Annotated in this window: 98 protein-coding genes and 3 pseudogenes (1 of these 101 running past the window's edge); 21 read left to right on the plus strand and 80 right to left on the minus strand. The window is 49.1% G+C overall.

From position 1 onward, the window contains the following. Positions 1–421 (minus strand): hypothetical protein (locus tag ACFQ0N_RS26630; RefSeq protein WP_379332090.1); only part of this gene is annotated, 421 nt, incomplete at its 3' end. A 364-nt stretch (positions 422–785) separates the two neighbouring features. Here ACFQ0N_RS26630 and ACFQ0N_RS26635 point away from each other — a divergent pair. Beyond that, positions 786–1,208 carry an HD domain-containing protein gene (locus ACFQ0N_RS26635; protein WP_379332092.1) on the plus strand — a complete coding sequence of 141 codons (423 nt, stop codon included), beginning with the start codon at positions 786–788 and terminating at the stop codon, positions 1,206–1,208. Positions 1,209–1,251: 43 nt separating this feature from the next. On the opposite strand, the gene ACFQ0N_RS26640 is transcribed toward ACFQ0N_RS26635, so the two are convergent. Both ACFQ0N_RS26640 and ACFQ0N_RS26645 read right to left on the minus strand, forming a co-directional pair. Continuing rightward, entirely contained in the window at positions 1,252–2,154 is a 903-nt protein-coding gene (locus ACFQ0N_RS26640) for an ATP-grasp domain-containing protein (RefSeq protein WP_379332094.1), read from the minus strand. Between the two features lie 4 nt (positions 2,155–2,158). After that, on the minus strand, positions 2,159–3,034 hold the full coding sequence (locus tag ACFQ0N_RS26645) for a radical SAM/SPASM domain-containing protein (protein ID WP_379332387.1): 876 nt from the start codon (positions 3,032–3,034) through the stop codon (positions 2,159–2,161). A 196-nt stretch (positions 3,035–3,230) separates the two neighbouring features. Here ACFQ0N_RS26645 and ACFQ0N_RS26650 point away from each other — a divergent pair, with 196 nt between their 5' ends. Then, entirely contained in the window at positions 3,231–4,415 is a 1,185-nt protein-coding gene (locus ACFQ0N_RS26650) for a benzoate/H(+) symporter BenE family transporter (RefSeq protein WP_379332096.1), read from the plus strand. A gap of 429 nt (positions 4,416–4,844) precedes the next feature. Here the strand turns inward: ACFQ0N_RS26650 and ACFQ0N_RS26655 are convergent, their stop codons facing one another. Continuing rightward, on the minus strand, positions 4,845–5,255 hold the full coding sequence (locus ACFQ0N_RS26655) for a hypothetical protein (protein WP_379332098.1): 411 nt from the start codon (positions 5,253–5,255) through the stop codon (positions 4,845–4,847). A gap of 162 nt (positions 5,256–5,417) precedes the next feature. Between ACFQ0N_RS26655 and ACFQ0N_RS26660 the strand changes: the two genes are divergently transcribed. Further along, entirely contained in the window at positions 5,418–6,026 is a 609-nt protein-coding gene (locus ACFQ0N_RS26660) for a transglutaminase-like domain-containing protein (protein WP_379332099.1), read from the plus strand. A gap of 132 nt (positions 6,027–6,158) precedes the next feature. Here the strand turns inward: ACFQ0N_RS26660 and ACFQ0N_RS26665 are convergent, their stop codons facing one another. From ACFQ0N_RS26665 to ACFQ0N_RS26695, 7 genes are all read right to left on the minus strand, one after another. Further along, on the minus strand, positions 6,159–6,758 hold the full coding sequence (locus tag ACFQ0N_RS26665) for a response regulator (protein WP_379332101.1): 600 nt from the start codon (positions 6,756–6,758) through the stop codon (positions 6,159–6,161). Further along, on the minus strand, positions 6,755–7,891 hold the full coding sequence (locus tag ACFQ0N_RS26670) for a sensor histidine kinase (RefSeq protein WP_379332103.1): 1,137 nt from the start codon (positions 7,889–7,891) through the stop codon (positions 6,755–6,757). The genes ACFQ0N_RS26665 and ACFQ0N_RS26670 overlap by 4 nt, the downstream gene beginning before the upstream one ends. Before the next feature lie 54 nt (positions 7,892–7,945). Further along, positions 7,946–8,989 carry a Delta(5) desaturase DesA gene (gene desA / locus ACFQ0N_RS26675; protein WP_379332105.1) on the minus strand — a complete coding sequence of 348 codons (1,044 nt, stop codon included), beginning with the start codon at positions 8,987–8,989 and terminating at the stop codon, positions 7,946–7,948. A gap of 162 nt (positions 8,990–9,151) precedes the next feature. Next, complete coding sequence (locus ACFQ0N_RS26680; RefSeq protein ID WP_379332108.1) at positions 9,152–9,877, minus strand: Fic family protein; 726 nt, start codon at positions 9,875–9,877, stop codon at positions 9,152–9,154. A gap of 42 nt (positions 9,878–9,919) precedes the next feature. After that, a complete protein-coding gene (locus ACFQ0N_RS26685; RefSeq protein ID WP_379332110.1) occupies positions 9,920–10,063 on the minus strand; it encodes a hypothetical protein in 144 nt (47 codons plus the stop codon). 566 nt (positions 10,064–10,629) lie between these two features. Then, positions 10,630–11,367: a stalk domain-containing protein gene (locus ACFQ0N_RS26690; RefSeq protein WP_379332112.1), complete on the minus strand. Its 738-nt coding sequence runs from the start codon at positions 11,365–11,367 to the stop codon at positions 10,630–10,632. Positions 11,368–11,502: 135 nt separating this feature from the next. After that, on the minus strand, positions 11,503–14,847 hold the full coding sequence (locus ACFQ0N_RS26695; RefSeq protein ID WP_379332114.1) for an ATP-binding protein: 3,345 nt from the start codon (positions 14,845–14,847) through the stop codon (positions 11,503–11,505). A 255-nt stretch (positions 14,848–15,102) separates the two neighbouring features. On the opposite strand from ACFQ0N_RS26695, the gene ACFQ0N_RS26700 reads away from it, so the two are divergent. The 3 genes from ACFQ0N_RS26700 (at position 15,103) to yidD (ending at position 16,685) form a co-directional block, all read left to right on the plus strand. Next, the gene (locus ACFQ0N_RS26700; RefSeq protein ID WP_379332389.1) at positions 15,103–15,534 is read left to right on the plus strand and encodes an MFS transporter; all 432 of its coding nucleotides are present in this window, start codon (positions 15,103–15,105) and stop codon (positions 15,532–15,534) included. A gap of 352 nt (positions 15,535–15,886) precedes the next feature. Further along, positions 15,887–16,105: a DUF4177 domain-containing protein gene (locus ACFQ0N_RS26705; protein ID WP_379332116.1), complete on the plus strand. Its 219-nt coding sequence runs from the start codon at positions 15,887–15,889 to the stop codon at positions 16,103–16,105. Between the two features lie 55 nt (positions 16,106–16,160). Next, a complete protein-coding gene (yidD, locus tag ACFQ0N_RS26710) occupies positions 16,161–16,685 on the plus strand; it encodes a membrane protein insertion efficiency factor YidD (RefSeq protein WP_379332118.1) in 525 nt (174 codons plus the stop codon). A gap of 58 nt (positions 16,686–16,743) precedes the next feature. On the opposite strand, the gene ACFQ0N_RS26715 is transcribed toward yidD, so the two are convergent. From ACFQ0N_RS26715 to ACFQ0N_RS26730, 4 genes are all read right to left on the minus strand, one after another. After that, on the minus strand, positions 16,744–17,628 hold the full coding sequence (locus tag ACFQ0N_RS26715) for an aminoglycoside phosphotransferase family protein (RefSeq protein ID WP_379332120.1): 885 nt from the start codon (positions 17,626–17,628) through the stop codon (positions 16,744–16,746). Between the two features lie 200 nt (positions 17,629–17,828). Then, positions 17,829–18,725 (minus strand): RCC1 domain-containing protein, encoded by an 897-nt coding sequence (locus ACFQ0N_RS26720; protein ID WP_379332122.1) that lies wholly within the window; start codon positions 18,723–18,725, stop codon positions 17,829–17,831. A 71-nt stretch (positions 18,726–18,796) separates the two neighbouring features. Next, positions 18,797–19,027, minus strand: a complete 231-nt coding sequence (locus ACFQ0N_RS26725; RefSeq protein WP_379332124.1) for a DUF6273 domain-containing protein — start codon at positions 19,025–19,027, stop codon at positions 18,797–18,799. A gap of 29 nt (positions 19,028–19,056) precedes the next feature. Beyond that, positions 19,057–19,479, minus strand: a complete 423-nt coding sequence (locus ACFQ0N_RS26730; protein WP_379332126.1) for a DUF6273 domain-containing protein — start codon at positions 19,477–19,479, stop codon at positions 19,057–19,059. A 155-nt stretch (positions 19,480–19,634) separates the two neighbouring features. Between ACFQ0N_RS26730 and ACFQ0N_RS26735 the strand changes: the two genes are divergently transcribed. Next, complete coding sequence (locus ACFQ0N_RS26735; protein WP_379332128.1) at positions 19,635–20,084, plus strand: MerR family DNA-binding transcriptional regulator; 450 nt, start codon at positions 19,635–19,637, stop codon at positions 20,082–20,084. Positions 20,085–20,390: 306 nt separating this feature from the next. On the opposite strand, the gene ligD is transcribed toward ACFQ0N_RS26735, so the two are convergent. From ligD to ACFQ0N_RS26750, 3 genes are all read right to left on the minus strand, one after another. Then, complete coding sequence (gene ligD, locus ACFQ0N_RS26740) at positions 20,391–22,571, minus strand: non-homologous end-joining DNA ligase (protein WP_379332130.1); 2,181 nt, start codon at positions 22,569–22,571, stop codon at positions 20,391–20,393. An 817-nt stretch (positions 22,572–23,388) separates the two neighbouring features. Next, on the minus strand, positions 23,389–24,243 hold the full coding sequence (locus ACFQ0N_RS26745; RefSeq protein ID WP_379332391.1) for a class A sortase: 855 nt from the start codon (positions 24,241–24,243) through the stop codon (positions 23,389–23,391). Between the two features lie 83 nt (positions 24,244–24,326). Next, on the minus strand, positions 24,327–24,725 hold the full coding sequence (locus tag ACFQ0N_RS26750) for a ribbon-helix-helix protein, CopG family (RefSeq protein WP_379332132.1): 399 nt from the start codon (positions 24,723–24,725) through the stop codon (positions 24,327–24,329). 209 nt (positions 24,726–24,934) lie between these two features. Here ACFQ0N_RS26750 and ACFQ0N_RS26755 point away from each other — a divergent pair, with 209 nt between their 5' ends. Then, positions 24,935–26,683, plus strand: a complete 1,749-nt coding sequence (locus ACFQ0N_RS26755) for an ABC transporter ATP-binding protein (RefSeq protein ID WP_379332134.1) — start codon at positions 24,935–24,937, stop codon at positions 26,681–26,683. A 187-nt stretch (positions 26,684–26,870) separates the two neighbouring features. Here the strand turns inward: ACFQ0N_RS26755 and ACFQ0N_RS26760 are convergent, their stop codons facing one another. The 6 genes from ACFQ0N_RS26760 to ACFQ0N_RS26785 form a co-directional block, all read right to left on the minus strand. Further along, positions 26,871–27,278 (minus strand): glycoside hydrolase family 66 protein, encoded by a 408-nt coding sequence (locus ACFQ0N_RS26760; RefSeq protein ID WP_379332136.1) that lies wholly within the window; start codon positions 27,276–27,278, stop codon positions 26,871–26,873. A 152-nt stretch (positions 27,279–27,430) separates the two neighbouring features. Then, a complete protein-coding gene (locus tag ACFQ0N_RS26765; protein ID WP_379332138.1) occupies positions 27,431–31,225 on the minus strand; it encodes an Ig-like domain-containing protein in 3,795 nt (1,264 codons plus the stop codon). Beyond that, entirely contained in the window at positions 31,210–31,512 is a 303-nt protein-coding gene (locus ACFQ0N_RS26770) for a hypothetical protein (protein WP_379332140.1), read from the minus strand. The genes ACFQ0N_RS26765 and ACFQ0N_RS26770 overlap by 16 nt, the downstream gene beginning before the upstream one ends. A gap of 449 nt (positions 31,513–31,961) precedes the next feature. Further along, the gene (locus ACFQ0N_RS26775) at positions 31,962–32,636 is read right to left on the minus strand and encodes an ABC transporter ATP-binding protein (RefSeq protein WP_379332142.1); all 675 of its coding nucleotides are present in this window, start codon (positions 32,634–32,636) and stop codon (positions 31,962–31,964) included. A 1-nt stretch (position 32,637) separates the two neighbouring features. Next, positions 32,638–33,669, minus strand: coding sequence for an ABC transporter permease (locus ACFQ0N_RS26780; RefSeq protein WP_379332144.1), 1,032 nt, complete (start codon positions 33,667–33,669; stop codon positions 32,638–32,640). Positions 33,670–34,135: 466 nt separating this feature from the next. After that, complete coding sequence (locus tag ACFQ0N_RS26785; protein ID WP_379332146.1) at positions 34,136–34,537, minus strand: winged helix-turn-helix transcriptional regulator; 402 nt, start codon at positions 34,535–34,537, stop codon at positions 34,136–34,138. A gap of 218 nt (positions 34,538–34,755) precedes the next feature. On the opposite strand from ACFQ0N_RS26785, the gene ahlS reads away from it, so the two are divergent. Beyond that, the gene (ahlS, locus tag ACFQ0N_RS26790) at positions 34,756–35,604 is read left to right on the plus strand and encodes an AhlS family quorum-quenching N-acyl homoserine lactonase (RefSeq protein ID WP_379332148.1); all 849 of its coding nucleotides are present in this window, start codon (positions 34,756–34,758) and stop codon (positions 35,602–35,604) included. Positions 35,605–35,890: 286 nt separating this feature from the next. Here ahlS and ACFQ0N_RS26795 read toward each other — a convergent pair whose 3' ends face one another. The 10 genes from ACFQ0N_RS26795 to ACFQ0N_RS26840 all read right to left on the minus strand — a co-directional run bounded on the left by ACFQ0N_RS26795 (position 35,891) and on the right by ACFQ0N_RS26840 (position 50,111). Continuing rightward, positions 35,891–36,487, minus strand: coding sequence for a hypothetical protein (locus tag ACFQ0N_RS26795; protein WP_379332150.1), 597 nt, complete (start codon positions 36,485–36,487; stop codon positions 35,891–35,893). A gap of 498 nt (positions 36,488–36,985) precedes the next feature. Further along, entirely contained in the window at positions 36,986–38,005 is a 1,020-nt protein-coding gene (locus ACFQ0N_RS26800) for a zinc-binding alcohol dehydrogenase family protein (RefSeq protein ID WP_379332152.1), read from the minus strand. 79 nt (positions 38,006–38,084) lie between these two features. Beyond that, positions 38,085–39,653, minus strand: a complete 1,569-nt coding sequence (locus ACFQ0N_RS26805; protein WP_379332154.1) for an extracellular solute-binding protein — start codon at positions 39,651–39,653, stop codon at positions 38,085–38,087. 34 nt (positions 39,654–39,687) lie between these two features. Further along, entirely contained in the window at positions 39,688–40,539 is an 852-nt protein-coding gene (locus tag ACFQ0N_RS26810) for a carbohydrate ABC transporter permease (protein ID WP_379332156.1), read from the minus strand. A gap of 13 nt (positions 40,540–40,552) precedes the next feature. Beyond that, on the minus strand, positions 40,553–41,506 hold the full coding sequence (locus tag ACFQ0N_RS26815; RefSeq protein WP_379332158.1) for an ABC transporter permease: 954 nt from the start codon (positions 41,504–41,506) through the stop codon (positions 40,553–40,555). A 217-nt stretch (positions 41,507–41,723) separates the two neighbouring features. Then, complete coding sequence (locus ACFQ0N_RS26820) at positions 41,724–42,788, minus strand: response regulator transcription factor (RefSeq protein WP_379332160.1); 1,065 nt, start codon at positions 42,786–42,788, stop codon at positions 41,724–41,726. Positions 42,789–42,790: 2 nt separating this feature from the next. After that, positions 42,791–44,584, minus strand: a complete 1,794-nt coding sequence (locus tag ACFQ0N_RS26825; protein WP_379332162.1) for a sensor histidine kinase — start codon at positions 44,582–44,584, stop codon at positions 42,791–42,793. An 823-nt stretch (positions 44,585–45,407) separates the two neighbouring features. After that, on the minus strand, positions 45,408–47,648 hold the full coding sequence (locus ACFQ0N_RS26830) for an MMPL family transporter (RefSeq protein WP_379332164.1): 2,241 nt from the start codon (positions 47,646–47,648) through the stop codon (positions 45,408–45,410). Between the two features lie 17 nt (positions 47,649–47,665). Further along, positions 47,666–49,213: a serine hydrolase domain-containing protein gene (locus tag ACFQ0N_RS26835; RefSeq protein ID WP_379332166.1), complete on the minus strand. Its 1,548-nt coding sequence runs from the start codon at positions 49,211–49,213 to the stop codon at positions 47,666–47,668. Between the two features lie 445 nt (positions 49,214–49,658). After that, a complete protein-coding gene (locus tag ACFQ0N_RS26840; protein WP_379332168.1) occupies positions 49,659–50,111 on the minus strand; it encodes a DUF6220 domain-containing protein in 453 nt (150 codons plus the stop codon). A 194-nt stretch (positions 50,112–50,305) separates the two neighbouring features. Here ACFQ0N_RS26840 and ACFQ0N_RS26845 point away from each other — a divergent pair, with 194 nt between their 5' ends. Continuing rightward, on the plus strand, positions 50,306–50,992 hold the full coding sequence (locus ACFQ0N_RS26845; protein WP_379332170.1) for a response regulator transcription factor: 687 nt from the start codon (positions 50,306–50,308) through the stop codon (positions 50,990–50,992). Further along, on the plus strand, positions 50,989–52,107 hold the full coding sequence (locus ACFQ0N_RS26850) for a sensor histidine kinase (protein ID WP_379332172.1): 1,119 nt from the start codon (positions 50,989–50,991) through the stop codon (positions 52,105–52,107). Before ACFQ0N_RS26845 ends, ACFQ0N_RS26850 begins: the two co-directional genes overlap by 4 nt. Before the next feature lie 300 nt (positions 52,108–52,407). Here ACFQ0N_RS26850 and ACFQ0N_RS26855 read toward each other — a convergent pair whose 3' ends face one another. The 24 genes from ACFQ0N_RS26855 to ACFQ0N_RS26970 all read right to left on the minus strand — a co-directional run bounded on the left by ACFQ0N_RS26855 (position 52,408) and on the right by ACFQ0N_RS26970 (position 81,877). Then, positions 52,408–56,277, minus strand: a complete 3,870-nt coding sequence (locus ACFQ0N_RS26855; RefSeq protein WP_379332174.1) for a hypothetical protein — start codon at positions 56,275–56,277, stop codon at positions 52,408–52,410. A 159-nt stretch (positions 56,278–56,436) separates the two neighbouring features. Further along, a complete protein-coding gene (locus tag ACFQ0N_RS26860) occupies positions 56,437–57,645 on the minus strand; it encodes a Gfo/Idh/MocA family protein (protein WP_379332176.1) in 1,209 nt (402 codons plus the stop codon). Between the two features lie 33 nt (positions 57,646–57,678). Continuing rightward, complete coding sequence (locus tag ACFQ0N_RS26865; RefSeq protein ID WP_379332178.1) at positions 57,679–58,722, minus strand: DUF4432 family protein; 1,044 nt, start codon at positions 58,720–58,722, stop codon at positions 57,679–57,681. Between the two features lie 65 nt (positions 58,723–58,787). Next, complete coding sequence (locus ACFQ0N_RS26870) at positions 58,788–59,663, minus strand: carbohydrate ABC transporter permease (RefSeq protein WP_379332180.1); 876 nt, start codon at positions 59,661–59,663, stop codon at positions 58,788–58,790. A 16-nt stretch (positions 59,664–59,679) separates the two neighbouring features. Continuing rightward, complete coding sequence (locus ACFQ0N_RS26875; RefSeq protein ID WP_379332182.1) at positions 59,680–60,573, minus strand: ABC transporter permease subunit; 894 nt, start codon at positions 60,571–60,573, stop codon at positions 59,680–59,682. A 99-nt stretch (positions 60,574–60,672) separates the two neighbouring features. Then, positions 60,673–62,412 carry an extracellular solute-binding protein gene (locus tag ACFQ0N_RS26880; protein ID WP_379332184.1) on the minus strand — a complete coding sequence of 580 codons (1,740 nt, stop codon included), beginning with the start codon at positions 62,410–62,412 and terminating at the stop codon, positions 60,673–60,675. Between the two features lie 103 nt (positions 62,413–62,515). Beyond that, on the minus strand, positions 62,516–63,265 hold the full coding sequence (locus tag ACFQ0N_RS26885; RefSeq protein ID WP_379332186.1) for an SDR family NAD(P)-dependent oxidoreductase: 750 nt from the start codon (positions 63,263–63,265) through the stop codon (positions 62,516–62,518). 14 nt (positions 63,266–63,279) lie between these two features. Next, positions 63,280–64,260 carry a C-terminal binding protein gene (locus tag ACFQ0N_RS26890; RefSeq protein ID WP_379332189.1) on the minus strand — a complete coding sequence of 327 codons (981 nt, stop codon included), beginning with the start codon at positions 64,258–64,260 and terminating at the stop codon, positions 63,280–63,282. Next, complete coding sequence (locus ACFQ0N_RS26895) at positions 64,250–64,654, minus strand: RidA family protein (protein ID WP_379332192.1); 405 nt, start codon at positions 64,652–64,654, stop codon at positions 64,250–64,252. The genes ACFQ0N_RS26890 and ACFQ0N_RS26895 overlap by 11 nt, the downstream gene beginning before the upstream one ends. After that, a complete protein-coding gene (locus ACFQ0N_RS26900) occupies positions 64,654–66,054 on the minus strand; it encodes a hypothetical protein (RefSeq protein WP_379332194.1) in 1,401 nt (466 codons plus the stop codon). The genes ACFQ0N_RS26895 and ACFQ0N_RS26900 overlap by 1 nt, the downstream gene beginning before the upstream one ends. A gap of 31 nt (positions 66,055–66,085) precedes the next feature. Beyond that, complete coding sequence (locus ACFQ0N_RS26905; protein WP_379332196.1) at positions 66,086–66,859, minus strand: SDR family NAD(P)-dependent oxidoreductase; 774 nt, start codon at positions 66,857–66,859, stop codon at positions 66,086–66,088. 13 nt (positions 66,860–66,872) lie between these two features. Beyond that, a complete protein-coding gene (locus ACFQ0N_RS26910; RefSeq protein ID WP_379332198.1) occupies positions 66,873–67,970 on the minus strand; it encodes a mandelate racemase/muconate lactonizing enzyme family protein in 1,098 nt (365 codons plus the stop codon). Beyond that, the gene (locus tag ACFQ0N_RS26915) at positions 67,967–68,722 is read right to left on the minus strand and encodes an acetoacetate decarboxylase family protein (protein ID WP_379332200.1); all 756 of its coding nucleotides are present in this window, start codon (positions 68,720–68,722) and stop codon (positions 67,967–67,969) included. Before ACFQ0N_RS26915 ends, ACFQ0N_RS26910 begins: the two co-directional genes overlap by 4 nt. After that, a complete protein-coding gene (locus ACFQ0N_RS26920) occupies positions 68,719–69,492 on the minus strand; it encodes an SDR family oxidoreductase (protein WP_379332202.1) in 774 nt (257 codons plus the stop codon). Before ACFQ0N_RS26920 ends, ACFQ0N_RS26915 begins: the two co-directional genes overlap by 4 nt. Positions 69,493–69,739: 247 nt before the next feature. Further along, the gene (locus ACFQ0N_RS26925; RefSeq protein WP_379332204.1) at positions 69,740–70,612 is read right to left on the minus strand and encodes a carbohydrate ABC transporter permease; all 873 of its coding nucleotides are present in this window, start codon (positions 70,610–70,612) and stop codon (positions 69,740–69,742) included. A 16-nt stretch (positions 70,613–70,628) separates the two neighbouring features. Beyond that, entirely contained in the window at positions 70,629–71,570 is a 942-nt protein-coding gene (locus tag ACFQ0N_RS26930; protein WP_379332206.1) for an ABC transporter permease subunit, read from the minus strand. 83 nt (positions 71,571–71,653) lie between these two features. Then, on the minus strand, positions 71,654–73,411 hold the full coding sequence (locus ACFQ0N_RS26935) for an extracellular solute-binding protein (protein WP_379332208.1): 1,758 nt from the start codon (positions 73,409–73,411) through the stop codon (positions 71,654–71,656). Positions 73,412–73,507: 96 nt separating this feature from the next. Continuing rightward, positions 73,508–74,278: a response regulator transcription factor gene (locus ACFQ0N_RS26940; protein ID WP_379332210.1), complete on the minus strand. Its 771-nt coding sequence runs from the start codon at positions 74,276–74,278 to the stop codon at positions 73,508–73,510. Next, on the minus strand, positions 74,271–76,043 hold the full coding sequence (locus ACFQ0N_RS26945; RefSeq protein ID WP_379332212.1) for a sensor histidine kinase: 1,773 nt from the start codon (positions 76,041–76,043) through the stop codon (positions 74,271–74,273). The genes ACFQ0N_RS26940 and ACFQ0N_RS26945 overlap by 8 nt, the downstream gene beginning before the upstream one ends. A 198-nt stretch (positions 76,044–76,241) precedes the next feature. After that, positions 76,242–77,480 (minus strand): Gfo/Idh/MocA family protein, encoded by a 1,239-nt coding sequence (locus ACFQ0N_RS26950; protein ID WP_379332214.1) that lies wholly within the window; start codon positions 77,478–77,480, stop codon positions 76,242–76,244. A 25-nt stretch (positions 77,481–77,505) separates the two neighbouring features. Beyond that, a complete protein-coding gene (gene hisD, locus ACFQ0N_RS26955) occupies positions 77,506–78,783 on the minus strand; it encodes a histidinol dehydrogenase (protein WP_379332216.1) in 1,278 nt (425 codons plus the stop codon). An 86-nt stretch (positions 78,784–78,869) separates the two neighbouring features. Further along, positions 78,870–79,883 (minus strand): LacI family DNA-binding transcriptional regulator, encoded by a 1,014-nt coding sequence (locus tag ACFQ0N_RS26960; RefSeq protein WP_379332218.1) that lies wholly within the window; start codon positions 79,881–79,883, stop codon positions 78,870–78,872. 255 nt (positions 79,884–80,138) lie between these two features. Next, the gene (locus ACFQ0N_RS26965; protein WP_379332220.1) at positions 80,139–80,837 is read right to left on the minus strand and encodes a hypothetical protein; all 699 of its coding nucleotides are present in this window, start codon (positions 80,835–80,837) and stop codon (positions 80,139–80,141) included. A gap of 104 nt (positions 80,838–80,941) precedes the next feature. Then, positions 80,942–81,877, minus strand: coding sequence for a hypothetical protein (locus tag ACFQ0N_RS26970; protein WP_379332222.1), 936 nt, complete (start codon positions 81,875–81,877; stop codon positions 80,942–80,944). A gap of 194 nt (positions 81,878–82,071) precedes the next feature. Here ACFQ0N_RS26970 and ACFQ0N_RS26975 point away from each other — a divergent pair, with 194 nt between their 5' ends. The 5 genes and pseudogenes from ACFQ0N_RS26975 to ACFQ0N_RS26995 form a co-directional block, all read left to right on the plus strand. Continuing rightward, positions 82,072–83,220, plus strand: coding sequence for a hypothetical protein (locus tag ACFQ0N_RS26975; protein ID WP_379332224.1), 1,149 nt, complete (start codon positions 82,072–82,074; stop codon positions 83,218–83,220). Positions 83,221–83,489: 269 nt separating this feature from the next. After that, positions 83,490–83,675, plus strand: a complete 186-nt coding sequence (locus tag ACFQ0N_RS26980) for a hypothetical protein (protein WP_379332226.1) — start codon at positions 83,490–83,492, stop codon at positions 83,673–83,675. 277 nt (positions 83,676–83,952) lie between these two features. Continuing rightward, positions 83,953–86,121 carry a sensor histidine kinase gene (locus tag ACFQ0N_RS26985; protein ID WP_379332228.1) on the plus strand — a complete coding sequence of 723 codons (2,169 nt, stop codon included), beginning with the start codon at positions 83,953–83,955 and terminating at the stop codon, positions 86,119–86,121. Then, positions 86,121–86,786, plus strand: coding sequence for a response regulator (locus ACFQ0N_RS26990; protein ID WP_379332230.1), 666 nt, complete (start codon positions 86,121–86,123; stop codon positions 86,784–86,786). The genes ACFQ0N_RS26985 and ACFQ0N_RS26990 overlap by 1 nt, the downstream gene beginning before the upstream one ends. Before the next feature lie 549 nt (positions 86,787–87,335). Beyond that, a pseudogene (locus ACFQ0N_RS26995) lies at positions 87,336–87,737 on the plus strand (aldo/keto reductase); the annotation flags it as partial. Between the two features lie 286 nt (positions 87,738–88,023). On the opposite strand, the gene ACFQ0N_RS27000 reads toward ACFQ0N_RS26995, so the two are convergent. Further along, on the minus strand, positions 88,024–89,184 hold the full coding sequence (locus tag ACFQ0N_RS27000) for an RNA-guided endonuclease InsQ/TnpB family protein (protein WP_379332232.1): 1,161 nt from the start codon (positions 89,182–89,184) through the stop codon (positions 88,024–88,026). 174 nt (positions 89,185–89,358) lie between these two features. Between ACFQ0N_RS27000 and ACFQ0N_RS27005 the strand changes: the two are divergent. Both ACFQ0N_RS27005 and ACFQ0N_RS27010 read left to right on the plus strand, forming a co-directional pair. Then, a pseudogene (locus ACFQ0N_RS27005) lies at positions 89,359–89,499 on the plus strand (aldo/keto reductase); the annotation flags it as partial. 5 nt (positions 89,500–89,504) lie between these two features. Continuing rightward, positions 89,505–89,966 (plus strand): annotated as a pseudogene (locus ACFQ0N_RS27010) (SDR family NAD(P)-dependent oxidoreductase); the annotation flags it as partial. A 141-nt stretch (positions 89,967–90,107) separates the two neighbouring features. Here the strand turns inward: ACFQ0N_RS27010 and ACFQ0N_RS27015 are convergent. Beyond that, positions 90,108–90,884 carry a hypothetical protein gene (locus ACFQ0N_RS27015; RefSeq protein ID WP_379332234.1) on the minus strand — a complete coding sequence of 259 codons (777 nt, stop codon included), beginning with the start codon at positions 90,882–90,884 and terminating at the stop codon, positions 90,108–90,110. A 788-nt stretch (positions 90,885–91,672) separates the two neighbouring features. Between ACFQ0N_RS27015 and ACFQ0N_RS27020 the strand changes: the two genes are divergently transcribed. Then, entirely contained in the window at positions 91,673–92,380 is a 708-nt protein-coding gene (locus tag ACFQ0N_RS27020; RefSeq protein ID WP_379332236.1) for a gamma-glutamyl-gamma-aminobutyrate hydrolase family protein, read from the plus strand. Between the two features lie 56 nt (positions 92,381–92,436). On the opposite strand, the gene ACFQ0N_RS27025 is transcribed toward ACFQ0N_RS27020, so the two are convergent. The 14 genes from ACFQ0N_RS27025 to ACFQ0N_RS27090 form a co-directional block, all read right to left on the minus strand. Then, a complete protein-coding gene (locus tag ACFQ0N_RS27025) occupies positions 92,437–93,621 on the minus strand; it encodes a M24 family metallopeptidase (protein WP_379332238.1) in 1,185 nt (394 codons plus the stop codon). Positions 93,622–93,645: 24 nt separating this feature from the next. Further along, positions 93,646–94,410 carry an SDR family NAD(P)-dependent oxidoreductase gene (locus tag ACFQ0N_RS27030; RefSeq protein WP_379332240.1) on the minus strand — a complete coding sequence of 255 codons (765 nt, stop codon included), beginning with the start codon at positions 94,408–94,410 and terminating at the stop codon, positions 93,646–93,648. A gap of 3 nt (positions 94,411–94,413) precedes the next feature. Next, the gene (locus ACFQ0N_RS27035) at positions 94,414–95,913 is read right to left on the minus strand and encodes a M81 family metallopeptidase (RefSeq protein WP_379332242.1); all 1,500 of its coding nucleotides are present in this window, start codon (positions 95,911–95,913) and stop codon (positions 94,414–94,416) included. Between the two features lie 5 nt (positions 95,914–95,918). Next, complete coding sequence (locus tag ACFQ0N_RS27040) at positions 95,919–96,884, minus strand: aldose 1-epimerase (RefSeq protein WP_379332244.1); 966 nt, start codon at positions 96,882–96,884, stop codon at positions 95,919–95,921. 68 nt (positions 96,885–96,952) lie between these two features. Then, positions 96,953–97,756 carry an SDR family NAD(P)-dependent oxidoreductase gene (locus ACFQ0N_RS27045; RefSeq protein WP_379332246.1) on the minus strand — a complete coding sequence of 268 codons (804 nt, stop codon included), beginning with the start codon at positions 97,754–97,756 and terminating at the stop codon, positions 96,953–96,955. After that, complete coding sequence (locus ACFQ0N_RS27050; RefSeq protein WP_379332248.1) at positions 97,753–98,856, minus strand: mandelate racemase/muconate lactonizing enzyme family protein; 1,104 nt, start codon at positions 98,854–98,856, stop codon at positions 97,753–97,755. The genes ACFQ0N_RS27045 and ACFQ0N_RS27050 overlap by 4 nt, the downstream gene beginning before the upstream one ends. After that, entirely contained in the window at positions 98,850–100,763 is a 1,914-nt protein-coding gene (locus tag ACFQ0N_RS27055) for a hypothetical protein (protein ID WP_379332250.1), read from the minus strand. Before ACFQ0N_RS27055 ends, ACFQ0N_RS27050 begins: the two co-directional genes overlap by 7 nt. A gap of 2 nt (positions 100,764–100,765) precedes the next feature. Beyond that, positions 100,766–101,740: a C-terminal binding protein gene (locus tag ACFQ0N_RS27060; protein ID WP_379332252.1), complete on the minus strand. Its 975-nt coding sequence runs from the start codon at positions 101,738–101,740 to the stop codon at positions 100,766–100,768. Continuing rightward, the gene (locus tag ACFQ0N_RS27065; RefSeq protein WP_379332254.1) at positions 101,728–102,132 is read right to left on the minus strand and encodes a Rid family detoxifying hydrolase; all 405 of its coding nucleotides are present in this window, start codon (positions 102,130–102,132) and stop codon (positions 101,728–101,730) included. The genes ACFQ0N_RS27060 and ACFQ0N_RS27065 overlap by 13 nt, the downstream gene beginning before the upstream one ends. A gap of 3 nt (positions 102,133–102,135) precedes the next feature. Next, positions 102,136–102,873 carry an acetoacetate decarboxylase family protein gene (locus ACFQ0N_RS27070; RefSeq protein WP_379332256.1) on the minus strand — a complete coding sequence of 246 codons (738 nt, stop codon included), beginning with the start codon at positions 102,871–102,873 and terminating at the stop codon, positions 102,136–102,138. Continuing rightward, positions 102,870–103,643 (minus strand): SDR family oxidoreductase, encoded by a 774-nt coding sequence (locus tag ACFQ0N_RS27075; RefSeq protein WP_379332258.1) that lies wholly within the window; start codon positions 103,641–103,643, stop codon positions 102,870–102,872. The genes ACFQ0N_RS27070 and ACFQ0N_RS27075 overlap by 4 nt, the downstream gene beginning before the upstream one ends. Before the next feature lie 11 nt (positions 103,644–103,654). Beyond that, the gene (locus ACFQ0N_RS27080) at positions 103,655–104,488 is read right to left on the minus strand and encodes a carbohydrate ABC transporter permease (protein WP_379332260.1); all 834 of its coding nucleotides are present in this window, start codon (positions 104,486–104,488) and stop codon (positions 103,655–103,657) included. A gap of 3 nt (positions 104,489–104,491) precedes the next feature. Continuing rightward, positions 104,492–105,370, minus strand: a complete 879-nt coding sequence (locus ACFQ0N_RS27085) for a carbohydrate ABC transporter permease (RefSeq protein ID WP_379332262.1) — start codon at positions 105,368–105,370, stop codon at positions 104,492–104,494. 75 nt (positions 105,371–105,445) lie between these two features. After that, positions 105,446–106,756, minus strand: a complete 1,311-nt coding sequence (locus ACFQ0N_RS27090; protein ID WP_379332264.1) for an ABC transporter substrate-binding protein — start codon at positions 106,754–106,756, stop codon at positions 105,446–105,448. 162 nt (positions 106,757–106,918) lie between these two features. On the opposite strand from ACFQ0N_RS27090, the gene ACFQ0N_RS27095 reads away from it, so the two are divergent. Together ACFQ0N_RS27095 and ACFQ0N_RS27100 are read left to right on the plus strand one after the other, a co-directional pair. Beyond that, positions 106,919–108,727, plus strand: coding sequence for a sensor histidine kinase (locus tag ACFQ0N_RS27095; RefSeq protein WP_379332266.1), 1,809 nt, complete (start codon positions 106,919–106,921; stop codon positions 108,725–108,727). 15 nt (positions 108,728–108,742) lie between these two features. Continuing rightward, on the plus strand, positions 108,743–110,323 hold the full coding sequence (locus ACFQ0N_RS27100) for a response regulator transcription factor (RefSeq protein WP_379332268.1): 1,581 nt from the start codon (positions 108,743–108,745) through the stop codon (positions 110,321–110,323). A gap of 413 nt (positions 110,324–110,736) precedes the next feature. On the opposite strand, the gene ACFQ0N_RS27105 is transcribed toward ACFQ0N_RS27100, so the two are convergent. The 6 genes from ACFQ0N_RS27105 to ACFQ0N_RS27130 all read right to left on the minus strand — a co-directional run. After that, a complete protein-coding gene (locus tag ACFQ0N_RS27105) occupies positions 110,737–111,477 on the minus strand; it encodes an ABC transporter permease (RefSeq protein ID WP_379332270.1) in 741 nt (246 codons plus the stop codon). Next, positions 111,477–112,205, minus strand: coding sequence for an ABC transporter ATP-binding protein (locus ACFQ0N_RS27110; RefSeq protein WP_379332392.1), 729 nt, complete (start codon positions 112,203–112,205; stop codon positions 111,477–111,479). Before ACFQ0N_RS27110 ends, ACFQ0N_RS27105 begins: the two co-directional genes overlap by 1 nt. Beyond that, positions 112,205–112,642, minus strand: a complete 438-nt coding sequence (locus ACFQ0N_RS27115; protein ID WP_379332272.1) for a helix-turn-helix domain-containing protein — start codon at positions 112,640–112,642, stop codon at positions 112,205–112,207. Before ACFQ0N_RS27115 ends, ACFQ0N_RS27110 begins: the two co-directional genes overlap by 1 nt. Before the next feature lie 379 nt (positions 112,643–113,021). Beyond that, complete coding sequence (locus ACFQ0N_RS27120; protein ID WP_379332274.1) at positions 113,022–113,285, minus strand: hypothetical protein; 264 nt, start codon at positions 113,283–113,285, stop codon at positions 113,022–113,024. A 347-nt stretch (positions 113,286–113,632) separates the two neighbouring features. After that, positions 113,633–114,607, minus strand: coding sequence for a carbohydrate ABC transporter permease (locus ACFQ0N_RS27125; RefSeq protein WP_379332276.1), 975 nt, complete (start codon positions 114,605–114,607; stop codon positions 113,633–113,635). 5 nt (positions 114,608–114,612) lie between these two features. Continuing rightward, positions 114,613–115,343 carry the 3' portion of a carbohydrate ABC transporter permease gene (locus ACFQ0N_RS27130; RefSeq protein ID WP_379332278.1) on the minus strand. It continues 118 nt past the right edge of the window, so 731 of the gene's 849 nt are visible here — the last part of the coding sequence; its start codon lies off the right edge, out of view; it ends in the stop codon at positions 114,613–114,615.

The raw sequence follows: 115,343 nt of genomic DNA on the forward strand, positions 1-115,343 counted from the left end.
ACAAAGCATAATCGTTGACGCTGGCAGGCACATATTTATCGATGGTTAAATGCCCTTCGATGGTGGGGATGCCAATTTTCAGGTGTCCTTGATCGAAACGGAGCCGCCAGTTCTGATTGTCAAACAGGATCGAGATGTTTGTTCCAAAGGAAGGAAAACCCTTGGTGTTGGCATGCTTCCTCCAATCCTGATACCGGCTTACAGCAAGTTTTCTTGCTTCTTGAAGTAGTGTTGATGGTAAAGGTATGGAACGAAGCAGGCGATCCAACTCTGTTGCGTTGCGTAGTGGGGACTCCTGTAGGTATAGAAGGGCTTGATTGCTAGCTTGTGAGAAGTGGGAACGCATCGTTTTATACATGTCTTGTTTCACCAATGTTGGCCGATACAAAGGAAGTTTGATTGTGATCGTATTCATACTCATCTCCAATCCCCCATATCTACCATCATATCAGAACACCAGTTCGATTTCAAATAGGAAAGAAACTGCTTTACAATCATGTCGGACAATTGAGATGGCAAAATTGCCACCCTTGTCCGAAGACGATTCATCTCCTACCTAAGCTTCCGCTTTGAGGAAGGAGTCTTCTCGTCTGTATTTGATAAAAAGTTAAGTCGTGTAAAATAGAGTTTGAAACGCGGCTTCGACGTCTGCTCCGGTTCCTTTGGCAAGGTAAGCGTACTACCGTGAATCTTTCAAGGTTACTGCGCAATGAACTGGACTCAACTGGCTCCATCGTTCCGCATGCCTCTTGGCGTCAAGCACTGATTTATTGGAGGGATTCACAATGTCCACACTGACCAAAGCGCTGATCCTGGCAGCCCAATACCACGACGGCCAGACCGACAAGGGCGGCAACCCATATATCCTGCATCCCGTTCGGCTCATGCTGCAAGCTTCCACCGATGAGGAGCGGATGGTCGCCCTCCTGCACGATATTGTCGAAGATACGCCCGTAACGCTCGAAGAGCTTCGCAGCGCCGGCTTCAGCGAAAATATTGTGACAGCCGTAGACTGTCTGTCAAGACAGCCGGATGAATCCTATGAGCAATTCATCGAACGGATTCGCGGGAATGACTTGGCAAGACGTGTGAAGATACTGGATCTTCAGGACAACTCCGACCTCTCCCGCATTGCCGATCCTGAGGAAAAAGACAGAGCGCGGATAGAAAAGTACAGAAGATCGCTAGAAATATTGGAACAAAATTAAACAGCCGGCCAAAGTCGCCGCCGCGGCCTCCGCAGTACAGCTTTCAGACCAATAGAGCCTGTAACGACCGGTAAAACGCTTCGATATTCGTATGACCCGGAAGCCCCGACACCTGGCCGTCGCCAACCTCGATCACGACCCAGTCTCCCTTTCTTGTCTTCGCGATATCGACTGTAAAGAACCTGCTGTCTATTCCTTGGGCCACTTCCACAAACGGTTCCAGGCGCGGCATTTCCTGAGCATATGATACTTCATCCCAATATTCGGTACTAAGCAGCAGATTGTGATTCAAAAAAAACAATCTAAACTCATTCGATAGTGGCATCCCGCTCTTTGGATGATTCAACAACTGCTCAAGCTCGACAAATTCGCGGAAGACGACACCGCCACTAAGCTCCGCTCCCTGCCGTTCAAGCAAATTTCCGACTACATGCTGCACATGTCTTCTATCCGATGCATCCGGAATGTAGCAAGCTTCTTCCCACTCATGCTTGCGCGACTTGACATAATCTTTTATGATAATCGGCTTATTGCCGAAAATTAGCAGCAGCTCCTGAACTTTTCCCCAGGACTCCTCAATAGACTGCTTATCCAGCCAAATACTCAATGGCGTTACAGACCGGATCGCTTCGTAGGAATTAGGAAAATAATGCCCGTTCATATATTGCTCAGGCGTATTGATCAGAAACAGATTTCTAAGCTTCAATGTATCATAGAGCCGCTTGTACTGCTCCGGCTTCATCATCCATCCCCGGTAGACGATCGTTTCCATCGCTTCCGCGGGCGGGATCAGCTTGACTGCTTTTGTACAATTCCCCTCAAAAAGATGCTCTAGCGATACAAGCTCTGCAGTGACGCCCAATTCCTTCGCCTTGATATATTCAAGCTCATAATCCGGATCAACCCGTTTTTCATTTAATGGATCGGCACAAAATAATACTCTCATCCGCTCACGCTCCAAACCGCTGGCGATACCCGCATCTGCGGCACAGCTCCTCGACCGCTTCCCTGCGCGAAAAGCCATCGACGAGATTGTTCGCCCGCTCGCCATCGACAATATCGGTGAAAGAGGTCTGGTTAACATTGCCCAGATTGATTACACCTTCCCCATCCAGGCAGCACGGCACCACTGTTCCGTTTGTGAGGATGGCCGCCTGGCTGCGCAGCGCATAGCAGAACCCTTTGCCATCATCAGCAGGCGCCGTCAAGCTCGGCCACTGAAATTCATAATCCTGATTCAAATAGACGCAGTCGGCAATCTTCACACCGCTGCCCGGCATGACCTTTTCCTCAATCTTGTAATCCAGGCCAAACTCCTTCTCGATAATTTCCAGCGTCTGGCGGTTGCGGCTCCTTTGCAAATTCGTGATGTTGTCCTGCGTCAAATTCCACAGCCGGAACGAAAAAATAACTTTATATTGCTCCGCCTCGCGAACAAAGGAAAGAATTTCTCGCAAGTAGCCTTCGCGATCCGTCGAGCCTTCATGGCCGTCAAAGCTGTGCAGCGAGAAATTCATCTGCCGCAAGGCAGGCTTGCCCAGCAGTTTGTGCCGGTTTTTCGCAATCAATGTGCCGTTGGTCGTAATATTGACCTTAAAGCCCTTCTCATGGCTAATGTCCAGCAACTGGTCAATTTTCGGATGCATAAGCGGCTCGCCTTTCACATGCAAATAAATAAAGCTGGTATGCGGCTTGATCTCATCGAGCCGCTTGGCAAAATCCTCGACTTTAATGAAATTAGCCTTGCGTTCCGTTGGCGGGCAAAAGCTGCAAGCCAAATTGCAGATGCTCGTAATTTCGATATAAACTTTTTTGAATGTTTTCAAGGCCTTGTCTCCATTCGGTGCTCGCGTAATGTTACCTTGATCATACCGCAAATCATACCGGACTTGAAGCAGCAGGCGGAAATTGGCTGAGCCCTTCTCCCAATAAGCGGCTCTATTCATTGGCCGTTATCTTCGATATACTATATGGATGGCTCCGGTTGAGCCAATAGAAACAGGCGATAGAAGGTATAAGCAGATGAACGCACAACAGATATCAACAGGTATATTATCGGCTTTGATGGCTTGCACGGGCGGAGCCATTATGATCATTACCGCTTCAGAAAGATTCGGTTTTTCGTCCGCAGCATTAATCTCATGGCTGTTTATTGTGTATGTGGTTGGCGGGGCGATGAATTTATGGCTTGCTCTTAAATATAAAATACCGTTTGCGGGTGCGCATTCGATTACGGCTGCGGCTTTTTTGAGCACAAGCGCCGCGCAAGCCTCATTGCCGCAGCTGGCGGGAAGCTACATCATGGCTGGCGCTCTTGTTGCTCTGCTTGGCTTCACTGGCGTGTTCCATAAGCTGTTGGAGCTCATTCCAAGACCGCTTATTGATGCGATGCTGGCAGGCTTGATCCTGCACTATGTAGCTGATATTGTTCCAGTGTTTCAAGAGGCTCCATTAGTCGCCGCGCTGTCCATACTGGGCTTTTTTATCGCTCCTAAGCTGTCCAAGGCGCTGCCGCCGTTACTTGGCGTGCTCCTGTTTGGCCTGGCAGGGCTGTTAATCGTTCACAAGTTTCCGGCGATTGCGCCGACCGCCTTCAGCCTCCCGCAGCTCGTCATGCCATCGTTCTCTGTAACAGGCTTTTTCTCCCTGGCTCTGCCTCTGGCCGTACTTGTCCTCAGCAATGATCTGGCCGTAGCGCTGGCAGCGCTTAAGAAAAACGGCTTTGAGCCGCCAGCTAACAAGGCTGTTGCCGCATCGGGACTTGGTACAGCGTTCGCAGGTTTGTTCGGTGGACAAGCCATTAATATTGGCGGGATGATGACTGCTTTATGCAGCAGCGAGGAAGCAGGAGACAAGCCGGGACGCTATAAAGCTGCCGTCGTTTCCAGCGTGCTGGTGATGGCCTTTGGCTTTTTCGCCTGGAAGTTTATCGCAATTATTCAGTTGCTGCCGGATTATTTCATTGCGATGCTGACAGGATTTTCCCTCGTAGGCGTCTTGCTCGGCAGCTTGCAAGCTGCGTTCAAGGAGACGAGCTATAAATACTCGATCCTGTTCGCCTTTGTCATTTCGATTTCGAATGTATCCTTTTTCGGCATATCATCGGCGGTATGGTCTTTGCTGATTGGGACAATTGCCGCCAAGCTGCTAAAGGAAGGAAACAGCGTACAGCAGGCGCCGCAAAACACCTTGAACAGTGCAGGATGAGCAGAAACGGTTGACGACGCTTTCCAGGTTTCCTCCAGGACAAGGATTCAAGGTCAAAAAACGCCTGGACGACCCCTTGCTGACGAACCACCCTGAAAATTGCCCGATGCTGGTGCTATCTTCAATCCTCTGATGATGCTTAACTGTATTTCATACAGGTAGATTCAAGTGAATTGCCCGAATGGACGAGACTAACTGCAAAAACTGCATTTAAAATGGATGATTTCTAGCCATATCGTCCTTTTTGGCATAAACTAGCTGTAGTTTTTGCCTTTAGGTTTCATTTTTTCGCCCCTGCAGAAGAATTAACTGCATGAAATGCATCTAGTCATCATCTTTATTCCTAAGAATCAGGGCACCGCTCAAGAAAATGCAATAACCCCTTCTCAACTCACGTCCGTATTAGACAATTTGAGAAGGGATTTTTAGTCACGCCATTTCACTTCCATCCGGCAAAAAGATGTCGCCATCTCCGCTTGCATCAAAGAAACCTACTCGATGCTTTTTAGCCAGCTGTTTTACCATCTCATAGGCTTCCTCGGCACATGACCAGGCAAAAGCCGCATAAATGGCATCCCGGCCGATCGAGTAATCCGTCACCTTAACTTCATCATCGCCCAGCTCGTCGAACTCATCGTCAGACAGCGCGAACGGCCCATTCATCGGCGGGAACGCTGCTTTGATGTCCATAAACCAATTTCTTAAGGCCGCTGACGATACCGCCGGATCATCATAGCTATGCTCCTCCGTCCATTCTGTCTGGTGCTTATACCAATCCATAAAACTGTTCTTGTCCTTGGGTGCTGCCTTCTCTTCAAAAACCATTAAATCATAGCTCATTATTCTCTCCTCAATTCTCTGAAGATGATAGATTTATAGAATCATTGTATCTTTCCTCAAGGAAATGCCATAATTAGTCTGTAAGAGAACTATATCACAAATCAAAACAAAAACACAAACAAATGTTCCTGTTCAACAAAAAAATAACTAGAGGGTGATCCTTTGAATTTCACATGCGAATCAAGCTCTTTGCAAGATTATTTGGCAGTGTCGGACATTGTCGACTATGACCATTGGTCGATCAAGGATCTGGCCGAGCAATTATATAACCAGTCAACCGATGAAATTGAATTTGTGCGGTCCGCTTTCGAATTTGTACGTGACAGCATCGCACACTCCTGGGATATCCAAAGCCCGCGCATTACATGCAAAGCATCTGACGTCCTGCAATTCAAAGAAGGCATCTGCTATGCCAAATCGAATCTATTATGTGCGATCGTAAGAGGAAAAGGAATCCCGGCGGGCTTTTGCTACCAGCGCCTTACATTAGGAGATACACCCGACACCGGCTATGTGGTCCATGCGTTAAATGCCGTCTATTTACGGGCTATCGGCAGATGGATCCGGGTCGATGCGCGCGGCAATAAGCCTGGAGTGGATGCGCAATTTTCGCTCGCTGAAGAAAAGCTTGCCTTTCCAGTACGCGAAATGTATGAGGAGATAGACTATCCGGTCATTTATGCCGCGCCGCACCCGAAAACAATCTCTGCCCTGCTGCAAAATTCAGACTGTCTGACGATGTATCTGCACAAGCTTCCTGCAGAGCTGTAGCAGTTCCTGCACCGCGGCTGGGACAAGGGCGGCACGCCGCCCCTGCTTCTGCTGGACGAGCCCGGAGACTTTAGTGAACAAAGGGACCGCCCCAGGCAAGCAATACTCACCTAAAAGCAGTCCCTATCTTACTTACTTGAACCAGCCCTTCTCCTTAAACCGGGTAATCGCCTCAACCCGATTGCTGACACCGAGCTTATCGAGAATGATCGAGACATAATTGCGCACCGTTCCATTCGTCAGATGCAGCTTGCTCGCAATATCCTTCGTATTTTTCCCGTCGGCAATCAGCAGCAGCACTTCCTTCTCCCGCTCCGTCAGCGGATTGTCGTGCCCGTATGCTTCATCGACAAGCTCCGCTGCATAGATGCGGCGGCCGGCCATAATGCTGCGAATCGAGTCGGCCAGTTCCTCACTGGGGCTGTCCTTCAGCAAATAGCCGCTAGCGCCCGACTTGATCGCCCGCTCAAAATAACCCGTTCTGGCAAACGTGGTCAAAATCATCACCTTGCAGCCTGTCCCCTTCAGCATCTCAGCCGCCTCCAGCCCGTTCATACCCGGCATCTCAATATCCATGATGCATATATCCGGCTTGTGAAGCTGAACCAGCTTGACCGCATCCTCGCCGTTGGTTGCTTTGCCGACAACCTGCATATCATCCTCCAAATCAAGCACAGAGGCCAGTGCGCCAAGCAGCATCCGCTGATCCTCCGCAATTACGATGCGAATCATATCTCCACCTCCTTCTCCGGTTGCCTTACGACGATGGGCACGCGAAACACGACCCTCGTCCCGGCATTTCCTGTAATTTCGATTGTCCCGTTTACGAACTCCAGCCGTTCTCTGATGCCGCTAAGCCCATTGCCTTTGAAACATCCTGCCTTTTCAGCAATGCCTACGCCGTTGTCCTCTACGCTGACTGCAAGCTCTGTAGCCGATGGCTCGATGCGAATCCGGCAGACCGTCGCGCCGCTATGCTTGACCACATTCGTTACCGCTTCCTTCAGGCACATACTAAGCACATTTTCCGCCATTAGAGAAGTGCCGGCCAGGCCCGTTTCGCCCTCCAAAATAAGCTCAATTTCCGCCGCCTGTAAAATTTGCGTAATCCGAAACATTTCATCCTCTAAGCGCGTGCCCCGCATCTTCTTGACGAGATCGCGCACCTCCTTCAAGGCGATTCTGGCCGTTTGCCGCACATCATTGATTTCCTCCTGTGCCTGGGCCGGATTTTTACTCATTAATTTGCCTGCCAAATCGCTTTTCAGACCGATCAAGGTCAGCTTCTGGCCTAGCGTATCGTGCAGGTCGCGGGCGATTCGCTGCCGCTCCTCCAGCTTCACCAATTCGGATATTTTTTTATTCGCATCCTCCAATTGATCCTGAAGCTTCTCCCGCTTATTGCGGTTATAGGTCGTAACAGGCAGCAGAATAACGCCAATCAGACTGACCAGCACAAAAGGAAGCTGCGTAATCACCATCGGGTCCCGGGTGACCAGCCCAAAATTGATCGCCACAATCGTCGTGCACAAATGAACCGTATACAGCGTAAAAAAGCCAATCCGGTTCTGAATACTGCCAATAAAGAAGGCCAGGAACAAGGCAAAATAAACATAGCTGAACAGCAAAGTCATCGCAATTGAAATGACAATCTGCACGCCCGTCCAAAAATAAACGAGCCATCCTTTCGAAACAAAGGACAGCACATAACAAACAAAAAACATCAGAATCATAAAGATGCCGATGACGACCGCATACGGTGAGGACGAGCGAAATATAAAATAAAAAGGGAGGATAAGAAACACGACCCATACATACGGGCTAAGTCCCGTGCTTTTGTGAAAAATATGGTGCCATTTCTTCATCTTCCCTCATCCTATTCCTCGTATATATACTCAACTATTATAACAGATTGTACGTCAGCTCGCTCTTCTGGCAGCTTTTAGAACACCAGCCGCAGACGTCTGCCGCTTCATCAGCTTCATCTCCTTGAAGCTAATGAACCTTTTGCCCTCCTCATCCCACAGCCGAAAACGAAGCGACTTCAAGCTTTCCCCAATCGTAATCGTCGTCGCCTTCTGCAGCGGAGCCGAGGAATCATGCGCCTTTTCCAAATTGTAATTCGGTACCTTCGGGCTAAGATGATGCACATGGTGAAAGCCGATATTGCCTGTTATCCATTGAAAAAGCCTCGGCAGCTTATAATAGGAGCTTCCTTCAACCGCCGCTTTCACATAGCTCCACTCATCCTGATGCTCAAAATAAGAATCCTCAAATTGATGCTGTACATAAAACAGCCAAATGCCAAGACTGCCAGACATGAAGAAAATCGGCCCTTGAATCATCAGAAACGCCTGCCAGCCGATCGCCCAAATCAGCAATGCATAAATGCCGGCAATGAGCGCATTCGTTAAATACGTATTCAATCGTTCCTTCCGCCGCGCGCCCCTTCTATTGAAACGGTAAGCAATCAAAAACACGCCGAATGGCCCCAGCCCAAACATGACCAACGGATTCCGGTAAAATCGGTAGCCTAGACGTTGCCAAAAAGAAGCCGCCGCATACTCATCGACCGTCATAATCCGTAAATCGCCGATTCCGCGTTTATCAAGGTTCCCGCTTGTGGAGTGATGGATCGAATGCGAATTTTTCCATTGCTGATACGGAACTAGCGTCACAGCCCCCAGTATCGTGCCGAGTACATCATTCGCTTTACGGCTCTTGAAAAACGATTGGTGACAGCAATCATGAAACAAAATAAAGGCCCTCACCATAAACCCGGCAGCAATGACCAGAATCGGGAGCGTTAACCAATACGATACAGATAGACTCAAATAGGCGCCATACCAAAACGCTGCTAATGGCAGCAATGTATTGATTAACTGGCGAATGCTTGATTTTTCGTCGATATTTTCGAAAGGGGCCATACTTTTCTTTAACTGCGTGATGTTTTGCTGATCCATTTGCGGTGCTTCCTCCTCAATTGACGCGCGGCTAGTTGAACTGTCGAAATTTGCGATTTTTATCCTAATTCTAAGTATAGATGCCCGGATAACTTTGTCATAGTTACAAACGTCAATAGCCCATATGACATTTGTCATATGGGTGGAGGGTTTCCATCCGAATTATTCATTCGAAAAGAAATATGCCACAAGCTTTTCATAGTTGTCTTGCGCAGAGAGACACCTATCGATTAAATATCCTTTTTCCGATTTATATTCCTTTAACCCACGGTAATAATAAAACTTATGCTCATGGCCAATAATAAAGGGAAGAATATTGTTTTTCAGACATTCCTTAAACATGATGACTCTTCCGACACGGCCATTTCCATCTTGAAAAGGATGAATGCTTTCAAATATGTAATGAAAACCGATAAGATCCTCGAATTTAATTTCTCTTTTTTGATTGTAGGAAGCGAGCAGACTTGCCATTTCACTGCTGACCTTGGATGGAGCTGTCGTGGTCATTTCTCCGACTACATTCGGTCTTGTCTTATAATCACCAACGCGGAACCATTCTTTCCTTTCATCCGAGGTATTTCTTTTTAGTAGCCGATGAAATTCCTTGATCATCTCCTCGGTCAGCTCTTCGTCAGCATACGTAAGCATATAATCGAAACAAGAGAAGTGATTGATAGTTTCAATAATATCGTCTACATTGGCTGCCTCATCCGGTTCCATGTTGATCGTATTGGTTTCATAAATATATCGCGTCTGCTCCTCAGACAAACGGCTGCCTTCAATGCGGTTGGAATTAAAAGCAAGCTTAATTTGCGTCTGGTGATACAGACCGCCCTTAAGTTTCATTTCTTTTTCTTCCTGCAACAGCTTTAATAATCTCTCGGCCATAGGTTCGCACTCCTTTTGAAGTGTCCGCGCTACATAACCATATTATAGCATAAAGGTATCCGCTTCACTCACTCGCGAAGAGTGCGCAAACACTAAGCTGATCGCTTCTCCCAGTTCAGATGGATAATGCTCAATCGGCTTCCCTTTCGCTTCTTCCTGAAAAACAGGATACCAGACATTGATCATAAGCTCCCGCTTATCATGCGGATCGGCACTGATCGACTCATCACGCGATTCGTCGACAAGATGCCTGACAACGGTGCCAATCGCATAATCGATTTTGAGAAAAAACGGCTGGTGCCGTCCTTCGTACTATCGCCAAGTTTTTTCTTCTAATAGGCATTTCCATGCTCGCTGGAGGTTGGGGGCTAAAGCTCTGAAGGAGGGTAACCTGCAAAGCGATTTCATCTAACGGAAGCTACAGACTCTATTTCGCCAATTCCCTTCCTTTTTGAAATCTAACGGATATGAGCGATCTTAATGGGACGCTTTTGGGCGAAATCGTGCTCCTAATCATCAAATAGCGGCGCACAGTTCCGTTACAATTTCAAATCGATCGAATTTTCGAAAATAGCGGCCGTGGCATCCGTTAGCGTTCGTTCATCCGCCAATCCTCTCGATGGCCTCCAAGAAAGCCAGACCGCCTTTAAGCGGAAATTTTTCTTGTATATTGCTTTCGCGAACCTAAACTTTCTGGCGTCAAAAAAAGAAGCATAGCGCTCTCGCGCTCATGCTTCCTTCTTCCTTTTATTTTATTTCAAACCATCATTAGCGGCATAATCGCCGTTATCAAAATAGGAAGTATCTAAAATCCGCGCATAAATATAAGGATTCAAATTATGGCTTTGTACATGGATTTTGATTTTTTCCAGACCCTCTACATTAAAGATCAGCTGCTTCACATCGTCTTCCGGACTAACCGTTTGCATTTCCAATACGGTATTGGCGGTATTTCCCGCAGTATCTGCCGCGTTATAAAGCGAAAATTCCACTTCATGCTCGCCGGGGCTGATGACAGCGGCATCCAAAACCAGCCGCTTGAATTTGCGGTCAAGGGTAAAGATCACATCGCCATATTGGTCGATCTTTAACACTTGTTTGACTTGTTTCCCGTTCACCAGAGTTTCCTTAGGATCTTTTGACAGAATGGCGTAAATGTTGTCAATCTCCATCGGCATGGCGAAAATCGGCGTTTTTTCTCCAGGTTTTCCTCCGATGTAAATTTTTTGACTGGCTGCATCATAATTGACCGGTACTTTTAGCGCCTCTGCCAAAGCGCGGGCCGGCAAATAGGTGTTATTTTTATAAAAAATAGCTGCCAGCGGTTTTCCGGCTTGGTCCTTGGGCTGCCAAAGCTCGCCGTTTAACACAAACGATACGCCACGATTAAAAAAAGCATTGACCGGCTCTAAATTGACCGCCGCATAAGCGGATCCAAACGAGCTGGCAATGATAGCGCCGACAATTAAAAGAATCTTCACTGTTTTCATCTTCAAAAAGCTCTTCACTGAAAGTCACCCTTCCGTAATGTAATGAACAACTGCTGGTAGCTGTATTTGTTTGATAAAAAAATCCCTCCTTTAGATATAGATTCATCCTAAAGAAGGGAGCGCTTCAAAAGCGTTTCAATCTGAGCGGTTCAGAGAAAGATCGATTTCCGCCAAAATATTTGCGGGTATCTTTTTGTTTTGTACGACTTGGGCTGCAAGCGGCGGCATCTGACGAGCCGCGGCGGCATCTATTGCAGCGTTCATTTCACGGCAGCGAATGAGATATTGTTCTTTGCCCGACCTGCAGTAGAGCTCTTCGTTCAACAGAAGCGCCGCGGCCCGATGTTCGGGAGATTGGGGGTTCAGCTTCCACATCGTGAAGCGAATGGCAGCCCGTTCTTGTTGACCGGGATATTGTTCCAGCATCTGTTCCAACTGGTCCGCAGCTTCGACAGGAGTTATCCACCTTAAATCTGTCTTCAACTGCAACAGCAGCACCAGAAGGCCCGCCTGCATGTCTCTTCGTTTGAGCCGCTCGGCAATCTGCAGCGCTTCTTCAGCGGCCTCCACAGCATTTTCGTATTGATTCTGCCGCTGCCTCAGCAAGCTCATGAAATAAAGCCCGTCGCATTCGAAGAAAGAAATATGATGCTGCTTTGCCAGCCCGATCGAGCGTCCGATCATCTGGCCAGCCTCCTCATACCGCTGCTGCTCCATAAGATTACATCCTTCTATACCGAGTACGACGGCGGCAATATGCCAATCCTTAATCAAGACCGCTTCTTCAAGACAAAAGGCAATGCATTGTTCAGCTTGCATACGGGATCCGTGCAAATGATAGTACTTGCCCAGCATGCCAACGGCCGTCGCGAAGCCCATCCGGGCCCCGATCGATTTGCTGATCTCTATCTTTTCGCTAATATGATCGAAAGCCAGGTTCATATCATCCAATTCGAAATAAACCAGGGCCAGTCCGCCCATTGCTTCTTCGACAAAATACTCATCCCGGATCTCTGCGGCGAGCTTGATTTGTCTTTTAAACCAATGAACCGCTTGGCCGTATTCGCCTTGGTCATAATACAAAAATCCTATGAAACCGAAAAACCGGCAGTCGTCCCTGGTTCGATTACCGACATCGGGCAATTCTATTCTTTCCAACAAATAATACAGTGCTTGGTCATAATCTGCTCTGAAATAATACATACTACCGAGCGTGCCATAAACAAGACTTAGTCCAGCATTGTCCTCCATCAGCTTAAAATGATAGAGCGCCCGTTCCAAATGGAACTTCGCTTCCTCATATTTACCTTGAAGACGCAAGCAATTCCCTAGCGCAACGTCGCAGAAGGACCGTTCTTTGATCGTAACCGAGTACCCGAAACGCTCAAACCACTGTTTATACGTTCTTTCCGCCTCGCTCCAATTTCCCGCGATAATCAAGGCATCGCCGAGTTTCATCAGAAAGGGCAAGATTTGCTCAGGAGGCAGCAGGCTGCATAGTTTCCTGTAACATTTGATCCGCGTTTCAATGGCATATATTTTCTCCGCGGCGGATGCCGCCATTTCGTAATAAACAACGGCCTCCTTGTCTAGGCCTGCAAGCTCGTAATGAAAAGCGATTTCCGCGGCAAAGGCTTCAGGCTGCAAGTGATGACAAGCAGCCAGACTGCGCGCAATTTTCCCGTGACATTGGCGGCGTCTGCTCTCATTATTCAGCTTGTACGCGTTTTCCCTAATGATGTCATGGGTAAAATCGTAATTCCCGTCTCCTGCCTCCTGCAAAATTTTCACTCGCACCAGCCACTCTATTCGTTCCAGAACCGCTTCCTCTTCCATATTCATCACCATGGCAATCAGCGCTTCCGATACAGGCCTGCCGACGGCGGCAATGGCGGAAACAAGCCGGCGATGATCCGGGGAAAGCTTGCTCAACTTATTTTCTATGACGCCGCTCACTAATGGAGAAAGACGAAAACCGCTATCGTTGCCGCCGCCCATTTGCCACTCTCGCAATGTTTCCACAATGAACAGCGGATTGCCGCCGGTTTCTGTATGTATACCGGGAGCATGACGGTTCGCCAGAGCGTCGCCGACGGCTGCAGCCATCAGCCATCTCGTTTCTTCCTCGCTTAGCGGAGCAAGATCGATTTCGATCAGTTTCCGTTCCAACATAAGGTCGGAAATAAGCTGTTCGACGGCATCGCCTGGATATCCCTCCGTTCTCATCGTCGCGATCACAAGCAGTCTGGCTTTGGAATCGCTGCGAAGAATATAGGAAAGGAGCTGCAGCGTCTCAGTGTCGCTCCACTGAATATCGTCAAGGATCAGCAAGACCGGTTGCTTGTCCAGCAACATCCGCTCGATCGCTTCGTACCATTGGTTGAGCTGCCAATTTTCCTGAATGGGGCCCGGTTTTGGCAAGTCGGGGTATCGTTCCAGCAGCTCTGGAAGCAATCGGGTTAATTCCGACAGCCAGACCGGACTGAGCTGCGGCAAAGGGAGGCTTCTGAGCCATACGGTAACCGGCGTGTAGGACAAGGATCTCACTGACGGATAACAGCCGGCCCATGCTGTTTGCTCCCCTTGACTCTCCACCCATGTTTGAAATTCCTGAGCCAATCTGGTTTTGCCGATTCCTGCCTCACCCTTCAAGATCAGCAAGGTATTGGTGCCGCGCGCTGCCTGCTTCCAGGCACTCAGCATGATTCTCCACTCGGAGATTCGGCCGATCAGCTGCGTATGGCTGCGGTCAGTTGCCCGGTGTTCGCCATCGTTCTGTGAGAGCCTTTCCAATAGCTGCAACGTTTGATCCGCAGGATCAATCCCCAACTCATCTTGCAGCGTGCTTTTTAACTGACGAAAAATTCGGACTACAGCTGACATATCTTTTGTTAAGGCATACAGCCGCATCAGCGTGCGGTAGGTTTCCTCGCGTAATTTATCATGGACCAGAAGTTTACTCGCATAAAATATGGCAGACGAGTACTCCCGCTGATTTTCCAAAATCGAAATGAGCTTGTCAAGTACATTCGAATAGGTTTGCGCCAGCAGCTCCCGCTTCGCGCCAAGCCAATCCTCGTAATATCCCGGCAGAAGCTCCCCCCTGTACAGTTCTTCCGCTTTTCGCAGTTCATAGAGGTTTTTTCCTTTCGCAGCCTGTTCAAATTCGCGAACATCAGAATAGAAGGGCAGATCGCCATTCAACTGGATGGATATTGGCGTGATTGTAAGATAGCGGTCGATTTGCGGAAGCGATTGTCTCAGATCGTGGAGGAGTTTTCGCAAATTGGAAAGAGCTTGTTTCTCGGTGGAATCGGGCCAGAAATCAAAGGCAATTTGCTTCCTGCTTTGCGGCATATCGAAAGCTAGAACGAAGTACACTAACAGTTTGGCCTTTCCACCGGAAATGGCTGCAGTGAACTCTTCGTCGTCAAAGGTGATTTTCAAACTGCCTAACAGTTGAAAACTGCATCCTGCCAAGCGCTCTCCCCCCATTACAACTGAATCATAATCCATTTTATTCTCTTTCTGCAGCTATATCCCCTTTTTTAAACCGATTCTTTTGCCGTATTAAAGGTTTTTCGCGGGTAATCTGTTTTTGGAATTTATCATCATGATTACACCCAGAAAGACGGCTAGAATCGCCACAATTGCCATAGGGATTTGTTTATCGACTTGGTAAAGAGTCGTGCTTACAATAGGCGCGATGATTGCCGAAATTCCCTGCATCGCATCGTGCTGTTTCCAGGAGCCGTGTTTTCAGTGATCATTGGCGTTATCGCCGGTCAAATGACCGCAAGGAACGGCCACCGTTTCGTCTTTTACATTGGCTATCTGCTGATAGGTGCGGCGTTGCTGCTGTTTGCCGGTATGACGGATAAATCGATCTGGTATATCAGCGGTTCGTTGGCTATTATCTATACCGGGATGTCGTTTGTGCAAACCTCGCTTACCGAAACAGTCACCCGAACGCTGCCCGCTTCGCAAATAGGAGCCGGAATGGGGTTTTACGGGTTAGCCGTCGGTGTTTCAGGCGCTGTTGGAACGGCTACCGTATCCTCCCTGTTAAACGTCAAAGCGCTCGCGGCACCATCCTCCCTTTTATTGAACAAGCAAACGCTCATCTTTACAGCAACATGTTTCTCCTCCTTTTTGTTTTATCACTAGTTGCCGGAATCATGTATTTGAGCATATTCGGAATACGTCCAATCATTCGAAACGATTGATCCGCCATAAAAACGCATCCTTGCTGAATCGGATTCGAATCGGGTCTCCTCCTCGGGGCTGAACATGCTGCGTTATCCTACCCAATTTTCATGTTCTTTCTTGGGTAATCGACATGAATTTTATAATTTACTTGAAATAACAATGGTTCTATGTAAAATAATGTATAGGCAGGTAGAACAATTTACCTCCAACCACCGGCCTATATTGAATATATATAGTCGCTTTATATTTATACAGCAACAAAACACTCTTATACATTGATAAATAGATTAAAATAATGGGAGGTATTTTTATGAAAAGGTATAAAGCAGTAGCAGGCCCCAAAAATATAGAGGTTGGAAAAGGTGATTCACAAGCGGCGTTCAATCTTTTTGCTGACATCATTAATAGAGAAGCCCAGCAAGGTTGGGACTACCACTCCATGGAAGCGATTACAGTTACAGAGAAGCCGGGCTGTTTTCAGCAACCAGTCTCTACGAACTACTACATGCTCATTTTTGTCCAAGAGTAGTTTTTTAGACAAACAGATAAGATTAATAGAGGAAAACTATGGTGTGAAATTATTTATGGAGAAAAAACAGATACATAGCGACCAGATGCAGCATTCGGAACTCAAAGAAACGAAGGTTCTCTGTGGAGACGTCCCTGATAGGGAAATGCTTATTCAAGCTCTCTTTCCTGAGGCGGATGCGAGCGATCCCCGGAGCGTCAATTATCAAAGAACGCTCGTTCGACCTGTCATCCAGTGGGGATCGCTGTTCCTCAACATCATAGTGATGTTTATATTATCGGCAGGCATATTTTACATGCTGACATATTGGGGGACTGCCCGTTGGGTTGCTGTACTTAGTACAGCGATATTTGCATTCGGTTATTTTATTGCACGTCTAAGACGAATTACCCTTTGTACTGTCCGCCTATACCAGTATTTTGCACCTGTCCGCATACGTAATAAGTGCAGGTTCGAGCCTTCCTGCTCCGAGTATATGATTTTGGCGGTATCTAAATATGGCGCATTTAAAGGAATACGCAAGGGAGTGCAGCGGCTCAAACGCTGTAATCCTCATGGAGGCGGTTATGATTGGCCGTAATGAAATGTCATAAATTACAGAAGATGAAAGTTCAGATTTATAGTTGTTGCCTTTCCTCTCAAGCCTGTGATCCTACGATGGCAATAAAATCGGCGGCCCGATTCAACTGCTCCATGGCAAAGGGCAAATCTCCGCGGCCCTGCAGCGCGTAATCCAGATTGCCAAGCGTCGACAGTAGCGCCCGGGCTGTTACGGCAAAGCTGAACGCTTCGTCGTCTCCTTTGCTGGCAGCGCAATGACGCATATAGGAAAAATAAGGTTCTTCCAAGCCCAGAAACATAGCCAGATTCGTCACATAGGAAGCAATATCCCAATAAGGCGGCATCAGCGAGGCGTCCTCGAAATCGATCCACAGCCATCCTTCAGGGCTTGCAAGTAAATTGCGCGTATGGGCATCGCCATGGCAGGGCTGCAGTTGTCTGTCCTCTGCCCGCATCTCCTCATCGATCGCCCGGAACTGCTTCAGCAGCGCTTGAATGCGGGGATCGGATTGCTTCGCAAGAGAAGCGGCCGATTGGGCGGCGCGTTCCCAGACGCCTAGCGCAGGCAGGCTTGCCGGGCAGCGGCGCAGCGCCTCCGCCAAATCGAGCAGGCGTGCATATGCTTCCTGAGGAGACGGCCGTTCCAGCTTTGTCTCCGGTACATACCGCCATAAGGTGATCACATTCCCGTCCAGCTCATAAGGCCCTGCCTCTATCCCTTCGGCAAGGCCAAGCGCCTGAACGCCGCTGGCTTGCAAATGCGCTGCCACTGCAAGCTCCAGCCTGGCCCTGCAGCGCGCAGCCTCAAGCTCGGAAGCGCTGCTGGCCGGGGTCAGCCTCGCCACCCATGGATGAGGCGCAAGATGAACCACCAGATTGCCCCCCTTGTTTAAAAGGACGGGCGTCATCTCCCCAGCCCCCGCAATGTCCAGCCTTTTCAATATAGTACTTACATCGTTCATACCCATACCACGGCTCCTTCCTTCATACGATTCCTTAATCTTAATCCACTTCCCCTGCCTAGAACAAAGGAATAATTGTTTATATTTATTTTGAACGTTTATCATTGTGTGAACGCGGGCTACAGCTGGTTGTCGTTGGGCAGCTGTGCCGAACCAATATGCGACGTGTGCTTGGAAAGTTGAGTTATTCATATTGAAAACTAATTGCTGGGAAGTTGGATGCCGCTCCAGCCGCTTACGTCGCATTGGCCATATTCATTATTACCCGCAGCAACCACCGTGCCGTCCGATTTAAGGCCGATCGTATGAGTGCAACCCGCCGCTACCGCCACAATATCACGCCAGCCGCTTACGTCACATTGGCCATATTTATTATCACCCGCTGCCGCCACCGTGCCGTCCGATTTAAGGCCGATCGTATGATAACTCCCCGCCGCTATCGCCACAATACCATTCCAGCCGCTTACATCGCATTGGTCATGCTTATTCAAACCCACAGCCGCCACCGTACCGTCCCTTTTAAGACCAATGGTATAAAGGTAACCCGCGGCTACTGCCACTATGTCACGCCAGCCGCTTACATTGCATTGGCCATACCGATTATTACCCACAGCCGTCACCGTGCCGTCCAAATTAAGACCAATGGTATGCCAGTCACCCGCCGTGACCGCCACAATATCATGCCAGCCGCTTACATTGCATTCACCTTCATTATTTCGGCCCGCAGCTACCACCGTGCCATCCGATTTAAGCCCAATGGTACGACGCCAGCCTGCCGCCACCGCTACAATATCGCACCAGCCGCTTACATTGCATTGGTCATGCTTATTCCAACCCGCAGCCGCCACAGTACCGTCAGATTTAAGACCGATTGTATGAGCATTACCCGTGTTTGTCGCCATATGAACATTACCGGCCGCAACCGCCACCATATCGCGCCAGCCGCTTACGTCACATTGGCCATATTTATTATCACCCGCAGCCGTCACCGTGCCGTCAGATTTAACACCAACGGTATGACGATGCCCCGCCGCTATGGTATTTCCAGGCCACCGTTTCACCTTTAACGCCGCTTCTTTCGGAAAAATGCAATCCATATCCTGCCTCCTTAAAACATGACCTATTTTCATTCATAGCTGGCCGGGTATTTTCGCGCTTTCCATCTTTGTCATGAAAGATATATATTTAGAGCAGGACGCACACCATAGCCGTCTATACTGTTATTCCCATAGCTGCGAATACTGCAACTCGGGCCGACAAAAAACGCACGTGAAGGCTTGTTTCCTTGTGTTCGCAACCACCACCAGGAACAGCCAGTCTCTTCGCCGTCTCTGATGATATAGTTATCTTTGTTCGTTTTATCATATACATACAGGCTGCATCCATCAGGCTTTTTCATCTTGGCAAAATCGGTTCCAACAGCACGCCTCAAATCCTTGCCGTGGATCTCGGATAATCTTTTATCTCGGCAACGCTTAGCAGAAAGACCTTATCCTCCGTATCTGGGCAGCCCTCTCCGTTGTCCGTGCAATGAGTCGTCTTTATGAACTGCTTTTCGGCGGCATTGAATGCGGCGTTATAAAATCCATCATTCAGCCACTCGCGCAAATCGCAGTCATGCCACGTAATTTCCATGCAGTCACGCCACTTCAGATCCGCGCTCTTGCCATGATACCTCTTGCAGTCCAAAATATACTCACTCAAAACAAATAGCTCGATTCCTGAATTTTGAAGAACACGCCATTTAATCGCCAGTTCTTTACCGTTGACAGACTGCGGATACGTGCCGAACGTAATGAATTCGCCGGGCTTTAGGTTCCGGTACGTTAAAGCAAAATGACCCTTTTCCATTAAGTTTTCCTCCTCGCTTTTTCATTCCAACTTCGATCATATAACATTCATGCAAGATTTTTTTTGATATACCGGGAATCCTTGTGTGGACGGCCATTGTCTCTTATAATATTGTTGCTGTACTTTAGAGTTTGACTTTAAGGAAGGTGTCGCAGGTGGACAAAACCTTTACGCCGAAACAGATGGCCAAGACACTTCATGTCAGCACCACAACCTTGCGAAGATATGAAAGTCTTGATTTGGTGCCTGACGTGCCTCGGACAGCCAGTAATAGAAGATATTATACTACGCTCCATGTTCAAGCTTTCCTTGCTTTACGGTCCTTGATCAAAGGATTCGATTTGCCTATCGCATATGATGTCATGAACTTATTAAGAAAAGGTCACGTTGAACAAGCACTTTGGATGATCAATCTACAACAATACAACATTCAGGTAGAGAAGCAACGAGTCGAGGAGGTCATGAGCCTCATTCATCAAACTGATTTCTCTGTGTACAGGAATATTCAAGTCACGGATGAAATGAAAATCGGGGAAGTCGCCGTTATCGCTGGTGTAAACCCATCCGCTATTCGGCATTGGGTCCTTTCTCTTTCATTTTCCTAATTTACATCTGAGATATTTCAACCACAAAGTCGATATATCAATCTTTTTTAGTTGCGACGGTTCGCCTTCAATCCCCAGATCGGGTGCGCGGCCCATGTCAGCAAAGCCTCGGCGTTCACCGCCTGTTTTTTCCAGTAGCCCCCCCCCTATCTACCTTCCTCAGGAATAGCTATCCCCTGTGCGAAGACATATAAGGGAAATAAGTACCGCTCGTTAAGAAGCCCCCTCTATTCAATATATGAACATTACAAGGGGGCGCCGATCAGAATATTAGATTTTTCGACACTCTCCGGTATTTCTAAGGGATTAATTATTTTGAAAAAAATCTTTCCATGGATCATGGCCGCCGCTCCTTAAAAGCGCATCTGCCATATTAATACCATCGGGAGCAACTATGTCAAGTTCATCCCATGCGATAGGCATGGACACCTTGGCTCCTTTTCTCGCTCTTATGGAATAGGGAGCGATACTTGTTGCACCTCTGCCGTTTCGAATCCAGTCGATAAATATTTTGCCGGCACGATTGGCCTTTCTGGCATTGCTTGTGTAGCGGTCAGGCCATTTCTGCTCCATCACCTCAGCGACACGCCTGGCAAAACCGTGCAACGTATCCCAGCTCATAACCGGTTTTAAAGGGACAACCACATGGTATCCTTTGCCGCCGCTAGTCTTGAGATATGAATTCAGGGAAAGTTCGGCAAGAATACTTTTCATATCCCTTGCACCCTGCCGCACCCTGCCTAGCTCCATTCCTTCATCCGGGTCCAGATCAAAGACCATCATATCGGGCTTTTCAAGCTCGTTGATGCAGCTTCCCCAAATATGAAATTCCAATGAGCCCATTTGCGCTTCGGAGATAAGCCCGGATAAGTTCTCGATATAAAAGTAATCTTCTGTTTTTCCGCTGCTTGTAGTGATAGGAATCGGGACAACTCCCTTACTTTCCGGACCGGGATGCTTCTTATAGAAGCAGGTCTGCGATATTCCCCTGGGACAGCGTACAATGGTAAGGATTCTGCGGCTCACATATGGCAGCATCTGTTCCGAAACCTTTGCATAGTACAGAATAACGTCTTCTTTTGTAATTACAGGGTCGTCGAACAACACCTTGTCCGGGTTGGTAATTTTTATTCCTTCGATCATAATGCTGTTTGAAGTTGCTATTATTGATCTCTCCACTTCTACGGCGGGGAATCGAGGATCTATTTCATCCTCTGTCGTTTTTTTGTCGGAAAGGGGATATTCCCCGCTAACGAATTCCTGCCTTTTATCGCATTTCAGTTTGATCCAGTCACCGTTCCTTGTTCCGTTGTAGCAGGAATCGGCTTTCTTGCCTATTATCCCTTCCATGCCTGCCTCGCAGGCCGCAGCAAAACTTTCTTTTCCGTTTCCTCTAATATGGCGGCTGTAGTAGAGGTTTTTTGGGGCATTCTTCATCAAAGTCTCAAGCATTTCTTTTCTGTTACTTAGACGCTGCCCCCGAAGATCCGCACCATCCAGCGCAAGGAGATCAAAGACGATATAGGTTAGATTCCGGACTTTAGGATTTTTCATATAGTTCTGCAGAGCCTGAAAATCCGTCTTTCCCGATTCATCCGTGATTGCTATTTCGCCGTCCAGAACCATCGCCCTTCCGGCAGCAAGGTCAATGAGGGATGAGGTTATGTGATGGAACTGCTTCGCATAGTCATTGCCGTTTCTGGTTATGAGCCGAACATTGTTGCCCTCTACAAACGCAACGATTCTATATCCGTCGTATTTCAACTCGTAAAGCCAATCCCCATCCTTGGGAATCGTATTAACTAATTTAACAAGCTGCACTTCGACCCTGTTGAAGGGGTTCCTTATGATTTTTTCCTCTTCTCCCGCTTCAATCTCCGCCATGGTGCGCCCGGTCCTGATACTGGTGCTAAATTCGGATATCCTGTCATCAGTTTTGACATGCTCATCTTTTTCCTTCAGTAATAGCCAGTGATCCTTCTTCTCGCCGGCTTTCGCATTCCACCGGATCAAAACCCACTTTCCTTTAAGCCGTTTTCCTCTCAGAACAAACTTCAGCTCGCCTTTAAGAAGTCCTTCCTCCACATTTCCTTGCGGTTCCCAGAAGCCTTCATCCCAAAGCATGACTACTCCGCCGCCGTACTCCCCCTTAGGAATTGTCCCCTCAAAGTTCCTATATTCCAGCGGGTGGTCCTCCACCATTACGGCGAGTCTTTTGTCACGAGTATCATAGGAAGGCCCCTTGGGCACCGCCCAGCTCAAAAGAACCCCCGCCCATTCCAAACGTAAATCGTAGTGCTCTCTTCTAGCCATATGGTGCTGGACGACAAATCTCAGACCTTCTTCCGAAGCTTCTGTTTTTCCTTCCGGCTCCAACGTTCTTTCAAAATTCCTTTTTTGGTTGTACTCACTTAGTTTCGCAGTCATAAAATCACGCCGTTTCCTTGTCTTTTTCGCTAACTCGACGCTGGCTTTCAAAGCCTTCATGAGTTGAAACCTATAAAGGATATTGTTTCCAACTAAATGATTCGTATTCGGTACTCCATTTTGCAGCGCTCGGAAGGAGTTTATTCCCGCCGCTTCTCCAGTACTGCACTTGACCGTTAAATGCAAATAACGACTGCAGATGACATTGCGGTCAATCTACAGTCGTTATTCTAAAGCCACTAACGAACCTGACAAACCTTATTCGGCTCAAAATGGGGCCTTGTGGGCTGTAACGAATCTACCGATCGTTATTCGCCGAAAATCGGCCGGTTCCCGACCTTTTTTTCAGTAATAGCGTGCCTCAGGTTCGTTACACGCATAGTAAGCCGATTTTTCGGCCATTAGCGTGTCTCAGGTTCGTTAGCCCTAATCGTCAACATAGGGAGGATGAAACGGAGGGCATCCAGATCGCTATCCCCCCTGATGATGCCGCATAGCAGCATGGAGTAGCTAACTGCGTTTTATGTAGTTAGTTGCTGAGGATTAGCAGACGATTCGTGATCTAAATGCAAAACCTGTATTTAGTTTAGCCGATTTGAGCGGGGTTCGTGATTTTGCAGCAAACTAAAGGGAGAAAATGCATGTAGTTCCTTGTGATTCCTGAAAGACAGGGAAACTAAATGCAAAAAATCCCTTTAGTCGTCCTATAAGAGGCTGTGGATTGGCCGTGTGTGCTTTTAACCAACTGAGAAAAACCCATATAAATCAAGGAACATAAGACTTCGATATGCACAGTATGCGGAAACATAGACTTTTTGGCTCTCAGCCGCCGCGGCGCTCTAAGCCTTGATTATACGTGTATGGTTGCCGCGGCCACTTATCGATTATTCAAATCCAGTTGGAAAGCCTCCAGTATTTCACTTGCAGCCTGGTCCACCGGCGTCCTTTTGACAAAATGTCCTCTAGTTAATAACCTGGCCGACCCTTTATCTGTACAAGTGATGAGGGTTAACAGTTTTTCCCCCGCCACATCGTCAATAACCTCAACCTCTGTCGCTTCGATCCTTCTTTGTTCGTCAATCTGATATTCATATATATAATTTAAATCGGTCAAATATACAGGGGCTCCAATCTTCACCTGAAATAACGGACTAAAAAGCAAATCCTGCCGGTTCATATGATGACCCGCTAACGCATAGTTGCCTTCCCCCATGACTTGATCCTCTTTCATCGTTCCTGCCGTTAAAGCCAATGTATATTTGGAAGTGCCTTTACCGATTGGCAAATTTAAATGCACGCTGGGAATGCTGATACCTCCGGCAACAACAATGTCGTCCTTATTTAATTTTGCCATTAAAACGGTCTTTAAATCCAGCTCTTCAACCTCATTAAAATCATAGGAGACTTCCTTCTGCTCTTCTTTCTGCGCTTCGATTGATTCTGGTTTACGGAAATCTGAAACATTCAGGTTCACCGCTTCTGTCCCGGAAGAAACGACCCAATTTATAATAGGCTCATAAGCCAAAAAGAAAATTCCGGTTAAGAGTAAAACAATGCTTAAAATGTTGTACATCCAATTCTTAACCCTGCGCTTTTTCTTACTCACCCAATCTCCCCCCTGCAGCACCTTTAGTTTATTATAGTGCTTCTGGCTACCAAGAGGCAATCGGGTTAAGCCAACACGCTCTCGTCTTTCTTCAGAAACGTAAGGCAACCATTCTTCCCATTCCATAGGTGCCAATTCTCGATCCATCCTAAGATAATAAAGACGAAGCATGTCACACTTCCTTAACTTGGTCTAGCCTGATTAATCGATTATTTTTTATCATTCATAAGAATTAGCCATTTTTTCACTGATTCGGGAGCTCGGATTATTCCAAAAACCCGGATTTTACCGAAAGTTTCTTCTGCTAATTCCCTTGTAACGTCTTTTGCTATTATGAGAGCGCCAACGATTTTAATATCGATTTTCACACCCTCTTCTTTTGCTTGCAATAATCGGTTGCGATCAAATTCTAATACTCCAAAAGCAAAGTACTTCGTATGTTTGAACTCCTTTAACTCAGCCGAATGACTGTCTAATTGTCTTCTAATGGCGATGCGAATAAAATCACTGCGGTTTGTATAATATCCTTGGTCTACTAAAAGATCAATTTGTCCAAGATCCATCGGCCCGAGATTTATCGTTATTTTTTCTAATTCAGGAATATTCACCACACCCCTTCTTGGTACCCTATAACTTCAACTATGCCTAACTAATTTTACCCTGTCAAGCAAAATAAATGGAAATTTGTATTGCATAAAATGGATGATTAAGGTAATATACCATCCGAAGGGATGTTGTACAGATGTTAAATGGATGTTTTATTTGAGAATCTTTTGTTTAACGAATAATAATCTCTTATGTAAAGGAAGGCGATTAAATGAAACAGAGGAAAACATTATGGCGTCTTACAGATTACTGTTTTAAGTACAAGATCACTTACACTTTTTTATTTATAACAATGTTTGTCGGTATAGGATTGGATCTTGGTACCGCTTGGTATCTAAACAAAATTACAGATGCAGCAGTCGCACAAACTGAAGCACAATGGCCATCCCTTATTACCATAGGTCTCATAATCCTTTTTCTTACTGTTGCAAACATTTATTTGGATACCTATTTAAAATCAAAGGTCTCATCACAAATCAGGAAAAATATTCGTATCGATACACTTAAGAAAGTACTTTGTCTTCCAATGAGTCATTTTAATGAGAATCATTCCGGAGAGCTTTTAACACGGATGACAAATGATAATCAGGCGATCGGGAAAGCGTGCAGTGATACAATACTTTCTTTAATTCGCAATCCGATCCTGGCATTATCCTCATTTATTTATTTAATTACAATCAATTGGAAACTGGCTTTTATTTGTGCTCTTGTTGGTCCAATGACACTTCTTGTCGGAGGATTATTCGGGAAAGTTCTTCGACACAATTCACAACAATTACAAATCCGATTTGGAAAATTAACCTCCGTACTGCAAGAGATCTTGGGATCAAGCATTATTTTTAAAACTTTTGGTCTTGAGAAGAAATTGCTTAATAAATTTATCTTGAATAGTGAAGATATCAGTAAGTTTGAAATTCGCGGAGGGAAAATCCAGGCTTCACTATCTGCTACGGCAAATGCAGTTGGTCTTTTATCCTTTATCATAACTTTCATTGTGGGTGCTTATTTTGCAGCGTCAGGATCTATGACCGTAGGTGGCTTAATCGTTTTTATACAGCTTATGAATCATTTAACTTGGCCATTTACCGGTCTAGCATCTTCATGGGGAGAGCTTCAACAAGCACTTGGCGCCGCGGATCGGATTTTTAAGACGATGGACGAAAGAACTGAGTTCCCAGAAATTCCTGCACAGAAAGTTAATCATGAATTTAAAAAAATAGAAGTTGCCGGGTTGACATTTGGATACGATTCAGAACGCTTAATACTGAATGATGTTTCTTTAAATGTAGAGGCCGGACAGAAAATTGCGTTAGTCGGTCCAAGTGGTGGTGGGAAAACGACTATCTTTAAAATGCTATTAGGTTTATTTGAACCTGACAAGGGTCATATACAGATAGATGAAAAAAATGTGAGGGAGATGGAATTGCAAGACTTAAGAAGCTACTTCTCACTCGTACCACAAGAAAACTTTATGTATTCTGGGACCATTCGAGAGAATATTGCCTGTGGAAAGCTAGATGCTTCAGAGGAGGAAATCATAGCAGCCGCGAGAGATGCCAATGCTTTAGGATTCATTTCAGAACTCCCCGATGGTTTGGATACTCACATTGGTGAGGGAGGGGTCCGTTTATCAGGAGGTCAGAAACAAAGAATATCAATTGCTCGAGCTCTACTTAGAAATGCACCAGTTTTGTTGCTAGATGAAGCAACTGCAGCGCTAGATAACGAATCCGAGCGGCTAGTTCAAGAGGCCTTGGATCGTTTAATGGTCGGAAAAACAACGTTCATCATTGCTCACAGGCTTTCGACAGTTCAACACGCGGACCAGATAATTGTAATAGAGAATGGAATGATCGTAGATAAAGGAAAGCATGAAGAGTTATTACAATCTAAGGGTCTTTATCATAAACTTTATAATAGCCATCTATCAGCTACTTCAAAAATTGAAGCAAGTGCATAATTGAAATTTAATCAGAGCATTTTCCGGCTTCGACAGTTGATGGATAAAAATGCTTTAGGGTTTGCAGGCTACTTCTGCGCCTAAACAAGCTGGGCGCTCGCGTCCATATCGTTTGCAGCTCCGTTCGTATTATTGTGTCGAATGGAGTGTGAAAGTCTGAAATCAAAGTCTGAAGGTCAAAATTCATTCAGACAAACCGAACGATTGAAACTATTGGATTCATGATCACATACCAGTCACAATCGAGCTCCAGTGTGCACGACTTCTTACTCCTTGAAGGCGCGCAAATAAGCTGCCAAAATAACCGGCTTGCCGCCGGACAACTCCCGGCCCGATCGATTAGCGCCTTCAAATCGCCATACCGGTCATACGGCGCCCATACCTCCATATAGATAGCCTCCTGGTCAGCAGAAGCAGTTGTATGCACCGGATAGTTGCTTACATTATTGAAAATCAGACCTACATCCGGATTGATCTGCTGCAATTCTCGCTTTACGCGGTCGATCAGCGCCGGATAACAGGCTGCCAGATCAACCGTCGTCTGCGAGAGCGCGCCCGCCGCATCGCGCGTGAACGCATGCTTCGGAAAGCCCAAGATTAAAGGGCTCTAATCCGCCGCGGCGCGCTGCCTTTGCTGAGGCCCGCTTCTGCAGCGAAAAAGAAAGAAGCTTAGGTTTGCTAAACCTGAGCTTCCAAGCTGCTGCCCAAATGATGTTCTATAAATCCCAAGGAGTAAGTTTTCTCCCCTTATGGAGTATGCCCGGCGAGATACTGGACTGTGCCGGCCGGGAAGCTGTTCCATTCCCCGTACAGGCTGAACATGTCTGAACCGGCGCGGATGCCGGACTTGCGAATGATCGTCCCGCCGTTAGGCATAAATTGCGTGTTTGAACCCGGATCGCCGAGCACGTCAATCGTAACTCCGTCTTTCTTCAAGACAAAGCCTGTGGTAACCGTGTTGCCATTATCATACAACTTCAGTTCGTCGTTATAATATGTGACATTGGTGATGGCGAACAGATCAGTAAACAACCGGTCGATGAAGAGATACGGCACGCCCTTCGATAACGAGAGTAGCGTTCGGGTATAGGAGGTCTTCTGTCCGCTATTGGGCTTGTATTGATGAACTTCAAGCTCGTAGCCGGAAATAGACGTGGTATCACCAACGGCGTTGTGGAACAGCTGAATCGCCGTGCGCCCGCTGCCCATGTCCATATACTGCGAGAAGTACAGATCCTCAGCGCCTTGGGGAGCAACGGCGACGTTCAGAATGGCGGCCATTCCATCAGCCCCGATTACACATGACGACAACCCCTGCAAACCGCTGTTCCACGTCCACAGCGTCCCGTTCAGCGTCGACGGTCCGGTAAACGTCGAATCAGGGGTGCCTTCGTACAGCTGGAACTTGGATTGATTCGGGAAAATGCTCGACAGGTCGTAGGTGATGCTGTCATTCACGCCCTGTTTTGTCCGAATCTCAACCCGTCCGTTCGGAGCGAGCGGCGCGTTGCGCACGGTGAGATCGTAGGCTGCCGTGCCGCCTTTGCCGTCATCCGCGGTAATTTGTACTATCGTGCTGCCCGCCGTCGAAGCAGGTGTTAGCGTGAGGAGGTCCCCGGACACCGTTGCATTGACAATGTCAGACATTTGCGGAACCGCGGTAAAGGTTAGCACGTCGCCATCCTGATCTTCAAACAGTTGAGACAGATCGAACGTCCGGGCGTTGGTTACTCCGGCAGTCAGAACCTGTTCATAGATGGAGCTGACAACTTCCGGGGCATGGTTTTGTTCCACAGGAGCGGCATTGACCGTCACCGCAAACGTCGAAGCTGCAGTGCCGCCGCGCCTGTCAGTCGCCGTGATTGTCACTGTCGTTGAACCTTCAGCAACCGGTGTCAGCGTCACCTTTTGCCCTGAAACGGAAACGGTCGCGATGCCGGAAGCTGCTGATACTGCCGTAAAGGTCAGCGTATCTTGATCCGGGTCGACAACATATGAGCCGAGATCCAGAATTGTCGGTGCATCGCCCAATTGCAGCGTTTGAGCAGGGATCGCCGAGATAACAGGCGGTTCATTGATTGTAATTTGGAACTCAGTTTCCGCTTCCCCGCCTTTGCCATCTAAAGCTTTCAAGCGAATCGTCGTCGTGCCGGAGGCGAGGGCGTGCACTGTCGCCTGTGCTCCGTTGACCGATACCGTGGCGAGGCTTGGGTTCAGCGAGACCGCTTCATAAGTCAGCATGTCTTGATCCGGGTCGCTGAACAGTGTCGACAAATCCAAGCTGTAGTCGGCATGCCCTACGGTGAGTGTTTGATTGTCCGGCGTTTTCTGTACGACCGGATTCCGGTTCGGCGCTGCTGTCACATGCAGCTGGAACGATTGGGTCGCCGTGCCGCCGCGCCCGTCAGTCACCGTGATTGTCACTGTCGTTGAACCTTCAGCAACCGGTGTCAGCGTCACCTTTTGTCCTGAAACGGAAACGGTCACGATGCCGGAAGCTGCTGATACTGCCGTAAAGGTCAGCATATCTTGATCCGGGTCGACAACATATGAGTCGAGATCCAGAATTGTCGGTGCATCGCCCAATTGCAGCGTTTGAGCAGGGATCGCCGAGATAACAGGCGGTTCATTGATTGTAATTTGGAACTCAGTCTCCGCTTCCCCGCCTTTGCCATCTAAAGCTTTCAAGCGAATCTTCGTCGTGCCGGAGGCGAGGGCGTGCACTGCCGCCTGCGCCCCATTGACCGATACCGTGGCAAGGCTAGGGTTCAGCGAGACCGCTTCATAAGTCAGCATGTCTTGATCCGGGTCGCTGAACAGCGCCGATAAATCCAAGATATAGTCGGCATGCCCTACGGTGAGCGTTTGATTGTCCGGCGTTTTCTGCACAACCGGATTCCGGTTCGGCGCTGCTGTCACATGCAGCTGGAACGATTGGGTCGCCGTGCCGCCGCGCCCGTCAGACGCTTTGACCGTAACCTTCGTGCTGCCGGCTTGTACAGGTGTCAGCGTCAGCTGGTCTGCATTCAATATAAACGTCGCGATAGAGGAATCCTCCACGTTGACCTCATAAGAGAGCGGATCATTGTCAGCATCAGTGAAGAAAGCGTTCAATGACAAAATTAGATTTCCATCGCCGAGCCCTTTCGTCTGATTGGGAATTCCGGTGCCTTGCGGAGGATCATTGGGATCCTTGACCGCCACAGTGAACTCGGTCTGTGCCGTACCTCCCTTGCCGTCATCTGCCGTCACGGTGATCGCCGCCGTTCCGGTGCTGACCGGCATGATGGACAACACTGCTCCATTGACGGCGACTGCGGCGATGCTCGTGTTAGAGGATACGGCCGTATAAGTCAACGCGTCTTGGTCCTCATCTGCGAATACGTCCGCAAGGCTCACCGAATGAACCCCGTCCTTCATCTTGGCGTTAACCGGCGGGATTGCATTTTTCACGGTCGGCGCATGGTTGGCCGTTGCTGGAGGAGTCCAAGGGTCCGGGCTCGGAATCCACGAATAACGGTCATCAATGCCTGTTCGCACATGTTTAAGCTGTCCGCCTACCTGGTTCAAATTTACAATGACTTGAGACAGCTTAACATCCTTTGGCAATTGAACCTCGCCGATTTCCACATTGCTGCCGAGCGTCAGCCTTGCTTGCTGACTCGTCACTTGCAGGATTCCGATTTGCGCGTTCCCTTTTAATTGAACGGCTTGTTCGCCGTCCACCGTCAATGTTTTAATCTTGGCATTAACTTCAACGCCCGAAACCCCCTTCGCCAAAATGACCTGACCCAATGTGTCCCCCGTCACGGTGACGCCATTACCGGAAATCTTCAAGCTTCCTGCATAAGGGGTGCCGCGCGCATCAAGCACGACGCCATCCTTCACGATCTCCAAATCGGACAAATCATCAAGCGTACGGTTCGCAAACTTAAATTGCACAACGGCCCCTTCCAGCGCTTGCATATTGCGTTCCCCAAGCAGCTGTTTCCATTTGCCCTCCACCAAGAACGGTTTCCCGTCGATCGTGAGCACATCTCCATCCACGTTCGTGATTGTCTTCGTCTGCTCGCCCGCTTGGAAGATATCCAGCAAAAATTTTGCGATGTGCTCGCGCTTAACCACACCCCGCGGGTTCAATTTCTCATCCGGCGTGTCGATCAATCCCAGCCGCATGGCCGCATCCACTAGACTTGTTGCCCAGGATGATACCTGTTGCGCGTCCTGCACATTTGTTTTCAGCCCGCCGCGCGCGTCAACTCCTTTCACAGCGCGCACAAATACCGCGGCCAGCTCTTCACGGGTAACGGGATCTTGCGGGCGGAACGAATCCGCTCCTCCGCCTGTCATCAAGCCGGCTCGATAGACTGCCTTAATATAAGAAGCGCTCCAGCCAGATTCCGGCACGTCGGCAAACGATGAGGCTCGTACATCGGACAAGGGCAATTGCAGCGCCCGTGCCAACAAAGCTGCCAGTTCTTGACGAGTCAAATCGTCAGCAGGACGAAATTGTCCGGTAGAACTCCCTAGCAGCAGGCCCAAATCCTTTGCCTTTTCAATAGCTTCCCTTTCAGAGAAGATATGCCGTTCAAATCGTGAAATTCGCCTGCAGAAAATCCGTCTGTAGAAGCCGGATCTGTCAGCGTATTTTTCGTCCCGGCCAATTCTGGGGGCACATGATCGTTTGACATGGCCTGACCCTGATAAGTCGTTTCAGCCGCATAAGCCAGTCCCGGAATTGAACCAGTCAGCAGAGCGCCGGCAAGCAAAGAAGTTTGCAAGCGGCGACTGTTTTTTTTGAAGCTTTTAAGTTGCTTCTGTTTATCCATTCAGTACCCTCTTTCGGTAGAAGAGTAAGTTATTTCGGCTTACTATATTCAACAATTTTCATTGTTTTTCCTTTATAAAATAACATCAGTATTCGAAGGGCGCTATCCAAATTTATAGTGATCCTCACCGTAGAAGTTGAGTACCACACTCTCGCAACTTGACTCGAAAAAATTGATATAATGGAATTCTCATACCGAAAATAGCATTCAATATGTTGATAAGTTGCCCTCGCCCCCCAATAGAACCAGTTCTCTATAGTAAGTATCGGTCAAACGGCTCTTTAGTTGTAGATTTTTCCGTTTATTCGGTACATGACGTAAGCTCTGTCTCCAGCGCAATCTCAATAGGCTATTACGACTTGGTATTTATTGCGTATATATAAAAGGCCGTCCCCTACGTCATGATCTGGCATGACACACGGAACAGCCTCGTGAAATTCCGATAGCGATTATATAATCAATCCATCCTTCATCGTAATAATGCGATCTGCAAAAGGAAGCATTTCTTCATCATGGGTGACCATCAACGTTGTAAGGTGCAGCGTTTTGGTCAGATCTCGAATGAGCACCATCACGTCCCTGGATCGCTTTGAGTCCAGACTCGCCGTCGGTTCGTCCGCAAACAGGATTTTAGGTTTATGGATAATGGCGCGTGCGATCGCAACACGCTGCTTTTCCCCGCCGGATAAAGAAGAAGGATAAGCCTGTTTCCGATGACCCATTTCTACCAGCTCGAGAATCTTGGCCACTTCTTCCTTTTGCTCGCGTTTGTTCATTTTGGACTCTGCCACGTCAAGCATTAGCATAAGCTGGTCTTCAACGGTAAGGAATGGTACCAGGTGAGCAGATTGAAAAACAAAACCAAATTTACTTGCGCGTATTTGGCGAATTTCCTCCTGCGTCATCGCAGTCATGTTCTTTCCGTCAAAATGCACCTTCCCGTCGGAAGCGCGCTGCAGGCCGGCGGCGATCGTAAGCAGCGTGCTTTTTCCGGAACCGGAAGCACCCACGAGAGCTGTCAGTTCACCTTCTTGCAGGGAGAGGTTAATGCCTTTGAGCACTTGCTCCGAAACTTCGCCATTGGTAAACGTCTTGGTAACATCATTTATGGTGAAAGTTGTCATTTTACATGTCTCCTTGTTGAATGGCTTGCAGCGGCTCAACTTTTCTAATCTGCAGACCGGAAAGCGTAGCGCCGATAAATCCGATGACTAGGAATAGGACGGATAATTGAATGGTCGCACTCAACGTCAAACTGAATGGCATGCCCTCCGGTGCGATCATGTTAAAACCTTGGCTTAATGCTACCGATAAGACCAATGCGATCAAGGTGATGAAGAACATTTGCGACCACATCATGCGGAACAACGTGCTTGTTTTCACACCGATTGCTTTCAAAATGCCGTACAGCCCGATTTTCTGAACATTCATCATGTAGAAGAAAATGGCGAACAACAAGCCGCTAATGGCAATCAAAAACCAAATGATCATATTGAGGGACATGTTCTCTGCCTTATAACTTGAGATCGTATTAAGAAACTCATTATTTGAAAAGGAATCTAAGCCTGTAATCGAAGCTGTATCTTTTCCTGGAACGAACATCAACTGCATACCCTTTGTACGATAGATCTCTTTATAGTTATCCATATTAACAAAAGCGACAGGGGCGTGGCTGTATTTCTTTTGATCCACGAATTTCACGACTTTGAATTGGCCGTTGAACTGATTATTCGTTAATACATCTCCAACTTTAATGCCATCCTTCTCTAGTGAGCGATCTAACACAATTTCCCCCGGAGCAACTTTTTCGAAAAACGGGGAATCCGTCGAAGTCACAAATGCTACCGTGTGCTGCTTGTCCTCTGCATCGTTCACAAAACCCATCTGAATGGAAAATGCCGCGGCATCCTCATGCTCCTTCATCATTTGCTCCTGTAAGCTGGGATCTATTTTGGAAAGATTGTACGTTTTCTTCGCTTCAGTATTCATATAAAAATATCCCTTGGGCAAGTCCTTAATCAGGGCTGCATTATCATGGGACAATCCGTTTGCCAATCCCGAGATGATAAAGGTTAAAAAACTGACGAGAAAAATAATCGAGCCCAATATAATAAACTTCGCTTTGCTTTTCATCATTTCTTTCCATGCCATATTCATGATGATTCCTCCATTTCTTTGGTACAACATCAGATTATGCTTGTACTATGAACGGAGTGTGAATGGAACATTACAAACAAATACAGGAAGGGCTGCTCGATCGAGCCCCTGACCTTCTCGCTGCCAGCGAGACGCTCTCCCACCGTGGTCGGTTTCACAGTCCCATAAATACGAAAGGAGGAAATAAAAAAGCTTCCCTCTATTCAGAAGGAAGCCCTAATCGTAACATGTTAATTACATTGGGCACAGTCCGTCAAGATTCTCCCCGTATCTACCTGAGTATCATCTGCCGCGCCCATCGTTCCAATGAATTGACTAATTCGAAGTTTAAAGTCGATCTTAATGCCGTCCCTTATTAACTTCTTCCTTGTTAATGATTGTACTAAGCATCGTCTTGTTCGAATACATTGCACCAGTTCGGATGTTCATCGAGCTTAATCTTCAAACTTGGAGTTCCATGACTTCATCAGCTGAACTTTTCTTCAGTAGTTGTATAAGCAAAGTCATAGTTTGCCCGTGCCTCTACAACTTGAGTATAATTCACTCTTCCCCACTGTCTTAGCTCTTTCATCGGCTGAAGCAATGTTTCCCCTAATGGCGTTAATGAATACTCGACGCTTGGAGGCACTGTAGGAATTATATGTCGTTGGACCAATCCATCGCGCTCAAGCTTGCGTACCGTCTGGGTAAGCATTTTTTTGGATATCCCCTCGACCCTCCGGAGCATTTCTCCATATCGAATTTTACCGTTTTCCATGGCATAAATTACAAGTACAGTCCACTTGTTAGAGATAATGTCAAGAACTTTGCTATAACCGCAATTGGATAACGAAATATCCGATTGTTTTGTTTTAGATGCATATGTCAAATGATTTCCCTCCTACGCAATACGAAGTTCCTAGGACACTTTAAAGTGCCTACTTATATCATTCTAATTTTTGTATTACTGTATGTCTATACCAGTACTGTGCAAGATCTGCCGCAACAAGACACCGCTTAAGGGCGATCCGGACGTTCCAAGAGCAGGAAGATATACTCCCGAAAGGGGTATCTTGTACTGGATTACTTCGATGGGTAGGTATAAACATGACAAATATTATTAAAACGCGTCCCAAGCTATTTGTATTGGATAACGGTCGAATGAGCATGGATAAAAATTGGATAATCGCCATGCATAATCCGGCTACAATAAATAATCCGAACGCCACGACACAATTTGTGGAATTTCCAATCTATACGGTATTGATTGATCATCCTGAGGGAAAAATCTTGTTTGATACAGCCTGCAATCCAAATTCCATGGGCATTGGAGGGCGTTGGACACCATCGACCCAACTTTCGTCTCCATGGGTGGCAAGCGAGGAATGTTACCTGCATAACCGACTGGAGCAACTTAATGTTAGACCAGAGGAAATCAAGTACGTCGTTGCCTCCCACTTGCATCTGGACCATGCAGGATGCCTCGAAATGTTTACGAACGCGACCATTATCGTTCATGAGGATGAGTTTAATGGAGCACTGCAAACCTACGCCCGTAATGAAAAAGAAGGAGCCTATGTTTGGGCTGATATCGATGCATGGATCAAAAACCAACTACAGTGGAAAACGGTCAAACCGGGCGAAGACAACTTGGCTCTGGTGGATGGCATCAAAATCTTGAATTTTGGAAGCGGTCATGCATGGGGTATGTTGGGTCTCCAGATCGAAATGCCAGAAACAGGCGGAATCATTCTAGCTTCCGATGCCATTTATTCCGCGGAAAGTTTCGGTCCTCCGGTCAAGCCGCCTGGCATTATTTATGATTTGATCGGCTACAGAAATGCGGTGGAGAAAATCCGTACTTTGGCTACCCGCACGAATTCTCAAGTGTGGTTCGGGCATGATGCGGATCAATTCAGACACTTGAGAAAATCTACCGAAGGATATTATGAATAATAATAATCCCCTAGATGACACCGAATGGAGGCATCAACACTCGTCTTTGAACTGGTTTCTTCTCTGATTTTCTCTCAGTCGAACAATGGGGATTTGATGCGGCGCTTTCCAGCGCCGATCACAGGGAGCGAAACACTCCACCTTCACACACGCATCGTCGTCCCGCACACGGTGGCCCCCTCAAGTAGGCGATCAACGAAGGGTATGGAGTAAGAATATTGCCCGGCTTCATCGTTCATGGTCCGCCGATTGCCGTCGTTTCTACGCTATGGCACTTCCAACCGGATCAGGACACTTGGAGGACGGTCTGGCATTGTTTGGTTACCGGGTCGTGGAAGACATACGCGGCAGCCTCGTCGTGGAAGTAATCTGGTATTGCAATTTGTCCGAGGAACACGAGCGGTCCATTGGCTCCTATCGGCCAAGCGGGGGCTTGCAGCCAACGAGGTGGTTTCTTCGCATAGCGGAAGAGTTCCAAAATCCTTTGCTTGAGCCATTTTTTCAGAGCGCTCTGCAAAAGCGTCTCTGGCGCTCCTTCTATAATCGTTTGAACATAGGTCAGATCGAGTTGAAGCCACTTTGGCTCAGCCGCAGCGATTAACTCGACCATTTCGGCCTTGTCGCTAGACACATTGACCTCAATCCCCTGTTCCTCCAGGTACTCACCAAGAGCGGTTTGAGCATTCAGCACATCAATGGGGCTACCGAAGTTCAGGGCGATCAGGTAGTGATAAAGGGTGTGGCTTGAAGATGCAAATTGCGGCGGACGCTCAGTGGAAAGAAGAGCTTCAATGTCGGGATCTTGATACAAAATATCCTCGAATGCCCGAGTTTCCATATGGCCTTCGACGAATTTCTTCAACGTATTAACCGCAGACGACATACTTCCGCCTCCTCTCTAAATGATATAATGTGGAGCACAGTTTGCCTGTCCTGATTGGGCGTACCACCCGCGTCTAACCTCCTGATGCATCCGAAGCGAGGTCCGTCCCCGATCACTGGTGAGAAGGGGCGTCAATGGCGTCACCAGCGTGCGCCAACTATCCCACTCCCACAGACCGGGGGCATGTGGCGATGCGAGCAATATAGTCATTTGATAGGAAGTCGTTCGGAAGCTCAATGCCCTCGCTCCTTTCAAAAAAAGCCTCTAAAGCGATTCTGACTTCTGAAAGATACATAGAAGCCCCCCTCAATAGATAGTTCATCCCCGTCATTGGTAATAATTCGACCATTTCCGTCATTTTCCTTTTGTGGATGGATACATTACAATTATGATACTGAGCTGCCTCAATTGAGGCGGCCCCTTCGATATCGCCGTTAACGTTAGTGAGTTCCGAATCTGCTCCCCATCGCCAGCCGCGGCTGCATCGGCCAACTTGTGTCAGCTATTTATCTCTACTACCGCTTTTATGATCCCGCCATCCGGTTTTAACCATGTCTCATACTCTGTGATCGTATTATCAAAGTCAGTCCTATGCGTAATAAATGATGCAGTATCAACGTGCCCATCCCGAATGCTCTGAAATACATATTGAAAATCATCAGGCTGAGCATTTCGGCTACTAAGAAGAGTCATTTCTTTCTTGTGAAAATCCGGGTCATAAAAACTGATGTTGTCTTTTACTAAACCAACAAAAACAAGCTTGCCTCCGTGAGCCGCGAAATTCATTGCATTTTCCATCGATCTGGCATTTCCTGTTACGTCAAACACAATTGACGCCATTTCTCCGGATGTAATTCGTGAAATCTCTGCGGGGAGATCTTGATTAACGTTTAGCGTATAGTCAACTGGCCCCCAGCGCTTACAAAACTCCAAACGATTTTCATTCATGTCAACGGCGATTACATTTGCCCCTTTCAGCTTTGCATATTTCATAACACCAAGCCCGATCGGCCCTGCTCCCACTACTAGCACATTATCATTTTTTTTGACCTCTGCACGCTTAACGGCGTGAGCGCCAATCGCTAAACATTCTATGATCGCAGCTTGGTCTAGAGAAATTTCATTGGTACAAAGCAAATGATCATGAGGTACACAAAGGTACTCCCTCATTCCCCCATCTTTATGAACTCCGAAAAGTGAAAGGTTAACACAGCAATTCGTTTTTCCCAATCTGCATGGCATGCATTTTCCACATTCAATATAGGGAATGATTGAAACTTTATCGCCAACCTTTAAGTTTTGCTTATTATTTCCTATTTCCATAATTTCACCGGATAGTTCATGTCCAAGAATTCTAGGATATTCAAAAAAGGGCTGATTTCCTCTGTATGCATGTAAATCAGTACCGCAAATACCGATTCGTCGAATCTTTACCAAAGCTTCATTTTCATTTCTTACAGGCATCTCTTCTTCTATCATTTTTAGCTTGTACGGTTCCATACAAATTATACTTTTCACTCGTTATCCTCCCCAAAATTTATTATTCCCTGACCTAAGAAGAGAAAGCAGCTCTCATAGATCAGGGAACAATTTTTTGTTATTTTTTGTTTGCTTTATACCACTGGGTCGCTTCCTCTATAGCCTCATCCCCGCCTCGTGCTTTCCAGTCCAGAACAAATTTATCGAAATAGTCCACGTCTTCTTTTCCAGTAATAATTTTAGCGGCAGTTTCCATAAACAATCCATTTTTGCCAAGTTCAGGTCTGGACAAAATAACGCTTGGAACTGGCATATCAACAGCGTCATTCACACGGCCTTCACTATTCGCAATTTTTAAAGCATTTGTTATTAAATCGCCATTCGGTCTTCCTTTCATGAATTCCTCATTCAACGCATAAGGTTTACCGGTAATTTGGAGGAACATTAAGTGCATATTTTCCTTATTAATCTCATCTACAGAAGCAGGGTAGTTGTATTGGATTTTGCCATTATTAAGGGTATAATCTTCGCCTTCAATTCCGTATGTTAAAAAGGTGTCAGCCTCTTTGGAGTAAAACCAGTCTAAAAATTTTATAACATCGACTGCATTTTTACTGGATGCCGGAATGGCAAAAGCCGAACGAATCGAAGATAAAATTTCTCCTCCGCCCTTTCCATCAGGACCAATGGGAGCCGGTATATTAATAATTTCAGCGTTTGGATCTCCTTGTTTTACTTCCGATAACCACTTATCAGGGTAATTAGGTTCGTGTACCCACATGCCAACTCGTGCTGCACCTTTAATCTTCGCATCCCAGTCTTTGCCTTCAAGCACAAATATCTCGTTATCTATGAGTTTTTCTTGATAAAGTTCACGGTATAGTTTAAGCGCATCCTTCATTTCCGGAAGAATAAACTTAGGTATAAGTTTATCATCGACGTATTTCCAGGCGCCGGCTGGAATAATGTCGCCAGGATTTACATCATAGGCTCCGAAAAATAATTCACCAAACCTGAAATTTTTACGCGCCGAGAATGGAATTTCATCATTTTTGCCATTGCCATTCGGATCTTGATCGCGGAAAGCTTTCAAGACATGAATGTATTCATCGATTGTTTTCGGTACCTGCAGGCCTAACTTGTCAAGCCAATCTTTACGTACATAAATGACTTGATTATGTGTTACGCCATTGATGGTTGGGATTGCAAAAATTTTGCCCCCACTGGAAATTGCAGGTGAATCCCATACTTCCTGCGGAATATTCGCTTTTAGATTGGGGCCATATTGGTCAATTAAATCATTGAGCTCCAAAAACGCTCCGTTTTCAACAGCATTGGAAGTAGTTGTCGTATTGATAGCCATTATTTCTAGCAGATCAGGCAATTTCTCATTTGCTGCCAAAAGCAAATTAAGTTTTTGATCAAAATCCGTTTGCGGGATTAGCTCAATTTTTACATTTGTCTTTGAGAGCTCCTCCAATTTCTTAACATACTTGTCCTCATTAATGTTAGGAGAACTCTCGATGTAAGGAAGAGACCTTGAACTCATCGTAATATTAATAGATGGAACATTACTAACTTCTGCGTCATTTGACGCTTTCCCCTTGTTGTCTGGGGACTGATTGCCGCATGCAGATAGAATTGTGATGCCTGTTAAAATCACAGCAGATCTTTTTAAGCTTTTCATGTGGACACCCTCTCATTTTCTTTGATTGTATAGACTAACCCTTAACGGAGCCAATCATCGCACCTTGAATAAAGTGCTTTTGAATTAAGGGATAAATCAATAAGATCGGAACAGTTGCAATAATGATCGTTGCCATCTTTATACCTTCAATCGACATCAACATGCCTGAGGCACTGCTGCCGGCGTCACTTTCTACAATAAGTTGTCTGAGCTTGACTTGCAGTGTATATAGGTTTGGATTTCTTAGATACATAATAGCACTCATATAACTGTTCCAATACCCGACTGCATAAAACAGACCAACCGTTGTTAAAGAAGGAAGTGAAACCGGAAGAATGATTTTCCAAAAAGTTCTAAACTCATCACATCCGTCTATTGTTGCCGCTTCAGAAAGTGCATCTGGAATCCCTTTGAAAAAAGAGATCATGATGACCAAATTAAATGCGCTTACTAATCCGGGAATTATTAATGCGCTGAGTGAATCTAGCATCCCATAGCCTTTTACAACCAAGTAGGTTGGGATCAAAGGCGCCGGAAAAATCATCGTAATAATCACCATAATGATCATGATATTTCGTCCCTTTAGATGGGACTTCGATAGGCTGTAACCCATCGTAGAGGTAAAAAGCAAACTCATAAACGTACCGCAGACGGTTATCCATACCGTAACTGCAAACGCTTTCCATATTGCGGCATTTTTCAATACAGCAACATAATTATCAAGTGTGAATTGTACAGGGAAAATAGTGACCTTGCCTTGAAGAATAGCTTGGCCGTTGCTAAAAGAACCTGCTAAGATATTCAAGAAAGGAATCAGCATTAGCAGACTGATACCCACTAGCAAGATTGCGTTGAATGCCGGGTACAAACTTCGTTTCTTGTTCACGTTCTCACTCCTTTTAATACAAACTCTGTCCAGTAACTCTTTTACTTATTCGATTAAATCCTAAGATCAGAATCAAACCAACTACAGATTTAAATATACCGATTGCCGTTGTATAACTGAACTGCCCGCCTAATAGACCGATTGAGTAAATATAAGTATCTAAAATTTGCCCTTTTTCAGCTACAAGCGGATTGAGCAGCATATAGATCTGTTCAAACCCTAATTCCAGAAGATTGCCGATTCTTAGTAAAAATAAAATCATGATCGTAGGTAACAATGAAGGGATGGTGATGCTAACAATTTTCCTCAGTCGCCCGGCTCCATCTACATCAGCCGCTTCGTACATTTCAGGATTTATACTGGCAAGAGCAGCAAGATAAATAATTGTATTCCAGCCGACTTCTTTCCATATGCCCGATGCAACAACGATTGAACGGAAATATTCAGGCTGCTGCATAAAGAATATTCGATTGAAACCAAGATACTCCAGCAAATCATTTATGATTCCATAATTAGGCGATAAAACGTTAATGACTAACCCGCCAACAATAACCCATGACAAGAAATGCGGCAGGTAGACAATGGTCTGGACGGTTCTTTTAAACCACATTTTTCTAACTTCATTTAATAGTAATGCGAGTATAATTGGCGCAGGGAAGCCAAAAATTAACTGGTATAAACTAATGAGAATGGTATTTGTGAGTATTGTTGCAAACTCAGGATAAGTGAATAAAGTCAAAAAGTGTTTAATTCCAACAAATTCACTCCCTGTAATTCCTTTATAAATATTATAATCCTGAAATGCAATTACACTCCCCATAATGGGGACGTATTTGAAAAGCAGGAAAAACAAGACCCCGGGCGCTACCAGACAATATAACTGCCAATGCTTATAAAAGTACGACGTTCGACTTTTTCTGTTTGCTTCAAGGGAGTTGATCGTTAAAGACCGAGTGCCAGATTTCATAGAAGCCTCCAAATGTGATGTTTGATAACTTAATAATAGGTGAATGCATGAATAACGTACATGATTATTCTTTAGATAAATGTGTTTTTTTAAGCGTAAATGTAAGCGGTTTTCTACATAAGGATAAAAAACATGTTAAAAAAAAGAATCTGACCCAAGTTGTTAAATACGTGGGTAGATTCTTATCATTTTAGATACATCTCCGCATTCTGCATGCCTAGCTGTTTGTAAATCCAAGTGATTTTCGGTATTCTCTAGGTGTCACGCCATACACTTTTTTAAAAGACTTCGTAAAGTGGGCATAATCCGTATATCCGATAAGTTCAGGGATATCATACGCTTTACGGTCCGGATCAGCCAATAATTGTTTGGCAACTTCCATTCGATATTGAATCAAATACTGCGAAAACGAAATTCCAACCGTTTGTTTAAATATTTGGCTCAAATAAGGAACAGAGAGATTGACATATTCTGCAACAGCCTGTTGTGACAATTCATTGTCTTTATAATTGTTTTCGATATATTTAATAGCTCGTTTAATCGTTTGATGCGTGCTAAAATTCCGGTTTTCCCGTATAACCGCAACTAGGGTTGAAATATAGTTTGTATTATACATTTTTAAGTCCTTGCCTGACGCAATTACGGTATGGATTTTTTGTTTATCGACTTCAGGAATTTGGATTTTGCTATAACTTTGAAGTTGCACATTAATTCTGCTTAGAAATTCGATACTCCGGTTCCTTTGTTCAGCCATCGTTTCGTTGTCCAAGATCCATTGCTGATTAAAGTTTTCAATTAGCTGCAGGGCTTCGTTTTCATTCATCGACCAGATCAAATTGGACAACCTCGTTGCTTCATCCGAAGAATAGGTTAACCATTGGTCATACTTTCCCCAGTCCACTTGTCTTTCATATAATTTATTTTTAACTTTTTGCAGGGTCATATAGAGCTGCTCAGTTTTTATCGGTTTAAGAAGATATTCGATAACTCCATACCTTATTGCTTCTTGGGCAAAAACAAAATCACCGTATCCCGACAAGATAATAAATTCGCATTGTATTCCAAGGTCTCTGACATTTTTAATAAGATCCAATCCATTTAATTGGGGCATTTTAATATCCGTAATTACGACTTGCGGCAGTAAGCTTTTGCATAGCTCCAGACCTTCGCTGCCATTTGAAGCTTCCCCAATTACACTGAATTCAAGACTAGAGTCAGATACAAGTTTAACAAGACTTCTTCTTATCAAACTTTCATCTTCTACAATTAATGTAGTAATCATGGTTAACTCCTTCCCCCTGCTGCTGTGGAGCTTGCTGGAACTTTTAATTGAACATCGGTGCCATTTTCATCGGATTTAACAATACTGAGTCCATATGGATAACCAAAAAGCAAGCGAATTCGAGCATGCACATTGATTAAGCCAATGTGGCCATCCACCCCATTATTATAATTATCATTATTGATTCCCTTTGCGTCAGTATGAGTAAAAATCGTGTTAAACTTATCCTTTCTCTCTTGCGGCATTCCTTTGCCATGATCCGAGACCGTTATAATAAAATCGCCCTCTTGGTACTCCCCTGTTATCCCAATAAAAGTCGGCATTAGCATGTGATCTTCATAACCATGTAAAAAACAATTTTCAATAAGCGGTTGAAGAGAAAGACGGGCAATTAAAATCTGGTTTGAGATTTCTTTTTCACACCTGATTTTACATTCCATTTGAGGAAAACGCTCCTTCTGGATTTCTAAATAAGTGAGAATGTAAGTTAACTCTTCTTCGAATTCAATGACATTCATCGTATCTTTCATACAATAACGAAACATATCGGCTAAAGCTGTAGCCATTCTGCTAATTGGCCTTATTTCCTGCAGCAGAGCATGTGAATTGATCATCTCGAGTGTATTATATAAAAAGTGAGGATTTATTTGGAATTGAAGCGCCCGCAAACTTGATTCTTTTTGCTGCAAGACTAGATCCTTTTCTCGCAATTGGGATGCATGCACCTCAACAACAAGACGTTTCAGTTCGCTTATCATATTGTTGAATCCTACAAATAGATTATTAAGCCCTCTTTCGCGTTTCACGGGCGCCCTTACGTGAAAATTTCCATTTTGCGCTTGACGCATCAAACGTTCCAATACATTCAATGAATTTGTGATGTAAATGGTATACCCGCCGATTATGAAAACGGCAACAAGCGTAATGACTACAAAAGTCCAAATGGAATAATCACGTAATTTGATTAAGTCTTTATTTAGTTCAGCAAATGGGAATTCGGAGATGATCGTCCATCCCGTAGCGTCTGATATATTGTAGTTAACGATTTCTGAAACTTCATTTTCTTCATGTATGAAAAAATTATTCGTACTTCCTGCACGTTGGCCAATTTTAAACCAGTTTGGTACAATTGTGCCTAATTTCTCCAGATTATTATGTGAATTGTATAAAACTCGGTCGTTTTGGTCTATAATCCATAGGCTCCCTTTTGAGCTGAGCTGGATTTGACTGACAATGTTCCAAATCTCGTTAAGTCGAAGATTTATTACTAATAATCCAGAAGTACGATAGGTCGTTGTATCTTTGAATTTTCTGGTCACTGTTAATATGGGGTTGCCATTAACCCAACGTATTCCCATTACATTAAAATTATCGTTATCCGTATTTTTCATGTAAGATTGAACGTCATCATTACTTAATGAGGCACCCTGATTGGACACATGTATTCCGTTAGAGGAATAGATTGTCATGGAGAATATATCAGGTCTGCCAAATACAGCCGGTCTCAACAGGTCACTCTCTATATTTCTGGAAATTAAAAACCTCTCATAGGAATCGTCCTCATGAAGAAGCATGAATTGTTTTATTAATGGGTGTGCAATTAATGGCAAAGTAGAACGTTCCAGGTCTTTAAAGTAATCGTTAAGTTGATAATTTAACTGGCGCACAAGTTGTTCGTTAAATTGCCTTGTCGTTTCCTTTATTGTCTCCGTCGTTCTATCAAACCAAATTTTTGAGAATATTAAGGCAGGCAACAATAGAAATACGATAAATAACATAATGAGTTTTAGTCGCAACTTGTAAGTTCACCCCCAATTTTTATTGTAATACTTAGACCTAGAATAATAAAAGACTTCGTCATCGCATGGAAAAATTTACCCGAGAGAAAAAACGGCATCGGAAAAAATCATTTAAAAGTAAAATAAGTATACAATATAGGAGCCTATTCATGTTAAAAAATTTCCCCGTCCGCCGCGGTGTACGAGATCCATTGGGTTAATCCTCTAGTCTGTCTTATGGCAAAGAGGGCTACGGAGCAGTGCGAGAGATATCCTGTGACGCGATGGTCTTGCAGGGGGCAATTTCAACAGGGCAAGCTCTGGAGAAACAATTATAGGAGTGGTCAGAAACGGAGCAAAATTCCGAAAAGCATTATTAACCAATTTTTATGTAGGTGAGCGATCTTAATTCGACGTTTTCTTGCGAAATCGGGCTCATCATCATCAAATAGCGGCTCACAGGAGGCTGTCGATTTTCTGTGGACAATTTGCCGCAGAAGCGAGCAACTGTGAGCCATGCGGACACAGGATCCCTTATTTTGTCGAAACCCGGCTCATTCGAAGGTCTCGCGGACAGACGATCCGTTATTTGCCGATTTTGCTGGGGTTCAGCGGCGATTTGAGGCCAATAACGGATCTACGGTCCGCGAGCAAGCCGTTTTTGCTGTTTTGTTTACAGATAACGGATCCATGGTCCGCGTGCACCCGCTTCGCCCGCGCTTACAGATGTCCACAATTAATCGACAGCCTCCACAGTTCCGTTACAATTTCAAATCGGTCGAATGTTTGTAAATAGCGGCCGTGGCATCCGTCAGATTAGGCCACACTTTAAAAAAAACGATCAACCGGCCTCGAATTGCTTTTCGTTAGATGTTAGATCAGTGCCTAAAACGGAGTTGCGGCGTCCGGGCCAGAAAGCCCACCTGCCGAGGAGCAAAGTAATGGCCGGCACGAGGAATGGACGCACAACGAACGTATCGAGCAGAATCCCGAGCGCGGTAATGACACCCATTTGCAACATCAACTGAACCGGCATCGTGATCAAAACGGCGAACGTACCCGCAAGAATGAGACCTGCCGATGTAATGACGGATCCCGTCTCCCCCACGCCTTCCAAGACCGCTTGCCTAAGCGGCATGCGCTTGCTCTTTTGCCATATGGAAGATATCACGAAAATGTTGTAATCCTCGCCCAGCGCGATCAAAAATACAAACGAATATAGCGGTATCGTGCCTTGAATCATGTCCATGCCCATGAAGTGATGCAAGACGAGCCACCCTAATCCCAAAGCGGATAAATACGAGAGCAATACGGTTAAAATAAGGTAAGCCGCGGCGATCAAAGAACGCAGATACACGACTAGGAGAGTTGCGATCATGATTATAATCAGCGGCAAAATGATGCTCATATCCCGTATGTTTGTTTCTTTCGTGTCGTATTGCTCCGCTGTCTCTCCCGAAATCCATACATGTTTCGCAGCGTCAGTGTCGCCTGACTGACGCAACGCGCCTTCGATCGTTTGGCGAAGTTCCGGGATGAGATTCATCGCGTCCATTGAGTAAGGGTTCATGTTAAGGGATACGTCATACGCCAATAGTTCTGGGTTCGTCCGCCCGGCCAGCGGCGCGGATACTTGTGTCACGTAAGGAAGCGAGGCCAAAGTCTGGGCAACGTCCCGATCCTTGCCTTCGGTCTCAACGATCACTTTAACGGGAGCGAGTTGGCCGGGCGAGAACTGCTCGCCGATGACAGAGAATCCTTCGATGGATGCCATCGTTTTTGGGAACATGGCCAACTTATCGAACGTGAACTTAATCTGAGTCGAGAATACGGCAAATCCGCCAAGCACGATGCAGGTCAGGACCATAATGAGCCAAGGCCGACGTACGACAAGGGAACCGATCAAATTGCGCGAGGGCTTGTTTGAAGCCGGGGCCGGATGTCCCTTGCGCTTGGCTCGTTCAGCCAGCATGTCCGGCGTCCTCGGAATGAACGGCCAGAAGGAAGCGCGCCCCATAATGGCGAGCAAAGAAGGTACAAGTGTCAAGCTGGCCAGTCCCATAATAAAGATGGAAATCCCAAACGGTGCGGCGAGTAGCCGGAACGAACCGTACTCCGCTGCGATCATCGTAAGGAGCGAGAGAATGACGGTTAAACTGCTCATCGCGATCGCGCCTGACGATCCGGTAATGGCGCCGCGAAGTGCCTTGCCTTTATCCGATTCGGTCTTGAGCAGTTGACGGAACCGGTAAATGAGGAACAAGCAATAATCCGTACCGGCGCCGAACAATAATACCGTCATGATATTGGTTCCTTGCTTTTCCACCGTTATCATGCCGCTGTGCACCATCCAGCCCAAAATTGGACTGATGACGAAGTAAGCGATACCTACGGCGACCAGCGGGGTTATGGCCAGAATCGGCGAGCGGTAAATGAGCAGCAGCAGCACGAGCACAAGAAGTACGGTACCGAAGAGCAATGTTTTGTCGGCCTGTCCGAATACTCCGGTTGCGTCGATCTGTATGCCGACCGGACCGGTAACTCTTGCGTTCAAGTCAGCCGGAGAATCGATGGCGACGGCGAACGGATCTGAACCGAATAGGACAGTTGCTTCTTCTTTCGCTTGATCTACGCCTTCCTTCCACTCATTCGATTGCGCGCTTTTGCTGAAGAATACTGGCGAGACGATGGTGCTGCCGTCCTCCGACAGCCTCGTTTTTAAATCCTGAAGCGGCATTTGATGCAAAGGCGGTACGGATGTCTGATACGGTACGGGATGCTTCGATAATTTTTCGGTAAATTGTTGGATGCGCTGCAGATCGGTATCGGTCAGTCCTCCTTGGCGGTGCCATACGAACAGAGCAGGAGCATCTTCCGCATTCGGATATTCTCTCGTAACCAATTCACGTGCTTGCACGGATGGCCTGGTGTCAGCCAATGAGGGTGCATTATTTACGACTTCTTTGCTAATGGGCGGTGCCAGCGTGTTTAACAGCCCTGCTGCGACTAACCAAATAAGCAAAGTAACCCATCTGGTTGTTGGGCCTGCCACCCATTTATCGATTCCAATTCGATCCTTCATGCCTGCTCTCCTTTTTATCAAAGTTTCATCTTTTCTGTTTTTTCATGCCAATTCGACCGAACCAACCGAATAATTTCCATGCTTCCCTTCAGTGCCATAAGTACAGTCATCACCTCCAGCCAATTGATTACGTCCGGCTGAAAGATGGTTGCAATATGCCATACCGGCACAACTTGAGTCATACTCAACAACAGGATAATAAACAGACCTGCAAAATTCAGAACAATTCTTGATATAACTTTGATAGATATTTCAATATGGCCAGAATTGTCAGGACGCCACGGCCCAAGACAGCGCTTCGCAGTTCGAGCTGTCGTGTACAATAACCATGCGCTGAGCATGAGTATTAATCCATTTATAAGCCAGTATTTCTGCGAAATGCTTAAGCCAGATCCTCCAATCGGTTGTTCATTCAGTATGTTTATGACCCCGGAGGCGATGTGGGTAGTCGTAATGACGTGTGTTTGGGGCCATTCAGCATCGATCGCGTCAAGTACGTTAGCGAACACGATAACTCCCAGTTGTTGTTCTGGAACAATATAAGTTTGGGCTTGGAAGCCGATCGAGCCGCCCGGCTGACCGAGAACCGGTAACCCGTTAATGTGACCTGTCATCCAACCCATGGCGTACGTTCCCGGAACAGGTTCGGTCTGCATAAGTCGTATGCCTTCCGAAGAGAGCACGGAATCATCTTCGAATCGGCCGCCGTTCATTTGGGCAATCAAGAAATGGCTCATGTCCTTCGCACTGGAATAGAGGTAGCCCGCCGGCACATCCCCTGGAATATAAATATAGGGGCCATCGTAGGCAACGTTGTATCCGAATATCCGACGGTAGGGCGTAGCCAGTCCATGTTCAGCTGCTTCATCGAGCGTAACGTAGCTGTCATGCATAGACAGAGGGCTGAAAATATGTTCCTTCACATAGTCGCCATAGGACTGGCCGGATACTTGTTGCACAATATAGCCGAGCAGTACATAATTTGCATTCGAATAACTGTAGGGATGTTCGGTTTGCTTGGTTCGCTTTAAAAACTTTTCCGCATAAGACAGGGCGTTTTTCTCCAAAGCATCTTGATATTGATCGCCGATGCTTGACAGCGTGTTGCTAAAAGTCGAGATTTGAGAGAACCCGCTTGTTTGGTTAAGTAACTGACGCACACTAATGAACTCTGCACCGTTATACTTGATGGGGATGTAGCGCTGTATAGGCGCGTCTAAGTCGATTTTTCCTGTTTCGGCAAGTTGGAGAACGGCCATAGCAGTAATCGATTTGCCGATCGAACCTATTCCAAAAGGGGTTTCGGGCGTTACAGGCCGACCCGATGAATCGGCCCGGCCATATCCCTTAAGGTAAAGAATACGATCCCCCTGTACAATCCCGAGAGCTAGCCCCGGAAGGCGTTGTCGTTTCATTTCACGAGCAATATACGCATCCACTTCAGAGAAGACCGAAGTTCCGGATCGCTCTACTTGCATGCTTCCATCACTTTGCGCTGAACTGAATAGGGGAAAGATGAACAGACTGCACAAGATGATTGCTATAGGGAATGTTCTTTTCATCATTTGCTTGGAGGCTCCTGTGTGTAGAATGCGATTGTCGCATCTACATCGTCGACAATGTAGCGTACTCTGATAGGGGACATTTTTTTCTCCTCCTTAATTCGCTTTTCTGGCATAGACCTTCCAACTATCCGAACACTCGTCCGCAAGAAATAACTGTACAGAACTCAGCTAATTCAAAAGTTTTTTACTGTCTTTAGTCATTGCCTTGGAAAAATAATAATGAGAACAAGGATACCAGACATTCCATATAGAACCATTACAATGATTCGAAACCAATGAGTTCTATTCTCATAATCATGCGCAACCAGATGCAGCGATACTCCAGACGTGATAAGGAATAGAAAGACCAGTAGATAATCGGACAGATTAGGGTGGCATCTTTCCTCTCCATCCATGTTGAAGATTGTGATCAAAACTCAATTCAACCGCTTTGCTTCGTAGACTCTTACTTCTTTTCTTCTTTGAGGGCATCGGTCTTCCGTATGAGAGACACAGTTCCAAAAAACAACATCAGAGCGAGTACCGGATGAAGAGCAGCTAAATATCCAACTCCAGACGGTAATTTGGCGCTGACCGCTATCAAAATGATGATGCCGAACAAACCCGCACTACGCAGTCGAAGAGAAAGCGGCAGCCGAGCGATGAAAGAAATCACGAGTATCAGAATCGAAACAATGATCAGCAATCTGGCAAAGCCTATATGGCTGGCCCACTGGGCCGAATCCCAAAACAGTGCGAGACCGGCAAGAAACACCTGGGTCAAAATGCAAATCGCAAATATCATTACCATTGCCTTAAACACCAACCGTGCTCTAACCACGAACGGTGAAAGATTGGTTATTTCCGCCGCGCGATCCCCGACTTCAGGTTCACTGCGATTTACGGATAGGTTGCTCATCTTTGAATCCTCGCTTTCGTTAAAATAAGATCGGTCCTTTCACAGTCAGTTTAAACAATAAATGTCGAGAACTTATGCAGATCTTCCTCTTTTTGCGTGGATTCCTTCAAGAACATGTTAAATCACGGTATAATTTTCGGTAAGCGGTGTATTATCGCATTGGAAGCAGACTAAATTGGAAAGATGTGATTGGAATGGAACCGAAATTATTGCTTGTGGAAGACGAACCGGGCATGCTTGAGGAGATGCAATCCTATCTGCAACGTGAAGGGTTTCGGGTATTGACCGCCTGTACCGGCAAGGAAGCGCTCACGATTGCCCGGTCTGAACGGCCTGATCTCGTCGTGCTTGATTGGATGCTCCCCGAGATAAGCGGCATCGACGTATGCCGCGAACTCAGGCAAACCTTGCATTGCGGTATTATTATGGTCACGGCCCGCTCGGATGAATCGGATAAAATCGTCGGTCTGGAAATTGGCGCGGACGATTATTTGACGAAGCCGTTCAGCTTGCGTGAGCTCACTTCTCGCATCCGAGCTTTACTTCGCCGCTTGCGCGGACCTGAAGACAGGTCGATGTTGTTGGAAAGAGACAACCTGGTCATTTCCGAGGCCAAATGTCAGGTATTCAAGGACGGCCAAGAGATCCAACTGACACCGACGGAATTCAAAATTTTGTACACGTTGGCTGCACGTCCCGGAATGGTTTTCAGCCGCCTGCAATTATTAAAAGCAGCACTTGGGGATGAATATATGGGATACGAAAGAACGATGGATTCCCATATCCGGAATCTTCGCCGCAAGCTGGGAGACGATCCGGCCAATCCTCGATATATTCAAACCGTATACGGTTTCGGTTACCGATTCGGTGAACAATTATGAAGCTGACGGTACGCCAAAAAATATTTGTCTGCATGGGATTGCTCGTTCTTATCCTTGGCGGCGCTCATGCCGTAACCAAACAGGCTTACATGGAGTCTTTGTTCGATCAATTTCGTAAGGAAGAACTCAGTGCACCCTATTTAAACGCACCGCCCGGGGAACAAATCGAGATCTTGAAGACTTATGTTTCAGATAAGATGCAGAAATTGGGGCTTGGAAATTTGGTACTTTTCTTAGCAATCGGGCTGTTCGTCAGTTTATGGATTTCGGGGGTGCTGACGATCCCGCTTAGAAAGCTCGTTGCCGCTATCGAACGCGTTGCGCAGGGGGATCTGGACGTCAACGTTCCTGTACAATCAAAAGACGAATACGGTAAAGTGATCCAGACATTCAACGATATGACGCTTCGCCTCCGGGAAGCTGAGGACGCCCGCAGGCGGCTGGTAGCTGATGTCGCTCATGAGCTTCGAACTCCGCTGTCTATCATGCAGCTAAAATTAGAAAATGCTCAACAGACCGGTCAATACGTCCCTCCAGAAATGCTGCTTAGACTTCATGACGAAGTGATCCGCTTAGGCCTGCTTGTGGAAGATCTTCATGTCTTATCGCTAGCTGAGGCGGGCCGGTTGGCATTGGATTGCAAACCGCTCGATCTGTCGGCAAGACTTGAACAAATCGTTGATGATGTGAAGATGGAGGCTGAGGAGCACGGACTGGAAATGCGCTTCTATTCGAACACGAGGCCGGTAACGGTGATGGTCGACGCGAGACGGATCACGCAGGTGTTCATCAATTTGCTGACTAATGCAATCCGCTACACGCCGGAAGGCGGAAAGATTTCGGTTGTAATGGAAGACAAGGTCCTGGAACGGGATGCAGTCTATACATGTGTCTCAGTGATAGACACCGGCATCGGTATTCCAGCCGAAGAGCTGGCCCACTTATTCGATCGTTTTTATCGCGTGGAAAAGGCCCGTTCGCGGCATACAGGCGGAACGGGGCTCGGATTATCGATCGCTCATCATTTTGTCAGAGCCCACGGCGGGTTCATCCGCGTCGCGAGTGAGCCTGATCAAGGGACGACATTTAGCGTTTATTTGCCTTCAGGTAAATGATATTTAAACTGAGCGTATGACCGATGACCAGTTGACAATGCGACCTATCACCAAAGCATAACGAAATTTGATCCTGTAAAATCAGGGCTTCTTTGGTATAACAGAGGCAACTCTTATTTATGGTCACATTGCATTATTAGAACTGTTCTGCGTATTTCCGCAACCTTCTGTTTAGCATAATAACCTCAGACCAACGGCTCCTAAAATGGCTGACGATAAAATCGCGAAGCCTCAGGGCATCGCGATTTGTCATCTAACGAATTTTCAAATAATAATTCAGGGAATCAGGGGGAGAGACGGCTACCGCTTAAGCAATTTGATATCTATATCGTCAAACCAGGCGGTGCCGCTGGATCCCCACAACCTGCCCTCGATCGACACGGATTCCGTTAATGGCGGCAAAATCAGCTTTCCGCGTACGAAAGTCCAATCCTGCGTTCCCGTTATAATCGACGTCCAGCCTTCCTGAATGATGCTGCCATTGATGTCTTTAGCGACAAGCGCGATGAACGCGCCGTTCCCCCCAGTTACACCGCTCGTTTTCACCCAGCCGCCGAACTCGTACTCCTGAATTTTCTGTAAGTTGAACAACTGCTGGCTCCAACTGGAAGCTGCGCCCGATGCCTGCGCAATTTTTAACGATCTGCCTCCGGTATGGGCAACCGCGGCATCGACACCAAACGGTGTTCCGGACGTCGTGAAAGTGCTCCAATCGTCGGCAGCCGTTCCTGCACCCTTCTCGCCGCCGGGATTTTTCACCGCATTGTCCGCTGCCTGGTAACGCAAATCATCAAACCAAGCTTGACCCGTGGAGTCCCACAGCGCGCCGCCTGCATCTATCGTCGCTGTATTCCGCGGCGGGGTCATGCGAACGGTGAGCTCCTTCCAGTCGGACGTACCGCTCTGGACGGGCGACCGGTGCTCGGCTAGAATGTTTCCGGCTGCGTCTTTCGCGACGAGAGAAATAAATGCCCCGTCCCCTCCGGACACCGACGACGTTTTCACCCACCCGGAAGCGGAAATCTCCCGTGTCAAATCTGGGCTGGCCATTTGCTGATACCATAAGGAAGTGTTCGCGCCCGGATTCGTTATTTTCAGCGCTTTACTCCCCCAGTGAGCGGTTGCTGCATCCCATTGGAACGTCCCGTCTCCGTTCGTCCACGAGCTCCAGCCGGAAGGAGCCGAGCTGCCGTTCTCCGCTCCCGCATTCGCGAATTTATTGTCGGTCGGGAAAGAAATGCTAAACGTCTGACCGCTGTTCAGTTGAAACCTCGGGTAGTACCCTCTTGAATTGCTGCCGTTCGTCCAGCGGATCTGCTTCGCCGAAGCGCCGAAATCGTATTTCGCCAAATACGGCGAAGCCCATTGCCGAAACGCCGCCGATGTCGCCGATTTTTCCACCGAACTTCCGGGACTTAAGAGGCTCAGGTCGCTAGTCGTCCCGTCAGACCAGAGCACGCTTCCCCCGTCACGCGGCTGAAACCCTCCGTCTTCCACAAAATATCCGCCGGGATTGCTGCCCGTCACCGTAATGTCGATCCGCTCCGGATAGAAGTCGTACTGCAGCGTCTCGCTCTCTTTCACGGTTACGATCCGTTTATGATCGGCCGTCACGCTTTGCAAGTCGATGGAACCGGCCGGTTTATTTTGGTTGCCGTCAATCGCCGCTTCCGCAATCTCGTAAAATTGAATATCGTCGTACCAGGCGCTTCCTGTCGTTCCCCATACTCTGACGCCCACATTTGCCGAGACCGCGTTCGCAGGCGCATAAAACAGCTGGTATTTGTATGTCCACGCCTTGGTGCCTCCGATCGACAGCGTCGCCCCGCCTTCCGATATCGGATTGCCAGATGAATCTCTGAACGTAACTCCGGCATATGCGCCGCTACCGCCAAAATCCGACTTTGCGACTTGATCGGTTCTGACGAAATACGACAGAAAGTAATACTTGCCCCCCGTTATGTCGCTGATGTTCTGATGCCACGTTCCATGTTTATCCGGGTTGTTGACGGTTACTTTGAGCGACTTGCCGCCCGTATGGGCGATTCCCGTATCCCAGCTGCATGTCCCCGCCGGGTCGTCCATATAGCAGTTCCAGGAGTCGGGCGCCGACGCGCCGCTTTCCGCACCGCCGTTTGCGATTTTATCCACGTAAGCGTTCGCCGAATACTTCAGCACCCTGGGGATCGAGTAGGAATCGACGGTAATGTTATTGCGCATCGTTCCCTCGATATCGGCGGCGTATTGTCCGACACCGGTCAGTTTCGACACGCGGAACGTATAACCGCTATCGCGATCGGAATGAATTTCATAAAACCCGTTCTGGACATCGTCGGTGACGGTAAGCGCATTGCTGTAACCGCGCTGCGGCGTCGCAGCATCGGCCTGTGCGCTTGCCGCGCCTTCGTTCTCCACTTCGTCGACCGCCGTCACCTTGTAGTAATATTTCGTTCCGGGCTTCACGGTACGATCATGGAAAGCAGGCGTATCCCCGGGTTTGATCCAGATTTCCCCGACCTGATTCATAGCGGAAGGCGTAAATCCGCTAATCGTATCCCTGTAAATTCTGTAATAAGCCAAGTCGGTATCCGCGTTGGCCGTCCAAGCAAGATTGACCTGGGAAGCGGACGGTGCGGAGGCGGTTAACCCGCTTACCCCGGAAGGCGACGTCGGGTCGGATATATTCGTGTACAGCACGACGCTGCGCGCCGGAATGCTGTCGGTGAAAGCGGTTCCGTTTACGGCGACGCTGCCGCTGCTCGGAAGCAGTCGGCCGAACGTGTCGAGCACGACCGATCCGCCGTATTCGAATTTCCGGAATGTCGTATTAAGCGGTTGCTGCAAGGCGAAAGAAGCTTGCACCGGCTCTGTGTTCCAGTTGACGACGAGTATCGTGTGCTTGTCGGCGCCCATCTTGACGACGGCCGCGTTCACTTTCTCATCGCTGCTTGTCGTCGCATACGTTGCCGCGCCGGGACGAATATATTTCGTTATTAACGAAGCGATGTAATATTTGAAGTAAGGCGTCCAGTTATCCTGTTTATGCGTCCACCATCCCCCGCCGAAATCGGATTCACCGGTCATCGTCTGGTTCGCTCTGACCAGCGGAGGATACAACTCGTCGTTTAAGCGCCACTGCGAAATACCCCCCACGCCCATTCGCAGCGAGTGGGCGACTAGGCTTGCGAAGTTCAGTCCCGCATCGACGGTCGCTTTCACCTCGTTGTCGCCGTTTTCGGAGAAGATGAGCGGCTTCGCTGTACCATTCGGATCATTCGTGTTTTTGAGCGCCAGCAGATCGGCAATATCCGCCGCAGCCGAACCGTTCTCCATCATCGCGGATGTAGGACTGAAGTGCAGCGTATAGCCGTCCATGTAATCGCCCATCGTCTGCGTGTAGTCCGTATAGAACGCTTTGCCGTCTGCGTCGTACGCCATGTTCTCTGCGCCCACGAGCTTTACGCTGCCAAGTCCTTCTGCCTGCAGCCTGTCATAGACGGCCATGTTCAACGTCTTATGATATTCGAGCTTGTCATAACCCGGAGGAGGCACGAAAAACGCTTCCGGTTCATTGTAGATCGAAGCGAACTTGACGTTCGAATAACCTTTGGTCACGACGAGATGCTTGAGCAGCGCCACTGTATTTTCCGCGAATTCGTCCACTTTGTCGGGACGCGGCGTATGGCTGATATCCGGGGACCAATACAACCACGGGTACAGCTTGGTCATGTTCCCCCCCATGCTGTCGATCAGAACGCTCACGCCGTTTTCCTTGAACACGTCCAAATACTTGTACAGGCTTTTCATTTCCGGGCTGTCCCACGTAAATCCGGCGTTGTCGATGACAAACGGATCGTTGTTATCGTTGTTTGGCTCCCACCATTCGCTTTGCAGCCACATTCGAACGAAGCTGACTCCGGTTTTTTTGATGCGGGTTGCAAAAACGGCCAAATCGTCGTCGTCCACCCCTGTGATTGTCTCGTGATTAAAAAACATAAACGGGTCGACTTCTCCCCCGAAACCGATAACGCTGTCAAGCACAGGCGTCGTATTTTGCAGACCGATGCTGACGTTAAGCGGCGATGCCGAAGCCGTGGAACCGGGCGAATACAATTGTCCGCCAGCCATAAGCGTGAGTATAAGCACGATCAATCCCATTTTTCTCATCAAGCTCATCCTCTCCTTCGCGATAAATGTATAGCCACTATCAGAATCCTGTAATCCTGCTCCTTCGAGGCTCGTTACGCACTCCTTTACCGCCCGTCAGGAACGTTCGGACTTACCCCATAGCCTCACCCCCTTTCATTTTCCATTTTTCTAAAATTTAATTTACAACTCCGAAAGCGACCGGGGAGCGTCTCCGAAATCCGGCACTTGGAGCAGCTTTCCTCCCTGGAGAGCAGATTCATGCGCAATCAAGCCGGGTACCAAGTAGCGGGCAGCTTGCCAGATGTTATTGGGTGGCAGTTCGCCTGTCGCACAGGATACGATAAAATCGTCGACCAGAAACTGATGAGATCCGTAGTGCGCGTTCGGCAATCCCTTAAACGACTCGGGGAGACGCGAAGTGTCGTGTATGGGGGCGGTTTCATACAAAAAGCTGTCATCTGCCAGCAATTCCATGCCTTCGCGCTTTTCGTCCGGCGAATTGCGTTTGGCAGGTATGGCTTCGAACAAATGATCCAATCTTTCGATCGGCTTCACCCCATACTTTTCCACCCATACGGATCCGCCGCTATTTTGTTCGAAGGACGCTTTCGTTCCGAACAAGCTCATCCGCTCGCTAAGACCTTGGTGGCCGACCCGTCGGAACTCGTTGATGCGGCAACTGCTTCCGTCCGACATTTTGAACAACGCGGACTCGTTGCTGAATTCGTTGGCCCACTGATTCGTGTTTTTCTTGAACACCTGATCGTCGACTGGATCGACAAATCCTTGGCAAGACACATGCGTCATCCGGGCGCCCGTGACCGATACGATCTGCGATATCGAATGCGTCGGATAATACATCGGTGGCGACCCCGCCGTTTTTAACCAATCTTTGCCTCCGCGCCATTTCATCACATCGTACAAACTGTCGAAGTCGTGATAGTACTCCGCCTCTCCGTGAACGATCGTCCCGAATGCGCCTTCTTTATATTTTTGCCTGCAATAGATGACGTGCGGATAATAGTAGCTTGTTTCCCCTACCATATAGATGCGCCCCGACTTCGTCACCGTTTTCACCATCGATTCGATTTCGGTCATAGATATGGCGGACGGCACCGCGCTGTATACATGCTTTCCGGCTTCCAACGCTTGGATCGCCTGCGGGCCATGGAGCCAATTTTGCGTAAATATAGCTACGGCGTCGACGTCCGACTCGCAGATGTCGTCCAAAGAGGAGTAAGTGGTTTTGATGCCGAACCGCTGGGCGGTTCGAGCTAATTTGTCGGGATCGATATCGCATAAAACGACTTCCGTAACAAGCGGATGCACTTGAAATAGCGGAACAAAATGCGGTGCAAACTGTCCGGTTCCGATAATGCCGACTTTCATGTTTATACCCCTTCCTTTCGCTGTGCGTTAAATTTAGAAATCGTACGTTTCTCCTTCTTCTACCCTTATCCGCCGAATCGGCCGGTCTCCTCTCGTGAATCCGACGCGCAAAGTTGTCGTAGCGGACCCGGAAGGCTGCAAATTTCGTGAATGGCCGGAAGCGATCGATTCGACCAGGTTTCCGATCGGGTTTGTAAAAGGCTCCAGCGCGATATTGTAATTCCTTCCGTAAAAAGGGTAGCCCCAACTGCCGCCGTAGCCTTGCCAACACCAAAGATAAGGAAATTGTTTAATATCCCATGCCAGCCCGATCCCGATATCCAGCTTGGGGTTTCGGAGCGAAGCCCAGCCCTCTGACAATTCCAGATGAAAGCTGTCCGATGTTCTTGTTTCCGCCGACTTGACACGCGCCGCATTGACCTCATCCCCATTCACATCTCTCAGCATCGGCCAGTGTTTCCTCTGTCCCTGCGCATATCTGGCGGTTGCCGAATATGGATAATCCGGGGTTACGGTTACGGAACCTTCCGGCACATCGATAATACTTCCTTCATCCAGCAACGGGGCGCCGAATGTCGGGTGATGCCCCCAGTTATATGCCATCTCCTCCTGTCCGATATTAACAATCGTTTCATGGAGATAGAACCACGGCTGATCGCGGAAAATCTCGATTGTCTTCGCCAAACGAAACGGCGTTCGCACGGTTTGTACCGCCAATTGGATTTTCAAATGCTCCCCTTGATCCTCTTCCACGCGATACGACCATGGAAGCAGACATACTTCTCCATGCAGACCGAGAGGCGCGTCTTTGTATTCGCTTGTAGGCAAATGCGAATTAGGAAAAACTTCTTGCCATCCGCCAGGATAATAGTCGAAAAATGTGCCTGATCCGGAAGATGCAGGAGCGGTGTAATCCCCTGGTTTGTGGATCGGCAGCGGCGCATGCCACAACACATCCACATCTGACGGTTTATGGCATAGTTCGATCATGTCGGCGCCTTTGTTCAGCCAAAAGGTCATCCGCAGCCTTTCGTTTTCGATCGTCAGAAACCGATTGCCCTCACGCTGATATTCCATATAGCGGCAACCCTGATTACGGTTCCATAAAAGCATGATTGATGATCATCTCCGATTGAAGTATGTTAGCCTTTAACCGCCCCGATCAATAAGCCTTTCACGAAATACTTTTGCAGAAACGGATAGATCGCCATAATGGGCAAAATGTTGATGACGGCAATCGACATTCTCAAGCTTTGCAAGTCGACATGCTGCTTATTCATAGCCGTTAAGTAATCGGCCTGGTTTTGCTGGGCTGAGTTGAATACCATATACAACAAATATTGCAAGGTAAAAAGATTAGGCCTCATCGAATTGTATATTTGCGTATCGATAAAGCTGTTCCATTGCTGCACGGCGCTGAACAAGGCAACCGCCCCCATAACGGGAGCGCATACGGGAAGGATGATTTTCCAGAAAACGACTACATCGTTCGCTCCGTCCACGATCGCTGATTCTCCCAACGACTTTGGAATGCTTTCGATATAGGTTTTGATCAGAACCATATTAAAAACGTTGACCGCCAGCGGCAAAATGTAAATCCAAAACGTCCCCGCGATTTTCAAATCGACGGCCAAAATGTAGCTGGGGATCAAACCGCTGGAGAAATACATCGTGAACACGAAAAACTTGCGAAAAAACGTAACGCCTACCACTTCTTCTCTAGTGAGACAGTAAGCTGCCATGCCTGTTGCGGCGATCATGATGATCGGCCCCGCTACTGTTCGAGAAACCGATATCCACAGCGCATTGGCAAATCCGGGCGTGTTCAACAGCTGCCGATAGCCTTCCAATGAAAACCCTCTCGGCAGCAGCATAAGGCCGGAGTGCCTAATCGAGGCATCGCTTATGGAATAAGAGAAGATATACAGCAGCGGATACAGCATGCTGACGGCAATGATCGCCATGATCAGAACGTTGAATACGTCAAATACCATTCCGGCCTTTGAATTGTTGCTCATGCTGAAATCTCCTCGCTTATAAAATTGATTTTCCCGTTAATTTTTTGGAGATAGAGTTGGCCGATATAACCAGAATCAAGCTGACAAACGTTTTGACGATGCCGACTGCCGTAGCGTAGGAAAAGTTGCCTAATTGCAGGCCATAATTATAAATGTACATGTCCAGGGTGTTCATCGTAGGCCAATTCGTAGGATTGATAAACAAATAGAATAGCTCGAAGTCCGAAGTCAGCACCCACCCGACGTTCATGATCAGTAAAATGACGCAGGTCGGCACCAAATTCGGCACTGTTATGTACCGGACTTTTCCCCACCGGCCAGCGCCGTCAAGATCGGCCGCCTCATACTGATCGTTCGAAATGGAAGCGATGGAGGAAATGAATATAATCACATTAAATCCGAGATACTTCCAGAGCTGCAGGCAAATAATCAATATCCAGGAGTACCTTTCATCCCCCAGCAGGTTAATGCCTTCCTGGATAACTCCGGCTTTCACCAATGTCTCGTTAACCGCCCCCGTAGATGCCGCGAATAAGGAAAACAGAAACGAATAGACGACTACCCATGAAATAAAGAACGGGAAAAAGGATATCATTTGCATGAACTTCCCGAACCTTTTGGAACGCAATTCATGAATCAGGATGGCGCAGGTCAAGCCCGCGATCAAATTGACGAAAATAACGGAAAGATTCATCACCAACGTATTGCGAATGACGTACATATACTCGCTGCTTTGCTGGAAAAAGGAGCGAAACTGCTCCAACCCCGCCCACGGAGATTTCCAAATGCTAATGCCGACCTGATAATTGGTAAAGGCGATGAGCCAACCGGATAACGTGTAATAGTGAAATAGAAATACAAGAGCAACTGCAGGGAGTAACATCAAATAAATATATCTGTACCGAATCAATCGCTGAGCCACCTGACAGATCACTCCTTACCGAAAGAATGAAATCTGCACACGGCGGCATTAAAGGTTTTGTCTTTAATACCGCATGCGCTGCTCTTTTTATTTTTTCACTTTGGCTGCGAGTTCTTGATATTGCCGGTTGTATTCATCCCAAACTTGCTGGGGCTTCAGTTGGTTATACTGCTCCGACAGTTTCTGGTACAACGCTTCGAAGTCGGCGTCATCCTTGGCCAAAATCAACTGAGGCGTATTTTTGACCCGGAATTGAATCAGCTTCTGTTCAGCCGCCCCGATCGCGCTGGCAGGATCCACTTGGACGGTCACGATCAAATCTTTCGGAACGACAATCGCGTTCTCTTCCCACCACTGGTAGGGGTCGCTCCACCCCATAGCGCGATAAGCTTCCAGTACGGTAGGCGTGATGGACTTGCTAATATTGCCGGGATCCGTCGTCAGATTGTAAAATTGGCCGTCCGACTTCGACTTCGTCATCATCAGTCCGAAAATTTGGAAGATCATCGCGCCGTCTTTGTTGATAAAGTCGCCTGAAGCAAGACGTTGTTCGAAATCGGCGCTCAATACCCGTTTGCCGTCGACCATCGTATAATCGACGCCCTCGACGCCTGTGTTCACCAAAATTTGGCCTTCGTCGGAAGACAAATATTCGAGCAGTTCGACAATGCGTTCCGGATGTTTGGTGTTTTTGGTTATGATCACCGAATCGAAAGGACGGACATTTTCTACCGTGACAAGCCTCTTCTCTCTATTGTTCAGAGCGGCAGGCGATTGAATGGGCATTCTTACGTACTGGGAGTCCTTGTTGCCGGCCTGTTCAAACGTTCTGTTCGCGGGTTCTACCGTCCAAACCGTATAAAATATGCTTAACGCTTGTCCGGAATTGATTTGCTCCGTAACTTGATCCAACTTGGCCGTGAACGATTCGTCGTTGATCAGACCGGCCCGATACGCTTTGTTCATGAATTGAAAGGATTCTTTCACATAAGGGTTCAAGAACATGTCCACGAACTTCTGATCCTTCAGATCGAAAACGACCGCACCGTTGCCGACGCCGGCAATGTTCGCTCCTTTCTGATACAACGCCTGCGTCAATCCTGCCACGCCCCACGATTCCGCCAAGGGCAGCGTCATTCCGATCGTTTTTTTGCCATTCGTCGTCGGATGTTTTTCAAGTGCCGCTTTCAAGAACGCAATATAGTCGTCGGAATTCACAATTGTCGGATATCCTGCTTCTTTCAGCACATCGTGTCGGATGGCCATATCTAGACAATCGCATGTGGCCGGATTGAATTCCTGGGGCATGCGCATTTCCCATTTGTACAATTTGCCGTCGTCCGCCGCCAATCTCCAATAAGGAATCTGGTTTTGATACGCTTCACTAAAGTTCGGCATATTCGGCAAATATTCATCAAGCGGCAATGCGGCTCCGGCTTTGATATATTTTTGAACCAGATCGTTTTGCTCCAATCTCAATATTTCGGGGTAGTCGCCCGATGCAAGCATCAGGTTCAATTGATTGCGGTAATCTCCGCTAAAAGGAACGTATTCCAACACGATCCCGAATTTTTCCTTGATGATTTTGCCGACGGCAGTTTCATCGCTTCTTTTTAACTTCCAACTCGCATCTTCGGAAAAAGCTTTGATAACATACTCGCTTCGATCCGGCGAAGCCGACCCGGACGCGGTACTCGAAGCCGGGCTTGGCGGAGCTGCGCTGGCGCGCTGCGAGGAATCGGCATTATTTTTGCTGCTGCAGGCGGTTGCGGTCAATAAAGCGATAAAAACCGAAAATAGAACGACTTTTCTCCATACGACCGACATGGTAGATCCTCCCTTTGAATGATAAAAGTTTTGCTTACCGCTTCTTATAAATTGAATTTTCTTACTTATCAAATAGCATCACCTCCGGAAGACAATATCCGCCTTATCTGGCCGTCCAACCGTTATCCACCATGAAATTGGCCCCCGTCACGAAAGCGGATTCGTCCGATGCGAGATAAACGGCCATGTAAGCAACATCCTCCGGTGTCCCGACCCTTCCCGTCAAACACTTGGTCATGTAATGAGCGTACATTTGCGGATCCTGGATCGCCTTTTCGCTGACCGGCGTTTCGATGATGCCTGGGCTGATGGCATTCACGCGGATTTGATATTTTCCGTAATCGATGGCCAAGTTCTTCGTCAGCATGACAATGCCGCCTTTGGCCGCATTATAGGCGGGGTGGGCGTCAAATCCGACGACAGCGCCAACGGATGCGTTGTTGATAATCGAACCTCCGCCGGACTGAATCATTTGCTCAATCGCGTACTTGCAGCACAAGTAGCTGCCCGTCAGCGTCACATCCAACGTCCTGTTCCAATCCTCATCCGCTAATTCCAATGCAGGGGCTACCTTGTACCAGAAAGCGTTATTGAAAAGAATGTCGATTTTGCCAAAGCGTTTCACGGTTCCCAAGATCATCAATTGGACTTGCTCCGTCCGGGAAACATCGGTTGGCACGAAAATCGCTTCTCCGCCTTCCTGACGGATTTGCTCCGCCACTTCGCGGCCCCGCTCTTCGTTCTGCCCGACCACGACCACTTTGGCCCCCTGGCGCGCAAACACCAGACAGCTTCCTCTGCCGATCCCCGATGTTCCGCCTGTAATAATTGCAACTTTGCCCTTTAATCTCATTGTGGAAGCACCTCTTATGGGGATAGGTTCTTAAGATATTGCCGGTTCGCAATATGTTTTGGCGTTTCTCCGCGGAATACCCGGGCGATCTCTTCCGCTGCGAATGCCTTCAAACGCAGCAGAGCATCCTCCGTGTACCATGCGCAGTGGCTGGTAAGCACAAGAGTAGAAACTTCGAGCAGCTCGGATTTTGCGGAAACCGGTTCCTGCTCAAGCACGTCCAACCCGGCGCCGGACAAATGCCCGCTGCGCAGATGTAGGATCAAATCTTCGGTATTCACCAGTGCGCCTCTTGCCGTATTTACGAGGAACGCCCCTTTCTTCATTCGCCGGAAAGCTTCGTCCCGGAACAAGTGCTTCGTATCGGGGGTAAGAGGCAAATGAACGGAAATGATATCGCTCTGTTCAAGCAGCGAATCCCAATTCGTCTTCCGGACATTAAACGATCGGAAAGACGCCTCCGGCACATAAGGATCGTATGCAATAACCTGAAGTCCGAAGGCTGACGCCCGCGCGGCCACTTTGCGCGCGATATTGCCGAATCCGGCCAGTCCCAGCACCCTGCCTTTCAGACTGTACATAGGCCGGCAAGGGTTCGTTTCCCATATCCCGCGATTAATCCGCTCCCTGATTTGCGGGAGTTTTCTTGCCCCGGATATCATCAGGGCCATGGCATGATCGGCTACTTCATCCAGCGCGTAGTCGGGTACGTTAATAACGGGTATGCCTCTTGCTCCCGCTGCTTCAAGGTCGACATTGTCTACGCCGATTCCGTACCGGACGATCGCTTGGCATTGTTGAAGGGAAGAAACCACATCGGCATTGATGGGTGCCCACTGGGTCAATATGGCATCCGCATGCTCCGCGGCGTGAATCACTTCATCCGGCGATTTGCACTGGTACTCCCGCAGCTCGACGTCGAAATCGGCCAATACTTGTTTCTCGATGTTCAAATCGGGGAATCCATGATCCGTCACGACTACTTTACAACTCATTCTGTTTCCTCCATGCGGGTAATCGCGCAGTGCAATCCATTTCCACCTGAAACCCGATCAATTGAACGCCCACCGTAACTCTGGCAGGGTAAGGTCTGCTGAAAAACTCGGCAAACACTTCGTTCATTTCTTGAAACTTAGAGATATCAGTCAAGTAGCAATTTATCTTCACAATATCGTCCATGGTACAGCCGGCTTCAGCCAATATTGCTTTAATATAAGTAAGCACGGAACGCGTTTGTTCGGCTACCGTCTCCCCTGTCACCTGTTTCGTATACGGATCGATGGGGACTTGTCCGGCAACATATACCGAATCCCCCGCCAAGATCGCTTGCGAATAGTTCGCGCCTGAATGCAAAGCGCTTGAAGTTTTGATTTCCTTTTTTTCCGCCATCAAATCTCCCCCCCTCCCTTCCATATGGAAATGAGTTCGTTGACGATCTCATCAATCAGTGGTTCCGCGGCATCCGGACTATAAGGCGTCGTATCCACTTCGTACCCGTGAAACGGATAATCTTCGCGGGTCGGCATGTATCCGAGCGTGCCGTTCGTGTATCCGCTGTAAAATGTAAACGGGAACGGGGAACGCTTTTTGATGTCCAGTCCGATCTGAACGAACGGTTCGATCGGCGAGCCGATCATAACGATATCCCCGATCCGGATAAATTGAACGTTGACTTCAATCATCCGCTTGCCATGATACATTTCGGATCGTTCAACCGCCATGAACGCTCTTTTGGCCTTGAAAGTCGCTTCTTTAATCAATTGCTCGGGAGCCTTTTCCGCCCGCAACTGCCACAATTGATCCCGGCAACCATTCGCGATGCGTACGGCTTCTTCAACGGTCAATTGTTCTTTCAGAGGAAGCTTGATGGAACGATTGACGATTTGAAACACAGGAACCGGCGCTGTTTCCTTGCGCAACTTCCAAATCCCCAACGGCGCGCCCGATTCCACGACGCCTGCAAAATGACGGGTAACCGGGGTCGTCGACGTTTCCAAAACCGTTTTGGCCGCTTCGCAACCGATGATTTTTCCGATTCGCTTCATCTCCTCCAGATTCGTGCCGAAGCCTTCGTATCCAGGACCGACATTGCCTGCGGCTCCTTGCAGAAAGAGGCACGTTCCGCCGACCGTATGCTCCAGCATTCGTTTGACGACACCCGGATATTCCGGGCTGTACAGCGTATTCTCATAACCGAGTACGGTCGGATGGCAGCTGTAATGTACGATGGCGGCCGCGACATTCCCCCGCTCATCGTCAAAGCGGATGACGCCGACGGCCGAATCTGTAACGCCGTGCGCATTCGCCCCAGTCACCGTTCTTCCATCCGGCAGATGCTGACGCCGATTAACGGCAACATCGCAGCTGCCGGTTCCCGCGCCTACGGTGACCTTGATTCGATTGTCCAGCGCCTCTCGCGCCGCCTCTTTCGTTTTTTGCAGCAAATCCTCAGCATACTTCCGAACCTCGGGTTCGTACTCCGGATAATATTCCGCCGAAAGCAGCGGTCCTGAATGCGTATGCGTGGTGGATAAACGAATGCAGGATTCATCCAGTTCCAGGAAACCGGCGATCTCGCGAATAAATTCGTCCGCTTGCGATTTTGAAAAATGGCTCGTATCCACGTCAATAATGACAGCCACCGTATCGTCTGCGGCAATCGCGAATACGGTCGTCCGGAAATCAGCCTCCAGCGCCGTTCCCACGATATGATTTTGCGCCCCCCAGCCTGCAAGCGGAATGCGTAATGAAGGATTAATCACTCTTGTTGCCGTACCCAGCGTAAGCATATTCTTCGCCTCCAATAGAGCTGCTGCGATCTTATTTGCTGATGGAATAACCACCGTCTACGAAAAGAACCTGCCCCGTAATGTAAGCCGAGCTTTCCGTTGCCAGAAATAATGCCGCCTCCGCGATTTGAACAGGATCGGCCATTTTGCGCATCGGTATTTTGGAAACGATTTCATCTTGTTGAATATGTCCTTGCTGAAGCGCATGGGAGACGAGTTCCGTTTCAACATACCCGGGTGCGATCGCGTTAACCCTGACCCCTTGCTCCGCCCATTCCGCAGCCAGCACGCGCGTGAGCGCGGAAACGCCGGATTTGGCCACGCCGTATGGCAGCCGTCGCGGCAAACCAAATTTTTCGGCGATCGAGGATATGGTGATTATGCAGCCTTTTCCTTGCTCCACCATGACCCTGCCCGCTTCCCGCGCGCAGTAGAATACGCCGTCCAAATCCACGCCCATCACTTGACGCCACTCGTCATCCGAAATTTCAAGCGAAGAGCGGTTCAACTGAATACCGGCATTGCATACCATGATATCTATCGTCGACCAGCGGGCAGCCGTTTGTCCGATCCAATCGCGGACTTGCTCCGATCGGCTGACATCCACTTGCGCATAATGAATCTCGTCGTTCATTTTTTTGCCCGTCGTTTGACCGATCTCGCGGGCCGCCCTTTCCGCCGCATCCAAGCGGGTATCGGAAATGGAAACTTTGGCGCCCGACTCGGCCAGCTTGCGCGCGATGGCAAAACCGATTCCTCGGGCAGCGCCGGTAATAAGAGCGGTCTTGCCTTGCAGTCGATACATAGAAGGTCTCCTTTCATCGGATCGCCCGTTCGATCGCTTCCCAGTTCCAATTCAGTCCCAAACCGGGCTCTTCGGGAGCCAACGCGCAGCCATTCTGCTGCTTGACCGGATTATGCACGAGATAATGAAAATTCATCGTTCCGCTCTCTGGTGCGATGAGTTCGATTCCGATGCCGCTCGGAAATGCGGACGCCAAATGAATATGGATTTCCGGAAACCAATGGGCGAAAATCGGAATCCGAAAAGCTTGCGCCAGATGTGCCACCTTCACCCATTCGGAAATCCCGCCGACTAATGTCGCATCATGCCGGACAATGTCCAGGCAGTGCTGAACCATCATTTCCTTGAACGGCCATCTTCCGCTCTCGTCTTCGCCTATGGCAATCGGGATTGGCGTTCTCGCGCGAAGTTCCTGCATGGCTGAAAGGTTATCCATCAAAAACGGTTCTTCGATAAATTTAATTTGATAAGGTTCCACCCGCCGGGCGAATTGCTCGGCCTGTTTGGCGGATGTCAACACCCCGTTGAAATCAACCATTAATTCCATGTTTTCCCCGATAGCGGAGCGGACGGCTTGGATCCTTTCCAGATCCTCTTTCATCGAAAGCCCGCCGACATTGATTTTCGCACCATGAAATTGCTGTTCCCGATAAGAGAGAAATTCCTTTTTCAATTCGTCGATCGATTGATTTTCTCGGTAGTAACCTCCGGCGACATATGCTTTAACCTTGTTGTCGTGTCCGCCCAGCAATTTCCACAAAGGAAGCCCCGCAAGTTTACCTTTCAGATCCCACAGCGCGATATCGACGGCGCTGATCGCCCGCATCATCATGCCTTTGCGGCCCAAATATCTTGTGTTCATATACATTTCGTCCCACAGCTTCTCGGTGAGGAGCGCATCTTGTCCCAGCAAGAGTGGCCGCAAGTTTTTCGTTATGCATTCGGCGATCAAGCCGTCTCTGGCAAACCCGTAGCCGCAGCCTTTCAAACCGTTCTCCGTCTCGATTTCAACAAAGACAAAGTCCCTTTGCCTGATCGTCGTATTGCTGGTATAGATGGGAATATCCAGCGGCAAGGAAATCGTATAAGATCGAACTTCTTTGACGATCACTTAGCCTCAGCTCCTTCTTCTTCCAGATAATCATAGATGACAGTGCCGAACGGAAGCGTCAAATCCGCCCTCCAATAATATCCTTCCAGGAAACGCCGAACAGGCAGCCGATACAGCGGAAATTGCGCGTTCAGACGAATTTCGATCGTACCCGCGCCCTTCCAGCATTCATGGACGCGGACATCTTCAAAACGGCGGGATGTCAGCTGGCGAACCGCAGGTTCTCCGGTGATTTGCGGTATGAATTTATAGTTGATGTTGTTCGTAAAAGGAAAATAGGAGGTGATCTCCGACATTTCAGCTTTTGCTTGTTTATACGGCATTGTTCCAACCGCAACGTCGATGCCATTGCGGCTCGCGCGTCCCACGATCAGATCGCCATGAATCTCGATCGACGGATTGCCCAGTTTTTTTGGCTGACCGTAAATTTCCCTGCCGGTGGCAAGTCCGCCTTCAGTCGTCACCATGATGAACGGAGAGTAAGCTCCTCGAACATTCCGGTCAGGCAGCGCCGCGTCGACCTGAACCGCAAATTCATGGTGTGGACCGAACCAATCCGGATCGTTCATTCGATAGAAGTGAACGATCACCGTGTCGCTGCCAGGGACGAGCGGTCGGGGTAAAATCGCTTCGACGGCGGACTGATGCGTTTGATAAACGATCGTTAAGATTTGCGTATCCCGGAAATTGATCGGGAATAGGGGAACCAAAGGCGCCCCCAGTGGTGTTGAGAACCGCTCATCCGAATTCATCGCCCCATCCAACCTCCGTCAACGGTTACGACTTGACCATTCATGTAATCAGATGCCGACGAGGACAGGAAAAGGCATGCGCCGTCAATTTCGCTTTTGGAGCCCCATCTCTTGGCGGGAATTCTGGCAAACAACTCTTTAGAGCGGATTGGATCGTTAAACAAATCGATATTCTGATCCGTATCCATATAGCCGGGACATATAGCATTGACGTTGATCCCGTGCTCGGCCCATTCATTGGCCAATGCCTTGGTTAGCCCTAGTACTCCGTGGCGGCTCGCGGCGTATGCCGGACATATGTACCCTCCCTGGAAGCCGAGAATCGAGGCGATGTTGACGATTTTTCCCGATTTCCGCCGCAGCATGATTTTCCCTGCCGCCTGGCAAATTTCGAAGACCGCCCGCAAATTGACATTAACGACGAAATCCCATTCTTCCATCGTCCATTCGATGGAAGGCTTGCGAAGAAAAGTTCCGGCGTTATTCACCAGGGTGTCCACTTTTCCCCATCGGTCCATCGTCGCATCGATGATCGATTGAATGCCTTGGGAGCAAGTCAGATCTGCGAGCACCTCGATATAATCAACCCCATAATCATTCATAAGTTGTTTCGTTTTATCCAAATTCGGCTGACGGCCTACAATACAAACGGCCGCTCCCGCTCTGCCGAGCGCAAGCGCCATCGACTGTCCAAGTCCCCGGCTTGCGCCTGTTACAATAGCGACCTGATCTTGCAGACCAAACATCTGACGATATAAATCAGGCTCCATGTTTCCGCCCCCCGTAAGTGTGTAATTTGCGTGGAAACGTTTCCTCGCGTACGAAAAAAAATTAGTTATTGAGCGGATAACACGATTCTCTGACGATAAACTCGGTTGAAATCGGAATCGAAGCGGTCGGATCCGTCGGATCCGGATTTTCGATTTGACCATATCCGGTATTGCAAAGAGAAAAATTGTACTCTCTGGCGTTCAATGATTCGATTATTCATACATTGAGTGATCACCCGATTTCCGGTTATCCCTTTACGGAACCGACCAGCAGCCCTTTAATAAAATACTTCTGCAAAAACGGATACACGCAGGCGATCGGCAGTACCGTTATGACGGTAGTGGCCATTTTGAACGTTTGCGGCGATATGGCCTGACTTTGCATGTTCTGCTTCAACTGTTCCATTGAATTGTACTGATTCAGCATATTGTAGAGCACATACTGTAACGAGTGCAGCCCCGGAGACATCGTATTGTAGATTTGCACATCCATGAACGCATTCCACTGGTTCACGATATCGAACAACACGACAGCCGCGAATACCGGCGTACAAACCGGAAAGATGACTTTGAAAAAAAGCTGCAAATCATTCGCTCCGTCGACGACGGCCGCTTCTCCAAGCTCGGACGGAAGCGCTTCGATGTACGTTTTGATCAGCACCATGTTAAAAACCGATATGGCGCCAGGAACGATATAGATCAGGAACGTCCCTTTTAATTGCAGATAACCCATCAACAAATACATCGGAATGATGCCGCTGGAGAAATATAACGTATAAATAAAATACTTACGAAAAACTTTAACGCCGATCAACTCGGAGCGTGTCAGCACATAACCGGCCATCGACGTAAAGAAAAGCATCACGGCAGGCCCGATCACCGTTCTGGCGACAGAGATACCTGCTCCCGTCAATACTGCCGGATCTCCGAACGCCCGTTTGAAGGAATCCAGCGTAAAACCTTCCGGAAATAAAATCAAACCGCCCTTCAATAAATTTGGACTGCTTAACGAATAACTGATAACATAAATGAATGGCAGCGTCATTACAAGCAGTACGGACAGCATGAACAAGTAGTTCGCGATATCAAACGCGATGCCGCCAATCGACCTTGTTTTCAACAGTTCCTCCTCCCCGTCAGAAAATCGCTTTTCCGGTCGCTTTCTTGGATAGGGCGTTTACCCCTACAATAAGCGCCAAGCTGATAAATGTTTTCAAGATGCCTACGGCTGTCGCATACGGATAGTTGAGCAGTTGCAGACCGTATTTATAAATATAAATGTCGAGAACCTCCATCTTTTCCCAGTTGGTCGTGTTCGTAAATAAATAAAATTGCTCGAAATTCGAATTCAAAATCCATCCGCTGTTCAGAATCAGCAGCACGATCAGCGTCGGAACCATGCCGGGAACCGTAATATGCCAGACTTTGCGAAATCGGCCGGCACCGTCGATTTCAGCCGCTTCATAGTATTCCGCGGGAATCGAAGCGATGGAGGAAATAAAAATGACGCTGTTGTAACCAAGATATTTCCATGCGCCCAGCCCGATCATGAATAACCAGGCGTACTTCGGGTCGCCCATAAAATTGACGCCTTCTTCGATCAATCCCCATCCGACAAGCGTTTCGTTAACAGCTCCGGCCGAGCTGGCGAAAAGCGCGCTGGAAAAAGAATAGATGATGACCCATGACACGAAAAACGGGAAAAAAGTAACCGTTTGAACCAGCTTTCCGAAATAACGGTTCCGGATTTCATTCAGCAAGAGAGCGAACAAAAATGCGGAAAGCAAATTAGTGATGAGCGCGCCAATATTCATCGCAAGTGTATTTCGGAGCAAATAAACGTAATCGTTTCCTTGCGTAAAAAAATTCGCGAACTCCCGCAAACCCGTCCACTGCGCCGGTAATAAATCGAACCCCGGCCTGAATTGGATAAAAGCGATGATCCACCCGGCAAGCGGCACGTACGAGAAGATGAATACAAGCACGACCGCCGGCAGGAGCATCAAGTACAAATATTTCTGTCTTGCAATTTTCGCCGCCTTGTTCCGCCTTTGCGCATGCAGAGCAGCTTGAGCCATTAGGCGCTCCTTTCTGCCCGTCGGGGCAAAAAGAATTAACGGTATACCCGGCAATCCTTTTTGCGTACCGGCCCTGTAGATTCTTATTTCAGTTGCGCCAACTGCGCCTGTTTTTCCTGATACAACCTGTTGTATTCGTCGACGACCGATTGCGGATTTAGCTTCGCGTATTCTTCGATGACGGTTTGGTATAAGCTTTCGAACTCTTCGTCAGATTTCGGCTCCACAATGAGCTTCGCCGAGTTTTTCACCCGGAAGTCGACCATTCTCTGGTGCAGCGCTCCAAGTTCCGAGGTGGAATCGATGGCAATCGTCGCGGATATGCCCGTGTAGGCCGCCTCGCCAGTTCTCAGAAAATAATCTTTGGAATTTTTCCAGCCCAATTGGGCGTAAGCGTCCCTCATTTCGGCTGTCAGCTGCAATTCGTCCTGGGTTTTCGGATCCAGATACATCGAATAAGGGACGCCGTCCGGCGCGTTCGTATACACGTAACCGAGAAAATCAAACTGACCGATGCCGGGCATGCCGAGACCCGAGCTTTTTTGCACCTCCGCGTCCGTCAGCATTTTTTTGAATGATTCGGTTGGCACACGCTTGCCGTCGACAATTGTATAGTGCTCGCCTTCGATGCCGGACTGCAGCAATATTCGGCCTTCCTCCGTTGCGGCCCACCCCAGTAGCTCTAGTATACGTTCAGGATGTTTGGCATTTTTTGTAATCGCATAGATACTGGACGACCGCGAGTCTTCAACGCGTATTTGCCGTTTTTCGTTCCGTTCTACCTGCGTCATGCTGCGTATAGGCATATTGATATACTGCAGCTCGGGATTTCCAGCTTCAATTAACCCTTTGCTGGCCCCCAGGAGTCCCCACGTCGTATACCAAACCGATAGTGCCCGGCCGCTGTTCAGCTTCTCCTGCACCTGATCCATCTTATCCGTGAACGAATCTTTGTCCAGAATGCCTTCCCGGTAAAGCTTATTGAAGAACGCAAGACTCTCTTTCACATATTCATTGGTCATCGTATCTTCGAATTTTTGGTCCACGTGCTTCCACAGAACGCCCATGTTTCCGGCTGCCGTCGAATATCTTCCGCCCTTTTCGTACATGGCTGTCGCAATGCCCTGCATACCCCAGGGCTCGGCGAAAGGGACGACCATGCCGATCGTTTTCTGGCCGTTCGTGGTCGGATGATCCTGAAGCGCTTGTTTCAGAAACCGGATATAATCGTCCGTCGAAAGCAAATTCGGCCATCCCTGCTCCTTCAGCGTGTCGATTCGGACCCCGATATCGCTTACTTCCACGTTATTTTCAAAGTCAATGGGAACGAAGGATTCCCACTTGTACAGCTTTCCATCAGGCCCGCCCATTTTCCATAACGGAATTTGCACCTTGTACCTTTCTTTAAACTCCGGTGCGGCTTTGACGAAGTCGTCGAGCGGCAGCAGAGCTCCGGAGCGCGCATACTTATCGAACGTCTGGTTGTCCTGTATGGCGACGATTTCCGGATAATCTCCTCCGGCGAGCATCAGATTCAACTTATCGGTCATATTGCCGGGGCTTTGTACGTATTCAAAGACGATGTTAAACTTCTCTTTAATGATTTTGCCGATTGCGGATTCATCGCTTCTTTTCACCGCGTTCGGCGACTGCGTTAACATTTTGATGACGTATTCTTCCTTGGCGCCGACGTTCGCTCCTCCGGACTCGCCCGGTTGTCCGCCGGAAGGCGATGATGACGGCGACCCCGTCGACGATCCGGTGCCCGAATTGCAAGCCGCTACGAAAACAAGACTGGCGATCATTGCGGCAAGCAGCGTTTTTAATCCCAACTTTTTCATCTCGATCCCCCCCAAATCTGATTAGCAGCGCTTACATTTCAATATTAACCGATCGCCGCGCCGATTCGTATCGCTATTCGTTAGTGATTCTTATGTCTATTTTTTAGTATGCATTTCCCTATATTCCGTAGCGGTTTGCCCCGTCGCTTTTTTGAAGATTTTGGCGAAATGGAAGTAGTCCAGATATCCCACCATACTCGCGATCTCCTGTACCGAAATTTCCGTATGCTTCAACAGCTCGCAGGCGAACGCGATTCTTCGCCTCGTTACGTACTGCAGGAACGTCTCGGTCCCTCCCTTCCGAAACAGCTGACTTACGTAGCTCAAATTGAGATTCAGCTTCTCGGAAATGAGCTTTAACGAAATATCCTCCCTGTAATGCTCGTCAATGTAGGCGATTATTTTTTTGAATGTCGTATTTGGGGCGCTCTTGTCTTCCGATTGCAATGCAAGGGAAACGCGCAGCCATTCCGGCGCAGCCTCCGCGGATGATTCCCTTCGCTTGATGCAATATTTGCGCAGGATTGCCGAAATTTCCTCATGATCAAAAGGCTTCAGACAGTAATCGAGCGCGCCGTAAGTCATCGCTTTTTTGGCATATTCGAAATCTTTGTAGCCGGACGCGATTACAAAGCTGATGTTCCGATTCCATTCGTTTGTTCTTTTTACAAGCTCGAGTCCGTCCAAACCGGGCATGCGAATATCGGTAAACACAAGATCGGGAACCCACGTCTTAATTTTCTCGTAGCCTTCAACGCCGTTAAAAGCTTCATCCACGACTTCAAAGCCGTGGGCCGACCAGTCGATCGTATTTTTCAAGCTTTTGACAATCCACTTCTCGTCGTCGACCAAGATCACCTTATACATCGGATTCGCCTTCTTTCATTGGAATGCGCAGCACGACTTCCGTTCCTTCCCCAGGCACGCTTGCGATCGTTAAGCCGTACGTTCCGCCGTAAATCGTTCGCAAGCGGTTATGAACGTTAACGATGCCCACATGCTCCTGATCGGTAGCCCGTTTCAGGAAGTCATCTTCGGTATGCAGTTCCCTGCGAATTGCGCCGAGCATACTTTCGCCGATCCCGACGCCATCGTCCTTTACCCGCAAAATCAAATCGTCTTTTGCGGTCGTTCGGCCTTCGAGCCACAGGTTTCCTTTTTCCATCCTGCCTTCCAATCCGTGCGTAATCGCATTTTCCAGTATAGGTTGAAGAATCATCTTGATGACGCGGCAGCCCAGCAGATGCTCCGGCACATCGATATGAACGTCGAACCGTCCTTCGAACCTGAACTGCTGAAGCATCAAGTACGCTTCGGCAACGGCAAGCTCGTCTCCGAGCGATACATGCTCTCGCCCTTTAATGCTGTAGCGAAGCATCTTTCCCAACGCCGTCACGACATCGAGAATCTCGTCGGCCCCCGTTTCGCTAGCTATCCCTTTGAGCGATTCGAGCATGTTGTACAGGAAATGCGGATTTACTTGCTGTTTCAGGTAGGCCAGCTCCGCTTGCTTTTTCATGAGTCCCAGCGCGATCAAGCGCGTTTTGGAGGAGACGACCTCGTCCGTCAACCGGTCGATTTCATCAAGCATTTCGTTAAACCGGTCGGCCATCACCGTAATTTCATGGTAACCGGATAGCTGCAGACGCGCTTGACGCTGATGAACGCTATTGATTTGTTTTTGGCGGATGAATTTCATAAAAGAACGAATCGGGTTAACGACATTCCGGCTGATAACCCATAACAAAAATAAAATGAACGGAATAAACAGCAGCAATATCCACAAATACATCGCCCGGACGCGATCCAACCCACGAAACAGCTCCTTCTCCGAATAGAAGTTAACGACTTTGCCCTGGATGGACGGCAGCTCCGACACTTGCGCGATATTTTTCGTATCGGCGCCGGACGAGTAGCCGGACAGCTCCAACCGTTTGCCGATCATCGCCGTCTCATTGCTGGCGCACACGATACCGTTACGGTCGAGCACGTAAAAATTTCCGAATCCGCCTTGCAGCATCGTGCCGAACTTCGGAAACAGCACGTCAAGATCCAGAAACATCGTCATGTAGCCGATCGTTTCTACTGGATAAACGGACTTGATTTCGGCGCCGATAATAAAAAACGGATGTTCGTTTTCGTCTTCCTTGATGCGCGTAAAACTTGCCAAATACGGTGTGGCCCGCCTTTCTTCAAGACCGGAAATTTCCTCGATCGTATGCATAACCGCTTTTCTTTTGTGGATGTCCGACATGAAATTCAGGTTGTTTCCGTTTGTACCGATCAGCGTAATATCAACAATCCCGCTTTCGACTTGACTGATCGCTGCGACTTGGGCGTCCGCTTTCTGGAACAAATCAATTTTGTCGAGCACATTCTCAACCTGTAAGTACATCTGCATGTCCTTGTTATAAATCGTATTTTTGATAACGCTGTCGATGTTGTCCATTCGCGATTGAATATATTGCGTCAGCTTGTCCAAAATTTCTCGTGAATAATTTTCGTTTTTCGTATAAATTATCCTTTTTGATTGATGGTAGGTTACGGCCATCACCAGCAATATGGCGGTCATAAATACGATGAACACGAGCATCAGCTGATATTTAATCGGACGTTTTCCGAGAACGTTCATAACGCTCACTCTCCACGCTAAGTTGGTGGCCCTTGATCTGAAAATGGCCTCCTTTTACAATAACAGAAACTACAGGATCCCACTATATCCGGATTGCAGACGACGCGGCGCTGTCCGGCTTCAGCCTGGAAAAGAAAAAACCGCTTGTTGCCCCAGTAAAGGAACAGAGCGGTTCTATTCAAGAAGCGTTTGAATCTGTCAAGCCCGATATCCGTTACTTCCCGGAGCCGAGGTTCTGCCTCTCTTGAAATCCGGAAATTTAACGGGTATTCCCCCGGCTTCGACGGACTTTACGGATATCGGGAATACGGAGCTCCAGGTTACCGCATCGTAAACGTCGATTGCCGGCCGTCTGTTCTCCAATATCGCATTCGCGAACTCCCTCAGCACGAAAAAGTCTCCTCCGCCGTGCCCCGCTTTCTCCGCATCCGCCAAGTTGCTTTTCCATAATGGATGCTCCCACTGATCTGTATAATGCCATAGTGACTCCCATTCGGGGTCACAGCCGTCCGTCCCGACAGGAGCGCTTCCCTTCGAATGACCGTCAAGCCATATCAGATGGTCATCCCCGCCGTAACGCGGCGACAAGTAAGCGCCCTTCGTACCTTGAATCTCATAATGCGTCATATTGTGCGGTCGTGCCGATCTGGCATCAAAACGCAGCATAATGACCGTCCCCTTCTTTGTTCGAATAAGCGTCGATGCGGAATCGCCATGCTTCCAGAACACATCCGACGCGCCCGGATGATCCGGCCCGAACACTTCCTTAAAATATGCGTTCGTCGACGCACTCCTGGTCGTGAACGTAGTCGCCATATCCAGTTCATCCGTCGGGTCGCCGGCAGCCAGCCATTGAGCCACGGGTCCCAATGAATGCGTCGGATAGCTGTTTCCGTCATATTGCCGCCCCTTCTCCCCGCGCCATGTCAAATTTCCATTCGCATCGTGCATGAGATGCCGGCAATCATGAATATAGCCGCCTTCCATATAGGTCAATTCACCGAACAGTCCTCCGCGAATCATATGCTTTAACATCATATTTGGACGCGTATAGCAATAGTTCTCCGACATCATATAGACGAGTCCCGTCTGCTCTACCGTCTCTACCAATTCCCAGCATTGCTCCAGCGTCGTCGCCGCCGTAACTTCGCTGATGACATGCTTTCCCGCCTTTAACGCCTGAACGGATTGTTGCGCGTGCATCATCATCGGTGTAGCCAGCAAAACGGCATCGATATCGGGATCCTCAAGCATGCGCTCAAAGCTGTCGAATCTCTTGACATCGGGGAACTTCTCTTTCCAGCGCCCCAAAGCCCCTTCATTCCGGTCGCAGATCGCAGCCAGTTCGGCTTGCTCCTCCAGATACTTCATCGTGCCCGTTAAATAGGCTCCCCGGCTTGCGCCGACTACCGCCAACCGGACGCTCTTATTTGTCATCGCAATAACCTCCCGCTTTTATTAATTAGGATTGGCCATAACGGCGCACGCGCAGAAGCGCCTGCTCTCTATGACCCATAAATCGTTCGATCTCGCACAATCTGGCCGTATACTCGCCGATCAGCGCGCTTGCCTCCGATGTACACGACTGATAGGTACACGTTTTGAGGAACTTGCCCACCCATAGTCCTCCGGTATACCTGGCTGCACCTCTGGTCGGCAACGTGTGGTTCGTGCCGATCGCTTTGTCTCCATAGGCAACGTTCGTTTCCGGCCCCAGGAACAATGCGCCGTAGTTCGTCAGACGTTCCAGCAAATATCGGGGATTCTCCGTCAGCACCTCCACATGCTCGTAGGCCAGCTTATCGGCTTCCATGACAGCCTCTTCAATGCTGTCTACCAATATGATCATCCCATTATCGTTCCAGGCCACGCTTGCAATGTCCGCAGTCGGTAAAGTCAGAAGCTGCCTTTCGATCTCGGCTATCGTTTCATGCGCCAGCATTTCCGAAGTTGTAATCAGCACTCCGGGTGAGGTCGGTCCGTGTTCGGATTGACCTAGAATGTCACAGGCCACCATTTCCGCGTCCGCCGTATGATCCGCAATAATCATAACCTCTGTCGGACCCGCAAACAGATCGATGCCGACTTTTCCGTACAGTTGCCGCTTGGCCTCGGCCACGTACGCATTCCCCGGCCCGACAAGCATATCCACGGGCTCGATCGTTTCCGTGCCAAGCGCCATAGCCGCCATTGCTTGCACGCCGCCGACGATATAAATCTCATCCGCGCCCGCAAAAGCCATTGCGCAAACCGTTGCATCCGGTATTTCGCCGTCTATAGGCGGTGTGCAGCCAATAACCCGTTTCACGCCGGCTACCTTGGCGGTAAGGATGCTCATATGCGCCGATGCCACCATCGGATATCTTCCACCCGGAATGTAGCACCCCACGCTGTTGACCGGGATATTGCGATGTCCCAGAACGACTCCGGGTAATGTCTCTACCTCCAGATCGTGAATCGTCGCTCGTTGCTTTTCCGCGAAATTGCGAACTTGTGCTTGGGCAAACCGAATGTCTGCCTTGATTTGCTCGGGCACTCTCTCGACAATTTCGTCAATTTGCCGTTGACTCAGTCTGAATTGCTCGGGGGACCACCTGTCGAATTGCTGTGATAGCTCGCGAACGGCTTGATCTCCGTTCACTTTTACATTTTTAAGAATATCGCGTACCGTTTCGTAAACCTTTTGATCCTGTTCTTCCACATCCGCTTGGCTTTTCCCTGTCTTTAGATACTTTACCACTTGAATTTGCCCTCCTTGTTTTGAAAGACTTATTTCGAATACGTATTCAAAAATGGCGAAAAGAACCGTCCGTTCGTCAACGGACGTCATCCTCTAGGGCTTCGCTCTGCAGTCGTCTTCCTGACGATTAGCTCCGGCTTTAAGATCACCTGTCGCAGCGAACCTGTGTCGTTCGCTCCCTCAATCAACTCGATCAGATTTTCCGTCGCGATTTTGCCCATTTCGAATTTATGATGGCCGATCGTCGTCAGTTGTATCGCTTGGTGGGATGCGATATGCGTATCGTCCATTCCGGCAATGCTGATATCCTCCGGAATGCGGAGCCCCGCAGACAGAATAACGTTCATGCAGGTCAGCGCCATAGCGTCTGTAACACAAATGATCGCAGTTGGCCGCTCTTTGCCGCCAAGCAGGCTCAGAACGACTCGCTCGATATCGTCATTCGTAATGTCGATGTAATGAACAAGTTCGGGAATTAGCTGCACTTGTGCTTCCTGCATGGTCGTTTCGAATCCGAGCTTGCGTTCATAGAAGGTAGAATAATCGGTTTTACCAGAAAGGTAGGCGATTTTTCGGTGTCCCAACTCCAGCAGATGCTTCGTAAGCAATCGAGCGGCGAGCACGTTGTCCAGTACGACATAATGATTGTTATGCTGGGGCTTCCTGTTGAAAAAAACGCTTGGAATGCGCGCGTTCTCGATTTTCTTTAACACGGGATCGTCCATCCGGATCAACGATAACAGAATACCGTCGACTTTGTAGCCCATGATGGAGTCCCAATAATCCTCGACATGATCCCCGTTCTCATCTTCGAAGTATACGATCGTCTTGTAGCCTCTTTGGTTGGCGGTGTGAATAATCGAATCCGTCGTCTCGACAAAGAAATCATTTTTCAGCGTTCCCGAAATCAACGCGATTGTTTTTGTCGTATTCGTTACCAAGCTCCGTGCAATCAGATTCGGATAATACCCTAGCTCTTCCATAGCGCGCAGCACTTTTTCCCGTTTCTCCGCCTTCACGCTGTCTGGGTTATTAAGCACGCGCGATACGGTCGGCTGCGACACCCCCGCTTTTTTGGCGACATCCTTTGATGAGACCATTCTTTTTCTCCTTACTTACTTGAATACGTATTCAATGATATTTATACAATAGAGTGATTGCCTTTGTTTGTCAATACTTCTCCAGCATAAAAAAGGTTACCATTCATATAAAAAGGAGCCGCACTGAGGCAGCTCCTTCAATATACATGTTATGTAAGAACAATACCCTTCGATTGCCAAACGCATCCTGCGCGTTAATATCCGCCCCAACTGCCACCAACGCTTGAAATTGCGGCTCATGGCCATATTTCGTACTCAATTAGATGAAATCTTTCTAAGTTTTATTGAAGAAAGGACATCATCATTCAAGGCCGCAGGAGAATCACAATTATACCCCAACCAATAGTCCCCATAACGCTCCATCACCAATACGTCCCCGCAGCGGTAAAATGTATGAGTAGGGCCCTCTTCTTTGGGGCCAGTATAGTACCCATTGAGCCACACTTCCTCAATCGGCTCATCAAACAACATCTGGATATGATCTATTTCCCCTTCTAGCGTATAAAGATGCTTGCAGCCAAAAACAACCTCCTGCAAACAAAAGCTTTTCAAAAAATGATATAAAGAGTCATTTACGATGATATGTCCTTCTGCATTGTCCTGCCAAAGCAGGCATTCGTCGCAGTAGACAGGAGAATGGTTGTTGCCAGCCTCCACTTGGCAAGTCCAGTTTGCCTGATTTTCCTCAAGAAACGTGACCCTACCCTTATCTATTTTCAGCCGCTCCACCGGATAAAGGCAATCCTGATGTTGAAAAATCTCCGGAGCGTTCTCAAGATGACCCTCTGAACCATCCTTCCAGCGTCCCGCAAATGCATATAACTCATGCAAAGCTTTTGGCAGACCGGCGGGAATCTCGTCTTCCGGCACACCGTAGGCGCTATCGTATCCTCCGTACCAGCTGATTAGAAATGCCTTTAAATCATCCAGTTGATCTGTGTCTTTCAGCAGCATTGCAATTCCTCCCTATTATATAGCGGCTTCAATCCGCCGCGGCGTGCTAAACCCTTGTTTTGCGAGAACAATCTCGCCACCCGAAAAAGTGGCTCCCCATTTTATCACCCCCACCATGATGAAGGTTGAGAAGCATCCCGCTGTCTCTGCGTTTTTATCTCCACGGGTACATTGACGTGCTTTGCAAACGCAAATAAATGCTGCAGAAATGAATCCCATTCGTCCCCAATATCACCACAAGGAAAAGCCGGGCTTTTCTTTTCATTGCCGAGCTGCAGAAATGAGATTTTCATATTCGTCGGCTCGCTCCCGCCAATCGTCGGATCAACAACAATACGGGCAATTGCCGATAAATCGAGCTGCTTGTTTCCCAGCTTGATGGCAGGGGGCTGCTGCTCGAAAACAATACGCTGCCGCTTCTTGCCAAAGGCCGCACGGTCCGAGGAGACAAACGCTTGCTCTGCCGCCTGCCATCGGCGAACATTCTCGGCATTGCGCCTCTCATTCCAGTACAGCAGCCAGCCCGCTGCGGTATTGTTGAGCTCATAGCGGGACAAATCGAGCAGATATGCGTCCTCAGCAGTGCGAACATCGTAGACCGGCAGCCACAAAATAATATTTCCGTAGCGGTTGCGGGTAAAGTGCTGATTCACCCCTAAAATGCTGCTGCCCGTCAGCGCGACATCTTTATCCTTTAAGCGAAAACACAACATTCCGCCCTCAAAACGCAATTGCTGCAGACTCCGGGCCCGTCTCTTAATGCGCGGATAGCAGACAATAAATACAAATATAAAAACAGTGCCGCAAATCCATGCGCTGTAGCGCTGCAGCTCCCAAAAGGAGCCGCTGTCACTCGATGTCGCGGAGACAACCAATCCAATAACGAGCAATACGGTATACACCCCAGCTGCAAGCAACAGACTCGTCTTGCCAGTGATCGCCAGACGTTTCGAGTAGGGCTCGTACGGAATGACATGATCATCCACCCGCAGGTCCTGCTGTTCGTTCTTCCAGTTCTTCTTGTTTCTGTTCTTCTTCATCTGATCTCTCCCAATACTATACTAGCCGAGATTAGCTAACATTTCCAATCAAAATAGCCTATGTTATAATGATTGAAATCATTTGGGCAATGTCTATGGGGACAGCCTCAAAATCAAAGACTGAACAAAGTTTGCGATCGGATATCCGATTCCGCGTGCGCTTTTCGAAAAACATTGGAAATGGTGGGATGATGATGAACGACTCCGCATTGTATGCTCCCGAATGGGGCCAACTTTCCCAGTCGGAGAAGAAAGAGAGAATCGATGCCTTACTAGCCAAGCTCAAGATTCCTTTCACTTTATCGGACATCCGGACCTTCTCGTCGAACGGCATAACGACAGAAACGGTCCTTCTCGTCCATGAGGGCCGGCAATTCGTATTCGTTCCCGGCCGCCAACGGGTTACGCTTGGCTGGAATAACGGCATAGATGGACTGGACGAGAATGCTCTGGATGATATCCGCTGCAGCTTCGATTCGGTGCTCGATCCGTTGAAATTGTGGAGAAGAGAGCTGGAAATGGCCGAGGCAGCAGACGACGGCGAGCAAGTAGCTTTTATTCGGAATCAGATGGCAAAATTGAAGAAGAACCCGCCGAATGAAATGAGCGAGGACGTCAAACAATTTTATAGTTTTCCGGGTATCGTAAGCTACATCAATGAAAACACCTCCCCTGTCAGGACTGTTGATATCGCGCCGATGATCGTGGAATGCGATTTGAACGAAGTCGGACTTGTCCATATCGGAAAAGTGAATCGACAGACAAATGAACACGATTTGTCGCCGGAAGATTTCGATAAGGTGAAGGAGTATATTTTTACATTCGACACCAGAAACACGTCAGAGGTTCAGGAAGTGGGACGATGCCGATTTGTCCTATTTGATGAGGAACGTTTGATTTATGACGTTTTCGTTTTTCGCAAACAGTCAAATGAAGAGCTGATGGCAACGATCCATGAACAAGGATTTTCATTGCCGACGGAGGATCAATGGGAATATTTATGCGGCGGAGGCAGCCGCACGCTGTTTCCCTTCGGCAATCGTTTCGATGAACATAAGCGATATGCCTATATGACCGAAGATGGTGAGAATGTTCTGGAAAATCCCAACATGTTCGGATTAATCATCGCGTATGATCCTTACAAATATGAGACGGTCGATGCGGATTGTCTCGTCAAAGGAGGCGACGGCGGCGGCGCTTTATGCGGAGGAGAGCCGTTTATTTATATAATGCTTCCGTTATCGACGTATTGGAGGGATACGCCAACCTATATATTGGAAGGGGACCAGAACCTTTCCGGCGGGTATTTCTTTTACCGCCGCATCATTACGCTTGAAGGCTAACTATGATCCGGGTGCGTCTTGCGGCTTTTGCTTACAATCCGGGCAAAAATGAACACGCTGCTAAAATCAATCTAATCGGATTCTCGCTTTGACGGATGCCGGGACATAATGTCCCGGCATTACACATTTATTTGGGATATTACGTCAGGGATAAAAAGGACGCCGGTCACATCACAGCAGAATTTCTTACTTGTATACTTATGCCATAGCGCTTGTGCCAGCAGCGCATCATGCGCTAAATCGCGGGATAAAGCAAGGAGGAAAAACGAATGTCTACTGCAAGTCTGAATCGTTTGAGCGGCATATTTTTATGGTTCGGGTCCGTGCTTCTTGTCATTACAGGTATCATACCGTTTTTCATCAGCTTGGAGATTAACATTTCAGAGGTTACTCGGCAGCTTCTTCCTCTGTATAATCGGAGCCATCCTGTTCGGCATCGCCGTTTTTCGGGCTAAGGTATTCCCCGCCTATGTCGGTGTGCTGTTTGCTATTGCACCTATCTTTCATACGGCAGAAATGTTCGCTGCCAATGATACTATTTTTGCTATTCTTGACCTGCTTGCCGCTCTTTCTTTAGGAGTTGCGCTCATTAAGGTTGGCTCAAACCTGGTATCGGGTCGACATGGGATCCATACAGATGTGTCCATATCAAAATAAAAGTTTGGGTCGCCGAGTGGGTGGGTATATGTGGTAAAATAGCGGTAAAACCGCTATCATAGGAGGCGAACAGAGGTGACTGAATCAGCACAAGGGATAAAGCGAAGAAGTTCAATTGTATGGCGTTTCCTTTGGCTGCTTGCGGTTCTCTTTGACATCTTTGTTCTAATATTCAATTATCCGAAGTTTGCCGCCTCGCTTTTTACTTCTTGTTCGGACGTAACCGGTCTAAGCTGCAACGGGTTTCAAATACTAGATTCACAATTGCCCGCGCTCGCGAAATACGGGATCTCACACCAAGGGTATGCGATTTACGCTCTATTTTGCGATATGGTTGCTACTCTTTGTCTGATTGGGACGGGATTGCTGATCTTCTGGCGAAAACCGGCGGAATCCATGAGCCTGTTTGTTTCGCTGCTCTTGATCACCTTCGGCTCATTTGGTATGAACGAAATCCATATCATACAGGATCCGCCTTTCATGATCATGTTGATTACCATGTTGTTTATTATTCTAAAATGGCCTGCACTCGGTATGTTTTTCTGCACGTTCCCGGATGGGCGCTTCGTTCCGCGCTGGTCTTGGATGCTGCTGTTTCTTTTTGTGATACAATTGGGTCTTTTCATTCTACTGCCGTATCCTTATAATATGGAAAATTGGCCTCCGGTGCTAAGCAGCTTGGAGATGCTCTTGGTTTACGGAAGCGTGGCCTCCACGCAAGTTTATCGTTTTTTTGCCGTCGCTTCGCCCCAGCAGAAACAGCAAATTAAATGGCTGGCATTCGGATTCGGAACATCCGTACTGTTAATAGTTGTCATGAACCTCCTGCCCGCATTCTTTACCGCTCTCCATCAACCGGATTCGCTCTATCAGCTTGAAGGCCCGCTTACGACGATGCTCGCTTATCTTCCTATACCAGTAGGCATCGGCATTGCCTTGCAGCGTTACCGGCTATGGGATATCGATGTCGTCATCAATCGGACATTGGTCTATGTGGTGTTTTCGGCTTGCATCCTCTGTCTATACGTTCTTGTTGTTTTTGGCGCCAGCTCCCTTCTGCAAGTGCATAACAATCTGATATTCTCCGCGCTGGCTACTGCCTTGATTGCAGTGATCATGCAACCGCTGCGTCTGCGATTACAACAGGCTGTTAACCGGTTGATGTTCGGCGATCGTGTCGATCCTTATCGCGCGCTTTCTAATCTTGGGAAAAAACTTGAAGAGTCGCTCCCCGCCGATGCCCTCCTTCCCAAAATTGTCGAAAGTGTAGCACAAGCGCTCAGGCTCCCGTATGTTGCCATCGTTTGGAATCGAACTCAGAAAGCAGTTGATGTAGATCCTATCCGGAGGACCGTTTCTTATGGCGTCTCCAAGGACAGCGAAGCTGATTTGCGAATTCCCTTGGTTCACCAGGGTGAACAGGTTGGCGAGCTTATTCTTTCCCCACGCCAGCGCGGCGAAGAACTGTCATCGGCAGATCTTCGTTTGGTGCGTGACTTGGTTCCGCAGATCGGCATCGCCGTCCATTCTGCCCGGTTAACCGACGACCTGCGACGTCTGACGGACGATTTGCAGCGTTCGCGTGAGCGGCTCGTCACTGCGCGCGAGGAAGAGCGGCGCCGTCTTCGCCGAGACTTGCACGACGGTTTGGGTCCCATGCTTTCAAGCCAAACGTTTACGTTGTCAGCGATCAAGAAGCAGTTGCGGGAGAAACCGGATGTCGCAGAGAAGCTATTAGCCGATGCGATCGTTCATACCCAAGAAGCGATTTCCGATATTCGCCGTTTGGTTTATGCGCTTCGTCCACCTGCGCTTGATGATTTGGGACTGTTGACTGTCTTGCGGGAGCAGATCGCACAATATCAAACAAGCGGTATCAACATGGAGCTTGACGCTCCGGAATTGCTCCCGCCGCTGCCTGCGGCGATTGAAATTGCTTGTTACCGGATTGTTCAGGAAGCGTTGACCAATATCGTCCGTCATGCTCATGCCACTGCGGCTTCAGCTAAATTACGTGTACAAGACGCTCTGATCGTCGAAGTAATCGACAACGGACAAGGATTGCCGCCGGCGACGCGCGCGGGTGTCGGCTTCCGTTCGATGCATGAACGAGCAGAAGAATTGGGCGGTATATGCATCATCGAGAATCTGCCGCATTCAGGAACGAGGGTGTACGCGAAACTGCCTTTTTTGTACGTAAAGAGTGAAAATAGCGAGCCGGTTATGAGAGGAGAGATCGTGTAATGAAACGTATACGTGTCCTTATCGCTGATGATCATCCGGTGTTTCGATATGGGTTGCGCGCCCTGTTGCTGGCGGAAGCGTCAACGGTAGAAGTGGTCGGAGAAGCCACCACGGGAGAGGAAGCAGTCTCCATGGCGGCATCCTGCTTGCCAGATGTTATATTGATGGACTTGAACATGCCTGGCCTGAATGGAATTGAGGCGACGAGCCGCATATTAGCTTCAGCACCGAAAATTGGTGTATTGGTGCTTACGATGTTCGACGACGATGAGTCGGTCTTTGCAGCCATGCGTGCGGGGGCCCGCGGTTATCTGCTCAAAGGCGCGGAAGGAGATGAGGCGATTCGCGCAATTGTGTCAGCCAGCAAGGGGGAAGCCATATTCAGCCCTGCCATTGCGAACCGCTTATTCGGTTATTTCGAGGGTCCGGGACGATGCCTGCCTGAAAGCCCTGCCCGGCCATTTCCCGAATTGACAGATCGCGAGCGTGAAATTCTAACTCTGATTGCCCAGGGGTACACGAATCCGGCAATTGCTGAGCGCCTCGTGCTTAGTCCCAAGACCGTGAGAAATCACGTTTCTACCATATTCAGCAAGTTGCAAGTAGCCGGGCGCTCACAAGCGATCGTACTAGCAAGAGAGGGCGGTTTGACAAAGGATTGCTGAAAACTTGAGATGAAATCATTTTAATGGGGGCTCCAATCTCCGCCCCCTTGGACTGCCATCCGCCGCGGCGCGCTAAATCCTTTATTTTCCATCCATGATTTCGGCTCAAAACCATAATCAGTCCTTGACCTTGAAAGGCTTCCACGACAGATCGTTCTTGGCCTTGGCTTTGCTAACTAAATGTAATTTCTGCAGTTCGTTCTTGCATGGTTTGGCTAGAAAGCCAATCTAAATGGAAAAACTGCCGTTAGAATTGGGAATCGAGATGAAAGGGATCGATTTGGTCTGAACTAGCTGCATCATTTCCTGTTAGATTGTAAAAATCATCTAATCCGGCTTATTTACCTACATAAAATCCAGTTAGTTGTGCGTTTAGAGGAAGTCTCATGAGTTACTATAACAGTGGTTTTTCCTTCGTTATTTAACTGCTGTTACCTGCGACTGCTCTATTCCTGTTTTATCGAATCTTTTCATCAAAAATTGGAAAAAGTAATACACGAGGAGGAACGCATCTGTTCCGATAAAAAACGATTTTGGAGGTAGTTTTCCATGCCAAAAAATTTGCAAGATACAACAACTTTGTACAATGGCGTGAAAATGCCCTGGTTTGGTTTGGGCGTTTTTAAAGTAGAAGAAGGCCCCGAACTTGAGAATGCGATCAAAATTGCCATCAAGCATGGATATCGCAGCATTGACACGGCTGCCATATATGGCAACGAAGAAGGAGTCGGGCGAGGCATCCGCGCGGGGCTCAAAGAGACTGGGATTTCTCGAGGCGAGCTATTTGTAACATCAAAAGTATGGAATGCCGATTTAGGGTACGAAGCTTCTTTGGCGGCATATGAAGCGAGCTTGACAAAACTGAATTTGGATTATCTGGATCTATACCTTATTCACTGGCCGGTTAAAGACAAGTATAAAGAAGCGTGGAGAGCCCTGGAGACACTTTTTGACATCCTCCCCCGCCTACGCTTTGCTTAGAGGCAGGGGATTCCCCTTATTCACTCATTAGCGTGAAGCAGGTTCAGTTACCGTTACCTTAGAAATTTGTTCCATGATCACAGAGGAGATTCGTACTCTCATATCTGTATCCGAGCAAACTCCGGGGTTCAGTTCCGTCCATGTTGAACGTCTTTGGTGTGACGGATAGAACTTCTCGGTTAGGTATTCAGCACAGTCAGGTGCCTTATGCAAGGTATCTAGCCCTGCACAACGGCTTTTACGCCGTCGTTTTGTCTTATATGACAAGCGATGGTCTGCGGGATATGACGAAGGCGGCATTGATGTCCGCGTTATCGTGATAGCCGCAAGAGCATTGGAATTGATCTTTCCTGCGATGGTTTTTCCGAATGATTCCGCATTGACTGCATTCCTGGGAGGTTTTATAGGGATTCACCTTTTCCACGGTTAGCTCGGCTAATGCGGCTTTATAGGTGATCTTTCGTTCCAAATCATAGAACGCCCAGGCATGAATATTGCGATCTGCACGCTTCCAATATTTTTTCATCGAACGAATGCGGCTCAGGTCTTCCAGCTTGATGATGGACGCCCCGCTCGCACGTGCAAATTGCACGATATTCTTCGCCATGACATGATTCCAATATTGCATCATGCGCCGTTCTTTATGTTCGAGTCGTTTGAGCGCTTTCATATTTTTCGCTTGCTGGATTTCCCTTCGCAAACGGGCATACCGCCTCCGGATATGGCCGATACGTTTGCCGTTAAAGGTCAGGTATCTCCCCGTATCGGCATCGGCAGCAACCGCAATGAGGCGTAATCCGCGATCAACGCCAATCGCTTTGTTCGTTTTCGGCGATTCCTGAAGTTGAAAAGAAAGGGTGAAAGCAAAATACCACTTCCCCTTGTGCTCAAAAAGCTGCGCATTCCCTTTTTTCGGTTTCGAGATTCCTTTGTAAGAAGGTTTATAGTGTTTGCTGTTTGGATCCATTTCCCCGGTCAGAAGATAGTTCACCCAAAACAAAGCATAATCGTTGACGCTGGCAGGCACATATTTATCGATGGTTAGATGGCCTTCGATGGTGGGGATGCCAATTTTCAGGTGTCCTTGATCGAAACGGAGCCGCCAGTTCTGATTGTCAAACAGGATCGAGATATTCGCTCGAAAGGAAGGAAAACCCTTGGTGTTGGCATGCTTCCGCCAATCCTGATACCGGCTGACAGCCAGTTTTCTTGCTTCTTGAAGAAGCGTTGATGGTAGTGGTATGGAACGAAGTAGGCGATCCAGCTCTGTTGCCTTACGTACTGGGACTTCCTGCAGGTATTGAAGGGCTTGATTGCTAGCTTGTGAAAAGTGGGATCTCATAGTTCTATACATGTCTTGTTTCACCAATGTGGGCCGATACAAAGGAAGTTTGATCGTAATCGTATTCTGACTCATTTCCAATCCCCCCATATCTATCATTATACCAGAACGCCAGTTCGGTTTCAAATCGGGAAGTACTGCTTTAAAATCATGTCGGACAATTGAGATGGCAAAGTTGCCACCCTTGTCCGAAGACGATTCATCTCCTACCTAAGCTTCCGCTTTGAGGAAGGAGTCTTCTCGTCTGTATTGAATAAAGAAGGCCGCGTAAAAGCGATCGGGGTCAGCAATTTCCAAATTCATCATATTGAAGATTTGATGAACGACGCAGAAATAAAGCCCATGGTCAACCAGGTTGAATACCATCCTCGTCTCACGCAAAAGGAAGTGCATAGGTCAACATCATGAGCGGTGTTAGGCTCTCCCGCCACTACCTGAGCCGAATGATTAAGAAACAAGAAGGTCGAGTCATCTTTATTGCCAGCGAGGCAGCCATTATGCCTTCGCAAGAAATGGCTCATTATAGTGCAACCAAAACAATGCAGCTCTCGCTTTCCCGGAGCTTGGCCGAGTTGGCCAAAGGAACGAATGTCACGGTCAATACCGTTATGCCTGGTTCCACTTTTACTGAAGGAGTGGAGGCTTGGTTAAATACTCTCTATCCTAATGAAACAATGACAGCAGAAGAAGCTGAGCAGCGATTTATGAGAGAGAATCGGCCAACATCCATCATTCAAAGGCTTATTCGGCCAGAAGAAATAGCCAATCTTGTTACCTTCTTAAGCAGCCCTCTTTCCTCGGCCATTAACGGTTCCGCTTTGCGGATTGACGGAGGACTAGTACGCAGCGTGTTTTAAGATTCGCTTTTTTTAGGAGTTGTCTCAAAAGTAGGTTTTCTCACTTGAAGGACAGCTTGCTTGATGAAAAAACGTACGAAAATGAAAAAGGGGGACCTGAAATGAATTCAGGTCCTTCGTTGTTCAGCTATCGATTCCCTTTTATTCATATCCCCCATTTAGCACGATTCCGATTTTCAAACTGTCATTTTCTCTCCACTTTACCCAGCCAAAATCATTTTTATTATCATTATATCTTTCTCTTAATCGAACCCAATCTCCCTCAACCGAATCTGCCCTGTTAAATTCAACTGAAGGTGTAATTTTTGTGCCCTCAGGTTGGTTATAAACTTCATTTTCATCATAAGTAATATACCAGGCCCGCTTCAAAGCCTGTCCCCAGGTTTCATAATAAAACCAATCTGCAATTTTGGAATCAACAAAGTTGGGGTCGAAAAAGTCAGGATCAGAAGATGTATTTTTTCGCAAGTCATTTTTTAAATCCACTTTTACAAAACTCGTTTCTAATGTTTCTTCATTTATCATTACCGTAAAACCATCGTCGGTTTTGCTAAGAACCCTGAAAGTCAATTCAGGTGAAAACCGGATTAAACCCATGTTAATATGTTCTTTTGCTTCCTTATCGGAATCACCTTCGTTCATTGTATATGGCCGAAGGTGTTTACCAAGTTTGTCCGTTTGAAAATCACATTTACCCTTGTCCTTCCCAGATTCTATTCTCACAAATCTTAAAGTATCATATGGTGCTAGATCGGATTCGGATTTATAGAGAGGGATCGGGGTATTTAAGTTGAAATGTATAAGCCCAATACCCAATTTATTTTTGCTTTTCGGCAATTCCAAATGGACAGGCTTTGCATTCATGGGAGTACTGGAGGTCAAAAAAAATAGCATTATGATGTGTATTATTGCCTTCATTGGCACCATCCTTTTTTAAATGTTCTTTGGGCATTACATAAGTCAGGTGAAATTTTTTAGACGTTTTAATTCTAAGCATACATCCTGAGTTAACAAAAAGAAATCCAAAATTTCTTCTTTTCTTTTACTACTCTCTTCTCCTTTATAAGTAAGCTATGGATTTTGCCTTAGCTACTCTTTCTTTATGGCTTGATTTTCTATACAGTTAGTCCTGAATCCGTGACAATACCTTCTTAAGAAGCCGGCTCTCTGGATCCAAAACCACTTCCCCAAATGTAGCATTTAGCGTATTGATTTTCTGTGGATGGATGGCGGGACTATTAAACCTAAGGAGCATGCTACCCATGAGTGGATAGTTTAACTTCGCATTGAAATAAAAAAGAATTGGCAACAGTGTGGAGCCATGCGTCATGGATAGAAAGGCAAATTGATAGAAACCTTATTCGTGAAATTTACAAATTAAATCGTAAAATTAACATGATTCGCAAAAAGTATCTTAAGCTATTAATTGAAATATGGTAAAATTAGGGTAAGAAAGTACATAGCGGTTGGGTATGCTTTCATCCTGTAGACAAGGGGGGTGATAGCATTTGGATAAGGTAACTTACTTTATTGCAGGATGGGTTTTGGAGTTTTACTGTTCTTAATTAAAGAAATATCGAGAAACAAAAAATAAGATCTTCTTAACACAGCCATGGCATTACTTCTAATAGCCCAAAAAAGAACGAGATGGTAAAATAAAAGAAGGGAAAGCGGTACCATCAAATCTTTTATCGGAGGAACTGTACATGCGGCCGTTGGTTGCGATAACCATGAATCATGAAGAAATAAGCTCCACGCTTCGACATGCATATGTCGATAGCATAGTGCGCGCGGGGGGGATTCCGTTTCTGGTCCCGGCGGGGCTCGATGAAGAAGCGGCAACGCAAATTAGTCTTGCGACGGACGGTCTGTTGCTGACCGGAGGCCACGATGTAGATCCGAATCTGTACGGCGAACCGCCTGCGCAGGAATTGGGAGAGGTGACGCCGGAACGCGACGCGTTGGAAGTGATGCTGATCCGGGCGTTCCTAAGCAACAAAAAGCCGATATTCGCCATATGCAGAGGCGCGCAGATTTTAAACGTGGCTTTGGGGGGAACGCTGTACCAGGACGTACATGTCCAGCTTCATTCCATTCAGCATCAGCAGAAATCGAGACTGAAACATTACGCTCACCCCGTATCCGCTGTGGATGACAGTTTGCTGCGGCAATTGGTCGGCAAAGAGACGTTCCGTGTCAACAGCATTCACCACCAGGCAGTCAAGAGTTGTCCGGCAAGTCTGCGCATATCGGCGATGGCGGAGGACGGCGTTGTTGAAGCGATTGAGGGTAACGGGGAGATGTTCGTCCTCGGCGTGCAATGGCATCCGGAGGCGACGGAGGACGACGTTTCACGCAAGCTGTTCGAGGGGTTCGTTGAGGCGTGCTTGCGGCAAACAACGATAGCAAAATAATGCAAGCGTCAAATAGTCCCCATCCGGCGATCAGATGGGGACTATTTGACACTTGCTTATAAGCGGATCATCTCGGGCATGATCGTCTGCAATGGACGTGCCCCATCCTTTGTGACATGAAAGCCGCGCTCGAGGCGCATTCCGCCCCACGAAGCGAAAAATAAGGGAATATCAATCGAGAAGACCATATTTTCCTGGATAATGTCATCATAAACGGACGTTAATATCGGCGGTTCGAATTCGATCACGCCGATGCTATGGATACCGGAGTATACAAAATGGTTTTGCAGGCCGGCCCTCTCGATCGCTTGTCGGGCGGCACGGTCGACGGCGCATCCGGCCGTCCCAGGACGAAGCGCCTCCTGCGCCGCCTGTTGGGCCTCGATGGCCGCTGCCATGGCCGACTCTACTTCCTTGCTCGGCGTTCCCATTACGATCGGCATACCCAATGCACCATGATAGCCCTCGTATCGCGGCGCCAGGGTCAGCAGCACGATGTCGCCTCGCCTGATGGTGCGCAGCGATGTTCTGGCCAGGATCGGATGGGTGTTGTGGACGCCGGAGGCCACGATCGTGTCGATGCCCATGCCTTCGGACCCGCAGCGGCGCATCGCGTATTCGGCTTCCGCCGCAACATCCCGCTCCGATCTTCCTTCAGCGATGCTCCGGACCGCCGCTTGCAGGCCTTGCTCCGCGATCGTGTACGCATACTCGATCACCCGAATTTCATTTTCGCTCTTCACGGCGCGAAGTTTGGTCACATCATGCTCGATCTCGGTCATGGCTTCTTCACCGAACATCGAACAAAATGCCTTGTACAGCTTGTGCGGCAGCGACTCCATCCCGGCGATCCCCACGCTCCGGATCTCACGGTCCAGCTGTTTGCGGAATTGTTGCATCACCCGTTCCATGCTTGTCACTTCGGCGTACGGATATTCTTCATCTGGATGGGCGAATTCGCTGACGACCTTCACATTGCGGCAATAGGATGTCGCATATACATAGTGTTCCGATTCAGGTCCGGTGAGCAGGACTGCCTCTCCCTCAACCGGGATGAAAATGCAGCACGGTTCGAAGTGCGGCGCGTAATTGAACAGCCACCGGGCATGCGCCGGTCCGAACACCACCCGGTCATCGGCGTATGCGATGAATAAGTCCAATTGGCGTTCCTTAAGCAAGGCCTGCACCTGACGCTGCCTCGACAAAAATTCTTCTTGCGGTATGACAGGACGTTGGTTCATATCGCACTCTCCTTGTTTCATTTATTAATGCATCATCCATCCGCCGTCTACGTTGATCGTTTGACCGGTGATGAAATCGCTGTCCTCCGAAGCAAGAAAGATGAATGTGCCGGTGACATCACTAGGCACCTGTCGCCGTACGAAGCATTGCACGCTTGCAAAATAGTCGGCCATCTCCCTTTGCTCCGTTTCGCCCGGGAAATCCTTCAGCTCCTGCTCGGTTTGCACCGCTCCGGGCGTTATCGCGTTCACATGGATCCCGAACTCCCCGACCTCACGAGCCAGAGCTCTCGTAAAGCCGATCATGCCGCCTTTTGAAGACACATAGTGCAGAAAATGCTTTTGACCGCTCCAGAAGGTTACGGAGGAGACATTGATGATTTTCCCTTTGCCTTTTTGCCGCATATGCGGGTATACGGCCTTGGCGAGCAAGAAACACGACTTCAAGTTCACCGCCAGCACCCGGTCCCATTCCTCCGAGGTGATATCTGTCCAATCCTTGCGGGGATAGAGCCCCGCATTGTTCACCAGGATGTCGACGCCGCCCCACTCGGCGTTGATCCGCCGAACCATGTCCAGGGTCGCCTGTTCATCGGCAAGATCGCAGCGGAACGATAAGGCTTCCCCGCCGCCAGCGCGGATCAAACGTTCCACCTCGGCGGCTTCTTCGCGAGAGCTGACATAATTGAAAGCCACCTTTGCTCCCTCCGCCGCATAGGCGAGACAAACCGCCCGGCCGATGCCTCGAGAGCCTCCGGTTACAAGCGCCACTTTGCCGAAAAGTCTCATCGCTTATCCCTCCTTGCCAGGTTGCCATTCGAAATCTTCATTGAACGGATAAAAGGGTCTTTTCAACTTGGTAAACGGCAGCTTGCTAAAGTTGGGCGTGCTGCTGCCCCGGGTATCCAGAATATAGCTTCGATCGGAGATGCCGCCAAAGCAGGCTCTGAATTGATTGGCCGACTTAACCAGCACAAGATCGGCCGAAGCCGGTTCGAGCCCGACCGAACGATACATTTCAGGTGCGATCGTATACGCCGTTTTCCCCATCACGAGAATGTAGAGCTTGCCTGTCGTCAAGACAGCGCACGGGCCCATATCCGCCTGCATGTTACTGTAGAAGCCTTTGCCGAAGGTATACAAACCGTCCGAGATCGTGCGAACGTACGCTTCCACCTCAAGCGGATGCCCGTAGGATGGGTCAAGCTTGCGCCCAAGCGATAATCGGCCCGTACGGCCGATGCCCAGCGCAATTGCCTGCCGTACCGCTTCTGGATCCACGATCGTCAGCAGGATCGTCAACCGCTCGTGGGCACGGAGCCCGATCAGCTCCGCCAACACTTCATTGCTGTCGCCGGTTGCTCCGGCACCCGAGCTGTCCGCGGAATCCGACATAAGAATCGGTCCCCCTTCGGGCGACGATTCCGCAAGCTCCACCATCTCCCGTACCGTATGCAGCGATACCCGGAATTCCTCGCGTGCTTGCCACAGCAGCGAGGCCAAACGTTCGGCTTCCCGCTGCGCCTGCTCGGGCGTATCGGCGACAACCACCGCCGAGCTTCCCATCTCCTCGATGTCCAGCCAGGGCTGTACGATAAACAGGCTGCTCACGAGGGCGCTGCCGGCCCGTTCGCCGGCCCGGGCCTCGCGGATCAACCGCCCCATCGGGCCGTCGCCATCGGTTTGGGCGTTCTCCGCCTGTACGATCAGCGGCAGCTTGACCATGGCGATCGACGGACGGTAAGCACCTTTGAGGATGGCAATGAGGATATTCGCCGCACGATAGCCGGTATCGGCATGGTCGACATGAGGATACGTCTTGTACCCCACGATCGCGTTGACCCCTTGAACCATGCGCCGGGTGACATTGGCATGCATATCCAGCGAGATAACGATAGGTATCCGATCGCCAACCAGCTCGCGCACGGCCGCGATGATGTCGCCCTCCGCATCGTCATTCCCCTCAACCGCCATGGCGCCATGCAGGGCTAACAGAACGCCGTCCGCAGGCAAAGCTTCGCGGATCGCCGAAAGCAGGGTTTGCTTCAGCTGCTCGTAGACCTCGCCGACCACTCTGCCCGCGGCCAAAGCATGGGTAAAAAAAGTCGGAATCATGTCCGCCTCGGCATGCTCCTCCCCCGCTCGGAGAAATCCCGAAATCTCGCTCTGCACGTATTTCATGTGTTTCAACTCATCCCCAGCCGCATAGACAGTCTTGAAATAGTCCATCGTGCTGCGCGCCGGGCTGAAAGTATTACTCTCTTGCATGATTCCGCCTATCAATATGCGCAATCCGCTCACTCTCCTTCAGGAAGGCTCATGTGCACCGTCACACGGGTTTCCTTGCTCGCGCCGGGACCCAGAACCATGGCGGTTCCTTGGGCGGCGCAATCCGCCAACGTGGCGATCGGACTGGAGAACGGCTCGACGGCCATATTATACGTCCTTCCATAATAGGGAAACCCGGCCGCTCCGCCGTACACCTGCCAACACCAGACATAGGGAAATACTCCGGCATCCCACTCAAGCCTCAGCTTCAGACGATCGCTCTGCAGCTCGTACCACCCTTCCGGGACCCGGACATAGAAGCTATCATCGGTTCCCGCTTCCCGTCCCGGGAGCAGATCGGCCCGCAGCTTCGAGCCGTAGGGAGCTGCCGCCTCCGGCCAAGCCGAAGACTGCCCGCCGGCATATCTTCTCGCAGCTCCCGCATTGAATGTGGGGACATGCATTCTGGATCCGTCCGGCAACTTCAACCGACAGCCGGCCCCGAGGAAGGGCTCTCCGAATGTAGGATGGTGACCCCACATCAGATGCATCTCCTCGCCCCCATCGTTGGTCACCTTTTCGTCCAGGATCAGAGATGCCGCTTCCTTGGCTATCGTGACCGTCCGCTCCAACCGAAACGGCGTGCGGCGGGTGCGCACGGACAGAAGCACGGATACCCGATCCGGCGTATCCTCGATCACTCGGGCGGACCACGGCAGCAATGAGACTTCGCCGTGCTGTCCCAGAGAAGCTCCTTTGTAATGGCAGTCCAGATGTCCGTTCGGAAGCACCTCCTGCCATCCGCCGTGCAAATAATCCAAGAAGCTGCCTTCTTTACGTTGGGTCGGCGGCACATTACGCCCGGGCGGCAGCAGCTCCTGCGGCGCGTGCCACAGGACATCCAGATCCAGCGGTTTATACCGCAGCTCCAGCAGATCAGCCCCTTGATCGACGATAATAACAGCGCGCAAGTACCGGTTCTCCAATGCGATCATGTCATGTCCTTTATATTGAAAAAAACAGCCCCGACAATCGTGGAATCGTTCGACAAACATGGGTTCACCTACTTTGTAATGGTATATCCGCCATCCACGAAGATCGTTTGTCCGGTTACATACCCGGCGCGAGCGGAGGCCAGAAATAGAGCCGCCTCGGCGATTTCGCGAGGGTCGCCCAACATCCCCATCGGGATCTTCGCTTCGATATCCTCCCGCTTGATATGGCCTTGGGAGAATGCGTAACGGTTGATCTCCGTATCGATATAGCCCGGCCCGATCGCATTGACCCGTATGCCTCCGGGCGCCCATTCCGCAGCCAAAACACGAGTCAGATGGGAGACACCGGCTTTGGTCACGCCGTACGGCAGACGCCGGGGCAGTCCGTATTGGGCCGCGATCGACGAAATATTGATGATGCAACCTGCCTTCTGGCGAAGCATGATCTTGGCCGCCTCCCTGGCGCAATAAAACACGCCATTCAGATTCACGCCGAGCACACGCTGCCACTCTTCGTCCGATATGTCCACCGAAGCCTTGTTTAACTGAATCCCGGCATTGTTCACCAGTATATCCACCCGGCCCCAAGTTTCCCCGACATGGCCAACCCACGCCGATACCTCGGCCGATACCGAAACATCCGTCCTGTCGGCGGAGATCCGGCGATCATCCTCCAGCCCGAGCTCCTGCCTCAGACGTGCCGCCGTTGAGCGGACGGCATCCTCATTCATGTCCGAGAGGGCCACCTTGGCGCCTGCTAGCAGCATGCGCCGAGCGATGGCCTCACCGATCCCCTGGGCGGCCCCGGTTATCAAAGCTACCTTGCCCTCCAATTCCTTCATCTGCATCTCCTCCCGATCCGCGTCGCTCATCCTTTTTGCTTGGCCGCTTCGATCGCGCCCCAATCCCAGCGTATGCCGAGCCCCGGTTCCTCCGGCGCCAGCGCATAGCCGTCCTTTTGGGCAACCGGCTGCAGCACAAGCTTGTGAAAATTCATGATGCCGGTTTCGGGCGGAATGATCTCCACTCCCAGACAGCCCGGCATGGCGGCGGCCAAATGGATATGCACCTCCGGAAACCAATGCGGGTACAGCGGAATCTGATGCGCCAGGCCCAAATGTCCCACCTTGATCCATTCGGAGATGCCGCCGACCAGCGTAGCGTCGTGCCGCAGAATATCCAGCGTCTTCTGCGCCAGCAGTTCCTTGAACGCCCAGCGGCCGCTCTCATCCTCCCCGATCGCCACCGGGATCGAGGATGCGGCGCGGAACTCCCGCATAGCCTCCAGGTTGTCCATCAGGAAGGGCTCCTCGATAAAATAGATTTCATACGGCTTCAACTCTTCCGCCATCCGCAGCGCCTGCTTCGACGAGACCAATACGCCGTTGAAATCGACCATAAGCCGTATGTCCCGTCCGATCGTCTCTCTCGCGGTTTCGATGCGTTTCAGATCCTCCGCGAAGCTTGCGGCCCCGACCTTCATCTTGACGCCCCGGAATCCTGCATCCCGATAACGCGCATACTCCTCGCGAAGCTCGCGGAGTCCCTCCCCTTCGCGGTAATAGCCGCCCGCTGCGTAGGCCGGAACCTTGCGGGACATGCCGCCCAGCAGCTTCCACAGCGGGAGCCCGGTTTTCTGCCCCTTCAGATCCCATAGCGCGATATCCACCGCGCTGATCGCGCGCATCATCATGCCCTTGCGCCCCAGATACCTCGTCTGCAGATACATCTCCTCCCAGAGCTTCTCCGTCAGCGTCGCATCCTGTCCGACAAGCAGCGGCCGCAGGTTGGCTGTCACGCAATCGCTGACATTGCCGCCCCGGGCAAAGCCAAAACCATGTCCCTTCAGGCCGTTGTCCGTCTCGATCTCGACGAATACATAATCTCGCTCGCGTATCCGGAGATTGCCGATATAGATTTCGCGTTCGAGCGGAAGGTTCAATGTCCAGGCCCGCACTTCCGTGATCAACATCTTGATGCTCCTTTCCCGGTCAAATAAGAGAACACATCGCCTCTCAATTCCCCTTCCAACAGGGTCACCGTCACGGCGTGCGCTCTTTCCTGCAGGTCTGCCCGTTCATAGATGATGCGGGACCCGGGCGATGCTTCCGGCTGCACGTCGACGACCTCCGATTGCTCTCCGTCGATGTCGATTTGCAATTTGCAGGCTTCCAACACAGGCGACCAGATCCTGCATGCCGTACCTGTAAAATTCCACTTCAGCTGCGCTTGACCGTCCAAGTCATAATTCAACCGATCCGTTGAGCGGAAGCCAAAGCCGTATTTATAATCGGAGGACTCTTCGTAAGCCCACTTCCCGGGTTGCTGTCCAGCGCACATCGCTCCTTCCGCCGGCAGCAGGTCGATCCAACACGGATTCCCCGCGCCCTCCAGACAGAATCGTGCAACCTCAAGCACGCTTCCTTGCTCCGCGTGCAATCCGATTCGCCCAGGTATGGCAGGCAGCGGCAGATCAGCTTCTTGACCGCCGCAGACAATCCGGCACGAATCCGCTTGCTGCCGCACTCGGATCTCTTCGCACCAGCCGTCCGCAAGCGGCCACTCGGCAAGCCGGCATCGGTTGCCCCCGGCATCCAACTCTTCGATCATGACGGACTGTGCCGCAACATGAAGCCGCAAGCCGCGGGTCAGCATCATCGGATGGGGCTGTCCGCCAGCCCAGTTGCTATGCTGCTCATTCCCGATGGTATGACTCCCAATCGTGCCGCCGACAGGCGCGTTCCATTGCCAAAGCAGCGAAAAATCGGCTTGCCTGGAGAGCCGTATGCACAGGTCGAATTCTGTAAACTGCTGAAACAGAAAAGAGAAAGCCGGCGCGTTGTTCGCCGAAAGCACGAAGCCATCGGTTTGGGGATTGACCCAGCTTCTGCTGGCGATGTTGATCGTTCCCCGATCGTCGCCGTTTTTGGATGGGTACATCACCCAGAGGCGATTCCCCAACACCTGCCCGGAAAACGTCTGGCCCCAGATTCCGTACCGTTCGCCGGAAAGAAGCTCGTTGTGCCACAAGGAGCCTTCCTGGACGATCTCCCAGGCGTAGTCCAGGTGCGCTTCTTCGAGCGGCGCCCGAAACAGGCATTGATAATTGCGGTTTTCCCCCACCGAGGTAGCTGGCGCATACACATACTCTTCATCCACGAAGGCCGGGTAAAACTCGATCGGAGCGGGATGATACTTGAGAGATTGCGGATACAGTAAGAGCTCTGGCCCTGTATAAGGCCCCTCGGGGCGCTCCGAAGTCAGTGCCGCCATCCCCCATGTGCCTCCCCGATTACCCGGCGTGCTCATATCCGTGAGGAGGAGCCAGTCGTGCCGTCTCCTCAGCAAGGTAGGGGCATAGCAACGCTTGTAATATCGGTTGACGCATCGGCCGAGTCCGCTTTCGCTCACGACCGGATGAGCATGGCGATAATACGGGCCTTCCGGCCGGTCCGCCGAGGCATAGGCCAAACCTCCGTCCGCATACATGCCGCTGGTGGCCCATCCGTAGATCATGTGATACTTGCCTTCCTCGTACACGACCGAGACGTCCACGGCTCCCCCGGCGTCATACTCGGGGGACAGTCCCTTGCCGTCAAATACGGGGCCGAGATGATCCCAGGTCTTGCCCTCATCCGCCGACCTTAAGAGGACGACGGTCCCGATCGGAAAGTACCCCCTAGCATACAGGCTGACAAATACATAGAAATGACCCGACACCGGATCGATAAACAAAAAACCGTTGACCGGCCATTCCCACACCCCGATCCCTGTAAATACGGGATTCCCTTCGAATCTCTCAAAGCTGTCGAAAGAAACGTCGCCGATGATCGGGTGTCGAAACCAATGCGGCACATGTTCTTTTTTGGCATAGTCCATTCTTACTTTTCTCCTTCCAGCCATCGCTTGTTGACGACATGTTTCATCGCTTGACCGGATAGCGCCCGCACCACCTCATGGGCGGCATGCAACTGCAGCCGGAGCAGCGCCTCCTCGGTATACCAGGCGCAATGGCTGGTCAGCGTGACGGATGGGAGCTCTAACAGCGCCGAATCCGGGTGAACCGGCTCTTTCTCGAGCACATCCAGACCGGCTCCGGCCAACGTGCCGGCCTGCAGCGCAGCGATCAAAGCCTCGGTATTAATGATGCCACCCCTGGACGTATTGACGATGAAAGCCCCCTGCTTCATCTGGGCCAGCGTCTCCTGATTGATCAAGTGCCAGGTTTCCGATGTAAGCGGAAGGTGGATGGAGATGGCGTCGCTGTCCCGCAGCAGGGTCTCGAACGAAACCGGCGCAACCCCAAACTGTTCATAGACTGCATGATCCACGTAAGGGTCGAAAGCCGTCACGTTCATACCGAACGCTCGTGCGCGAACAGCCACCTTGCGGGCGATATTGCCGAAGCCCGCCAGCCCCAGGACGCTGCCTTTCAGGCTGCGCATCGGCCTGCACGGATTCGTCTCCCATATCCCGGCTTGGATCTGCCGCATGACCTGGGGAATTTTACGTATGGTCGTCAGAAGCAGCGACATTGCATGGTCGGCCACCTCGTCCAGGGCGTAGTCCGGAATATTCGCCACCGCGATCCCCTTTCGCGCCGCCGCCGCCAGATCGACGTTATCGACGCCGATGCCGTAACGCACGATCGCCTTGCATCGATCCAGCCGTTCGATGACCTTGCCTGTCATGGGCGCCCACTGGGTCAAGACTACATCCGCTTGCGCCGCCGCCTGGATCACCTCATCCGGCGTCGTGCACTGATGAACCTCGACTACGCCGCCCGCATCCGCCACGAGGCGCTCCTCCTGGTGCAGATCCGGAAATCCGTGATCCGTTACTACTACTTTATACATACAGGCTTCACCCCACTGGAAATCCTGGCGATACAGTCCATCTCCACATCGAATCCGATCAACTGAACGCCGACGGTAATCCGGGCCGGATATGGCTCATTGAAATAGGAGCTGAACACCTCGTTCATTTCCGTAAAATGCTTCAGGTCGGTCAGGTAACAATTCAATTTGACGATATCGTCCATGCCGGCTCCCGCTTCGGCCAGTATGGCCCGGATCGATTGCAGCACGGCATGCGTCTGTTCGCGGATACTGCCGCCCTTGATTTGCTTGGTTGCCGGATCTACCGGTACCTGTCCGGAGACAAAGACAAGATCGCCCGAGACGATGCCTTGCGAATAGCTGGCACCGCTATGCAGCGCCTTATCCGTATAAAGCGATTGCTTCTCCATCTGCTATTCCTTCCCTTCACGCAAGTAATCATGAATGATGCGCCCGAACACCAACGTCAGATCCACCCTCCAATAGAAACCTTCGACAAACGATTCGACGGGAAGGCGATAGACAGGAAACTGAGCATGGGGACGGAGTTCCACCGTGCCCGGACCTTTCCAGCATTCGTGCACGACCACATTGTCGAACTCGCGGGAGGTCAGCTGCCGGATCGCCGGCCGCCCGTCGATATGCGGCACAAACTTATAGTTGATGTTGTTCGTAAAGGGAATGTAGGACTTCAGTTCATCAATCGACGCCCGGGTCTGCTTGTACGGAAGCGTAACGGTCGCGACATCGATCCCATTGCGCTCGGCCCGCCCGATGATCAAATCCCCGTTGACCTCGATCGACGGCTTTCCCGATTTCTTCGGTTGCCCGTATATTTCGCGCCCGGTGGCCAAGCCACCGTCCGTGGTCAGCATGATAAACGGAGAATAGGCTCCCCTGACACCGGCCCCCGGAAGGGCGGCATCCACCTGAACGGCATATTCGAAGTGCGGGCCGAACCAGTCCGGGTCCCGCATATGGTAGTAATGCATCATGACATAGTCGCTTGCGGCCACAAGCGGCTCGGGCAGGACCGCCTCTACCGCCTGCCGGGAGGTGCGGTACACGATCGTCAGGATGGCTGTGTCCCGGAACTGAATCGGAAACTGCGGGACCAGCGGCGCTCCCCTCGGTGTCGAAAAATCGGTCATCTTCCCATCCACCCCCCATCGACGATCAAGACCTGACCGTTCATGAAGTCCGATGCGTCGGAGGCGAGAAGCAGGCAGGCGCCGTCGACCTCATCTTTCCTCCCCCAGCGTTTGGCGGGTATCCGTGCCATCATTTCGCGCGAACGGACCGGGTCCCGGAAAAGTGCTATATTCTGATCCGTATCCATATAGCCCGGCGCAATCGCGTTCACCTGGATGCCATGCTCCGCCCATTCGTTGGACAACGCTTTGGTGAGCCCCAGCACGGCGTGTCTGCTCGCGGTGTAAGCGGGGACCGTATAGCCGCCCTGGAATCCGAGAATGGACGCAATATTGATGATTTTGCCCGACCGCTGTTGCAGCATGAGCTTCCCCGCGGCTTGACATAGCAGGAACACCGAACGGAGATTTACGTCCATCACTGCATCCCATTCCGCCATCGTCCAGTCGACGGACGGCTTCCGCAGGAACGTCCCCGCATTGTTGACCAGAATATCCCACGCCCCCCATCGCCCGACTACGGCATCCCTGATCGCGGCCACCCCTTCTTCGGTCGTTTGGTCGCATATTACGGAGATGCTTTGGCAACGATGCTCCTCCATGAGCGCTTCCGTCTCCCGCAAGTTATCCTGCCGCCCGACCAGGCATACCCTGGCGCCGGCCCTTCCGAGCGCAAGCGCCATGGATCGACCCAATCCCTTGCTTGCCCCCGTCACGACAGCGGTTTTATTGTCCAACCCGAACATGTCTTGCAGATAAGCCCCGTCCATATCGTCGCCCCCTATCCCTTCACGGCCCCGGCCGTCAGACCGGACACGATATACTTCTGAACCGACATAAACAGGAGCAGGCTCGGGATGATCGAGAGCAGGATGTTCGCAAAGACCAGATTCCAGGATTGGCTGTACTTGCCGAAAAACAGATAGACGGTCATGGGCAGAGGCCACTTGTCCCCGCCGGCAAAAAACAGGTAAGCCTGCACTTCGTTCCACACGCCGATGAAATTAAAGACGATCACGGTCATCGAGACGGGACCGAGCAAGGGAAAGATCACTTTGACAAACATCTGGAAAGAGCTGCAGCCATCCACGATCGCCGCTTCGTCGAGCTCCCGCGGGACCGACTTGATGAATCCCGTGTAGAGGAAGATGCTTAGCGGCAAGGTATAGGTCACGAAGATCAGGATCAGTCCGGTATAGGTGTTGTTCAAATGCAGGATCAAGAGTGTAAAGTAGGTCGGTACAATGGCGATCGGGATAATAAGGCCGGATACGAAATAGCTATAGAAAAAGCTCGACATCCGGTTGGCGGCCCTGGCCATATAGAAAGCAGCCATGGAGGAGAACAGCACGGTCAGCACAACTACCACAGCGCCAAGCAGCAAGCCGTTCCCAAGTCCTCTGAGCGCATTAGACTGCTCGATCACGTTCGCATAGTTTTGAAAAAGAAACACGTCGGGCAGCTGAATGCTCAATTGATTCGCCTTTTCTGCCGGCTTCAGCGAGTTCGTCACGATCATCCAGACCGGCACAAGGTAGATGACGGCCACCGCAAGCATCAGGAGCTCCAAGGCCAGCTTGGCGGCAAAAGCCCGGGGTTTGTTATGTGCAATCATAGATCAATAATCAGCCTCCAATCTTCGGAAAAAACGGAGCAGGATAAAGCTGACCGCACTGATGACAATCGTGAAGATCAGTCCCGCCGCAGCCGAGAACCCGAACAAGCCCTGAGAAAAAAACTTGAAAATAAACGTCCCGTAAACTTGCGTCGCATCGGCCGGCCCTCCGTTGGTCAAGCCGTATACTTGGGCGAACACCTTGGCCCCCCCGATCACGCACAATATGGTGCAGATCGCGATGGCGTATACCATCAGCGGCAGGGTAATGTGTAAAAATCGACGCACGCTGCCGGCCCCGTCAATCATGGCGGATTCCACGTAATCCTTTGGGATCGCCTGCAGCCCCGCCAGAAAAATCACCACAACCCCGCCGATCCCCATCCAAATATCCATGGCGCTTATGGAGAGCATGGCGAACTTGAGATCCGTCAGCCAATGCTGGGCGAGGAAGCCGAGGCCGATCGAGCGAAGAAAGATATTGATCGGACCGTAGTCGGGGTTATACAACGCGCTGAACACGATCGCCACGACCATGGGATTGATGACATAAGGAGAAAAAATGATCGTCCGGTATATATTTTTATACCTCAGTTGATTGTTCAGGACGATGGCGAGCAGCAGACCGGCGACCAACTTGACGACCGAAGTGAGCGCCATGAATAAAATCGTGTTCTTGACGGCCGTAAAGAAGATCGAGGTTTGGAACAGATCGATAAAATTTTGCAGCCCGTTAAATAAAGGCTGGAGCGGATGATACGATGACCAATCAGTGAAGGACATCACGAGTCCGGCAAGATTGGGCAATACGAAAAACAGGGTGAAAAGCATGGCGGCTGGCAGCAGGAACCATCCTGAGTAGTGACTCTCTCTCCTTTTCATGAGTCTCACCTTTCTTATAGGCAGAATGCCGCTTACCGCGAAATTCCGCCCTTGATGCTCAAAGCGGACGCCGTATTACCATCCCGGCGTTTTCTGTGCCTGATTCAATCGCCGATAATCCTTGTACCAATCGTCATACGCTCGGTCGACCGCCTTGCCGGCGAACATGTCGAGCCAAGGCTTCCACGTTTCCCCCAGCTGGAAGGCCCCCACTTCTTCCTTCAGATAGGAATCGGTGATCGGGATGTCATGCTCGTTCAGCATGCCCATCATATCCTGCTGCCAGGGATTCATCTCGCTCGCATAGCCTTTATAGGGGCTGGCGCCCTTAAACGGTTTCACGATCGTATTGAAATGCTCCGGCTCCATCATGAAGTTGATAAATTGCTTCGCATCATCCTTATGCTTGGCATTGGCCGGCACGCCGAACGCCCTTCCGGTAAAGTTGGAGATGGCGCTAATATAGTCGTCGCTGAGTGTAACGGGCATCATACTGAGATCGCTGATTTTGTCGGGGCCCACCTTGGCGAAGTCGTCGTACAGCCAGTCCCCGAGGAAGGCCATCCCGTATTCGCCGTTCAATAGCCCCTCATACCCGTCCGCGGTCTGCGCCGACATGTGATTTTTATTGAAATACTTCTTCAGCGCCAGTGAGCGATCGGCCAACTCCTCTAATGCTTGAACCTCGGAAGGCTTCACTTCGCCCGCGATCATCTTGTTCGCCGCATCGGGGTTGTTCTTCAAGGCGTATACGCCTCCAAGGGCCGGGATCATCTCATACGTCCAGCTGTCCTTGCCCGGCATGAATATCGGCGTCACGCCGATGGCCTGAAGCGCCTCGCATGCCTCCAGCAGCTCCTGGTAGGTCGTCAGCGGCAAGCTGATGCCGGCTTTTTCGAACACGGGTTTATTGTAGATCACATCAAGAAATCCGAGCGGGAAGGCGTAAGCCATATAGATTGAGTCTTCTTTGGAGGCGATTTTCTTCACGCTGTCCTCCATCACATCCACCCATGGACCCGTAAGCGGTTCCAACAACGTGTAGGGTACATAGGATTCGCCAATATTGGCCAAGAATAAATCAGGCGCATCATTGGTTGAGATCTTGGTCTTCAAAACATTGAGAAACTGGTCGTCCGGATACACATCCAATTGCACCTTGTTTCCCGTTGCTTCCTCATAGAGCTTGATCGACTCGTTCAGTCCCTCCGCCTTGGCCCACTCGTTGAAGGTGGCCAGCGTCAAGGTGACGGCTTCCTTCTGCGGTGTCTGCTCCTGCCCATTCGGCGCACTGTTGCCGGCCGTGTTGTTTCCGCAGGCGGCGGTCCATAAGACCATGTTCAAGATCGCGATTCCCGGAATGATTCGCTTTAACCGTCTGTTCATTGCCTGATTCCCCCCTTAGATTTGAATACGGGTGATACGTTTCTTATTGTAAACAGAGCAGAACGGCCTGGTATATAGAAAATCTTAAAGAGCCTCTGGATAATTTGACACAATCAATAGCTCGCCATTTTATTTGTGATAAAATAGATACAGGTGATGAGTATGTGGAGATGGAGATGGAGATGGAGAAATCTCCGAACGAAGCTGTTTGCAGCATATTCCTTGGTTATGATCCTTATCGCCGTTGCGGTCAGCATTCCGATGTACTTTTATTTGAAAGGGGATATTGAGCGCAATGTCATCCATACCTTCGAGGAATCCGTCTCCGGAATGGACGCGAGATTCGAGGGCGTTTTCCATGATTTCGATAGTATTAGCAAGCAGCTCTATTTAAATGCGGATTCCACGGGAAAAACGGTTACCCAGTACATGGACGACGTTGTCTACAACCCGGGCGGGTATGAATCCTTTCAAGCGAAAAATGCCATTGAGAATTTTATCCTCCTGATATCCAACATCTACACCCGGATGCACCGGATCAGCATCTTTACGGAGAACAGCGACTTTTTCTCCAATTTGGACAGCGAGCCTGATGCCATTCGATCGCGAGTCCGATCCGAACAGTTCGACCCTCTAAGAAGCTCGATGGGCGAAGCGATCTGGGGATACCATTCGCGCGACTATTGGCAATCCGGCGACGATACGCCCGTGTTTACGCTCGGACGATTGCTAAAGCCGCGCGAAAACCGTGTCGGATATCTCGAAATTCAGGTTAACGCCGCCGATTTGTTGGCGCTTGGCCGGGTTACCGAATTTAAGGGGACCGAGCTGCTGATCCGGGAGCATGATCATGTGCTTTACTCGACAATGGGAGAACGCGAGACGGAGGAAAGATTGCCGAAGCTGGAGCAGCTTGCCGAAACGACGAATGAAGGCGTTTCCATCCTTCAGGATCGTTCGCTCGACGAGTATTCCTTCTACCTTACTTCGCCAAGCACGGGTCTGACTATCTACATGTCGGTTCCCGAGAAGGAATTATTCGCCCCTTTGCGCTTGTTTCGCAACGTCACACTTGCAGCCGTGCTGCTTCTGATTCTATTGTCCACCACGGTGTTTTACCTGTTGTCACGTCTGCTGACCCAGCCGCTGTACAAGCTGAAGCAGGCCATCGATTCCATCAATTTGGACGATCGAAACCTCGATATCGACAATACTTATCATCTTGGCGAGATCGAGTTAATCAATCGGTCCTTCCGCAAAATGAACGAACGATTGCAGAGCAATCTGGAGGAAACCGTCCGTTTCCGCACGATGCAGCTGCAATCGCACTTTGATACGCTGCAGGCTCAGATCAACCCGCACTTCTTGTTCAACATCCTCGGCGTGATCCAGGCCACGGCGGAAAACGGTCAAATCAAGCAAGTCGAGTATATCAGCCGTAACCTCGCCGACTTTCTCAGGTACGCTATCACGGCTAGCAAATCGATCACGACACTGGAACAAGAGGCGGCCATCACGGTCAAATACCTGGAGCTGATGAAAACCCGATACTTGCATCGTCTGGTATTCACGGTTGAAATCGATCCGAAAATCCAATATATGCATGTCCCGAGGCTCACCCTTCAGCCGCTGGTCGAGAATTGCATCCAGCACGCCTTTACGGATATCAAGCACCCCCTGCATATTCGTATTATCGGAAAGAGCGACGGAAACGACTGGGAGATCTCGATCGAGGACAACGGCTCCGGTTTTCGTGCGGATCGCTTGGTCGAAATGAAGCAACATATTCAAAATTATTTGGATACGATCAACTCCAATTCCGACGTTCAGCCGCTTCATATCGGGGGGATGGGTTTGGTGAGTACGATTGCGCGTCTCAACTTTTTATACAAAGGACAATTTCAATACGAGTTCGGTAATCGACCTGATTCCGGCTCTTACGTAACCGTCAGGGGAACCATTAAGCTCTGAGGAGGGCAACGACACATGAGAATCATGTTAGTGGATGACGAGCCTCTTTTTCTGGATCAGCTGAAGCGAAAATTGACCTTGCATAATGACGAATCCGTCCATTCCTTGCAAATCGTCGGGGAATGCTACAGCGGCCACGAGGCGATGGCGCAAATTCCTTCCCTCTCGCCCGATGTGGTGTTTACCGATATCCGCATGGCTTCCGGCGACGGCATAGAGCTGGCGCACGCCATCCAGAAGCGATGGCCCAATATCCAGGTCGTCGTCATCAGCGGCTATCCATCCTTCGAATACGCTCGGGAAGCGATGAGAGCCAACGTGGCGGACTATCTGCTTAAGCCGTTGGATGCCGATGCGTTGAGGGACGTGCTGGACAAGCAACTGCAATCCTTTGAAAGTCGACATTACTTGCGAACCCGTGAGGTGGTGTGGGGGCACTTGTGTTCCGGGCGCTTCGAGGAAGTTCCCCAAAGTGTGATTCCGGCTGCTCTGCCCTATTCGTCGTATCGGCTGTTTCTCATCCAGAAAGTGGGCGCTGGATATGATCTTCCTTTTTTGATGCCGCCCCACCTGGTTCATTTCGGGGAATGCCGCTCGCAATTGGTGCAGCTGCTGGCTCACAACGAAGAGGCGTGGCTCTTCCCCATAGAAGACGGGAGCACCGTCATCACCGTGATCGGAACGCACGGAGACGGCCCCGCCGCCATGGAACAGATCTTGACGTGCTTGCAGAACACTTTCAGGAACAACAACCAGCTCCCATCGATCGCCTATAGCGAACCGATCCGCGAACCGGAGAACCTGCGCCGGACCGTCCAAAAACTGCAGGTACTCCTATCGGAACATATCGCTATCGGCAAGCCGAAGCTCGTCACGACCGCCTCGTCGTCAGGTCTATCAACGGCCCGAACCCTGTCCGAACTGGAGGTCCAGAGAATCCGGCATTTGACCATAAAACAGGATTACGCCGCACTTAAAACGATGATCCACACCAGCTTGCAAACTTGGGAAAAGCTCAGTCTATCCAACAAAGTGTTGAAAGTGAATCTGATGCATATTCTTCGAATCATCGATCGTACCCATCAACCGCCGCTTGATCCCGATAACCGATCCTTCGAAGCGCGTGTGGAGGAGATGGTCATGACAGCCTCTTCCTATGCGGAGTTATTTCAGGCATTCTGGTCCATGCTCGCCCACTCCTTGTCACTCGAGCAAGACGCGGAAGACAAAATAAACAATGCGGCTGAGATTTTCGCCAAAATCGAGACTTATATTTCGTATCATATTGGACAGCCGCTCAGCTTGCAGGACTTGATCGGCAACTTCCATGTATCCAGCACATATATCTGCAGCTTGTTCCGCAACTTCAGCGGCAAGTCGTTTGTGGAGTATGTCACGGAACTTCGCATGCGCAAAGCCAAGGAATTCATGCTTGCTTACCCCGAGATGCTGGTGAAGGAAATCGCCGAGATCGTAGGCTATACGGACCAAAATTACTTCAGTCGCGTGTTCAAAACGATCGTCGGAGTCAGTCCGACAGAATTTCGGCTTAAGGACGGATATCGCGATCAGTCTAGCGGATGTGAGCGATCTTAATGGCACATTTTTGGCCGAAATCGTGCTCCTGGTCATCAAATAGCGGCTGTGACATCCGTCCCTCGTTCATCGTGAACACGCGGCCCCTAGCGGACTGTGGATCCGTTATCTGTGAACAAATGTGCCAAAACCGCTGGCTCGCGGACCCTAGATCCGTTATGTAACTCAAATCGCCGTTAATTCCCAGCAAAATCGGCAAATAACGAATCGTCTGTCCGCGAAACCTCCAAATGTACTGGGCGCCGACAACCTAACGGATCGTCTGTTCCACTTGGCTTATTTTATAAACTCTATATTAACAAAAAAGCCCTCCCGGGATCGGGAGAGCTGAAAAGCACAAGCGTAAAAAGAGGTTACCTGCTGTCGGCTGTCTGGCTGCCATTCGCCTCGGCGCGCTAAAGCCTATTTGCCCACTATGAAGCGGTATCGCCGCTCATTTTTTTCTTGAACGTGTAAATTGCAATAACGATGATGACAGCCGCATATCCAATGACCCACCATAGATGCGGTAAAATCGATGAATAGTCTTTGAAAATGGCAGCTCTGCTCGCATCTACAGCATGAGCAAAGGGAAGGGCGTAGGCAATCCCTTTAAACCAGCCGCCAATCAGATTTAAATCAAACCAGGTGCCGCTAAGCCATGCGCTTAGATTCGTCAGGAGCGCTCCGCAGATGCCGCCTACCTGCTTGTCATTTAATATACTGCCTGCCAGCAGGCCGATTCCTATAAAAAGAACAGCTGTTGGCAGAAGCGCAATAATAGAGAGCAAAACATTGGAATTGACCGGCAATCCTAAGAAGAATGCGGCAATAAAACATATGGCAATTTGTAGAATCGCCATGGGTATTAGCGGCAATGTATATCCCATGATGTAATCAGGGGCTGTTAATGGAGCCGTAAACAACCTCGTCAGAAAGGAGGTGCTTCTATCTTTAGCGATTAGCATCCCGGAGAATAGAGAAACAAAAGAAAGGCCGAAAACGGCAACTCCCGGAACAAGGTTATCGATGGAAAATAGTTCAACTTTGGTATTCGCTTGTATTGCAGATAGCAGGAATAGTATAACTAATGGGAAACCTATACCAAATACTAGATTCAAAGGATCTCTAAGAATCTCTTTGCGGTTTCGTGCAGCAAATGCTATCGATTTCATTATTCTGCCTCCTCTTTTGCCGCTAGCGAGATAAAGGCATCTTCGAGTGTTTTGGCATTCTTCTTTGCCATCAATTCCGCCGCCGTTCCAACCGCTTTTAATTTTCCTTTCGCCATGATTCCTATCCGATCCGAAAGCGCTTCTGCTTCCTCCATATAATGAGTCGTGAGAATAATGGTTATTTTTCCTTTTAATTTCTTAATAGCAGTCCAGAGCTCCCGTCTTGCGATGACATCCAGTCCCAACGTTGGTTCATCAAGGAAAAGTATTTGCGGGTTTGAGATAAGAGCCATGGCAATACTAAGTCGCCTTTGCATTCCGCCCGATAAAGTTTTTGCTTTATCTTTGGACACTTCCATAAGACTAAAAGTTGTCAGCATCTCATCCACTTTTTTCTCTACTGTTTTCCTTTTGAACCCGTAAATGCGGGCAATGAATTCAAGATTCTCTCTGACCGATAAATTGCGAGCGACGGCAGTTTCCTGCGGGGAAACATTGATCTTTTCTTTTACTGCATAAGGATTGGATACGATGCTGCCGCCAAGCAGTGTTGCATCGCCGTCAGTAGGCTTGCTAAGGCAAGTCAACATCTTGATCGTTGTCGTTTTGCCTGCGCCGTTCACTCCGAGCAAAGCAAAGAGCTCTCCTTGTTCTATCGAAAGGTTTAGAGAATTCACAGCAGTTTTATCTTTGAATTTCTTTGTCAAATTCATGGTTTGAACAGCAATCACTCGTCTTCCTCCTCGTATTTCTGTGCATTAAATATATCCTGAGCAAACTGCAGGAAATCCTTGCTCTTTACAATAGCAATTCCCCGCTCCTCATCGCCCAGAACCAGTAAGCTGTCCCCAGGACAGATGCTGAATATTTCCCTAGCTTTTTTGGGGATTACGATTTGCCCTCGTTCACCAACCTTAACGAGTCCAAATATGTGTTTCCCCTTCGGTCGAATGCCCAATTCTTCCTTGTCATCGGAATAATGGACCAAATCATCCAATACTACTCCGTATAACTCTGCCAAAGCGATACAATTATTGATATCCGGCACGGTCTCTCCATTCTCCCATTTCGCAACAGCCTGTCTTGAAACTCCGATCTTATCGGCAATTTCTTCTTGCGTGTAGCGATGCGTTTTTCGCAATTTTTTCAAATTCATACTAATCATATTTTTCACACCTCTTGATATCATTATAGAGTACTTTTCCGACTACACCACCAACCGAAGATAACATGTTTTGTTGCGTTCAGTTAACATTTGTTTCTGTGGCTTCCGAGTTGCTGCAGTTCATGGTCTCTCATGTCTGGAAGAAAAAAAAGGTCTTGTACACGAAAATCTGTGTATACAAGACCTTTTTGGATAATGCCGCAGCCCGTTTATCGTGCTCGTACCCGTTCACGCCGCTACGGCCCACTTCGACCGCCCTTATGGATACTTTTTCTTGGATTAGAGTGAGAAGATGAGGCTTGCCAGCTCTCAGGAGTGTAATCCGCTTCATTAAGCGCCTTCGCTTCTGCTGCTCGGGCTGCAAAAGCGGTTTTATCCGCTATACGCTTCCTTTGGGGTACTCCTTAGAGAACGCGCCGGCCAGCTTGTCGACAGGCGTATTGTAATAGTCGTAGGTAGGGACATTCTCTGCGGCCACGCTAGTTCCGGACGATGGCGTCAACGGCTTAATGTCGAAGTTCGTGTTCCTGCCCGGTATCCAGAAGCTGCCGTCCGCGAGCGGATAAGCTTGCTGACCCTCGGGGAAAAATCGAAGCTCCAGCTGCCGCGGCTGCTCCGTCTCGATATCATCGACTACGATCAAGACGTCGGGCTTGAGATAAAGCAGATGCCGTTTATACGTTTTGAGCGTTGAAGCGGCCGGATAAGCTTGTGCCGCATCGCCGATGAAATGGCTGTATGCGCTTTCAATCGACTATGCGGACCGTGGATCCGTTATCTGTGAACAAATGTGCCCAAACGACTGGTCCGCGGACCGTGGTTCCGTTATTTGTCTCAAATCGCCCCAAAAACCCGGCAAATTCAACGAATAACGGATCGTATGTCCGCGAAACCTCCGAATGAGCCGGGTTTCGACAAAATAACGGATCCTGTGTCCGCATGACCCGCAGTTACCCGCTTCAAGGGGTTTCAGGTTCGTTCCCGGCGCTTTTATTCGCCGGTAATCCCTGATTTATCAATGCTTTCCACAAACCATCTTTGTACGACGAGATACATGACCGTCAGCGGGATAATGGATAAAAGCGTTCCCGCGAAAGCCTTCGCTTCCGTATAGCTCAAGTTCGGATTTTTGCTGGCATCGCCTACCTTGCTGGCTGTAACCGCCGAACCGAACGATTCCTGCAAATTGCCGAGCAGCATCGGGATCGTCTGGATTTTGCCGTCCAGGTAAAAAGAAGTCAGAAACGTTTCGTTCCAATAGATCGAAAATCCATATACGCCGACAATAATAAAAGCGGGCCCGGCCATCGGAATCGCTATTTTCCAAAAGGTCCGTAACGCTCCCGCTCCATCCATATAGGCTGCTTCCTCCAACGCTTTCGGGATCATTTTGAAAAATTGATAAAAGATCAATATAAAAAGCGATGCCTGCTCCCCTTGGCCGGTTAACGCCGGCACGAGCAGCGCCCCGATATTCCCCTTCAGCCCCAGCTCCATAAAAATTTGAAATCTCGGAATGAAAAATAACGTTTTCGGGGCGATGTACGTAAACAGCAGCAGGATTAACACCATATTTTTGCCAAAAAACTGGAAGCGTGCCAGCCCGTACCCGACCAGCATGGAGGACAGGATGACGCAGAGCAGGGTAGATCCTGCCACTGCGATCGTCGTTATGTAAGAGCCTGGCAGCTTCAGCGCCTTCCATGTCATCTCATAGTTGAATGTATACAGGCTTGTCGGCAGCCATTCGACGGTCGTATCAGCCAGGTCCAGGTTGGACATGAAGCTTGTCGACAGCATATACAGCAGCGGAAACAAAAAAACGAATCCGAATACGATCAAAATCGCATAAGCCGCCACACGGTACACAAGGCCGTCGCTGATCTGCATCCCGAAAAAGAGCCTTTTTACCGATGGGGCATATTTAAAAAATTGTTGTCTCGCGCGGCTATAGATCACGTTCATTGTCCTCACCTCCCTTTCTGGTTTCTGCTGCGGGTTGCGTAATAGAGAACGGCGATCAGTACGATCTGCACGGCCGAATACAGTAAGGCCAGCGCGGAAGCATACCCCTCACGCCGGGAGCCGTCATACTTGGACGCCATAATGATGCCGTTGATCGGATTGGCTTCGAAATTCGCCAGAAACACGACCAGATAGATAACACATAAGCTGACCATCGGATAAATGGTCGGCAGCGTAATTTTCCAGAATGAGCTCCAGGGCGAAGCCCCGTCGATTGCCGCGGCTTCATACATATCTCTGCCAATCTTCTGCAGCCCCGCCAAAAAGATCAGAATCGGAACGGCGCTGTACCACAACAGCTCCACAATCAGCCCGAACAGATTGCTGATCAGCAGCACCGCATTATCCGATGGAATAATGGTCCGCAGTGTGTCCATCAGGAACTGGTTTGCCGTAATCGACATGCCCCCATACGTATTCATGTTATCCATCAGTTCGCCGTTCAAAATGACGATGGGCAAGAAAAACAGCAAACGGAAAAACGCCTTTCCCCTTAATTTCTGGTTCAGCAGCACGGCAATAATCATCGACAATGCAATGATGACGGGAATATTCAGCACGGTGCCGGCCAGGAAATTTTGCGCTTCGATGACGAAGTCGGTATCCTCGAACATAATTCTTTTGTAGTTTTCCGTGCCGACCCATTCATACCTCCATCCAGACTTGAGCCCGAAGG

The organism is Paenibacillus sp. GCM10027626, assembly GCF_042676285.1.
Taxonomy (GTDB): Bacteria; Bacillota; Bacilli; order Paenibacillales; family Paenibacillaceae; genus Paenibacillus_Z.

Excerpts from the sequence above, each read along its gene's own strand:
- ACFQ0N_RS26835 (WP_379332166.1), bottom strand. The coding sequence starts at position 49,213 with ATGATGAAAAGAACATTCCCTATAGCAATCATCTTGTGCAGTCTGTTC.
- ACFQ0N_RS27100 (WP_379332268.1), top strand. The coding sequence starts at position 108,743 with ATGAGAATCATGTTAGTGGATGACGAGCCTCTTTTTCTGGATCAGCTG.
- ACFQ0N_RS27090 (WP_379332264.1), bottom strand. The coding sequence starts at position 106,756 with ATGAACAGACGGTTAAAGCGAATCATTCCGGGAATCGCGATCTTGAAC.
- ACFQ0N_RS27065 (WP_379332254.1), bottom strand. The coding sequence starts at position 102,132 with ATGGAGAAGCAATCGCTTTATACGGATAAGGCGCTGCATAGCGGTGCC.
- ACFQ0N_RS27000 (WP_379332232.1), bottom strand. The coding sequence starts at position 89,184 with ATGAGTCAGAATACGATTACGATCAAACTTCCTTTGTATCGGCCCACA.
- ACFQ0N_RS26840 (WP_379332168.1), bottom strand. The coding sequence starts at position 50,111 with ATGAGCAACCTATCCGTAAATCGCAGTGAACCTGAAGTCGGGGATCGC.
- ACFQ0N_RS26690 (WP_379332112.1), bottom strand. The coding sequence starts at position 11,367 with ATGAAAACAGTGAAGATTCTTTTAATTGTCGGCGCTATCATTGCCAGC.
- ACFQ0N_RS26930 (WP_379332206.1), bottom strand. The coding sequence starts at position 71,570 with ATGGCTCAAGCTGCTCTGCATGCGCAAAGGCGGAACAAGGCGGCGAAA.
- ACFQ0N_RS27020 (WP_379332236.1), top strand. The coding sequence starts at position 91,673 with ATGCGGCCGTTGGTTGCGATAACCATGAATCATGAAGAAATAAGCTCC.
- ACFQ0N_RS27105 (WP_379332270.1), bottom strand. The coding sequence starts at position 111,477 with ATGAAATCGATAGCATTTGCTGCACGAAACCGCAAAGAGATTCTTAGA.
- ACFQ0N_RS26890 (WP_379332189.1), bottom strand. The coding sequence starts at position 64,260 with ATGAGTTGTAAAGTAGTCGTGACGGATCATGGATTCCCCGATTTGAAC.
- ACFQ0N_RS26685 (WP_379332110.1), bottom strand. The coding sequence starts at position 10,063 with ATGATCAATGTCTGGTATCCTGTTTTTCAGGAAGAAGCGAAAGGGAAG.
- ACFQ0N_RS26720 (WP_379332122.1), bottom strand. The coding sequence starts at position 18,725 with ATGGATTGCATTTTTCCGAAAGAAGCGGCGTTAAAGGTGAAACGGTGG.
- ACFQ0N_RS26900 (WP_379332194.1), bottom strand. The coding sequence starts at position 66,054 with ATGCTTACGCTGGGTACGGCAACAAGAGTGATTAATCCTTCATTACGC.
- ACFQ0N_RS26990 (WP_379332230.1), top strand. The coding sequence starts at position 86,121 with ATGAAACGTATACGTGTCCTTATCGCTGATGATCATCCGGTGTTTCGA.
- ACFQ0N_RS26865 (WP_379332178.1), bottom strand. The coding sequence starts at position 58,722 with ATGGAATATCAGCGTGAGGGCAATCGGTTTCTGACGATCGAAAACGAA.
- ACFQ0N_RS27125 (WP_379332276.1), bottom strand. The coding sequence starts at position 114,607 with ATGAACGTGATCTATAGCCGCGCGAGACAACAATTTTTTAAATATGCC.
- ACFQ0N_RS26730 (WP_379332126.1), bottom strand. The coding sequence starts at position 19,479 with ATGGAAAAGGGTCATTTTGCTTTAACGTACCGGAACCTAAAGCCCGGC.
- ACFQ0N_RS27055 (WP_379332250.1), bottom strand. The coding sequence starts at position 100,763 with ATGGACTATGCCAAAAAAGAACATGTGCCGCATTGGTTTCGACACCCG.
- ACFQ0N_RS26845 (WP_379332170.1), top strand. The coding sequence starts at position 50,306 with ATGGAACCGAAATTATTGCTTGTGGAAGACGAACCGGGCATGCTTGAG.
- ACFQ0N_RS26895 (WP_379332192.1), bottom strand. The coding sequence starts at position 64,654 with ATGGCGGAAAAAAAGGAAATCAAAACTTCAAGCGCTTTGCATTCAGGC.
- ACFQ0N_RS26680 (WP_379332108.1), bottom strand. The coding sequence starts at position 9,877 with ATGGCCGAGAGATTATTAAAGCTGTTGCAGGAAGAAAAAGAAATGAAA.
- ACFQ0N_RS26970 (WP_379332222.1), bottom strand. The coding sequence starts at position 81,877 with ATGAAGAAGAACAGAAACAAGAAGAACTGGAAGAACGAACAGCAGGAC.
- ACFQ0N_RS27030 (WP_379332240.1), bottom strand. The coding sequence starts at position 94,410 with ATGAGACTTTTCGGCAAAGTGGCGCTTGTAACCGGAGGCTCTCGAGGC.
- ACFQ0N_RS26635 (WP_379332092.1), top strand. The coding sequence starts at position 786 with ATGTCCACACTGACCAAAGCGCTGATCCTGGCAGCCCAATACCACGAC.
- ACFQ0N_RS27115 (WP_379332272.1), bottom strand. The coding sequence starts at position 112,642 with ATGATTAGTATGAATTTGAAAAAATTGCGAAAAACGCATCGCTACACG.
- desA (WP_379332105.1), bottom strand. The coding sequence starts at position 8,989 with ATGGATCAGCAAAACATCACGCAGTTAAAGAAAAGTATGGCCCCTTTC.
- ACFQ0N_RS26655 (WP_379332098.1), bottom strand. The coding sequence starts at position 5,255 with ATGAGCTATGATTTAATGGTTTTTGAAGAGAAGGCAGCACCCAAGGAC.
- ACFQ0N_RS26745 (WP_379332391.1), bottom strand. The coding sequence starts at position 24,243 with ATGGAATGGGAAGAATGGTTGCCTTACGTTTCTGAAGAAAGACGAGAG.
- ACFQ0N_RS26795 (WP_379332150.1), bottom strand. The coding sequence starts at position 36,487 with ATGTCGTCTGCGGTTAATACGTTGAAGAAATTCGTCGAAGGCCATATG.
- ACFQ0N_RS26885 (WP_379332186.1), bottom strand. The coding sequence starts at position 63,265 with ATGAGATTAAAGGGCAAAGTTGCAATTATTACAGGCGGAACATCGGGG.
- ACFQ0N_RS26920 (WP_379332202.1), bottom strand. The coding sequence starts at position 69,492 with ATGGAGCCTGATTTATATCGTCAGATGTTTGGTCTGCAAGATCAGGTC.
- ACFQ0N_RS27075 (WP_379332258.1), bottom strand. The coding sequence starts at position 103,643 with ATGGACGGGGCTTATCTGCAAGACATGTTCGGGTTGGACAATAAAACC.
- ACFQ0N_RS26950 (WP_379332214.1), bottom strand. The coding sequence starts at position 77,480 with ATGACAAATAAGAGCGTCCGGTTGGCGGTAGTCGGCGCAAGCCGGGGA.
- ACFQ0N_RS26915 (WP_379332200.1), bottom strand. The coding sequence starts at position 68,722 with ATGAATTCGGATGAGCGGTTCTCAACACCACTGGGGGCGCCTTTGGTT.
- ACFQ0N_RS26805 (WP_379332154.1), bottom strand. The coding sequence starts at position 39,653 with ATGAAAAGCTTAAAAAGATCTGCTGTGATTTTAACAGGCATCACAATT.
- ACFQ0N_RS26965 (WP_379332220.1), bottom strand. The coding sequence starts at position 80,837 with ATGCTGCTGAAAGACACAGATCAACTGGATGATTTAAAGGCATTTCTA.
- ACFQ0N_RS27095 (WP_379332266.1), top strand. The coding sequence starts at position 106,919 with ATGTGGAGATGGAGATGGAGATGGAGAAATCTCCGAACGAAGCTGTTT.
- ACFQ0N_RS26715 (WP_379332120.1), bottom strand. The coding sequence starts at position 17,628 with ATGAACGATGTAAGTACTATATTGAAAAGGCTGGACATTGCGGGGGCT.
- ACFQ0N_RS26850 (WP_379332172.1), top strand. The coding sequence starts at position 50,989 with ATGAAGCTGACGGTACGCCAAAAAATATTTGTCTGCATGGGATTGCTC.
- ACFQ0N_RS27080 (WP_379332260.1), bottom strand. The coding sequence starts at position 104,488 with ATGATTGCACATAACAAACCCCGGGCTTTTGCCGCCAAGCTGGCCTTG.
- ACFQ0N_RS27025 (WP_379332238.1), bottom strand. The coding sequence starts at position 93,621 with ATGAACCAACGTCCTGTCATACCGCAAGAAGAATTTTTGTCGAGGCAG.
- ACFQ0N_RS26705 (WP_379332116.1), top strand. The coding sequence starts at position 15,887 with ATGAAAAGGTATAAAGCAGTAGCAGGCCCCAAAAATATAGAGGTTGGA.
- ACFQ0N_RS27040 (WP_379332244.1), bottom strand. The coding sequence starts at position 96,884 with ATGATCGCATTGGAGAACCGGTACTTGCGCGCTGTTATTATCGTCGAT.
- ACFQ0N_RS26755 (WP_379332134.1), top strand. The coding sequence starts at position 24,935 with ATGAAACAGAGGAAAACATTATGGCGTCTTACAGATTACTGTTTTAAG.
- ACFQ0N_RS26960 (WP_379332218.1), bottom strand. The coding sequence starts at position 79,883 with ATGGTCTCATCAAAGGATGTCGCCAAAAAAGCGGGGGTGTCGCAGCCG.
- ACFQ0N_RS27050 (WP_379332248.1), bottom strand. The coding sequence starts at position 98,856 with ATGTTGATCACGGAAGTGCGGGCCTGGACATTGAACCTTCCGCTCGAA.
- ACFQ0N_RS27070 (WP_379332256.1), bottom strand. The coding sequence starts at position 102,873 with ATGACCGATTTTTCGACACCGAGGGGAGCGCCGCTGGTCCCGCAGTTT.
- ACFQ0N_RS26725 (WP_379332124.1), bottom strand. The coding sequence starts at position 19,027 with ATGAAAAAGCCTGATGGATGCAGCCTGTATGTATATGATAAAACGAAC.
- ACFQ0N_RS26780 (WP_379332144.1), bottom strand. The coding sequence starts at position 33,669 with ATGAATATGGCATGGAAAGAAATGATGAAAAGCAAAGCGAAGTTTATT.
- ACFQ0N_RS26975 (WP_379332224.1), top strand. The coding sequence starts at position 82,072 with ATGAACGACTCCGCATTGTATGCTCCCGAATGGGGCCAACTTTCCCAG.
- ACFQ0N_RS26860 (WP_379332176.1), bottom strand. The coding sequence starts at position 57,645 with ATGAAAGTCGGCATTATCGGAACCGGACAGTTTGCACCGCATTTTGTT.
- ACFQ0N_RS26775 (WP_379332142.1), bottom strand. The coding sequence starts at position 32,636 with ATGACAACTTTCACCATAAATGATGTTACCAAGACGTTTACCAATGGC.
- ACFQ0N_RS26650 (WP_379332096.1), top strand. The coding sequence starts at position 3,231 with ATGAACGCACAACAGATATCAACAGGTATATTATCGGCTTTGATGGCT.
- ACFQ0N_RS26815 (WP_379332158.1), bottom strand. The coding sequence starts at position 41,506 with ATGAAATCTGGCACTCGGTCTTTAACGATCAACTCCCTTGAAGCAAAC.
- yidD (WP_379332118.1), top strand. The coding sequence starts at position 16,161 with ATGGAGAAAAAACAGATACATAGCGACCAGATGCAGCATTCGGAACTC.
- ACFQ0N_RS26905 (WP_379332196.1), bottom strand. The coding sequence starts at position 66,859 with ATGTATCGACTGCAAGGCAAGACCGCTCTTATTACCGGCGCTGCCCGA.
- ACFQ0N_RS26830 (WP_379332164.1), bottom strand. The coding sequence starts at position 47,648 with ATGAAGGATCGAATTGGAATCGATAAATGGGTGGCAGGCCCAACAACC.
- ahlS (WP_379332148.1), top strand. The coding sequence starts at position 34,756 with ATGACAAATATTATTAAAACGCGTCCCAAGCTATTTGTATTGGATAAC.
- ligD (WP_379332130.1), bottom strand. The coding sequence starts at position 22,571 with ATGAAGGCTTTGAAAGCCAGCGTCGAGTTAGCGAAAAAGACAAGGAAA.
- ACFQ0N_RS26940 (WP_379332210.1), bottom strand. The coding sequence starts at position 74,278 with ATGTATAAGGTGATCTTGGTCGACGACGAGAAGTGGATTGTCAAAAGC.
- ACFQ0N_RS26820 (WP_379332160.1), bottom strand. The coding sequence starts at position 42,788 with ATGATTACTACATTAATTGTAGAAGATGAAAGTTTGATAAGAAGAAGT.
- ACFQ0N_RS27045 (WP_379332246.1), bottom strand. The coding sequence starts at position 97,756 with ATGAGCGACGCGGATCGGGAGGAGATGCAGATGAAGGAATTGGAGGGC.
- ACFQ0N_RS27060 (WP_379332252.1), bottom strand. The coding sequence starts at position 101,740 with ATGTATAAAGTAGTAGTAACGGATCACGGATTTCCGGATCTGCACCAG.
- ACFQ0N_RS26935 (WP_379332208.1), bottom strand. The coding sequence starts at position 73,411 with ATGAAAAAGTTGGGATTAAAAACGCTGCTTGCCGCAATGATCGCCAGT.
- ACFQ0N_RS26980 (WP_379332226.1), top strand. The coding sequence starts at position 83,490 with ATGTCTACTGCAAGTCTGAATCGTTTGAGCGGCATATTTTTATGGTTC.
- ACFQ0N_RS26640 (WP_379332094.1), bottom strand. The coding sequence starts at position 2,154 with ATGAGAGTATTATTTTGTGCCGATCCATTAAATGAAAAACGGGTTGAT.
- ACFQ0N_RS26870 (WP_379332180.1), bottom strand. The coding sequence starts at position 59,663 with ATGAGCAACAATTCAAAGGCCGGAATGGTATTTGACGTATTCAACGTT.
- ACFQ0N_RS26945 (WP_379332212.1), bottom strand. The coding sequence starts at position 76,043 with ATGAACGTTCTCGGAAAACGTCCGATTAAATATCAGCTGATGCTCGTG.
- ACFQ0N_RS26880 (WP_379332184.1), bottom strand. The coding sequence starts at position 62,412 with ATGTCGGTCGTATGGAGAAAAGTCGTTCTATTTTCGGTTTTTATCGCT.
- ACFQ0N_RS26665 (WP_379332101.1), bottom strand. The coding sequence starts at position 6,758 with ATGATTCGCATCGTAATTGCGGAGGATCAGCGGATGCTGCTTGGCGCA.
- ACFQ0N_RS26770 (WP_379332140.1), bottom strand. The coding sequence starts at position 31,512 with ATGGATAAACAGAAGCAACTTAAAAGCTTCAAAAAAAACAGTCGCCGC.
- ACFQ0N_RS27085 (WP_379332262.1), bottom strand. The coding sequence starts at position 105,370 with ATGAAAAGGAGAGAGAGTCACTACTCAGGATGGTTCCTGCTGCCAGCC.
- ACFQ0N_RS27015 (WP_379332234.1), bottom strand. The coding sequence starts at position 90,884 with ATGAAGGCAATAATACACATCATAATGCTATTTTTTTTGACCTCCAGT.
- ACFQ0N_RS26670 (WP_379332103.1), bottom strand. The coding sequence starts at position 7,891 with ATGAAGAAATGGCACCATATTTTTCACAAAAGCACGGGACTTAGCCCG.